Origin of the sequence: Streptomyces scabiei 87.22, from assembly GCF_000091305.1 — a bacterium.
Lineage (GTDB): Bacteria > Actinomycetota > Actinomycetes > Streptomycetales > Streptomycetaceae > Streptomyces > Streptomyces scabiei.
Genome location: NC_013929.1, coordinates 4,086,902 through 4,199,227, shown reverse-complemented (window position 1 = coordinate 4,199,227; position 112,326 = coordinate 4,086,902). Strand labels below are relative to the sequence as shown.

General features: G+C 70.4%; 109 protein-coding genes (1 of these 109 running past the window's edge). 85 read left to right on the top strand and 24 right to left on the bottom strand.

Features of this window, described 5'->3' with window-relative positions; genetic code table 11:
• The 10 genes from nusG to SCAB_RS46995 all read left to right on the top strand — a co-directional run.
• Positions 1-321, top strand: partial view of a transcription termination/antitermination protein NusG gene (gene nusG / locus SCAB_RS17665; RefSeq protein WP_013001441.1) — the end only. It extends 564 nt beyond the left edge of the window; only the last 321 of its 885 coding nucleotides appear in the window; the start codon falls outside the window, past its left edge; its stop codon occupies positions 319-321.
• A 179-nt stretch (positions 322-500) separates the two neighbouring features.
• On the top strand, positions 501-935 hold the full coding sequence (rplK, locus tag SCAB_RS17660; RefSeq protein ID WP_005481290.1) for a 50S ribosomal protein L11: 435 nt from the start codon (positions 501-503) through the stop codon (positions 933-935).
• A 106-nt stretch (positions 936-1,041) separates the two neighbouring features.
• Positions 1,042-1,767 (top strand): 50S ribosomal protein L1, encoded by a 726-nt coding sequence (gene rplA / locus SCAB_RS17655; RefSeq protein WP_005481289.1) that lies wholly within the window; start codon positions 1,042-1,044, stop codon positions 1,765-1,767.
• Between the two features lie 227 nt (positions 1,768-1,994).
• Positions 1,995-2,927, top strand: coding sequence for a hypothetical protein (locus SCAB_RS17650; RefSeq protein WP_013001440.1), 933 nt, complete (start codon positions 1,995-1,997; stop codon positions 2,925-2,927).
• 292 nt (positions 2,928-3,219) lie between these two features.
• Complete coding sequence (rplJ, locus tag SCAB_RS17645; protein WP_013001439.1) at positions 3,220-3,750, top strand: 50S ribosomal protein L10; 531 nt, start codon at positions 3,220-3,222, stop codon at positions 3,748-3,750.
• Between the two features lie 119 nt (positions 3,751-3,869).
• Entirely contained in the window at positions 3,870-4,253 is a 384-nt protein-coding gene (rplL, locus tag SCAB_RS17640) for a 50S ribosomal protein L7/L12 (protein ID WP_086016332.1), read from the top strand.
• Positions 4,254-4,899: 646 nt separating this feature from the next.
• Complete coding sequence (gene rpoB / locus SCAB_RS17635) at positions 4,900-8,385, top strand: DNA-directed RNA polymerase subunit beta (RefSeq protein WP_013001438.1); 3,486 nt, start codon at positions 4,900-4,902, stop codon at positions 8,383-8,385.
• A gap of 103 nt (positions 8,386-8,488) precedes the next feature.
• Positions 8,489-12,388 carry a DNA-directed RNA polymerase subunit beta' gene (locus SCAB_RS17630; RefSeq protein ID WP_013001437.1) on the top strand — a complete coding sequence of 1,300 codons (3,900 nt, stop codon included), beginning with the start codon at positions 8,489-8,491 and terminating at the stop codon, positions 12,386-12,388.
• A gap of 200 nt (positions 12,389-12,588) precedes the next feature.
• Positions 12,589-12,966 (top strand): FHA domain-containing protein, encoded by a 378-nt coding sequence (locus tag SCAB_RS47340; protein WP_158512242.1) that lies wholly within the window; start codon positions 12,589-12,591, stop codon positions 12,964-12,966.
• Positions 12,963-15,437, top strand: coding sequence for a protein kinase domain-containing protein (locus SCAB_RS46995; protein ID WP_013001435.1), 2,475 nt, complete (start codon positions 12,963-12,965; stop codon positions 15,435-15,437). Before SCAB_RS47340 ends, SCAB_RS46995 begins: the two co-directional genes overlap by 4 nt.
• A 4-nt stretch (positions 15,438-15,441) precedes the next feature.
• Here SCAB_RS46995 and SCAB_RS43770 read toward each other — a convergent pair whose 3' ends face one another.
• Together SCAB_RS43770 and SCAB_RS17610 are read right to left on the bottom strand one after the other, a co-directional pair.
• A complete protein-coding gene (locus SCAB_RS43770; RefSeq protein ID WP_013001434.1) occupies positions 15,442-16,746 on the bottom strand; it encodes a serine/threonine-protein kinase in 1,305 nt (434 codons plus the stop codon).
• Positions 16,743-17,927, bottom strand: coding sequence for an FHA domain-containing protein (locus SCAB_RS17610; protein ID WP_013001433.1), 1,185 nt, complete (start codon positions 17,925-17,927; stop codon positions 16,743-16,745). Before SCAB_RS17610 ends, SCAB_RS43770 begins: the two co-directional genes overlap by 4 nt.
• 220 nt (positions 17,928-18,147) lie before the next feature.
• On the opposite strand from SCAB_RS17610, the gene SCAB_RS17605 reads away from it, so the two are divergent.
• The 9 genes from SCAB_RS17605 (at position 18,148) to SCAB_RS17565 (ending at position 29,180) form a co-directional block, all read left to right on the top strand.
• Entirely contained in the window at positions 18,148-18,627 is a 480-nt protein-coding gene (locus SCAB_RS17605) for a DUF1707 and DUF4190 domain-containing protein (RefSeq protein ID WP_037725113.1), read from the top strand.
• Positions 18,628-18,954: 327 nt separating this feature from the next.
• A complete protein-coding gene (gene rpsL, locus SCAB_RS17600; protein WP_003948652.1) occupies positions 18,955-19,326 on the top strand; it encodes a 30S ribosomal protein S12 in 372 nt (123 codons plus the stop codon).
• A gap of 2 nt (positions 19,327-19,328) precedes the next feature.
• Positions 19,329-19,799 carry a 30S ribosomal protein S7 gene (gene rpsG / locus SCAB_RS17595; protein ID WP_005481264.1) on the top strand — a complete coding sequence of 157 codons (471 nt, stop codon included), beginning with the start codon at positions 19,329-19,331 and terminating at the stop codon, positions 19,797-19,799.
• A gap of 39 nt (positions 19,800-19,838) precedes the next feature.
• Positions 19,839-21,968, top strand: coding sequence for an elongation factor G (fusA, locus tag SCAB_RS17590; protein ID WP_013001431.1), 2,130 nt, complete (start codon positions 19,839-19,841; stop codon positions 21,966-21,968).
• A gap of 169 nt (positions 21,969-22,137) precedes the next feature.
• Complete coding sequence (gene tuf / locus SCAB_RS17585) at positions 22,138-23,331, top strand: elongation factor Tu (RefSeq protein WP_013001430.1); 1,194 nt, start codon at positions 22,138-22,140, stop codon at positions 23,329-23,331.
• 257 nt (positions 23,332-23,588) lie between these two features.
• A complete protein-coding gene (locus tag SCAB_RS17580; protein ID WP_037725115.1) occupies positions 23,589-24,140 on the top strand; it encodes an RNA polymerase sigma factor in 552 nt (183 codons plus the stop codon).
• Positions 24,137-24,718 (top strand): hypothetical protein, encoded by a 582-nt coding sequence (locus SCAB_RS17575; RefSeq protein ID WP_013001428.1) that lies wholly within the window; start codon positions 24,137-24,139, stop codon positions 24,716-24,718. The genes SCAB_RS17580 and SCAB_RS17575 overlap by 4 nt, the downstream gene beginning before the upstream one ends.
• Before the next feature lie 170 nt (positions 24,719-24,888).
• A complete protein-coding gene (locus SCAB_RS17570; protein WP_173402889.1) occupies positions 24,889-28,041 on the top strand; it encodes a glycosyl hydrolase 115 family protein in 3,153 nt (1,050 codons plus the stop codon).
• A 17-nt stretch (positions 28,042-28,058) separates the two neighbouring features.
• Positions 28,059-29,180 carry an endo-1,4-beta-xylanase gene (locus tag SCAB_RS17565; protein ID WP_013001426.1) on the top strand — a complete coding sequence of 374 codons (1,122 nt, stop codon included), beginning with the start codon at positions 28,059-28,061 and terminating at the stop codon, positions 29,178-29,180.
• On the opposite strand, the gene SCAB_RS17560 is transcribed toward SCAB_RS17565, so the two are convergent.
• Positions 29,174-29,938: a hypothetical protein gene (locus SCAB_RS17560; RefSeq protein ID WP_013001425.1), complete on the bottom strand. Its 765-nt coding sequence runs from the start codon at positions 29,936-29,938 to the stop codon at positions 29,174-29,176. The genes SCAB_RS17565 and SCAB_RS17560 overlap by 7 nt on opposite strands.
• A gap of 111 nt (positions 29,939-30,049) precedes the next feature.
• Here SCAB_RS17560 and SCAB_RS17555 point away from each other — a divergent pair, with 111 nt between their 5' ends.
• Positions 30,050-30,619 carry a hypothetical protein gene (locus tag SCAB_RS17555; protein WP_013001424.1) on the top strand — a complete coding sequence of 190 codons (570 nt, stop codon included), beginning with the start codon at positions 30,050-30,052 and terminating at the stop codon, positions 30,617-30,619.
• A 69-nt stretch (positions 30,620-30,688) separates the two neighbouring features.
• Here the strand turns inward: SCAB_RS17555 and SCAB_RS17550 are convergent, their stop codons facing one another.
• A complete protein-coding gene (locus tag SCAB_RS17550; RefSeq protein ID WP_013001423.1) occupies positions 30,689-31,570 on the bottom strand; it encodes a DNA-binding protein in 882 nt (293 codons plus the stop codon).
• Positions 31,571-32,304: 734 nt separating this feature from the next.
• Between SCAB_RS17550 and SCAB_RS17545 the strand changes: the two genes are divergently transcribed.
• A complete protein-coding gene (locus SCAB_RS17545) occupies positions 32,305-33,132 on the top strand; it encodes a hypothetical protein (protein ID WP_037725118.1) in 828 nt (275 codons plus the stop codon).
• A gap of 9 nt (positions 33,133-33,141) precedes the next feature.
• On the opposite strand, the gene SCAB_RS17540 is transcribed toward SCAB_RS17545, so the two are convergent.
• On the bottom strand, positions 33,142-35,919 hold the full coding sequence (locus SCAB_RS17540) for a poly(A) polymerase (RefSeq protein WP_013001421.1): 2,778 nt from the start codon (positions 35,917-35,919) through the stop codon (positions 33,142-33,144).
• A gap of 6 nt (positions 35,920-35,925) precedes the next feature.
• Entirely contained in the window at positions 35,926-37,602 is a 1,677-nt protein-coding gene (locus SCAB_RS17535; RefSeq protein WP_013001420.1) for an RNA ligase family protein, read from the bottom strand.
• 93 nt (positions 37,603-37,695) lie between these two features.
• On the opposite strand from SCAB_RS17535, the gene SCAB_RS17530 reads away from it, so the two are divergent.
• The 33 genes from SCAB_RS17530 to truA all read left to right on the top strand — a co-directional run bounded on the left by SCAB_RS17530 (position 37,696) and on the right by truA (position 56,614).
• Entirely contained in the window at positions 37,696-38,430 is a 735-nt protein-coding gene (locus tag SCAB_RS17530) for a YoaK family protein (protein ID WP_013001419.1), read from the top strand.
• Positions 38,431-38,463: 33 nt separating this feature from the next.
• The gene (locus SCAB_RS17525; protein WP_148274208.1) at positions 38,464-38,751 is read left to right on the top strand and encodes a hypothetical protein; all 288 of its coding nucleotides are present in this window, start codon (positions 38,464-38,466) and stop codon (positions 38,749-38,751) included.
• A gap of 409 nt (positions 38,752-39,160) precedes the next feature.
• Positions 39,161-39,469, top strand: a complete 309-nt coding sequence (gene rpsJ, locus SCAB_RS17520) for a 30S ribosomal protein S10 (RefSeq protein WP_003948644.1) — start codon at positions 39,161-39,163, stop codon at positions 39,467-39,469.
• Positions 39,470-39,486: 17 nt separating this feature from the next.
• On the top strand, positions 39,487-40,131 hold the full coding sequence (rplC, locus tag SCAB_RS17515) for a 50S ribosomal protein L3 (protein ID WP_005481233.1): 645 nt from the start codon (positions 39,487-39,489) through the stop codon (positions 40,129-40,131).
• Between the two features lie 7 nt (positions 40,132-40,138).
• Positions 40,139-40,798, top strand: a complete 660-nt coding sequence (gene rplD / locus SCAB_RS17510; protein ID WP_013001417.1) for a 50S ribosomal protein L4 — start codon at positions 40,139-40,141, stop codon at positions 40,796-40,798.
• Positions 40,798-41,217 (top strand): 50S ribosomal protein L23, encoded by a 420-nt coding sequence (rplW, locus tag SCAB_RS17505; RefSeq protein WP_013001416.1) that lies wholly within the window; start codon positions 40,798-40,800, stop codon positions 41,215-41,217. Before rplD ends, rplW begins: the two co-directional genes overlap by 1 nt.
• Positions 41,218-41,255: 38 nt before the next feature.
• Positions 41,256-42,092, top strand: coding sequence for a 50S ribosomal protein L2 (gene rplB / locus SCAB_RS17500; RefSeq protein WP_005481225.1), 837 nt, complete (start codon positions 41,256-41,258; stop codon positions 42,090-42,092).
• Positions 42,093-42,104: 12 nt separating this feature from the next.
• Complete coding sequence (gene rpsS / locus SCAB_RS17495) at positions 42,105-42,386, top strand: 30S ribosomal protein S19 (RefSeq protein WP_013001415.1); 282 nt, start codon at positions 42,105-42,107, stop codon at positions 42,384-42,386.
• A gap of 43 nt (positions 42,387-42,429) precedes the next feature.
• Positions 42,430-42,777, top strand: coding sequence for a 50S ribosomal protein L22 (rplV, locus tag SCAB_RS17490; RefSeq protein ID WP_004571827.1), 348 nt, complete (start codon positions 42,430-42,432; stop codon positions 42,775-42,777).
• Complete coding sequence (gene rpsC, locus SCAB_RS17485) at positions 42,777-43,610, top strand: 30S ribosomal protein S3 (RefSeq protein WP_013001414.1); 834 nt, start codon at positions 42,777-42,779, stop codon at positions 43,608-43,610. The genes rplV and rpsC overlap by 1 nt, the downstream gene beginning before the upstream one ends.
• 5 nt (positions 43,611-43,615) lie before the next feature.
• Positions 43,616-44,035 (top strand): 50S ribosomal protein L16, encoded by a 420-nt coding sequence (rplP, locus tag SCAB_RS17480; protein ID WP_004927269.1) that lies wholly within the window; start codon positions 43,616-43,618, stop codon positions 44,033-44,035.
• Positions 44,035-44,259, top strand: a complete 225-nt coding sequence (gene rpmC / locus SCAB_RS17475) for a 50S ribosomal protein L29 (RefSeq protein ID WP_005481220.1) — start codon at positions 44,035-44,037, stop codon at positions 44,257-44,259. Before rplP ends, rpmC begins: the two co-directional genes overlap by 1 nt.
• On the top strand, positions 44,259-44,546 hold the full coding sequence (rpsQ, locus tag SCAB_RS17470) for a 30S ribosomal protein S17 (RefSeq protein WP_013001413.1): 288 nt from the start codon (positions 44,259-44,261) through the stop codon (positions 44,544-44,546). Before rpmC ends, rpsQ begins: the two co-directional genes overlap by 1 nt.
• A 97-nt stretch (positions 44,547-44,643) precedes the next feature.
• Entirely contained in the window at positions 44,644-45,012 is a 369-nt protein-coding gene (gene rplN / locus SCAB_RS17465) for a 50S ribosomal protein L14 (RefSeq protein WP_003992364.1), read from the top strand.
• A gap of 2 nt (positions 45,013-45,014) precedes the next feature.
• Entirely contained in the window at positions 45,015-45,338 is a 324-nt protein-coding gene (rplX, locus tag SCAB_RS17460; protein WP_013001412.1) for a 50S ribosomal protein L24, read from the top strand.
• A complete protein-coding gene (rplE, locus tag SCAB_RS17455; protein WP_005481216.1) occupies positions 45,338-45,895 on the top strand; it encodes a 50S ribosomal protein L5 in 558 nt (185 codons plus the stop codon). Before rplX ends, rplE begins: the two co-directional genes overlap by 1 nt.
• A 5-nt stretch (positions 45,896-45,900) precedes the next feature.
• Positions 45,901-46,086, top strand: coding sequence for a type Z 30S ribosomal protein S14 (locus SCAB_RS17450; protein ID WP_003948630.1), 186 nt, complete (start codon positions 45,901-45,903; stop codon positions 46,084-46,086).
• Positions 46,087-46,300: 214 nt separating this feature from the next.
• On the top strand, positions 46,301-46,699 hold the full coding sequence (gene rpsH, locus SCAB_RS17445) for a 30S ribosomal protein S8 (protein ID WP_013001411.1): 399 nt from the start codon (positions 46,301-46,303) through the stop codon (positions 46,697-46,699).
• 25 nt (positions 46,700-46,724) lie between these two features.
• Positions 46,725-47,264 carry a 50S ribosomal protein L6 gene (gene rplF / locus SCAB_RS17440; protein WP_013001410.1) on the top strand — a complete coding sequence of 180 codons (540 nt, stop codon included), beginning with the start codon at positions 46,725-46,727 and terminating at the stop codon, positions 47,262-47,264.
• A gap of 3 nt (positions 47,265-47,267) precedes the next feature.
• A complete protein-coding gene (rplR, locus tag SCAB_RS17435; protein WP_005481210.1) occupies positions 47,268-47,651 on the top strand; it encodes a 50S ribosomal protein L18 in 384 nt (127 codons plus the stop codon).
• Between the two features lie 39 nt (positions 47,652-47,690).
• Complete coding sequence (rpsE, locus tag SCAB_RS17430) at positions 47,691-48,299, top strand: 30S ribosomal protein S5 (protein WP_013001409.1); 609 nt, start codon at positions 47,691-47,693, stop codon at positions 48,297-48,299.
• A complete protein-coding gene (gene rpmD / locus SCAB_RS17425) occupies positions 48,299-48,478 on the top strand; it encodes a 50S ribosomal protein L30 (RefSeq protein WP_013001408.1) in 180 nt (59 codons plus the stop codon). The genes rpsE and rpmD overlap by 1 nt, the downstream gene beginning before the upstream one ends.
• Before the next feature lie 2 nt (positions 48,479-48,480).
• Entirely contained in the window at positions 48,481-48,936 is a 456-nt protein-coding gene (gene rplO, locus SCAB_RS17420; protein WP_013001407.1) for a 50S ribosomal protein L15, read from the top strand.
• 243 nt (positions 48,937-49,179) lie between these two features.
• On the top strand, positions 49,180-50,493 hold the full coding sequence (gene secY / locus SCAB_RS17415; protein WP_013001406.1) for a preprotein translocase subunit SecY: 1,314 nt from the start codon (positions 49,180-49,182) through the stop codon (positions 50,491-50,493).
• A complete protein-coding gene (locus SCAB_RS17410) occupies positions 50,493-51,155 on the top strand; it encodes an adenylate kinase (RefSeq protein WP_013001405.1) in 663 nt (220 codons plus the stop codon). The genes secY and SCAB_RS17410 overlap by 1 nt, the downstream gene beginning before the upstream one ends.
• Before the next feature lie 112 nt (positions 51,156-51,267).
• Positions 51,268-52,104 (top strand): type I methionyl aminopeptidase, encoded by an 837-nt coding sequence (gene map, locus SCAB_RS17405; RefSeq protein ID WP_013001404.1) that lies wholly within the window; start codon positions 51,268-51,270, stop codon positions 52,102-52,104.
• A gap of 196 nt (positions 52,105-52,300) precedes the next feature.
• Complete coding sequence (gene infA / locus SCAB_RS17400) at positions 52,301-52,522, top strand: translation initiation factor IF-1 (RefSeq protein ID WP_003948620.1); 222 nt, start codon at positions 52,301-52,303, stop codon at positions 52,520-52,522.
• Between the two features lie 72 nt (positions 52,523-52,594).
• On the top strand, positions 52,595-52,708 hold the full coding sequence (rpmJ, locus tag SCAB_RS17395; protein ID WP_003998809.1) for a 50S ribosomal protein L36: 114 nt from the start codon (positions 52,595-52,597) through the stop codon (positions 52,706-52,708).
• Between the two features lie 210 nt (positions 52,709-52,918).
• The gene (gene rpsM / locus SCAB_RS17390) at positions 52,919-53,299 is read left to right on the top strand and encodes a 30S ribosomal protein S13 (protein WP_005481202.1); all 381 of its coding nucleotides are present in this window, start codon (positions 52,919-52,921) and stop codon (positions 53,297-53,299) included.
• A gap of 70 nt (positions 53,300-53,369) precedes the next feature.
• Positions 53,370-53,774, top strand: coding sequence for a 30S ribosomal protein S11 (gene rpsK / locus SCAB_RS17385; protein WP_003956432.1), 405 nt, complete (start codon positions 53,370-53,372; stop codon positions 53,772-53,774).
• A 133-nt stretch (positions 53,775-53,907) separates the two neighbouring features.
• A complete protein-coding gene (locus tag SCAB_RS17380) occupies positions 53,908-54,930 on the top strand; it encodes a DNA-directed RNA polymerase subunit alpha (RefSeq protein ID WP_003966937.1) in 1,023 nt (340 codons plus the stop codon).
• A 164-nt stretch (positions 54,931-55,094) separates the two neighbouring features.
• Entirely contained in the window at positions 55,095-55,601 is a 507-nt protein-coding gene (gene rplQ, locus SCAB_RS17375; RefSeq protein ID WP_013001403.1) for a 50S ribosomal protein L17, read from the top strand.
• A 149-nt stretch (positions 55,602-55,750) separates the two neighbouring features.
• Entirely contained in the window at positions 55,751-56,614 is an 864-nt protein-coding gene (gene truA / locus SCAB_RS17370) for a tRNA pseudouridine(38-40) synthase TruA (protein WP_013001402.1), read from the top strand.
• 25 nt (positions 56,615-56,639) lie between these two features.
• Here truA and SCAB_RS17365 read toward each other — a convergent pair whose 3' ends face one another.
• On the bottom strand, positions 56,640-57,521 hold the full coding sequence (locus tag SCAB_RS17365; RefSeq protein ID WP_013001401.1) for a hypothetical protein: 882 nt from the start codon (positions 57,519-57,521) through the stop codon (positions 56,640-56,642).
• A gap of 303 nt (positions 57,522-57,824) precedes the next feature.
• Here SCAB_RS17365 and rplM point away from each other — a divergent pair, with 303 nt between their 5' ends.
• From rplM to glmM, 3 genes are all read left to right on the top strand, one after another.
• Positions 57,825-58,268 carry a 50S ribosomal protein L13 gene (gene rplM, locus SCAB_RS17360; RefSeq protein WP_013001400.1) on the top strand — a complete coding sequence of 148 codons (444 nt, stop codon included), beginning with the start codon at positions 57,825-57,827 and terminating at the stop codon, positions 58,266-58,268.
• Between the two features lie 41 nt (positions 58,269-58,309).
• Complete coding sequence (rpsI, locus tag SCAB_RS17355; RefSeq protein ID WP_013001399.1) at positions 58,310-58,837, top strand: 30S ribosomal protein S9; 528 nt, start codon at positions 58,310-58,312, stop codon at positions 58,835-58,837.
• A gap of 234 nt (positions 58,838-59,071) precedes the next feature.
• The gene (gene glmM, locus SCAB_RS17350) at positions 59,072-60,430 is read left to right on the top strand and encodes a phosphoglucosamine mutase (protein WP_037727646.1); all 1,359 of its coding nucleotides are present in this window, start codon (positions 59,072-59,074) and stop codon (positions 60,428-60,430) included.
• 108 nt (positions 60,431-60,538) lie between these two features.
• On the opposite strand, the gene SCAB_RS17345 is transcribed toward glmM, so the two are convergent.
• Entirely contained in the window at positions 60,539-61,468 is a 930-nt protein-coding gene (locus tag SCAB_RS17345; RefSeq protein WP_013001397.1) for a DUF389 domain-containing protein, read from the bottom strand.
• A 28-nt stretch (positions 61,469-61,496) separates the two neighbouring features.
• Positions 61,497-62,486: a type I pantothenate kinase gene (gene coaA / locus SCAB_RS17340; protein WP_013001396.1), complete on the bottom strand. Its 990-nt coding sequence runs from the start codon at positions 62,484-62,486 to the stop codon at positions 61,497-61,499.
• 208 nt (positions 62,487-62,694) lie between these two features.
• On the opposite strand from coaA, the gene SCAB_RS17335 reads away from it, so the two are divergent.
• The gene (locus tag SCAB_RS17335; protein WP_037727131.1) at positions 62,695-62,937 is read left to right on the top strand and encodes a hypothetical protein; all 243 of its coding nucleotides are present in this window, start codon (positions 62,695-62,697) and stop codon (positions 62,935-62,937) included.
• Between the two features lie 68 nt (positions 62,938-63,005).
• Here the strand turns inward: SCAB_RS17335 and SCAB_RS17330 are convergent, their stop codons facing one another.
• The 3 genes from SCAB_RS17330 to glmS all read right to left on the bottom strand — a co-directional run bounded on the left by SCAB_RS17330 (position 63,006) and on the right by glmS (position 67,054).
• Positions 63,006-64,448: a bifunctional ADP-dependent NAD(P)H-hydrate dehydratase/NAD(P)H-hydrate epimerase gene (locus SCAB_RS17330; RefSeq protein WP_013001394.1), complete on the bottom strand. Its 1,443-nt coding sequence runs from the start codon at positions 64,446-64,448 to the stop codon at positions 63,006-63,008.
• A 355-nt stretch (positions 64,449-64,803) separates the two neighbouring features.
• Entirely contained in the window at positions 64,804-65,175 is a 372-nt protein-coding gene (locus SCAB_RS17325) for a holo-ACP synthase (RefSeq protein WP_013001393.1), read from the bottom strand.
• Positions 65,176-65,206: 31 nt separating this feature from the next.
• Positions 65,207-67,054, bottom strand: coding sequence for a glutamine--fructose-6-phosphate transaminase (isomerizing) (gene glmS / locus SCAB_RS17320; protein ID WP_013001392.1), 1,848 nt, complete (start codon positions 67,052-67,054; stop codon positions 65,207-65,209).
• A 170-nt stretch (positions 67,055-67,224) separates the two neighbouring features.
• On the opposite strand from glmS, the gene SCAB_RS17315 reads away from it, so the two are divergent.
• From SCAB_RS17315 to tsaE, 4 genes are all read left to right on the top strand, one after another.
• Positions 67,225-68,163, top strand: coding sequence for a L,D-transpeptidase (locus SCAB_RS17315; protein WP_046773960.1), 939 nt, complete (start codon positions 67,225-67,227; stop codon positions 68,161-68,163).
• Positions 68,164-68,247: 84 nt separating this feature from the next.
• A complete protein-coding gene (alr, locus tag SCAB_RS17310) occupies positions 68,248-69,408 on the top strand; it encodes an alanine racemase (protein ID WP_013001390.1) in 1,161 nt (386 codons plus the stop codon).
• Positions 69,409-69,643: 235 nt separating this feature from the next.
• Positions 69,644-70,891, top strand: coding sequence for an alpha/beta fold hydrolase (locus tag SCAB_RS17305; protein WP_013001389.1), 1,248 nt, complete (start codon positions 69,644-69,646; stop codon positions 70,889-70,891).
• A complete protein-coding gene (gene tsaE, locus SCAB_RS17300) occupies positions 70,857-71,381 on the top strand; it encodes a tRNA (adenosine(37)-N6)-threonylcarbamoyltransferase complex ATPase subunit type 1 TsaE (protein ID WP_078580127.1) in 525 nt (174 codons plus the stop codon). The genes SCAB_RS17305 and tsaE overlap by 35 nt, the downstream gene beginning before the upstream one ends.
• Before the next feature lie 645 nt (positions 71,382-72,026).
• On the opposite strand, the gene SCAB_RS17295 is transcribed toward tsaE, so the two are convergent.
• Positions 72,027-72,587, bottom strand: a complete 561-nt coding sequence (locus SCAB_RS17295) for a hypothetical protein (protein ID WP_013001387.1) — start codon at positions 72,585-72,587, stop codon at positions 72,027-72,029.
• A 124-nt stretch (positions 72,588-72,711) separates the two neighbouring features.
• On the opposite strand from SCAB_RS17295, the gene tsaB reads away from it, so the two are divergent.
• From tsaB to SCAB_RS17275, 4 genes are read left to right on the top strand one after another with little or no spacing between them, the layout of a single operon-like run.
• On the top strand, positions 72,712-73,377 hold the full coding sequence (tsaB, locus tag SCAB_RS17290) for a tRNA (adenosine(37)-N6)-threonylcarbamoyltransferase complex dimerization subunit type 1 TsaB (RefSeq protein ID WP_013001386.1): 666 nt from the start codon (positions 72,712-72,714) through the stop codon (positions 73,375-73,377).
• The gene (rimI, locus tag SCAB_RS17285; RefSeq protein ID WP_013001385.1) at positions 73,374-73,874 is read left to right on the top strand and encodes a ribosomal protein S18-alanine N-acetyltransferase; all 501 of its coding nucleotides are present in this window, start codon (positions 73,374-73,376) and stop codon (positions 73,872-73,874) included. Before tsaB ends, rimI begins: the two co-directional genes overlap by 4 nt.
• A 4-nt stretch (positions 73,875-73,878) precedes the next feature.
• A complete protein-coding gene (gene tsaD / locus SCAB_RS17280) occupies positions 73,879-74,976 on the top strand; it encodes a tRNA (adenosine(37)-N6)-threonylcarbamoyltransferase complex transferase subunit TsaD (RefSeq protein ID WP_041669322.1) in 1,098 nt (365 codons plus the stop codon).
• Entirely contained in the window at positions 74,973-75,233 is a 261-nt protein-coding gene (locus SCAB_RS17275; protein WP_041669321.1) for a hypothetical protein, read from the top strand. The genes tsaD and SCAB_RS17275 overlap by 4 nt, the downstream gene beginning before the upstream one ends.
• On the opposite strand, the gene SCAB_RS17270 is transcribed toward SCAB_RS17275, so the two are convergent.
• Positions 75,181-75,924 carry a PH domain-containing protein gene (locus SCAB_RS17270; RefSeq protein ID WP_013001383.1) on the bottom strand — a complete coding sequence of 248 codons (744 nt, stop codon included), beginning with the start codon at positions 75,922-75,924 and terminating at the stop codon, positions 75,181-75,183. The genes SCAB_RS17275 and SCAB_RS17270 overlap by 53 nt on opposite strands.
• A 118-nt stretch (positions 75,925-76,042) precedes the next feature.
• On the opposite strand from SCAB_RS17270, the gene SCAB_RS17265 reads away from it, so the two are divergent.
• On the top strand, positions 76,043-76,891 hold the full coding sequence (locus SCAB_RS17265) for a helix-turn-helix domain-containing protein (protein ID WP_049875727.1): 849 nt from the start codon (positions 76,043-76,045) through the stop codon (positions 76,889-76,891).
• Complete coding sequence (locus SCAB_RS17260) at positions 76,888-77,139, top strand: DUF397 domain-containing protein (RefSeq protein ID WP_013001381.1); 252 nt, start codon at positions 76,888-76,890, stop codon at positions 77,137-77,139. Before SCAB_RS17265 ends, SCAB_RS17260 begins: the two co-directional genes overlap by 4 nt.
• Positions 77,140-77,145: 6 nt before the next feature.
• On the opposite strand, the gene SCAB_RS17255 is transcribed toward SCAB_RS17260, so the two are convergent.
• From SCAB_RS17255 to SCAB_RS17240, 4 genes are read right to left on the bottom strand one after another with little or no spacing between them, the layout of a single operon-like run.
• Positions 77,146-79,431, bottom strand: coding sequence for a beta-xylosidase/alpha-l-arabinosidase (locus SCAB_RS17255; RefSeq protein ID WP_013001380.1), 2,286 nt, complete (start codon positions 79,429-79,431; stop codon positions 77,146-77,148).
• 57 nt (positions 79,432-79,488) lie between these two features.
• Positions 79,489-80,394 carry a carbohydrate ABC transporter permease gene (locus tag SCAB_RS17250; RefSeq protein ID WP_013001379.1) on the bottom strand — a complete coding sequence of 302 codons (906 nt, stop codon included), beginning with the start codon at positions 80,392-80,394 and terminating at the stop codon, positions 79,489-79,491.
• A 4-nt stretch (positions 80,395-80,398) separates the two neighbouring features.
• Positions 80,399-81,322, bottom strand: a complete 924-nt coding sequence (locus tag SCAB_RS17245; protein ID WP_013001378.1) for a carbohydrate ABC transporter permease — start codon at positions 81,320-81,322, stop codon at positions 80,399-80,401.
• Positions 81,319-82,683 carry an ABC transporter substrate-binding protein gene (locus tag SCAB_RS17240; protein WP_013001377.1) on the bottom strand — a complete coding sequence of 455 codons (1,365 nt, stop codon included), beginning with the start codon at positions 82,681-82,683 and terminating at the stop codon, positions 81,319-81,321. The genes SCAB_RS17245 and SCAB_RS17240 overlap by 4 nt, the downstream gene beginning before the upstream one ends.
• 129 nt (positions 82,684-82,812) lie before the next feature.
• Between SCAB_RS17240 and SCAB_RS17235 the strand changes: the two genes are divergently transcribed.
• The 5 genes from SCAB_RS17235 to SCAB_RS17215 all read left to right on the top strand — a co-directional run bounded on the left by SCAB_RS17235 (position 82,813) and on the right by SCAB_RS17215 (position 88,795).
• Positions 82,813-83,874 (top strand): LacI family DNA-binding transcriptional regulator, encoded by a 1,062-nt coding sequence (locus tag SCAB_RS17235; protein ID WP_013001376.1) that lies wholly within the window; start codon positions 82,813-82,815, stop codon positions 83,872-83,874.
• A gap of 527 nt (positions 83,875-84,401) precedes the next feature.
• Positions 84,402-85,781: an endo-1,4-beta-xylanase gene (locus SCAB_RS17230; protein WP_013001375.1), complete on the top strand. Its 1,380-nt coding sequence runs from the start codon at positions 84,402-84,404 to the stop codon at positions 85,779-85,781.
• 77 nt (positions 85,782-85,858) lie between these two features.
• Positions 85,859-86,944: an LCP family protein gene (locus SCAB_RS17225; RefSeq protein WP_041669319.1), complete on the top strand. Its 1,086-nt coding sequence runs from the start codon at positions 85,859-85,861 to the stop codon at positions 86,942-86,944.
• Positions 86,945-87,082: 138 nt separating this feature from the next.
• The gene (locus tag SCAB_RS17220) at positions 87,083-87,439 is read left to right on the top strand and encodes a YciI family protein (protein WP_013001373.1); all 357 of its coding nucleotides are present in this window, start codon (positions 87,083-87,085) and stop codon (positions 87,437-87,439) included.
• A 51-nt stretch (positions 87,440-87,490) separates the two neighbouring features.
• Positions 87,491-88,795, top strand: a complete 1,305-nt coding sequence (locus SCAB_RS17215; RefSeq protein WP_013001372.1) for an RNA polymerase sigma factor — start codon at positions 87,491-87,493, stop codon at positions 88,793-88,795.
• 26 nt (positions 88,796-88,821) lie between these two features.
• Here SCAB_RS17215 and SCAB_RS17210 read toward each other — a convergent pair whose 3' ends face one another.
• The gene (locus SCAB_RS17210; RefSeq protein ID WP_013001371.1) at positions 88,822-90,018 is read right to left on the bottom strand and encodes a class I SAM-dependent methyltransferase; all 1,197 of its coding nucleotides are present in this window, start codon (positions 90,016-90,018) and stop codon (positions 88,822-88,824) included.
• A gap of 110 nt (positions 90,019-90,128) precedes the next feature.
• On the opposite strand from SCAB_RS17210, the gene SCAB_RS17205 reads away from it, so the two are divergent.
• The 4 genes from SCAB_RS17205 (at position 90,129) to groL (ending at position 94,369) form a co-directional block, all read left to right on the top strand.
• Positions 90,129-91,130 carry a polysaccharide deacetylase family protein gene (locus tag SCAB_RS17205; RefSeq protein ID WP_173402888.1) on the top strand — a complete coding sequence of 334 codons (1,002 nt, stop codon included), beginning with the start codon at positions 90,129-90,131 and terminating at the stop codon, positions 91,128-91,130.
• Positions 91,127-92,053: a polysaccharide deacetylase family protein gene (locus SCAB_RS17200; protein ID WP_013001369.1), complete on the top strand. Its 927-nt coding sequence runs from the start codon at positions 91,127-91,129 to the stop codon at positions 92,051-92,053. The genes SCAB_RS17205 and SCAB_RS17200 overlap by 4 nt, the downstream gene beginning before the upstream one ends.
• Positions 92,054-92,315: 262 nt before the next feature.
• On the top strand, positions 92,316-92,624 hold the full coding sequence (groES, locus tag SCAB_RS17195; protein WP_013001368.1) for a co-chaperone GroES: 309 nt from the start codon (positions 92,316-92,318) through the stop codon (positions 92,622-92,624).
• Positions 92,625-92,743: 119 nt separating this feature from the next.
• Positions 92,744-94,369, top strand: coding sequence for a chaperonin GroEL (groL, locus tag SCAB_RS17190; RefSeq protein ID WP_013001367.1), 1,626 nt, complete (start codon positions 92,744-92,746; stop codon positions 94,367-94,369).
• A gap of 157 nt (positions 94,370-94,526) precedes the next feature.
• On the opposite strand, the gene SCAB_RS17185 is transcribed toward groL, so the two are convergent.
• From SCAB_RS17185 to SCAB_RS17175, 3 genes are all read right to left on the bottom strand, one after another.
• Positions 94,527-95,234: an ester cyclase gene (locus SCAB_RS17185; protein ID WP_013001366.1), complete on the bottom strand. Its 708-nt coding sequence runs from the start codon at positions 95,232-95,234 to the stop codon at positions 94,527-94,529.
• 93 nt (positions 95,235-95,327) lie between these two features.
• A complete protein-coding gene (locus tag SCAB_RS17180) occupies positions 95,328-96,101 on the bottom strand; it encodes an SDR family NAD(P)-dependent oxidoreductase (RefSeq protein WP_037727151.1) in 774 nt (257 codons plus the stop codon).
• 135 nt (positions 96,102-96,236) lie between these two features.
• Positions 96,237-96,902 (bottom strand): MOSC domain-containing protein, encoded by a 666-nt coding sequence (locus SCAB_RS17175; RefSeq protein WP_173402887.1) that lies wholly within the window; start codon positions 96,900-96,902, stop codon positions 96,237-96,239.
• Positions 96,903-96,982: 80 nt separating this feature from the next.
• On the opposite strand from SCAB_RS17175, the gene SCAB_RS17170 reads away from it, so the two are divergent.
• A complete protein-coding gene (locus tag SCAB_RS17170; protein WP_013001363.1) occupies positions 96,983-97,885 on the top strand; it encodes a LysR family transcriptional regulator in 903 nt (300 codons plus the stop codon).
• Between the two features lie 66 nt (positions 97,886-97,951).
• Here the strand turns inward: SCAB_RS17170 and SCAB_RS17165 are convergent, their stop codons facing one another.
• A complete protein-coding gene (locus SCAB_RS17165) occupies positions 97,952-98,287 on the bottom strand; it encodes a WhiB family transcriptional regulator (protein ID WP_013001362.1) in 336 nt (111 codons plus the stop codon).
• A 392-nt stretch (positions 98,288-98,679) separates the two neighbouring features.
• Between SCAB_RS17165 and SCAB_RS17160 the strand changes: the two genes are divergently transcribed.
• The 4 genes from SCAB_RS17160 to SCAB_RS17145 all read left to right on the top strand — a co-directional run bounded on the left by SCAB_RS17160 (position 98,680) and on the right by SCAB_RS17145 (position 103,049).
• A complete protein-coding gene (locus SCAB_RS17160) occupies positions 98,680-99,291 on the top strand; it encodes a response regulator transcription factor (protein WP_003948568.1) in 612 nt (203 codons plus the stop codon).
• Between the two features lie 280 nt (positions 99,292-99,571).
• Positions 99,572-100,147 (top strand): sigma-70 family RNA polymerase sigma factor, encoded by a 576-nt coding sequence (locus tag SCAB_RS17155; protein WP_013001361.1) that lies wholly within the window; start codon positions 99,572-99,574, stop codon positions 100,145-100,147.
• Positions 100,148-100,304: 157 nt separating this feature from the next.
• Positions 100,305-101,807 carry an IMP dehydrogenase gene (gene guaB / locus SCAB_RS17150; RefSeq protein WP_013001360.1) on the top strand — a complete coding sequence of 501 codons (1,503 nt, stop codon included), beginning with the start codon at positions 100,305-100,307 and terminating at the stop codon, positions 101,805-101,807.
• Between the two features lie 117 nt (positions 101,808-101,924).
• Positions 101,925-103,049 (top strand): GuaB3 family IMP dehydrogenase-related protein, encoded by a 1,125-nt coding sequence (locus SCAB_RS17145; protein ID WP_013001359.1) that lies wholly within the window; start codon positions 101,925-101,927, stop codon positions 103,047-103,049.
• Positions 103,050-103,608: 559 nt separating this feature from the next.
• Here the strand turns inward: SCAB_RS17145 and SCAB_RS17140 are convergent.
• Positions 103,609-104,817: a nucleotide sugar dehydrogenase gene (locus SCAB_RS17140; RefSeq protein WP_013001358.1), complete on the bottom strand. Its 1,209-nt coding sequence runs from the start codon at positions 104,815-104,817 to the stop codon at positions 103,609-103,611.
• A 280-nt stretch (positions 104,818-105,097) separates the two neighbouring features.
• On the opposite strand from SCAB_RS17140, the gene SCAB_RS17135 reads away from it, so the two are divergent.
• The 3 genes from SCAB_RS17135 to SCAB_RS17125 all read left to right on the top strand — a co-directional run bounded on the left by SCAB_RS17135 (position 105,098) and on the right by SCAB_RS17125 (position 112,230).
• Complete coding sequence (locus tag SCAB_RS17135) at positions 105,098-106,804, top strand: glycerol-3-phosphate dehydrogenase/oxidase (RefSeq protein ID WP_013001357.1); 1,707 nt, start codon at positions 105,098-105,100, stop codon at positions 106,802-106,804.
• Positions 106,805-106,998: 194 nt separating this feature from the next.
• The gene (locus tag SCAB_RS17130) at positions 106,999-109,182 is read left to right on the top strand and encodes a serine/threonine-protein kinase (protein WP_013001356.1); all 2,184 of its coding nucleotides are present in this window, start codon (positions 106,999-107,001) and stop codon (positions 109,180-109,182) included.
• Positions 109,183-109,569: 387 nt separating this feature from the next.
• Positions 109,570-112,230, top strand: a complete 2,661-nt coding sequence (locus SCAB_RS17125) for a protein kinase (RefSeq protein ID WP_041669317.1) — start codon at positions 109,570-109,572, stop codon at positions 112,228-112,230.
• Positions 112,231-112,326 lie beyond the last annotated feature (96 nt).

The following is a 112,326-nucleotide window of genomic DNA, read 5'->3' as shown; positions in this document are numbered from 1 at the left end:
GGCTTCGTGGGCAACGCCTACGACCCGTACCCGCTGACCCTGGACGAGATCGTCAAGATGCTCGCCCCGGAGGCCGAGGAGAAGGCCGCCCGCGAGGCCGCCGAGGCCGAGGGCAAGCCGGCTCCCGCCCGCAAGGTCGAGGTCCAGGTGCTGGACTTCGAGGTCGGCGACTCGGTCACGGTCACGGACGGCCCGTTCGCCACGCTGCAGGCGACCATCAACGAGATCAACGCGGACTCGAAGAAGGTCAAGGGCCTCGTGGAGATCTTCGGCCGCGAGACGCCGGTCGAGCTGTCGTTCGACCAGATCCAGAAGAACTAGCCGGTCACCGGCTCCTTCTGGACCATCGCTTCCGACCAGGTCGGACGGGCTGTCAAAAGCTCGTCTGACCTGCTCGGTTTTTGGCCGCACATCCATACCCGTTATCGTTGTGCGGTATGCCTTCATCCGGGACGCGACCTGGACGAAGGCGCACTCGAATCGAAAGGACCCGGAGAGCAATGCCTCCCAAGAAGAAGAAGGTCACGGGGCTCATCAAGCTCCAGATCAACGCCGGTGCGGCGAACCCCGCCCCGCCGGTCGGCCCCGCGCTCGGTCAGCACGGCGTCAACATCATGGAGTTCTGCAAGGCCTACAACGCCGCGACCGAGTCGCAGCGTGGCTGGGTGATCCCGGTGGAGATCACGGTCTACGAGGACCGTTCCTTCACCTTCGTCACCAAGACGCCGCCGGCCGCGAAGATGATCCTCAAGGCCGCGGGTGTCGAGAAGGGCTCCGGCGAGCCGCACAAGACCAAGGTCGCCAAGATCACCGAGGCGCAGGTCCGTGAGATCGCCACGACCAAGCTCCCCGACCTCAACGCCAACGACCTGGACGCCGCGTCCAAGATCATCGCCGGCACCGCCCGTTCCATGGGCATCACGGTCGAGGGCTGAGTTCCCCCTTCGTAGAACCTCGCGGCAGCCGTCGACGGCGGCCGCGCGTGGCAGGGCCTGCTCGGCCCGTACCACGACTCCTTTTCAAGAACACACAGGAGCAGTTGTGAGCAAGCGCAGCAAGGCTCTCCGCGCTGCGGACGCCAAGGTCGACCGGGACAAGCTCTACGCCCCGCTCGAGGCCGTCCGTCTCGCCAAGGAGACCTCCACGTCCAAGTTCGACGGCACCGTCGAGGTCGCCTTCCGTCTGGGTGTCGACCCGCGCAAGGCCGACCAGATGGTCCGTGGCACCGTGAACCTCCCGCACGGCACCGGTAAGACCGCCCGGGTCCTGGTCTTCGCGACCGGTGACCGTGCCGAGGCCGCGACCGCCGCCGGCGCCGACATCGTCGGCTCCGACGAACTGATCGACGAGGTGGCGAAGGGCCGTCTGGACTTCGACGCCGTCGTCGCCACCCCGGACCTCATGGGCAAGGTCGGCCGCCTCGGCCGCGTGCTCGGTCCCCGTGGTCTCATGCCGAACCCCAAGACCGGCACCGTGACCCCGGACGTCGTGAAGGCCGTCAACGACATCAAGGGCGGCAAGATCGAGTTCCGAGTCGACAAGCACTCGAACCTGCACTTCATCATCGGCAAGACGTCGTTCGACGACACCAAGCTGGTGGAGAACTACGCCGCGGCGCTGGAGGAGATCCTCCGTCTGAAGCCGTCGGCCGCCAAGGGCCGCTACATCAAGAAGGCCGCCCTCAGCACCACGATCGGCCCCGGCATCCCGATCGACTCCAACCGCACCCGCAACCTCCTCGTCGAGGAGGACCCGGCCGCCGTCTGAGCCTGACGCTCACGGCAGCCGCGTCGCGGTCGCACAGCCCTGGCACGAGCCCCGCAGCCTTTCGAGGCCGCGGGGCTCGTGTCGTTCGCCCGTGTGCCCGTACGGCTGTCCGCACATCCGTCCGCCGCGTCCGCACGGGAGTCGTAAAGCGCACGACAGCCGTCGTCCGGCGGCGCTAGTGTCCCTGCCGTCCCACACGGGTGGGGCGTGAGGTTCCAGGGGGACAGATGAGGTTGGCCGGGCACGGCTCCGTACGTCGTCACAGAGCCGTCGGCATCGCCGTCGTGGCCGCACTGCTGGGCGGTGCCACCGCCTGCGGCGCGGAGCCGGGGGCGGAGACCGGGACGAAGCCGAAGACGTCGGCGGAGGCCGGGGCGAAGCCCACGACGCCCGCTGAGGCCGTGGCCCGGGCCGCGGAGCGGACGACGGACATCGCGTCGCTGCGCTACCGGGTGACCGGGACCCTGCCGGAGCACGGGAAGATACGGGCGGAGGCCGCGATGACCGCGCGGCCGACCGCCATGCGCATGGACCTGACCGGGTGGGGCCCGAGCGAGGACAAGCCCATTTCGGTGCGGTTCGCCGACGGGGTGATCTACGCCGAGGGGGACGCTGCCGCCATCGGCGCCCCGGCGGACAAGAAGTGGTTCAGCGCCGGGCCGGCCGTGTGGGGACGCGGCGCGGCGGACAACAACACGTACCGCGTCCTGCCCGCTCCGCTGGAGGCGAGCCCGCTCGCGCAGTCCACGCTTCTCACCGGCGCGAAGAAGGTCAGTGAGGTCGGTGCCGGGACGGTCGAGGGCGGCGGGACCACGCACTACCGGGGCACGGTCACCTGGAAGAGCCTCCGGGCGGCCCAGACGGCCGCCCGGGACAAGGCGACCCGGGAGCTGCGGACGAGCAGTCTGGACCAGTTCATGATGCTGGGCATCGAGAAGACGCTCACCGTGGACCTGTGGGTCGGCGAGGACGGCCGGGCCGAGCGGTACCGGCTCCGGGGCGAGACCCACGCCCTGAAGGAGGGGCGCATGGTCGACGGGGGCCCGCTCGACCTGACCGTCACCCTCCTGGACGTAGGCCGGCCGGTGACCGTCGAGACCCCGCCGGCCGAGGACACGGTCGACCTCGCCGAGCGGGTGGACGGGGCCACGGAGGGCTGAGCGGGGGCCTTGGGGGGCGGATTTGCCCGACGGGGACACGGTCCCGTACTCTTCCGAGGAAGCCAAAGACCGCTGGTCGTTGCCGTGTGCTCGTGAGAGGGCGCGGTGGCCGAAGGATCCGCTGAACCGCGGACGACCCGCGCAGGTGACTGTGGAAGTTGCTCCTGGTCCGGTTCCGTCTCGTACGGGATTCGTCCGGTCGAGTCACGCCCCGTGCGCCTGCGCCGGGGCGTTTCGTTTTCCTCAGCCCCTTCTGAGCGGTCCTCATCACCCGGAAGGAGGCCGACGCTCTATGGCAAGGCCCGACAAGGCTGCCGCGGTGGCCGAGCTCACGGAGCAGTTCCGTAGCTCGAACGCCGCCGTGCTGACCGAGTACCGGGGTCTCTCCGTGGCGCAGCTCAAGACGCTGCGTCGTTCGCTCGGTGAAGACGCCCAGTACGCCGTGGTGAAGAACACGCTGACCAAGATTGCGGCCAACGAGGCCGGGATCTCGACGCTCGACGACCTGTTCAACGGTCCGACGGCGGTCGCCTTCATCACCGGTGACCCGGTGACGTCGGCGAAGGGTCTTCGTGACTTCGCCAAGGACAACCCGAACCTCGTCATCAAGGGCGGTGTCCTTGACGGCAAGGCGCTGTCCGCCGACGAGATCAAGAAGCTCGCGGACCTCGAGTCCCGCGAGGTTCTGCTCTCCAAGCTGGCGGGTGCCTTCAAGGGCAAGCAGTCCCAGGCTGCGCAGCTCTTCCAGGCGCTTCCCTCGAAGCTCGTCCGCACCGTGGACGCGCTCCGTGCCAAGCAAGAAGAGCAGGGCGGTGCCGAGTAACTCGGCTCGCGAAATGACCGCCGCCTGAGGCAGTCCGCCTCGGAAATCGGTCGTAGCGGGCCGTCGTACGCCCGCCAGACATGTACATCCGGCACCTGCCGAATTAGTGGAAGGAAGCCATCGTGGCTCTCACCCAGGACGAACTGCTCGCCGAGTTCGAGGGCATGACCCTCATCCAGCTCTCCGAGTTCGTGAAGGCGTTCGAGGAGAAGTTCGACGTCACCGCCGCCGCGGCCGTCGCCGTCGCCGGCCCGGCCGGGCCGGCCGCCGCCGCCGAGGCTGTCGAGGAGCAGGACGAGTTCGACGTCGTCCTCACCGGCGCCGGCGAGAAGAAGATCCAGGTCATCAAGGTCGTGCGTGAGCTGACCTCGCTGGGCCTGAAGGAGGCCAAGGACCTCGTGGACGGCGCCCCGAAGCCCGTTCTCGAGAAGGTCGCCAAGGAGGCCGCCGAGAAGGCTGCCGAGTCCCTCAAGGCCGCCGGCGCCTCCGTCGAGGTCAAGTAAGGCCTCGCTGGTCCGCCAGCTCTCCTGGATCCGCGAGGATCCGTGCGGGGCGGTTTCGAGACAAGCCTAGAAAACTTGTTCGAGGCTGTAACGCGAACGTACCGAAGGGCGATCACCCAACTGGGTGGTCGCCTTTCGGCGTTCCGGAACGTCGGCGGATGGCTGCCTTGCACTGTCGGTGGCGGCGAGTATGGTGATCTTCGTCGTGCCTCCGACACCCCAGGTGGCGAGCCGCGAGTGACGATCGCGGCACCGGGGTCGGGCATGAGGGGCCTTGACGAACGGCACGCGGCGCGCAATTCTCAGGACGCGTCGTCACACCGATCCGAACTCCGAGGCATGGATCGACGACGAAGAGGGCAGTATCAACGTGCGTTGAGGGCGTGGGCTTGCGTAGGTGTCGAGAACAACGAGGGTCTCAAAAAACCCGCACTGGACATCAGTGTGCCAAGTGGCTACACTGACCCTTTGCGCTGCCTGTTAGCTGTCCCCTGCCCGTCACCAGGGGCATGCCCTCGCTTGAGCATCGACGAACAGACCATTCCCGACCTGGCCTTTCGGTCAGATCAGGAACAGCCTGCTCTCTTTGCGCATAAGAGGGGCCGGTACGCGCGTAGTGAGTCCGAGCCCTCGGAAGGACCCCCTCTTGGCCGCCTCGCGCAACGCCTCGACCTCGAATACGAATCCCGCCGCCAGCACTGCCCCGCTGCGCATCTCTTTTGCAAAGATCAAGGAGCCTCTCGAGGTTCCCAACCTGCTCGCGCTGCAGACCGAGAGCTTTGACTGGCTGCTCGGCAACACCGCCTGGCAGAGTCGGGTCGAGGAGGCTCTGGAGAACGGACAGGACGTCCCCACCAAGTCCGGTCTGGAGGAGATCTTCGAGGAGATCTCCCCGATCGAGGACTTCTCCGGGTCGATGTCGCTGACGTTCCGCGACCACCGTTTCGAGCCGCCGAAGAACAGCATCGACGAGTGCAAGGACCGCGACTTCACGTACGCGGCCCCGCTCTTCGTCACCGCCGAGTTCACCAACAACGAGACCGGCGAGATCAAGTCCCAGACGGTCTTCATGGGCGACTTCCCGCTCATGACCCACAAGGGCACCTTCGTCATCAACGGCACCGAGCGTGTCGTGGTGTCGCAGCTGGTCCGTTCGCCGGGTGTCTACTTCGACTCCTCCATCGACAAGACGTCCGACAAGGACATCTTCTCCGCCAAGATCATCCCGTCCCGGGGTGCCTGGCTGGAGATGGAGATCGACAAGCGCGACATGGTCGGTGTGCGTATCGACCGCAAGCGCAAGCAGTCCGTGACCGTCCTCCTCAAGGCACTCGGCTGGACCACCGAGCAGATCCTGGAGGAGTTCGGCGAGTACGAGTCCATGCGCGCCACCCTGGAGAAGGACCACACCCAGGGGCAGGACGACGCGCTGCTCGACATCTACCGCAAGCTGCGTCCGGGCGAGCCCCCCACGCGTGAGGCCGCGCAGACGCTGCTGGAGAACCTGTACTTCAACCCCAAGCGCTACGACCTCGCGAAGGTCGGCCGCTACAAGGTCAACAAGAAGCTGGGTGCGGAGGCTCCGCTCGACGCGGGCGTCCTGACCGTCGAGGACGTCATCTCGACGATCAAGTACCTGGTGAAGCTGCACGCGGGCGAGACCGAGACGGCTGCCGACAACGGCACGACGATCGTCGTCGAGACCGACGACATCGACCACTTCGGCAACCGTCGTCTGCGCAGCGTCGGCGAGCTCATCCAGAACCAGGTCCGTACGGGTCTGGCGCGTATGGAGCGTGTCGTCCGCGAGCGCATGACGACCCAGGACGTCGAGGCGATCACGCCCCAGACCCTGATCAACATCCGGCCGGTCGTCGCCTCCATCAAGGAGTTCTTCGGCACCAGCCAGCTGTCGCAGTTCATGGACCAGAACAACCCGCTGTCGGGTCTGACGCACAAGCGTCGTCTCTCGGCGCTGGGTCCCGGTGGTCTGTCCCGTGAGCGGGCCGGCTTCGAGGTCCGTGACGTGCACCCCTCGCACTACGGCCGCATGTGCCCGATCGAGACGCCCGAAGGCCCGAACATCGGTCTGATCGGCTCGCTCGCCTCCTACGGCCGCGTCAACGCGTTCGGTTTCGTGGAGACGCCGTACCGCCGGGTCACCGACGGTGTCGTCACCGACGAGGTCGACTACCTGACGGCCGACGAGGAGGACCGCTTCGTCATCGCGCAGGCCAACGCCACGCTCGACGACGACATGCGCTTCACCGAGAACCGCGTCCTGGTCCGCCGTCGTGGCGGCGAGGTCGACTACGTCCCCGGGGACGACGTCGACTACATGGACGTCTCGCCGCGCCAGATGGTGTCGGTCGCGACCGCCATGATCCCCTTCCTGGAGCACGACGACGCCAACCGTGCCCTCATGGGCGCGAACATGATGCGTCAGGCCGTGCCGCTCATCAAGAGCGAGGCCCCGCTCGTCGGCACCGGCATGGAGTACCGCTCCGCCGTCGACGCCGGCGACGTGGTCAAGGCCGAGAAGGCGGGTGTGGTCCAGGAGGTCTCCGCCGACTACATCACCACCACCAACGACGACGGCACGTACATCACGTACCGCCTGGCCAAGTTCGCCCGGTCCAACCAGGGCACCTCGGTCAACCAGAAGGTCATCGTCAACGAGGGCGACCGGATCATCGAGGGCCAGGTCCTGGCCGACGGTCCGGCCACCGAGAACGGCGAGATGGCGCTGGGCAAGAACCTGCTCGTGGCGTTCATGCCGTGGGAGGGTCACAACTACGAGGACGCGATCATCCTGTCGCAGCGCCTCGTGCAGGACGACGTCCTCTCCTCGATCCACATCGAGGAGCACGAGGTCGACGCCCGTGACACCAAGCTCGGCCCCGAGGAGATCACCCGGGACATCCCGAACGTCTCCGAGGAGGTCCTCGCCGACCTCGACGAGCGCGGCATCATCCGCATCGGTGCCGAGGTCGTCGCCGGCGACATCCTCGTCGGCAAGGTCACGCCCAAGGGTGAGACCGAGCTGACCCCCGAGGAGCGGCTGCTCCGCGCGATCTTCGGTGAGAAGGCCCGTGAGGTCCGTGACACCTCGCTGAAGGTGCCGCACGGCGAGATCGGCAAGGTCATCGGCGTCCGCGTCTTCGACCGCGAGGAGGGCGACGAGCTTCCCCCCGGTGTGAACCAGCTGGTGCGCGTGTACGTGGCGCAGAAGCGCAAGATCACCGACGGTGACAAGCTCGCCGGCCGTCACGGCAACAAGGGTGTCATCTCCAAGATCCTGCCGATCGAGGACATGCCGTTCCTGGAGGACGGCACCCCGGTCGACATCATCCTCAACCCGCTCGGCGTCCCGTCCCGAATGAACCCGGGACAGGTGCTGGAGATCCACCTCGGCTGGCTCGCCAGCCGCGGCTGGGACGTCTCCGGCCTCGGCGACGACTGGGCGAAGCGTCTGCAGGTCATCGGCGCCGACTCCGTCGCCCCCGGCACCAACGTCGCGACCCCGGTCTTCGACGGTGCCCGCGAGGACGAGCTGGCCGGTCTGCTCCAGCACACCATCCCGAACCGCGACGGCGAGCGCATGGTGCAGCCGACCGGTAAGGCGAGGATGTTCGACGGCCGCTCCGGTGAGCCGTTCCCGGACCCGATCTCCATCGGGTACATGTACATCCTCAAGCTCCACCACCTGGTCGACGACAAGCTGCACGCCCGGTCGACCGGTCCGTACTCGATGATCACCCAGCAGCCGCTGGGTGGTAAGGCCCAGTTCGGTGGCCAGCGCTTCGGTGAGATGGAGGTGTGGGCGCTGGAGGCTTACGGCGCCGCGTACGCCCTCCAGGAGCTGCTGACCATCAAGTCCGACGACGTGACCGGCCGCGTGAAGGTCTACGAGGCCATCGTCAAGGGCGAGAACATCCCCGAGCCCGGCATCCCCGAGTCCTTCAAGGTGCTCATCAAGGAGATGCAGTCCCTGTGCCTCAACGTGGAGGTGCTGTCCTCGGACGGCATGTCCATCGAGATGCGCGACACCGACGAGGACGTCTTCCGCGCTGCGGAGGAGCTTGGCATCGACCTGTCCCGGCGCGAGCCGAGCAGCGTCGAAGAGGTCTGACGGGAGTTCGGAGGCCTTCACCGCGAGAAGCATGAAGGCCTCCGGCCCCAGGACCCCCGTATCAGACCCCATGACTTACAACCCTGAGAGGGATTGACGCATAGTGCTCGACGTCAACTTCTTCGACGAGCTCCGGATCGGTCTGGCCACCGCTGACGACATCCGTCAGTGGAGCCACGGCGAGGTCAAGAAGCCCGAGACGATCAACTACCGCACGCTCAAGCCCGAAAAGGACGGACTCTTCTGCGAGAAGATCTTCGGTCCGACCCGGGACTGGGAGTGCTACTGCGGCAAGTACAAGCGTGTCCGCTTCAAGGGCATCATCTGTGAGCGCTGTGGCGTCGAGGTCACGCGCGCCAAGGTGCGCCGTGAGCGGATGGGCCACATCGAGCTGGCCGCTCCCGTCACCCACATCTGGTACTTCAAGGGCGTCCCGTCGCGGCTGGGCTACCTGCTCGACCTCGCCCCGAAGGACCTGGAGAAGGTCATCTACTTCGCGGCGTACATGATCACGTACGTCGACGAGGAGCGCCGCACCCGCGACCTGCCCTCGCTGGAGGCCCACGTCTCCGTCGAGCGCCAGCAGGTCGAGAACCGCCGGGACGCCGACCTGGAGGCCCGCGCCAAGAAGCTCGAGACCGACCTGGCCGAGCTGGAGGCCGAGGGCGCCAAGGCCGACGTGCGCCGCAAGGTGCGCGAGGGCGCCGAGCGCGAGATGAAGCAGCTGCGCGACCGTACGCAGCGCGAGATCGACCGTCTCGACGAGGTGTGGACCCGGTTCAAGAACCTCAAGGTCCAGGACCTGGAGGGCGACGAGCTCCTCTACCGCGAGCTGCGTGACCGCTTCGGCACGTACTTCGACGGCTCGATGGGTGCCGCGGCGCTGCAGAAGCGCCTGGAGTCCTTCGACCTGGACGAGGAGGCCGAGCGCCTCCGCGAGATCATCCGCACCGGCAAGGGCCAGAAGAAGACCCGTGCGCTCAAGCGCCTCAAGGTCGTCTCCGCGTTCCTGCAGACCAGCAACAGCCCCAAGGGCATGGTGCTCGACTGCGTGCCGGTCATCCCGCCGGACCTCCGCCCGATGGTGCAGCTGGACGGTGGCCGCTTCGCGACCTCCGACCTGAACGACCTGTACCGCCGTGTGATCAACCGGAACAACCGACTGAAGCGGCTTCTCGACCTCGGCGCGCCCGAGATCATCGTGAACAACGAGAAGCGCATGCTCCAGGAGGCCGTCGACGCGCTGTTCGACAACGGCCGTCGTGGCCGTCCGGTCACCGGTCCCGGCAACCGCCCGCTGAAGTCCCTGAGCGACATGCTCAAGGGCAAGCAGGGTCGATTCCGTCAGAACCTGCTCGGCAAGCGTGTGGACTACTCCGCGCGTTCCGTGATCGTCGTCGGTCCGCAGCTGAAGCTGCACCAGTGCGGTCTGCCGAAGGCGATGGCGCTGGAGCTGTTCAAGCCGTTCGTGATGAAGCGGCTCGTGGACCTCAACCACGCGCAGAACATCAAGAGCGCCAAGCGCATGGTGGAGCGCGGCCGCACCGTCGTGTACGACGTCCTCGAAGAGGTCATCGCCGAGCACCCGGTGCTGCTGAACCGTGCTCCCACCCTGCACCGCCTCGGCATCCAGGCCTTCGAGCCGCAGCTGGTCGAGGGCAAGGCCATCCAGATCCACCCGCTCGTCTGCACCGCGTTCAACGCGGACTTCGACGGTGACCAGATGGCCGTGCACCTGCCGCTCTCCGCGGAGGCGCAGGCCGAGGCCCGCATCCTGATGCTGTCCTCGAACAACATCCTCAAGCCCGCCGACGGCCGTCCGGTGACGATGCCGACCCAGGACATGGTCCTCGGTCTGTTCTTCCTCACCACCGACGGCGAACTGCGTGACACCAAGGGCGAGGGGCGTTCGTTCGCCTCCACGGCCGAGGCGATCATGGCGTTCGACGCCGGCGAGCTGGCGCTGCAGTCCCAGGTGGACATCCGCTTCCCGGTGGGCACCATCCCGCCGCGCGGCTGGATGCCGCCGGCGCGCGAGGAGGGCGAGCCGGAGTGGCAGCAGGGTGACAGCTTCCGGCTGAAGACCACGCTGGGCCGCGCGCTCTTCAACGAGCTGCTGCCCGAGGACTACCCGTTCGTCGACTACTCGGTGGGCAAGAAGCAGCTCTCCGAGATCGTCAACGACCTGGCCGAGCGCTACCCCAAGGTCATCGTGGCGGCGACGCTCGACAACCTGAAGGCGGCCGGCTTCTTCTGGGCGACCCGTTCCGGTGTCACCGTGGCCATCTCCGACGTCGTCGTTCCCGAGGCGAAGAAGGAGATCGTCAAGGGTTACGAGGCGCAGGACGAGAAGGTCCAGAAGCAGTACGAGCGCGGTCTGATCACCAAGGAAGAGCGCACGCAGGAGCTCATCGCGATCTGGACCAAGGCGACCAACGAGGTCGCCGAGGCGATGAACGCGAACTTCCCGAAGACGAACCCCATCTTCATGATGGTCGACTCGGGTGCCCGCGGAAACATGATGCAGATGCGTCAGATCGCCGGTATGCGTGGTCTGGTGTCGAACGCCAAGAACGAGACGATCCCGCGTCCCATCAAGGCGTCCTTCCGCGAGGGCCTGTCCGTGCTGGAGTACTTCATCTCCACGCACGGTGCCCGTAAGGGTCTGGCGGACACCGCCCTGCGTACCGCCGACTCGGGTTACCTGACCCGTCGTCTGGTGGACGTCTCGCAGGACGTCATCATCCGCGAGGAGGACTGCGGCACCGAGCGCGGTCTGAAGCTGCGGATCGCCTCGAAGGACGAGGCCGGCATCCTGCGCAAGGCCGAGGACGTCGAGACCAGCGTCTACGCCCGCATGCTCGCCGAGGACGTCGTCATCGACGGCAAGGTGATCGCGCCGGCCAACGTGGACCTGGGCGACGTGCTCATCGACCAGCTCGTGCACCACGGTGTCGAGGAGGTCAAGACCCGCTCGATCCTGACCTGTGAGTCCAAGGTCGGCACGTGTGCCATGTGCTACGGCCGCTCCCTGGCCACCGGCAAGCTGGTCGACATCGGTGAGGCGGTCGGCATCATCGCCGCCCAGTCCATCGGTGAGCCCGGCACCCAGCTGACGATGCGTACCTTCCACACCGGTGGTGTGGCCGGTGACGACATCACGCAGGGTCTGCCGCGTGTCGTCGAGCTCTTCGAGGCCCGTACGCCCAAGGGTGTCGCGCCGATCTCCGAGGCGGCCGGTCGCGTCCGCATCGAGGAGACGGAGAAGACCAAGAAGATCGTCATCACGCCGGACGACGGCAGCGACGAGACGGCGTTCCCGATCTCGAAGCGCGCCCGTCTGCTGGTGAGCGAGGGCGAGCACGTCGAGGTGGGCCAGAAGCTCACCGTGGGTGCCACCAACCCGCACGACGTGCTGCGCATCCTGGGTCAGCGTGCCGTCCAGGTCCACCTGGTCGGCGAGGTCCAGAAGGTCTACAACTCGCAGGGTGTGTCGATCCACGACAAGCACATCGAGATCATCATCCGGCAGATGCTCCGCCGCGTGACGATCATCGAGTCCGGCGACGCCGAGCTGCTGCCCGGTGAGCTGGTCGAGCGCTCGAAGTTCGAGACCGAGAACCGTCGTGTGGTCCAGGAGGGCGGTCACCCGGCCTCCGGTCGTCCGCAGCTGATGGGTATCACCAAGGCCTCGCTGGCGACGGAATCCTGGCTGTCGGCCGCCTCCTTCCAGGAGACGACCCGAGTCCTGACGGACGCGGCGATCAACGCCAAGTCCGACAGCCTCATCGGCCTCAAGGAGAACGTCATCATCGGTAAGCTCATCCCGGCCGGTACGGGTCTGTCCCGCTACCGCAACATCCGGGTCGAGCCGACCGAGGAGGCCAAGGCCGCGATGTACTCGGCCGTCGGCTACGACGACATCGACTACTCGCCGTTCGGCACGGGCTCCGGCCAGGCCGTTCCGCTGGAGGACTACGACTACGGTCCGTACAACCAGTAAGGCGTACGTCTGAAGCATCGAAGGGCGGTCACCCCGTGGGGGTGGCCGCCCTTCGGCGTGGGCGGGGCCGTCTGCCGCTGATCCCCTAGAATGTGGGACTGCCTTGGTGGCAACGGCGTTCCGTTGCGACGCCCTCCGCGGAGGGCGAAGGACGAAGGCGTGGGGGACGTATGCGCCGATGCCCGTGCGGAGTCGTGGCCGTGCGGTCCGATCAACTGGTGTGCCGGGCGTGCTTCGCGCCGTACTCCCTCGACGCCTCCGCCCGAGTCGAACTCGTTTTCCCCACCGGGGTGTTGACAGTCCCCGCCGGCCGGCCGCTCGTGCTGGGCAGAGAGGCCGACGCGGTCACAGCCCGGCTGCTCGAACCGTACGGCAACCTCTCGCGTCGGCACGCCTCCGTACGGGTCGACGCGGACGGCTGTGCCTGGATCCGCGACGAGGGTTCGATGAACGGCACCTTCGTCGAGGAACGCAGGATCGTGTCGGGGGAGTGGGTGCCCCTGGTCGTCGGAGACCGGCTCAGGCTCGCGGCCGACCTGTGGGTTCTCGTCCGTGCCGTGGAGGGGGACGACGCGTGAGACCCGATGGGTACGCCCTGCCCGAGCCGCTGGCCGGCCGTTTCCCCGACGGCGCCGTACCGATCGGCCAGGGGGCCGAGGCCGATGTCTACCGGGTGAGCGAAGGCGACGGCACCCGCCGCGCCGTGAAGCTGTACCGGCCGGGCGTGCACGCCGACCGGACGGTCTGGCGGAAGCTGGGGCTGCTGCAGCACCCGGCGATCGTGCGGATGGTGTGGCACGGAAGCACAGCCGACGGGCGGGACTTCGAGGTGCTGGAACACCTCGGCGGCGGCTGCCTGCAGGACCGGCTGGGCGTCGCCCTGGGGGAGAAGCACGTCACCTCGCTGGTGCGGCGGTTGGTGGGAGGACTGATCTGTCTGCACGAGGCGGGCATCGTCCACCGGGACCTGAAGCCGTCGAACCTCCTCCACCGGAACCGGAAGCCGGACAGAGGCATCGTCATCGCGGACTTCGGGATCAGCCGGGGGCGGGGGGAGGCGCTCCGCACGACCTCGATGACGCTCGCCTACGCACCGCCGGAGTATGTGCTGAACCAACGGTTCACTCCGGCGTACGACTGGTGGTCGCTCGGCATGATCGTGCGGCAGTCGGCCACCGGTACGCCGCCGTTCGCTGGCCTCGACGAAAGGGACATCCGGGAGCGGCTCGCCGGCGGTGAGATCTCCCTGGAGAACGTGCCGGGGCGGCGGCTGCCGGTGCTGTGTGCCGGGTTGCTGCGCCCTGAACCGGAGGACCGCTGGACGGGGCGGCAGGTGCTGGAGTGGCTGGACGGGCACGACATGGCCGTACGCGTCGAGCGGCCCGAGCCGCGCCTCGGTGCCCCGTCGACCCGCCGTGATCCACCATCGCCGCGCCCCGCACCCGCACCCGCACCGCCCCTGCGGGGACTGGCCTACGCCGGAGAACTCCACACCACGCGGCGGAGCCTCGCCGCGGCGATCCGCCGCCGTCCGGACGCCGATCACCACTTCTTCGGCACCATGGGATCGCCCGAGGCGCCCTCGGAGGTGTGGCGTGAACTGCTCGGGTGGTTGCGGGAGTTCGACGACCTGACCGTCGCGGAACGAGAACAGCGCACGAAGCTCATCGACCGGTGGCTCACTCGCGATCTGCCCGCCCCGCTCAAGCTCCTGCGGCTGCTGCTGTGGCTCGACCCCTCGGGCGCCCCTTCGTACCGGGGGCAGGACCTCGACCTGGATCAACTGGCCGCCACGTGCTGGAGGGCACGTCAGAAGGGAGACAGCGCCGACGCCGACCTCGTGGCCGCCCTGAGCGGAGAGATGCTGGACACCCTGGGAGAGTTCCCCGCGCTGCGGGACCTCAGGGGCGTAGGGCTCCGGTGGGAACAGGCGGCCCTGCAGTGGGAGACGGCGAGTGCGTCGACCATGCCCAAGCCGTTGCGGAACACGGCGGACCCCGGACTGAGGGCCCTGCTGTTGCTGAGCGTGCTGCCGGGCGGGGCGGCCGGGGAACGGTTGCGCGAGCTGGGGACCGGGCTGCCGGATCCGGAGCAGGACACCTCCTGGTACCGGCGGCTGTACCGGCTGTGCAGCGCCGAATCCGCTCTGCTGGGTGACGTCGTCCGGGCGTACTGGGGCCGCACCGCCGCAGAGGAGCAGGAGCAGTGGCGGGCGGCGGCCGAGCAGCGTGCCCGACGGATGAAGGCCGAACGGCTGGAGGACCAGCGCAAGGAAGCCGAGCGCAGGAAGGCCGAGCGCGCGGAAGCCGACCGCCGGACTCGGCGTGCCGCCGAGCAGGCTGAGGAGCAGCGGAAAGCACGACTGAAGGCCGCCGAGCGTGAGGCGGAAGAAGCCGAACTGGCGGCTGAGTACTACGCGGTCCTGGACGCCTGGGAGGAGGGCGAGCGCCGACGGCTGTCGTTCGTGGCACGGCAGAGGGCGGCCTTGCAAGCCTTGTTCTGGGGCAGCAGCCTGGTGACTCTGACCGTGGTGGTTTCCTACGCGGTCTGGGCGGTCACCGGCCATGAGCGGGTCGCATCGTGGCTGGCCTGGGAGACGGGGCTGATCGCGCTGCCGACACTGTGGATCGCGATGAGGGCCGCGTATGGACTGGGCGATGCGTACCGGCCGGCCGTGTGGCTGCTGCCGTACGGCCGGGAGGGCAGGGCGTCCTGGTGGGAGCACGGTCGTCTGGGGTCGGCCTCGCGGTTCGGGACGGGCCTGGTGAGCACGGCCGTGTACATCTGGGGAGCTGGGTCGATCTGGGACCTCACGCGGGCCGAACTGGATCGGGAGCCGCATGTCGTGCCGCTGTTCCCCCTCGTCCTCGCGGGAACGCTCGGTCTCCTCGTCGCGTTTGTGCTGCTTGACCTGGTGAAGCAAGGCGAGACGCCGAAGAGCGTGGGGTACACACGGCGCGAGGCTGCGTTCGAGGCGGCGAAGCAGGCGGTCAGGGACCGGTGGCCGGGGGTGCAACTCAGGCCGAGGAACTGGTTCCGGCAGCCCTGACCGGTCAATCGGTCAGGCGCAGCCGCTCGATCACGCGGCGCAGCCGGTGGTGCGGCGGCAGGTCGCGGGCGGCCTGGTCGCGCAGTCGGTTCAGCGTGGCCTCGGCGTCCTCGTGCCGGCCCAGCCCGTCGAGGGCCCGGACGCGGCCCAATCGAGCGGCTGTCAGGGCGGGATGGGTGTGCCGGTCCGCGGCCTGCAGACACTGAGCGATACCGGCGAACGCGGTGTCCGCAGTGTGGAACCGGCCGGTGGTCAGGTGGTGTTCGGCGTCCTCCAGGGCCTGCCACAGATCGTCGTCCGGTGGTGGGGGCGCGGCACCTGTCTCGATCTCTCGTTCCGCCGCCAGATCGACCGCGGCGCCGGGCGACGGCGCCGGGTCGTGGACCACGGGCTGCTCGACCGTCTCCTTCGGCCCGCCTCCCCGCTGCGTGGGCGTGTAGGCGAGCCGCGGTCGGCCGGCCGCCTCCAGCCGGTCCAGGATCGTCCGGAGCCGGACCGCCGAGCTGAAGGCTGTGGGGCGGGCCTTGGGGTCCTTGTCGAGCATGGCCGTGATCAGTGCGGCGAGGTCGGCCGGTACGGGGAGCCGGGGCGGCTCCTCGTTCAGCACCTTGAGCAGTGCCACGTCCCCGTTCGCGTCCCCGAAGGGCGTGCCTCCGGCCAGGAGGGCGTACAGGGTCACGCCCAGCGAGAACACGTCCGACGGGCCTGCCGCCGTGGCGCCGCGTGCCTGCTCCGGTGAGGCGTAGCCGGGTGTGCAGCCAGGGGTCGTACCCCTGCGTGTCAGCAGCGGGGCGGCCGGGGTGAGCGCCGAGACCAGACCGAAGTCGCAGAGCTTGGGACGGCCCGTGCCCGTCAGCAGGATGTTGGCGGGCTTGACGTCCCGGTGCCAGATCCGCAGGTGGTGCGCCGCCGACAGTGCCCCGGCGGTCCGGGCACAGATGTCCACGGCCTGCGCCACCGGCAAGGGACCGCTCTCCCGCAGTTTCTGCGCCAGGCTCGGGCCGTCCAGGAACTCCATCACGGAGAAGGGGGTGCCCTGGTGGGTGCCGCGGTCGAAGATCGTGACGATGTGGTCGTGGGCCAGCCTGGCCAGTGCGCGGACCTCCCGGTCGAAGCGGGCCAGTGCCTCTTGCCGCAGGTCGCCGGAGAGTTCGGCGAGCGGCTGGAGCACCTTGACCGCCACGCGCCGTCCCAGTTGCTCGTCGACCCCGGCGTAGACCTGGCCCTGGCCGCCCGCGCCGAGGAGCCGCTCCAGCCGGTAGCGGTCCGACAGGAGGGCGCCCTCCGCCGACGCGTGTTCGCTGCTCATCCGCGCCCTCCACGGCCATGCGGGGGACGCGGACGCAGCATCGTCGGGCCCGTGTCGGCGGAAGTCAGCGGGCGGGGCGGCTCGGCGGGCGTGCTCTCGAAGACGTACTGCCGGCCGCTCAGTTCCAGGGCGACCGTCTCGTGCAGGAGTACCAACTGTCCGGAACGCAGGATCCACGTGCCGTCCCGGCGCAGTCGTACGTCGTCGTCGCCGGTCCGCCTGATCACCGTGCCGTTGGAACTGGTGTCCCGGATCCGGACGCGGCCGTCCGTGAACGCGACCGTGATGTGGCCGCGGCTCATCCAGGTACGGGCGGCGAAGCCGAGCCAGGGTGCCAGGGCGACTCCGTCCTGCCGCGCGGGCGCCCGGCCGACGGCGACCTCCGCGCCGAGCGGCACCACGAACCGGGTGCGCACGGTGTCGTCGACCCGCACCTTCAGCTGGACTCGGTCCGGCGTGGTTCCCACCGGGTCGAGCACGAGTTCGTGGGTGGGGCACCAGCTCCTGCCTCGGCGTCGGCGCGGCAGGGGCTGGTCGGTTGTCCGGCCGGTCCCGAACAGGGGACAGTCGGCTTCGGGGCACCGCCAGACCGTGGAAAGCAGATCCCGGCGTACACCGGGGCCCCGGCGGTCGCAGAGCCCGTGGGCAAGCAGGTCGGACTCCTCCCGCTTGCGGGAGATCTGCCACTCCTGAGGGGTGGGCATCACACGAGGGAGCACCGCGATGCCCAGGCCCGACGTGTCCGGTACGGGGCGGAGGAAACTGTCGGTGTTCCCGGCGATCCAGGCGTGGTCGGGAATCTGGTCGGCGAAGTTGTCGCAGGTGACCGCGGGCATGTCCAGGGCCTCGACGAGCTCCAGCAGCCGGGGATCCGCCACCGGCCGTACCTCCAGGAGGCCTTCGGCGGCCCACCTGGCCAGCAGTGCGCGTTCCGCAACGGTCAGGTGGGTGTCGTGGAGCAGGGACCGGTCGCACACACCGTAGACCCGGACGGAGTCGTCGCGGGCGAAGACGGCCAGTGCGTCGGCGAGCCGGGTGAGCCGGGACAGGTCGGCGGGTCGTTCGTTGATCAGGCCCTGTTCCCGCACCACGTTCGCGACGTCGACGACGAAGTCCGCGGTCATCGCGTCGAGCGAGAGTCTGGTTCCGGTGTGCCCGCCGCTGTCGTTGCCGGTGTCCATGACGGCTCAGCGTAGAAGCCCCGTTCCGTGGACGGAGGCGGGTCACGGAACCGCGACGGAAGATCGTCGAACCGTGACACAACAGGGGCAAGGGAACCCGTGCTCGGGGGCGGGTGTTGGAGCATCATGGAGGAACAACCAGTCCGGGGGAGTGTTTCTCGTGTCGAACCCGTCGTGGCAGCCGATTCCTTGGCAGCAGGCGCAGGGCAGCAGCCCTTCGATGCTCGCCGCACACGCCGACCGTGAGCGTGCCGTGGATGTCCTGAAGGCGGGGTTCAGCGAGGGCCGCCTGCCGCAGGACGAGTACGAGCGGCGCGTGGAGCGGGCCTACAAGGCGCGCACAGTGGGGGAGCTGTCCCTCCTGGTCGCCGACCTGCCCCAGGGCCCCTCGGGGATGCAGCCGACCGCGATGGGCGCCCCGGTGCCCAGGACGTTCATGCCGGCGCCCCTGCCGCCCCCGGTGACCAACGGCAAGGCCGTGGGGTCCATGGTGTGCGGCGTGCTCACCACCATGACGATGGGGCTCACCGGCATTCCCGCGGTCATTCTCGGCCACACCGCCCGCGCCGAGATCAGGCGTACGGGCGAGGGCGGCGACGGCTTCGCGCTGGCCGGGATCATCCTCGGCTGGCTCTCCGTGGCCGGCTGGGCCTTCTTCCTGGTCCTCATCGCCGTTCTGGAGACGTCCGCGAACGTCTGACGCCGGGGCCGCGCCCGGGAGTTCGCGGGGGCGCGGGACCGTGCCGGTCGCCGGTTCCGCCGTGCGGGCGCCCCCTGTCCAAACCACCGCCCGCCCATTTGTTTTGACCATAGCGAATGAGGTAGGTACGCTCAGACCTTGTGCCTGGGGTGTGCCCTGGCTCTCGTGCGTGCCTTCAACCGCACAGGGGGAGCCGTAAGCGGCCGCCGTACTCTGCGCCCTTTCTGCCTTGCGGCGGGAGTCAGCAGTTTCGACACACCCGACCGCGTGGGTCGGCGAATGTTCCAGGTTAGCTTCACCATTCGGCACACAGAAACCGGAGAAGTAGTGCCTACGATCCAGCAGCTGGTCCGGAAGGGCCGGCAGGACAAGGTCGAGAAGAACAAGACGCCCGCACTCGAGGGTTCGCCCCAGCGTCGCGGCGTCTGCACGCGTGTGTTCACGACCACCCCGAAGAAGCCGAACTCGGCCCTGCGTAAGGTCGCGCGTGTGCGTCTGACCAGCGGGATCGAGGTCACCGCTTACATTCCGGGTGAGGGACACAACCTGCAGGAGCACTCCATCGTGCTCGTGCGCGGCGGCCGTGTGAAGGACCTGCCCGGTGTTCGCTACAAGATCATCCGCGGTTCGCTCGACACCCAGGGTGTCAAGAACCGCAAGCAGGCCCGCAGCCGCTACGGCGCCAAGAAGGAGAAGTAAGAATGCCTCGTAAGGGCCCCGCCCCGAAGCGCCCGGTCATCATCGACCCGGTCTACGGTTCTCCTCTTGTCACGTCGCTGATCAACAAGGTGCTGCTGAACGGCAAGCGCTCCACCGCCGAGCGCATCGTGTACGGCGCCATGGAGGGCCTGCGCGAGAAGACCAGCAACGACCCGGTCATCACGCTGAAGCGCGCGCTGGAGAACATCAAGCCGACCCTCGAGGTCAAGTCCCGCCGTGTCGGTGGTGCGACGTACCAGGTTCCGATCGAGGTCAAGCCCGGTCGCGCCAACACGCTCGCGCTGCGCTGGCTGGTCGGTTACTCCCGCGCCCGTCGCGAGAAGACCATGACCGAGCGTCTGCTCAACGAGCTTCTCGACGCGTCCAACGGCCTCGGTGCCGCTGTGAAGAAGCGCGAGGACACCCACAAGATGGCCGAGTCCAACAAGGCCTTCGCGCACTACCGCTGGTAGTCGCTACCCCCATCGAGACCGAGAGAAGACCGAAGCCTTATGGCTACCACTTCACTTGACCTGGCCAGGGTCCGCAACATCGGGATCATGGCCCACATCGACGCGGGCAAGACGACCACCACCGAGCGGATCCTCTTCTACACCGGCGTCAGCTACAAGATCGGTGAGGTCCACGACGGCGCCGCCACCATGGACTGGATGGAGCAGGAGCAGGAGCGTGGCATCACGATCACCTCTGCTGCCACCACCTGTCACTGGCCGCTCGAGGACAACGACTACACGATCAACATCATCGACACCCCGGGTCACGTGGACTTCACGGTCGAGGTGGAGCGTTCGCTCCGCGTCCTCGACGGTGCCGTCACCGTGTTCGACGGTGTCGCGGGTGTCGAGCCGCAGTCCGAGACGGTGTGGCGTCAGGCCGACCGTTACGGCGTGCCGCGTATCTGCTTCGTCAACAAGCTCGACCGGACCGGCGCGGAGTTCCACCGCTGCGTGGACATGATCAAGGACCGCCTCGGCGCCGTCCCGATCATCATGCAGCTGCCGATCGGTGCCGAGATGGACTTCAAGGGCGTTGTGGACCTGGTCCGCATGAAGGCGCTCGTGTGGTCCGCCGAAGCGGCCAAGGGCGAGATGTACGACGTCGTCGACATCCCGGCCACGCACGCCGAGGCCGCCGAGGAGTACCGCGGTCGCCTGGTCGAGACCGTCGCGGAGAACGACGACGAGATCATGGAGCTGTTCCTGGAGGGCCAGGAGCCCACCGAGGAGCAGCTGTACGCCGCGATCCGTCGCATCACCATCGCGTCCGGCAAGTCCGACGGCGTCACGGTCACCCCGGTGTTCTGTGGCACCGCGTTCAAGAACAAGGGCGTCCAGCCCCTGCTCGACGCGGTCGTGCGCTACCTGCCGACCCCGCTCGACGTCGAGGCCATCGAGGGTCACGACGTCAAGGACCCCGAGGTCGTCGTCAAGCGCAAGCCCTCCGACGAGGAGCCGCTGTCCGCGCTGGCGTTCAAGATCATGAGCGACCCGCACCTCGGCAAGCTCACCTTCGTCCGGGTCTACTCGGGCCGCCTGGAGTCCGGCACCGCCGTGCTGAACTCCGTCAAGGGCAAGAAGGAGCGCATCGGCAAGATCTACCGTATGCACGCGAACAAGCGTGAGGAGATCGAGTCGGTGGGCGCCGGCGACATCATCGCCGTCATGGGTCTGAAGCAGACCACGACCGGTGAGACGCTGTGCGACGACAAGCAGCCGGTGATCCTGGAGTCCATGGACTTCCCGGCGCCGGTCATCCAGGTCGCCATCGAGCCCAAGTCCAAGGGTGACCAGGAGAAGCTGGGTGTCGCCATCCAGCGTCTCGCGGAGGAGGACCCCTCCTTCCAGGTCCACTCGGACGAGGAGACCGGCCAGACCATCATCGGTGGTATGGGCGAGCTGCACCTCGAGGTGCTGGTCGACCGTATGCGCCGTGAGTTCAAGGTCGAGGCCAACGTCGGCAAGCCTCAGGTCGCGTACCGTGAGACGATCCGCAAGGCCGTCGAGCGCGTGGACTACACCCACAAGAAGCAGACCGGTGGTACCGGTCAGTTCGCCAAGGTGCAGATCGCGATCGAGCCGATCACCGAGTCCGACGGGCCGGCGTACGAGTTCGTCAACAAGGTCACCGGTGGCCGTATCCCGCGGGAGTACATCCCGTCGGTGGACGCCGGTGCGCAGGAGGCCATGCAGTTCGGCATCCTCGCGGGCTACGAGATGACGGGCGTCCGCGTCACGCTCATCGACGGTGGCTACCACGAGGTCGACTCCTCCGAGCTGGCGTTCAAGATCGCCGGTTCGCAGGCCTTCAAGGAGGCCGCGCGCAAGGCTTCTCCCGTTCTTCTTGAGCCGATGATGGCCGTCGAGGTCACCACGCCCGAGGAGTCCATGGGCGACGTCATCGGCGACCTCAACTCCCGCCGTGGCCAGATCCAGGCCATGGAGGAGCGCAGCGGCGCCCGCGTCGTGAAGGGCCTCGTGCCCCTCTCGGAGATGTTCGGCTACGTCGGAGACCTCCGCAGCAAGACCTCGGGTCGCGCAAGCTACTCGATGCAGTTCGACTCCTACGCCGAGGTTCCGCGGAACGTCGCCGAGGAGATCATCGCGAAGGCCAAGGGCGAGTAACGCACCGCGTTCCACGCACCGCGTCCACACGCTTTAGGCTTGACTCCGGAGCCTCAGGGGGCAAACACCCGCGAACACGGGTGTTTGCCCAAGGACCCGGACTTTCCAGCAAAGATCACCTGGCGCCGATGAAGCAAGGCGTTCCAGAACCACTCCCAGGAGGACCCCCGTGGCGAAGGCGAAGTTCGAGCGGACTAAGCCGCACGTCAACATCGGCACCATCGGTCACATCGACCACGGTAAGACGACCCTCACGGCCGCCATTACCAAGGTGCTGCACGACGCGTTCCCGGACCTGAACGAGGCCTCGGCGTTCGACCAGATCGACAAGGCTCCCGAGGAGCGCCAGCGCGGTATCACCATCTCCATCGCGCACGTCGAGTACCAGACGGAGACCCGTCACTACGCCCACGTCGACTGCCCCGGTCACGCGGACTACATCAAGAACATGATCACGGGTGCGGCGCAGATGGACGGCGCCATCCTCGTCGTCGCCGCCACCGACGGCCCGATGCCGCAGACCAAGGAGCACGTGCTCCTGGCCCGCCAGGTCGGCGTTCCGTACATCGTCGTCGCCCTGAACAAGGCCGACATGGTGGACGACGAGGAGATCCTGGAGCTCGTCGAGCTCGAGGTCCGTGAGCTGCTCTCCGAGTACGAGTTCCCGGGCGACGACCTGCCGGTCGTCAAGGTCTCGGCGCTCAAGGCGCTCGAGGGCGACAAGGAGTGGGGCAACTCCGTCCTCGAGCTGATGAAGGCCGTCGACGAGAACATCCCGCAGCCCGAGCGTGACGTCGACAAGCCGTTCCTGATGCCGATCGAGGACGTCTTCACGATCACCGGTCGTGGCACCGTCGTCACCGGCCGTATCGAGCGTGGTGTCCTCAAGGTCAACGAGACCGTCGACATCGTCGGTATCAAGCAGGAGAAGACCACCACCACGGTCACCGGCATCGAGATGTTCCGCAAGCTGCTCGACGAGGGCCAGGCCGGTGAGAACGTCGGTCTGCTCCTCCGTGGCATCAAGCGCGAGGACGTCGAGCGCGGCCAGGTCATCATCAAGCCCGGTTCGGTCACGCCGCACACCGAGTTCGAGGCCCAGGCCTACATCCTGTCCAAGGACGAGGGTGGCCGCCACACGCCGTTCTTCAACAACTACCGCCCGCAGTTCTACTTCCGTACGACGGACGTGACCGGCGTCGTGACCCTCCCCGAGGGCACCGAGATGGTCATGCCCGGCGACAACACGGAGATGAAGGTTGAGCTCATTCAGCCCATCGCCATGGAAGAGGGCCTGAAGTTCGCCATCCGTGAGGGTGGCCGGACCGTGGGCGCCGGCCAGGTCATCAAGATCACGAAGTGACCTTGAACTGACCCGGTAGGTCCGAGGACCCGGTTGGGTCCGAGGGCTCGGTAGTTCTCCGGGGAGGCCCGTACGACTTCGGTCGTACGGGCCTCTTCCGTTTCCCCCGACACGCGCCGGCCGGTGAGGCCCGCGGCCCCTTTCCTGTAACGCCTTTCCCGCCCCGGTCCAAGTACCAGTGACAGCACGACCGACCACGGGAGGTACGTACCTTGGCACCGGACAGCAGAGGCCGCGGCGGTCCGCCGGGAGGCGGCATGTACGATCCGGCGGCCTTCGAGGTCTTCTACCGCCGCCATGTCGACGCCGTCACCCGCTTCATGGCCCGGCGGGTCACCGATCCGCACACCGTCGCCGATCTCACCGCCGAGACCTTCCTCGCGGTGATCGACTCCGCCCGCGCCTACCGCCCCGAACTCGGAAGCGAGACGGCCTGGCTCTACGGCATCGCGCGCAACGTGGTCGCGGCGGAGGCGCGGCGCAGCGCACGGCAGAGCGTGCTCGGCGGCCGGATCGCCGGCCGCCGGCTGCTGGAGGCAGACGACATCGGCCGGCTGGAGGACAAGCTCGACGCCGAGGCGGCCGGACGGCGGGCACTGGCCGCGCTGGACGGGCTCCCCGAGGGCGAGCGCGCGGTCGTCGAACTGGTCGCCGTCGACCAGTTGAGCGTCTCCGAGGCCGCCACGGCGCTGGGGATACGCAAGGTCACGGCACGCGTACGGCTGCACCGGGCCCGCCGGGCGCTCCGCTCGGCGGCGGTGGGCAGTGACCATCCGGCAGGGCTCAGCTACGCAGGGGGAGAGGCATGACCACGAGGACGACGAAGACCTTCGAGGACCGGCTGCTGGACGAGCTCCGGCGGGAGATCGCGCTGCGCGCCGAGGACGCGCCCGCGCCCGTGCCCGCGGTCCGCCGCACGGTCACGACCCGGCGGGCGCTGGTCGCCCTCGCGGCGTGCGTCGCGGCGGCGGGGGTGGTGGTGGGGCTGCCGTCGTCGAGCGGTGGGTCGAAGGCGTACGCGGTGGAGCGGAACGACGACGGCACCATCACTGTGACCGGTGAGGACCTCGCGGCCTGGGAGTACCGGGGAGAGTTGGCGGAGCAACTGCATGACCTGGGCGTTCTGACGAGCTTCGACAGGCCCAGGAGCGGCTATGTCTGCGCGAAGCCGCGCGGCGAGACGCCGGGTCCGGAGAAGGTCACGGATCCGACCGCTCTGTGGACGTACACCCTGCGTCCTGGCGACACCCTGGTCTTCGAGGACCCGGAGCCGATCAAGGACTCGGTCAGCCCGGCCGGGGTCATGTACGTGGTCAAGGGGAAGGCGAAGCCCTGCAGGGAAGTGCCCTACGAAGGGGCGAAGTGGCTCGAGGAGTCCTTGAAGTGAACTAGGCCGAGCCGCCCGCACGGCACCGGCCGTGCGGGCCGCCCCGGAGCTTCGGCACTTCGAAACTATTCGGCGCGTACGACCCGTTGTCCCCTCGCTTCACTCCCTCCACCATTTGTCATGGCGCTGAGCAAATTCAGCCTTCGGGACGACCGGTCGAGGGGTGTGGCATGTCCGCGGACGTCAGTCGGAGAACGGTTCTCGGAGCGGGTGCGGGGCTCGCCGTGGTGCCCGCTCTGCCGGGGGTGGCGCGGGCGGAGGAGGCATCCGTGGGGGGCGGGCTCACCGGGGGCGGGCCGAAGGTCACCGACCCCGGCGCGTACCTCTCCTTCACGCCCGTGCCGGGGGCGTTCGCGCTGGTCGGTGCGCCGGTGGTGGTCAGCCCCGAGGATCACCCCGGGGTCGTACGGGTCGCGGGGGATCTGCGGGACGACATCGAGCGGGTGACCGGGGTACGGCCGGGGGACGAGACGGCGGCCGAGATCGTGCTGGTGGGGACCATCGGGCGCAGTCCGCTGATCGACGGTCTGATCGAGGCCGGGAAGCTGGACGTCGAGGGGGTGCGGGGGAAGTGGGAGACCTCCCTGCAGACGGTCGTCGAGCGGCCGATGCCCGGGGTGCGGCGGGCCTTCGTCGTCGCCGGCAGCGATCCGCGCGGCACGATCTTCGGTGCGTACGACGTGTCGTACGGCCTCGGTGTCTCGCCCTGGTACTGGTGGGACGACGTGCCGCCGGTGCGCCGGGACGCGGTGTACGTGCGGCCGGGCCGGTTCGGGCAGGGCACGCCGGCCGTGAAGTACCGGGGGGTCTTCATCAACGACGAGAACCCGGCGCTCGGGACCTGGGCGCCGGCGTTCTTCGGGCCCGGAAAGGCGCCGGGGCACCCCGGGGGCTTCACCGCTGACTTCTGGGCGAAGGTCTTCGAGGTGCTGCTGAGGCTGAAGGGGAACTACGTCTGGCCGGCGGTCTGGGGGCGGGCCTTCGCCGAGGACGACCCGGAGAACCACGCGCGGGCGAAGCAGTACGGGATTGTCATGGGCACGTCGCACGAGGCGCCCATGATGCGGGGAATCGAGGAGTGGAACCGTCATGCGGTGCCCGCCGTGCGGGACAGTGCGGGCAACGTGGTGACTCCCGGCCGGGACCCCTACGGGGGCACCGGGGAGTGGTCGTACCGCCGGAACGCCGAGGCCATCAGGGAGTACTGGCGGGACGGCATCCGGCGCATGGTCGACGAGGACTTCGAGGGCGTCGTCACGCTGGGGATGCGGGGCAACGGCGACACGAGCCTGCCCGACGGCGACGGCATCGAGCTGATGCGGGAGATCATCGACACCCAGCGGCGGATCATCGCGGAGGTGACCGGCCGCCCGGTGGAGGAGACCCCGCAGGTGTGGACCCTCTACAAGGAGGTCCAGCGGTACTGGGACCGGGGGCTGCGGGCACCGGAGGACGTCACCGTCGTCCTCACGGACGACAACTGGGGGAACATCCGCAGGCATCCGGACCCGGAGGAGCCCGTACGGCCCGGGGGCTACGGGTTGTACTACCACTTCGACTACGTGGGCGTCGGCCGCAACTACAAGTGGGTCGACACGGCGAACCTCGTGAACCTGTGGGAGCAGCTGCACCAGGCGGACGCGTACGGCAATCACGGTCTGTGGGTGGTGAACGTCGGCGACCTGAAGGGGAACGAGCTGCCGACGGAGTTCTTCATGAACTACGCCTGGAACCCGGGGCGTTGGGGCGTGAAGGAGCTGGAGGAGTGGGAGCGGGGTTTCGCGCGGCAGAACTTCGGGGCCGAGGCGGCGGCGGAGATCGCCGAGGTGCTGGGCGCGTACGGGCAGCTCCAGGCCCGTCGCAAGCCGGAGCTGCTGAACCGCCGGATCACCCTCGACGAGGCGAAGGACCCCACGAAGGACGAGCGGGCGATCGTCTACGACGACCGGGCGACGCCGTTCTTCTTCGGGCACCGTGAGCTGGAACGCGTCACGGAGCAGTGGCGGGCGCTCGCGAAGCGGGCCGAGCGGGTGGGGCGGCGACTGCCGGCGGCCCTGCGGGACGCCTGGTTCGAACTGGTCGGCTACGAGGTGGCGGCCACCGCGAACCTGTACGAGCTGCGGGAGGCGGAGTTCCAGAACCTGCTGTACGCGCGGCAGGGACGGGCGGCGGCCAACGGTCGCGCCGAGGCCGCCGAGGCGGGACTCGCCCAGGATCTCGCGCTGGCCCACCGCTTCAACTCCGAGGTCGCGGGCGGGAAGTGGCGGGGCTTCCAGACCCAGCCGCACATCGGTTACGGGGACGTGGAGCGCTACGGCCCGAACGCCGGATGGCAGCAGCCGGAGCGGAACAACGTGGCGCTGCCGGACGAGATCTTCCCCCAGGTGCGGCGGATCGAGGTGCCGGAGGCGGCGGAGCTGGGGGTGGCGGTCGACGGGGCCGACGACGCGGGGGAGTGGTGGCCCCGGTCCCGTGCCGAGGCGGTGCTTCCGGTGTTCAGCCCTTACCGGACCGGGCCCCGGCAGTACGTGGAGGTCTTCAACCGGGGGCGTACGCCCTTCTCGTACCGGATCGAGTCGTCGGCGCCCTGGCTGGTGGTGGACCGGACCCGGGGGCGGGTCGAGGAGCAGGTGCGGGTCGGGGTCCGGGTGGACTGGGGGCGGGTTCCGGCCGGGGGCGCTCAGGCGTCGTTGACGGTGAGCGGGGCCGGGGCCTCGGTCGTGGTGAAGGCCGTCGCGGAGAAGCCGTCGGCGCGTGAGGCGCGGAGGCTGCGGGGGTTCGTCGAGGCGGGCGGATACGTGGCGATCGACGCGGAGCACCACACGCGGGCGGTGGGGTCGCGCGACGGCCGGGTGGGCTGGCGCCGGATCGAGCGGATCGGGCGTACGGGGGCGGGGGTGACGCCGTGGCCGGTGACCGCGGCCCGGCAGACGCCGGGCGGGTCCGGGCCGCGGCTGGAGTACACGGTCGGACTGCTGTCGGCCGTGGACGAGGTGACGGTGCTGGCGTACCTCTCGCCCCGGAACCCCGCGCTCGCGACGGGCGGGCTGCGGTACGCCGTCTCCTTCGACGCGGACGCCCCGCAGGTCGTCGACATCCACGCCGCCACCGGGGCCGACGACGGGCTCATGAACAAGCAGTGGGCGCGCCACACCTCGGACAACGTCAACGTGACGGCGACCCGGCACACGGTCGCCGGACCCGGGGTGCACCGGCTGACGTTCTGGATGGTCGACCCGACGGTGGTGCTGCAACGGCTGGTGATCGACACGGGTGGGCTGACACCGACGTATCTGGGGCCGCTGGAGAGCCACCGGATCTGAGAAGGGACTCGTACACGATGACGACGTACACGAACCGCCTGCGCCTGCCCGTGCTCGGGCTGGTCGCCGGGGCCCTGCTGTCCACGGCGGTGGCCGCGCAGCCGGCCTCGGCGCACGGGACTCGTCCCGGGCCGCCGTTGCGGGCGCTCGCCGAGCGGGCCGGCGTCCGGATCGGGACGGCCGTCGACCTGGCGGCCCTCGCGGACGACCGGACCTACCGCAGGACGACGGTCCGGGAGTTCGACTCGGTGACCGCCGAGAACGCCATGAAGTGGGAGTCGGTGGAGCCGCAGCGGGGGGTGTACGACTGGAAGGCCGCCGACGATCTGGTGCGCTTCGCCCGCAAGAACGGGCAGGTCGTGCGCGGGCACACCCTGGTCTGGCACAGCCAGTTGCCGGCCTGGCTGACGGCCGGGGTGACGGACGGGTCGATCGGGGCGACGGAGCTGCGCGGCATTCTCCGGAAGCACATCACGACCGAGGTGAAGCGGTACAAGGGGAAGATCCAGCAGTGGGACGTGGTGAACGAGGTCTTCGAGGAGGACGGCAGCCTGCGGAACTCGGTCTGGCTGCGTGAGCTGGGGCCGTCGTACATCGCGGACGCCTTCCGCTGGGCGCACGCCGCCGACCCGAAGGCGAAGCTCTTCCTCAACGACTACAACGTGGAGGGCGTCAACGCGAAGTCCACGGCGTACTACGAACTCGCGAAGCGGCTGCGGGCCGAGGGCGTGCCGGTGCAGGGGTTCGGTGCCCAGGGGCACCTGGCGATCCAGTACGGCTTCCCGGGCCGGGTCGCGGAGAACCTCGCGCGCTTCGGGGCGCTGGGGATGCGGACGGCGTTCACGGAGGTGGACGTGCGGATGATCCTGCCGGTGGACGAGACGAAGACGGCGACGCAGGCGAGCTACTACCGGCAGCTGCTGGACGCCTGCCTGGGGGCGCGCAGCTGCACGTCGTTCACGGTGTGGGGGTTCACGGACAAGTACTCGTGGGTGCCCGGGGTCTTCGACGGCGAGGGTTCGGCGACGCCGATGGACGAGACGTACGGGCGGAAGGCGGCGTACGGGGCGCTGCGGGACGGGTTGGCGGACGGGCGCCGTGGGCAGCGGCCGGTGACTGCCGCCCCAGCGGGTCAGTAGCGGCTGCGGAACAGGGCCCGGTCGCCCATGAACTCGCCGGTCATGGCCGCCGCGGCGAGCCGGTCCGCGAAGCGGTCGTACGCCGCGTACTCGCTCTCGGTGAGCGTGACCCGGCGTGCGCCCCCGGCCCGGCCGCCGTCCGCGCTGAGGGCGCAGCGGTCGGGGGTGAGTGCGGCGGCCAGGGTCGCGACGTCCTGGTCGGGGGCGAGGGTCAGGACCGCGACCGTCCGGTCGACGGTGCCGGCGTACGCGCCGGGGCTCGGCACGCTCTCGATGTCCGCCGAGCCGTCGGGGTGGTGGGTGACGAGGAGCGAGGGGTTGGCCTTCGCGCCGGCGCGCAGGGCGCGGCGGACCCGCTTGAGGGCGCGCAGGTCCTGCTCGGTCACGGTGACGGGGTGCAGGGGTATCAGCGGGGTGCCGTCCGGGGCGCGCAGCGCGCTGCCTCGGGCGGGGTCCGCGGTGACTCCCCTCAGACAGCGGCGGCTGCGCAGCGCGGGCGGGAACGCGCGGTGGACGTTTCCCCAGGCGTCCAGGCAGGTCGGCGCGTCCAGGCCCGTGAGGTTCTCCAGCCCCGGCGGGTAGGCGGGCGCGATGTGCTCGCCGACGCCGTTCTCCCGGGCGGCCCAGGCCGCGTGGTAGGGGGCGAGGAGGCGGTCGTTGGTCATGTAGAAGTCGTGCAGCCACTGGGGGTCCTGCGGGACGAGGACCGTGACGATGGCGGGGGCGCGTCCGGGGCGTACGGGGCGTGCGGGAGGCATACCGGTCCCTCTCGTTGATATCGTCATCACGACGAGATTATATCGTCAGATCGACGATATTCCTAGGGAACCGGGCGGCCACGCCCGTTTCCCCTCGGCTAGCCTCACCGCATGTCTCTCACCGTTGATCAATTGACCGGGTATGGGGAGCGGGATCTGGACGCCGATCTGGCGCGCTGGTTCCCCGATGCGCCGCGGGTCGACGTCCCGACGTCGACCCGCCCGGTCGCACCCTTCCTCGCCAGGCTCCCGCCCGACGCCGCCACCGCGCTGGCCGCCTTCGACCGCCGGGTGCGCTCGGGAACCCTGCCCGGCGGGTTCCTCGACCTGTACGACTGGTCGTACGCCTTCGACTTCGGGGCCAACGGCTGCCGGATCCTCGACTCCGACTACGAGACGGAGCTCTCCGACGACGACGTCTGGTCGCTCGGCGCCGACGGCGGAGGCAACTACTACGTGATGCCGGCCAACGGCCGGGTCGCGGTGTGGTTCCACGAGGAGGAGGTCATCGAGGCCGAGACGCAGTTCGACAACCTCGACGTCTTCCTCTGGTCGGTCGTCCGTCACCGGGCCGTGCGCGCCGGGGTCCTCGACCTGGCGGCGGTCGAGGCCGACTTCCGCGCCCTCGGCCAGCCCGGCGTACTGGCGGAGGGGACCGGGCTCCTCGCCTCGCTCAAGTGAGGGCGCGACCGTGAGAACGCGACCTCGCCGGACCGTCCCGTCCGTCCGCCGCCGACCTCGCGGCTGTCGTCATGGCCGCGCCGGGTCCTGCCCACTGGACCGGCAGTCGCGGCAGCGGCTTCCCGCCGGTCCCCGGAAGCCGCGGTCGCAGCCGCCGCAGTTCGTCATCGCGTAGTGGACGGACGGCGGTGACGCCGGGGCCCGGAACGGCGGCGGGGGCGGGAGCTGGGCCGCGAGGCGGTGGGCCAGCAGGGCGGCCGGGCGGTGGAGCGGCTCGGGCGGGAGATCGCCGGTCAGGGCGTCACGTACGGCGGTGGGGGTGAGGTCGCGCTCCAGCCAGGCGGCCAAGCCCGGGGCGAGATGGGCGGTGTCGCAGGCCGAGAGGAGCAGGCGGGGGTCCGCTCGGCGCAGGTCGGCGAGGAGGTCGGTGGCGGTCCGGAGAAGGGTGGGGGAGAGGTAGCCGGGCTGAGGGACGGCGGGGAGGGGCTTGCGCGGTGCCTTCTGCTGCCGGGGGGCGCCTGTTCGGTGTACGGGCCGGCCCTCGTCCTCCGTGTGGGGGCGGCCGGGCTGGTTGCAGGAGGTCGTACGGGTGATGATCCGGCCGCCGGGGATGCGTACGCGCTCCCGGCGCAGGTACCCGTGGTTCTCCAGTTCGTTCAGCGCGGCGGCGATCCGAGTCGCGCCCTCCTGGAAGCGGGCGGTGAGGCTCTTGATGTCGACGTGGGCGCCCTTCGGCAGCGACTGGATGTGAGCCCCCAGCCCGATCGCGAGGAGCGACAACTCCGGATGCTGGGCGAGGTGGTTGCCGATCACCGTGAAGCGGCTGGTGTGACGGGTGTGCTCGTGGATCAGGCCGCCGCCGGAGCGGGGGGCCGGGTGCCGTTTCGGGTGCTTGTTGTCGGCAAGCCGGGCACGGGCGCGCGAGGGCGCGCTAGGGTTCTGCGTATCCATCGGGAAGGGGCTTGTCTTCCTTGGTGGTCAGGCCCTCGCACTGGGATTGCAGTCCCGGCGAGGGCCGTCGTACGTCTGCGGTTGTTGTGCGGTCGCGGTGTCGTGCTGCGCTGAGCGTAGGGGTAACAACCGCTCCGAAATCCAGCCGAGTTGGCGATGTTCACCCGAGAGGGTGAGACGGCCTGCCGGGCGGGAGGAGGGGTGGGGTTTGGTGGGGTTCTTTCTCTCCCGGGTTCTTTGGAGAAAGACCGCCCGTCGCACCGGAGCCCGCATTTCCGGGTCCCGGTGCCTGTCGGACGGTGACCTCGGCCCAGACCGTCTTGCGTGGCGGCAGTCCCGGTGCGGTGCCCCAGCGGTCGGCCGGCGCCTCGACGAGGAGGAGACCCCGGCCGGACTCGGCGCCCGGGCAGGGGTGTTGGGTTGTTGTCAGCTGTTCACCGCGCGTGTCCGTGACCTCGAAACACGTCGCCGAGCCGGCGCGGCTGCGCGATCCGATCGGCGCGGTCGAGGAGCTGATCTGGAACAGCGTCGACGCCGACGCCGGGCACGTCGTCGCCGCCCGACCGGTCTCCAGTCGCACCTTCACCATGACGTCGGTTTCTCCGGTTCTGTCATCCATACCTGAGCGAGGGCACAATCTGCTCTCTCCGGTGGGTCCGACGTGTGCGATCGCCGCGAGATCACTCTTGGTACTCTGCCGCCTCCCGTAGGAACACGCTTTCGAAGAGGTGTGAATGAAGTCAGGCAGACGGACCGTAGCGGTGGCCACGCTCGTGGGGGCGCTCGGGTTCTCGGTGCTGAACGCGCCGGCGGCTCAGGCGGCGGACACCGGGATCACCGTGTCGGACATCGTCATCAACAAGGGCAAGCCGATCGTGGTCGGCACGACGAAGGAGGTGCGGCCGTCCGTCACCTTCAAGATCGCCCTGCCGGCGGGGCTGAGCACCGCGAACCCCTCCGGTTACACCGCCCACCCCTTCATCTACCGCGGTGACAGGGCCAAGGCCGTCGACACCGGCGACGGTTACATCGGCCCGGGCATCTACACGTGCTTCGAGGTCGACGCCAGGCACTCCCGCTGCGAGGGTGAGTTCCACATCGACCCGCACTGGAGCCGGAAGCAGGTCAACACCAACGCGGCCGCCACGACGTGGAAGACCGCCGTCGTCATGCGGCTGTGGAAGGCGAGCGGCGGCCTCAAGACCGAGGAGTACGAGACCCGGTCCACGACCGTCCAGCTCAAGCGCGCGGCCAGGGCCACGGTCGCCGCCACGCCGGAGACCGTGACCAAGGGCAGGAAGGTCACCGTCACGGGCAAGCTCACCCGGGCGAACTGGAGCACCAAGAAGTACGGCGGCTACAGCGGCCGTACGGTCAGCCTCCAGTACCGGGCCTCGGACGCCACCTCCTTCAAGACCGTCAAGAAGGTCACGACCGGCAGCACCGGCGGCCTGAACACCACGGTCACCGCCTCGGCCGACGGCTTCTACCGCTGGGTGTACTACGGCAACTCGACGACCGACGCCGTCACCACCGCCAACGTCTACGTCGACGTCCGCTGACCTCCAGCCTCAGCGGAGCGTCGGTACCTCGCCGCCCTCGGCCCGCGTGAGCGTCACCCCCGCCAGGCCCCGCAGTCGGCGGTCCGCCACCGCGGCCAGCGCCTCGGCGGCCGGCGGGGTCGGGCCGAGGCCGATGGCATAGCGGACCGGGGCCGTGGCGAACGGGCGCGGCCAGGCGTGGCAGCCCGGCGCCAGCCCGGCCAGGTCGGTGATCAGGGCTCGCATCCGGCCCCGTACCCGGCCCTCGTCCACGACCCCGTCCGTACCCGCGCCCGCCGTCACGACCGCCCAGGCGGCGTGGCGGCGGTGCAGCGGGGGAGGGGCCAGGACCTCGGTCCACGAGGCGCCCTCCTCCAGCAACTCCCAGGCCCGGAACAGCTCCTGGGTGATCAGGTCGCGCATGTCCGCCGTGACCTGGTCCGTGCAGGAGCGGACCGGGGCGGACGGCGTGGCGACGGTGAGGGGCCCGGCCGGGGCCCCTTCGAGGCCACCGACCGGCTCGCGCCAGTCCCAGGCCGCCCAGGTCGCGAAGAAGTGCCGCAGGAGGCAGGAGGGCGGCAGATCTCCCGCCTCGCCCGCCGTGCGGGCCGCCAGCACGGACCAGGCCAGGCCCGGCAGGCCGCCGAACGGCGCCGAGTCCAGGCCCCGGGCCCGCGCCCACGCCTTGACCTGCCGGGCGAGCCCGGCGAACGCCGGACCGCGACCGCCCACCGAGGCGAGCACCGCCTCGGCGTCGCTCACCGCGCTGAGCGCGAGCGCCGCCGCCTCGCCCAGCTCGGCCCGGCGGTCCACCGCCTCCCCCGGGTCCATCGCCCCGGTGGCCACGACGGCCAGGTCCACGTCCAGGCCGTCGAACCGCAGCCGCAGCCCGGGGACCCGTGCCCCGACGACCTCGCGCACCTCCGAGGCTCCACCCAACTCCCTGCGCAGGGAACCGAGTTCGACGGTTCCGGGGAGCGCCGCCACCAGGTCCAGGTCCGCGCCGGGCAGCGCGCAGCCCATGCGCCGGGAACCGGCCACATGCACGACACCGCCGGGGAGCGCGTCCGCGACGAGGCGCCTGACCCGGTCGGCCGTGCCGGCCTCGCGGTCCCCCTCGGGAGCGTGGGGCACCGCCTCCTCCGCCCAGCGCACCTCACCCGTCCCCAGGCTCACCGTCGCCCGCACCCGCATCGGCTCGTCCCCGCGCCGCGACAGCAGCGCCAGTTCGCCGACCCTGGCCGACCGGGGGGCGAGCCGGGCCGCGCACGCGGCGGCCAGGGCGTTCGGGTCGGTGGTGCGCCCCAGGCTCAGGTGCGGGGTGAAGCCCTCCTGACGGCCCCGGCAGCGCGGAAAGTGGCGTACGAGGGTGCTGTGCAGCTCGGCCCAGGGCCACTCGCCGGCCGCCGCCGGGTCCAGCCACACCGTCGCGTCGTCCCGGTGGCCGAACCAGTGCACGCCCTCCAGCCGGACGTCGAACGGAGCCGTCACCGCCCCGGCGAGCACCGAGGCCGCCTCCTCGAAGGCGTGCTCCGGCACGAAGCCGAAGAGGACGTTCACATGGGGAGGCCAGCGGTGGATCTGCGGGTCGTGCGCACGCCGGATGTCCTGCAGCGGCGGCCACAGCTCCTCCGGAGGGAGCCACGCCAGGGCCGTACGGGCCGTCGGCCCGACGTCCAGCGCCGCGGGGGCGGAGTCGGCGGTGCCGGACCCCACCTCCGCCCGCACCCCGTAGTGGTCCGAGACGAAGAGTCCGTCCGGCGAGGGCGTGTCCCCGTACAGCTCGGCCGAGCGCACTGCGAGCCCCGGCCCGCGCACCAGCACCCGGTCCAGCCGGGACGCCCGTCCCGTCAGGGACGAGACCGCCGCCAGCGGGTTGGCGACCGGGTCGAAGGTCGGGGTCGCGTCGTCCGGGCCGTGCGTCTCGCTCCAGGCGTCCCGCATCCCGAGCGTCACCTGGGGGGTGTCGCCGCCGTCGTTGAAGTCGCCCAGCAGCACGAGACCGGCGTCCAGGGCCGCGAACCCCTCGGCGATCCGGGCCAGTTCGGCGGTGCGGCGGCCGGCGCCGTCGGCGGAGTGGTCGCTGCTCAGATGCGTCGCCGCGACGACGAGGGGACGCTGCCCCGCCTCCACCACGACCGAGGCCACCGCCTTGTGCGGGCCCAGCGCGTGGAACGCGGCCTCACGCACCGGCAACCGGCTCAGCAGCAGCAGCCCGCACTCCGCCACGTCCCGCCCGCGCGGGTCGGACCCCAGCGTCCACTCCGCCCGCACCCACGGCTCGCTCAGCAGCATCGCCAGCAGGGCCGCCTCGACCTCCTGCAACGCGATCACGTCGACCTCGGCGTCCCGCAGGGCGCGCAGCAGCAGCGGCCTGCGCCCGGCGCTGTCGATGAGGTCGGCGTCGTAGCGGTCCCAGAGGGTGTTCCAGGTCAGCACCCGGACGTTGTCCCCGCCGGCCGCGCCGTCGGCGCCCCGGGGGGCGCGCACGGGCGCCCACTGTTCCCCGTCCCACGCGTGCGGCGTGCGCGCCGTGAAGAACGGCGCCCGCAGCAGACGGGACTCCCGCACGCGCCCCGCGTCCGTCGCGTCGATCCGGTCCACGCCCGTCGCCCGGTCCCAGACCAGCTCGCCGTCCGCCTCGACGAACAGCACCCGGTGCCACGGGATCTCGCCGCCGGGCACGAACGCGGGCAGCGGGACCCGCTTGGGCGCGGCGCCGCGCTCCAGCACGCCGAACACGAAGCGGGCCGGGTCGAAGCGCGCGTCCCAGCGCACCCGGTGGTAGATCTCCTCGCTCGTCCGCACGGTTCCTCAGACCTCTTCCTCTACTGTCCCGCTCGCCCCGACGTACCAGGTGCGGTGCGCGTCGCCCGGGTACGGCGGGGCGAAGCGGTGCAGCTGGGCGGTGAGCACCTGCGGCGGTACCGGGTGGTCGCGGCGGGTGTTGCGCCGGATCAGCTCGTCCTCGTCGACGAGGACCACGGCATGGGTGATGAGGGCGTTGCGGCGCTGCGCGACCGCGTGCACCAGCGCGCGCTGCCGGTGGGTGAGCGAGGTGGCGTCCCACACCGCCGTCCCGCCGGCGGCCAGCGCCGCGTCCAGCCGGTCGAGCCCCTCGCGCAGCACGTCCGGGTTGGCCCGCTGGTCGGCGCGCGCTCCCCGCGCCCCGCGCAGCTCGTCCAGCGAGACGTACGCGTCCACGCCTGCGAGCCCCCGCGCGAAGGTGCTCTTGCCGCTGCCCGACGGCCCGACCAGCTGGATCAGTCCCGGATAGGCCCCCGACCGCCAGCGCCAGGTCGCGGCGACGGCGCCCGCGGCGTCCGTGACGCGCCCCCGCGCGTACGCCTCGCGCGCCTCGGCCCGGCACCGGACCGCCGCGTCGGGCGACAGCCCGGCGAACGCCTCCCGCACGGCACCCTCGTCCAGCGGCCGCACCTCCTCGGCGTGCAGCGCCGACCACTCCACCAGCTCGCGCGCCTCCTCCGTCGCCGCCGTGGCGCGGGCGACCGCGTGCAGCAGCCCGAGATCGGCGGCGAGGGAGAGCCGGGCCAGGCCCGTACGGCGGTCCTCGTCCGGGTACGGCCGGTGCAGCGCGGGGTGCAGTCCGACGAGGTCGGCGACCCGGCGCGCGAGCGGCATGCCCACGACCCCGGCCAGCCGGGCCGCGAGCCGGGCGCGGCGGCCGCCGGGGCCGTGCGCGTGCAGCAGCGCGGCCAGGACGCCGGCGAGCCGGTCGTCACCGGTCCGCCCGGCGCCCGCGTCGAAGCGGGCGAGCGCCTCCCGGTCCCCCTCACCGGGCAGCCCCACCGCCTCCGCCAGCGCGTCGGCGTCGGCGTGCGCGCCGGAGCGCACCGCCCAGAGCGGCGCCCGCGCCCCCAGACCGTTCTCGACGACGGCCGCATGCATCCAGTGCGTGCCCGTCGTCACGTGCCCGGCCCGCACCCACTTCGCGACGCTGGCGCCGAACTCCTGTGCGCCGAAGCCGTCCACGACCCGGACGACGTACCCCTCCTGGCGCGCGAGGTCCAGCCGCAGCGCGCGCAGCGCCCGCTCCTCGAACACGCCCCGCCACAGGACGCGCGGCACGGGGACACCGAGTCCGCGCAGCAAGGCCACCGTCCGGTCCCAGTCCAGACAGCGCCCGTCCGCGTCCCACACCGAGAAGCCGTAGAACCAGCTGTCCAGGTCGTCGTAGGGGAGCGAGTGACGGGCGAACATGTTCTCGCCGCACACCCGCCAGCCCCGGGGTATCGCGGGGCCGATCCGGGCCTGGAGCGCCTTGACCCAGGTACGGGAGGGGTGGTGCGCGGAGTCCGGTGAGCGGGCGTGCAGGCCGTCGGCGTACAGCGTGGTGTTCTCGCCGTCCAGCTTCTCGGTCACGACGACCTCGCGGCCGCGCAGCCCGGACAGGTCGGTGACCCGGAGATCGTCGGCGGTGGCGCCGGGGGACCAGGGCAGATGCCGGGTCCGCGGATAGTGCGTACGCATCGTGAACGTTCCCCCGTGAGCCGCAGTACCTGATCAGCGTAGGAGCGCGGGCGGGGGCGGGCGAGCGGATTACCGGCGGCTTAGGGTCCCGGTATGAAGCCCAGAGCGGGAGTCGGGCTCACCTCGGTCATGGTGGGGCTGACGCTGACGACCGGCATGATCGAGGCCGTCAGCTTCCTCGTGCTCGGCCCGGTCTTCACGGCGGTGCAGACGGGCAACCTCCTCTTCCTCTCCTTCGCGCTCACCGGTGCCGCCGGTCTGTCCCCGGCCGCCGCGGGCGTCTCGTTCGGGGGGTTCACGGTCGGCGCGGTCCTCGGCTCCCGGTTCGAGACGAGCGTGGACGCCCACGGCCGCCGCTGGTTCGTCCCGGCGCTGCTCGTCGAGGCACTGCTGCTGGGGCTCGGCGGACTGGTCGCCTGGCGCACCGGGCTCGACGTGACGGGCGGCCCGGCGGACGACCCGCACTACACCGTCGTCGCCCTGGTCGCCGTGGCCATGGGCGTGCGCAACATCACCACCCTGCGGGCGCGGGTCCCGGACGTCCCCACCACGGTGTCCACCCGTGCCCTGACCGCGCTGCTCAGCGGCCTGCCCCCGCACCCCGACGGCCGTCTGGGGGCGGGGGCCAGGGACGAGGGCCGCCGCCTCGCCTCGGTCGCCGCGATGTTCGCCGGCGGCCTGCTGGGCGCGTGGCTGCTGCTGCGGGCAGAGGTGCACCCGGCACTCGTCCTGCTGATCCCCGCCGCGCTGGTCCTCGCCCTGGGCGCGGGGTACTGGGCGATGCAGCGGGGGCGTACGCCGGAGGCGCGCAGCCCGGCCGAATCGTGACGCCCCGGCGAAGTGGCTCTGGATCATGGACGCATGAGTTTTTCAGTGAGCCGTCTCGTCGGTGCGGCTCTCATGGTCGCCGGCATCACCGTCAGCCTCTGGCTGGCCCTCGGCATACCCCAGGAGTGGACCGGAGGGATGCGGTGGACGGGGGGTGCGCTGCGGCTGACGTCCTTGGGGGTCATCGCCCTCGGAGCCTGTCTGGTGTATCCCGATCGTGCGACGGACACCACGGACGACGCTCCGACGAGCGCCGATGCCCACGTTCCGTGCCCCGCCGACACCGCCGCCCCCGAGGGGCCCGACCCCTCCCGGGTTTGACCTGCGTCACTCTCGGGGTAATCTCTCCGGCTCGATTGGCGGAGCCGGTGGGCCGTATGGCAGACTAGCGGGGTTGCTCGGTCGAGTGTTGATGCTGCGCGCCTCCCGCCGGGAGGACCGGAAGCGAGTCCCACAGTACTCGTCGCCCCAACTGCCTTACGGCAGCGCTGGAGCGGACGTACGGGAATCTTTCGGGAAGTGTCAGTGCGGCACCGGCCAGGCACCCGGTGGGCTTCTGCCCCCGGCCCACGGCTGTAGGTAGGGCCGTGTTTCCCGGACAGGGGATGCTCGAACAAGGGGCATCTGTGTCAGCGGAAGCGCGACACGCCCGACCGCGTGGGTCGGCGGAGCGGGTGACGGAACACCGGGTTCCAGAGCGTTAAACGAGACAAAGGACTACTGAGTAGCCATGGCGGGACAGAAGATCCGCATCCGGCTCAAGGCCTACGACCACGAGGTCATCGACTCTTCGGCGAAGAAGATCGTCGAGACGGTGACTCGCACTGGTGCGTCGGTCGCGGGCCCGGTGCCGCTGCCCACTGAGAAGAACGTGTACTGCGTCATCAAGTCGCCGCACAAGTACAAGGACTCGCGCGAGCACTTCGAGATGCGCACGCACAAGCGCCTGATCGACATCCTCGACCCGACGCCCAAGACCGTTGACTCTCTGATGCGACTCGACCTCCCGGCCGGTGTCGACATCGAGATCAAGCTCTAGGGGTCGGTGATCTGAGAATGGCTAAGCAGATCAAGGGAATCCTGGGCGAGAAGCTCGGCATGACGCAGGTGTGGGACGAGAACAACCGTGTTGTTCCGGTCACCGTCGTCAAGGCCGGCCCCAACGTCGTGACCCAGGTCCGTACGAACGATGTCGACGGCTACGAGTCGGTCCAGATCGCCTTCGGCGAGATCGACCCGCGCAAGGTGAACAAGCCCCTCAAGGGCCACTTCGCCAAGGCCGACGTCACCCCCCGCCGTCACCTCGTCGAGATCCGCACCGCGGACGCCTCCGAGTACACGCTGGGCCAGGAGATCTCCGCCGAGGTCTTCGAGGCCGGCGTCAAGGTGGACGTGACCGGCAAGAGCAAGGGCAAGGGCTTCGCCGGTGTCATGAAGCGTCACAACTTCAAGGGCCTCGGCGCCGGTCACGGCACCCAGCGCAAGCACCGCTCTCCCGGCTCCATCGGTGGCTGTGCCACCCCGGGCCGTGTGTTCAAGGGCCTCCGCATGGCGGGTCGCATGGGCAACGAGCGGGTCACCACCCAGAACCTGACCGTCCACGCCGTTGACGCGGAGAAGGGTCTGCTGCTCATCAAGGGCGCTGTCCCCGGTCCGAACGGCGGCCTCGTCCTGGTCCGCACCGCGGCCAAGGGGGCCTGAGGTACCGATGAGCACTGTTGACATCCTTTCGCCTGCCGGCGAGAAGACCGGAAGCGTCGAGCTCCCCGCGGAGATCTTCGGCGTGGAGAAGGTCAGCATCCCGCTGATCCACCAGGTCGTCGTCGCGCAGAACGCGGCTGCCCGTCAGGGCACGCACAAGACCAAGACCCGCGGCGAAGTCCGTGGTGGCGGTAAGAAGCCTTACCGGCAGAAGGGCACCGGCCGCGCCCGTCAGGGCTCGACCCGCGCGCCCCAGTTCGCCGGTGGTGGCGTCGTCCACGGCCCGCAGCCGCGTGACTACTCGCAGCGGACCCCGAAGAAGATGAAGGCCGCGGCCCTGCGCCACGCCCTCACCGACCGGGCCCGTCACAACCGCATCCACGTCGTCTCCGGCGTGATCGAGGGCGAGAACCCCTCCACCAAGGCCGCCAAGTCGCTGTTCGGCAAGATCTCGGAGCGCAAGAACCTGCTCCTGGTCGTCGAGCGCGCCGACGAGGCCGCGTGGCTCTCCGCCCGCAACCTGCCCCAGGTGCACATCCTGGAGCCGGGCCAGCTGAACACGTACGACGTGATCGTCTCCGACGATGTGGTCTTCACCCAGGGCGCCCTGGAGTCCTTCGTGTCCGGCCCGAACAAGGCCAACGACACCGAAGGGACTGAAGGCTGATGGCTATCCGTCACCCCTCCATCGCCTCCAAGGCGGCCAAGGCCGCCAAGGCCGCGCGCGTCGCCAAGGCGAAGCGTCACGCCACCGAGGGCAAGAACACCGTCGTCACCGCGCCCAGCAAGGCGTTCACGGACCACCGTGACGTGCTGCTGAAGCCGGTCGTGTCGGAGAAGAGCTACGCGCTCCTCGACGAGGGCAAGTACACGTTCATCGTGGCCCCCGACGCCAACAAGACCCAGATCAAGCAGGCCGTCCAGGCGGTCTTCTCGGTCAAGGTCACGGGCGTGAACACGCTCAACCGCCAGGGCAAGCGCAAGCGGACCCGCACCGGTTTCGGCCAGCGTGCCGGCTCCAAGCGCGCGATCGTGACCCTTGCTGAGGGCGACCGTATCGACATCTTCGGCGGTCCGACCGCGTAAGCGGGTCGGATCGTCCGATATCGGACGAGGACTGAGAAATGGGAATCCGCAAGTACAAGCCGACTACGCCGGGCCGTCGCGGCTCCAGCGTCGCCGACTTCGTCGAGATCACGCGGTCCACGCCGGAGAAGTCGCTGGTCCGCCCTCTGCACAGCAAGGGCGGCCGTAACAACGCCGGTCGTGTGACCGTTCGCCACCAGGGTGGCGGACACAAGCGCGCCTTCCGTGTCATCGACTTCCGTCGTCACGACAAGGACGGCGTGCCGGCGAAGGTCGCGCACATCGAGTACGACCCCAACCGCACCGCGCGCATCGCGCTGCTGCACTACGCGGACGGCGAGAAGCGCTACATCCTCGCCCCGCGCAACCTGCAGCAGGGCGACCGGGTGGAGAACGGTCCCGGGGCCGACATCAAGCCGGGCAACAACCTGGCGCTCCGCAACATCCCGGTCGGTACCACGATCCACGCGATCGAGCTCCGTCCCGGTGGCGGCGCCAAGTTCGCCCGCTCCGCCGGTACCTCCGTGCAGCTGCTCGCGAAGGAGGGCGCCTACGCCCACCTCCGCATGCCGTCCGGTGAGATCCGTCTGGTCGACGTGCGCTGCCGCGCCACCGTCGGCGAGGTCGGCAACGCCGAGCAGAGCAACATCAACTGGGGCAAGGCCGGTCGCAAGCGCTGGCTGGGCGTCCGCCCGACCGTCCGCGGTGTGGCGATGAACCCGGTTGACCACCCCCACGGTGGTGGTGAGGGCAAGACCTCCGGTGGTCGCCACCCGGTCAGCCCCTGGGGTCAGAAGGAGGGTCGTACTCGCTCGCCGAAGAAGGCTTCGAGCAAGTACATCGTCCGCCGCCGCAAGACGAACAAGAAGCGCTAGGAGCGGGTTTAGATGCCGCGCAGTCTCAAGAAGGGGCCCTTCGTCGACGGACACCTCATCAAGAAGGTGGACGTACAGAACGAAGCAGGCACCAAGAACGTCATCAAGACCTGGTCCCGTCGCTCGATGATCATCCCGGCCATGCTCGGCCACACGATCGCGGTGCACAACGGCAAGACCCACATTCCGGTGTTCGTCACCGAGTCGATGGTCGGCCACAAGCTCGGCGAGTTCTCGCCGACGCGCACCTTCCGGGGTCACGTCAAGGACGACCGGAAGTCGAAGCGCCGCTAAACGCGGGGTGGAATCGACCATGACAGACACTGGAAGGACAACCATGGAAGCCAGGGCCCAGGCGCGGTACATCCGCGTCACGCCCATGAAGGCCCGCCGCGTGGTGGACCTCATCCGTGGCATGGATGCCACGGAGGCTCAGGCGGTCCTGCGTTTCGCCCCGCAGGCCGCGAGCGTGCCGGTCGGCAAGGTGCTGGACAGCGCCATTGCCAACGCCGCACACAACTACGACCACACGGACGCCTCTTCGCTGGTCATCAGCGAGGCGTACGTGGATGAGGGCCCGACCCTGAAGCGGTTCCGTCCGCGTGCCCAGGGCCGTGCCTACCGGATCCGCAAGCGGACCAGCCACATCACCGTGGTCGTCAGCAGCAAGGAAGGAACCCGGTAATGGGCCAGAAGGTAAACCCGCATGGGTTCCGGCTCGGTGTCACGACCGACTTCAAGTCGCGTTGGTACGCCGACAAGCTGTACAAGGACTACGTCAAGGAAGACGTCGCCATCCGTCGGATGATGACGTCCGGCATGGAGCGCGCCGGCATCTCGAAGGTGGAGATCGAGCGCACCCGTGACCGCGTCCGCGTGGACATCCACACCGCGCGTCCGGGCATCGTCATCGGCCGCCGTGGCGCCGAGGCCGACCGCATCCGCGGTGACCTCGAGAAGCTCACGGGCAAGCAGGTCCAGCTGAACATCCTCGAGGTCAAGAACCCCGAGACGGATGCCCAGCTGGTCGCCCAGGCCGTCGCCGAGCAGCTCTCCTCCCGCGTCTCCTTCCGTCGGGCCATGCGCAAGAGCATGCAGTCCGCCATGAAGGCCGGCGCCAAGGGCATCAAGATCCAGTGCGGTGGCCGCCTCGGTGGCGCCGAGATGTCCCGCTCGGAGTTCTACCGCGAGGGCCGTGTGCCCCTGCACACGCTCCGCGCGAACGTGGACTACGGCTTCTTCGAGGCCAAGACGACCTTCGGCCGCATCGGCGTGAAGGTCTGGATCTACAAGGGCGACGTCAAGAACATCGCCGAGGTCCGCGCCGAGAACGCCGCTGCCCGCGCCGGCAACCGCCCGGCCCGTGGTGGCGCTGACCGCCCCGCCGGCCGTGGTGGCCGCGGTGGCGAGCGTGGAGGTCGCGGTCGTAAGCCGCAGCAGGCTGCCGGCGCCGAGGCCCCCAAGGCCGAGGCTCCCGCTGCCGCCGCTCCGGCTGAGAGCACCGGAACGGAGGCCTGAGGGACATGCTGATCCCCCGTAGGGTCAAGCACCGCAAGCAGCACCACCCGAAGCGTCGTGGCCAGGCCAAGGGTGGTACGACGGTCGCGTTCGGCGAGTACGGCATTCAGGCCCTCACGCCGGCGTACGTGACCAACCGCCAGATCGAGGCGGCCCGTATCGCCATGACCCGCCACATCAAGCGTGGCGGCAAGGTCTGGATCAACATCTACCCGGACCGCCCGCTCACGAAGAAGCCCGCCGAGACCCGCATGGGTTCCGGTAAGGGTTCCCCTGAGTGGTGGATCGCGAACGTGCACCCGGGCCGGGTCATGTTCGAGCTGTCCTACCCCAACGAGAAGATCGCCCGTGAGGCCCTGACTCGCGCAGCCCACAAGCTGCCGATGAAGTGCCGGATCGTCAAGCGCGAGGCAGGTGAAGCGTGATGTCGGCCGGTACCAAGGCGTCCGAGCTGCGCGAACTGGGTGACGAGGAGCTGCTCAACAAGCTCCGCGAAGCCAAGGAAGAGCTGTTCAACCTCCGCTTCCAGGCGGCGACCGGTCAGCTCGAGAACCACGGTCGGCTCAAGGCCGTCCGCAAGGACATCGCGCGGATCTACACCCTGATGCGTGAGCGCGAGCTGGGCATCGAGACGGTGGAGAGCGCCTGATGAGCGAGAGCAACGTGACTGAGACGAACACCGAGGCGCGCGGATTCCGCAAGACCCGTGAGGGCATCGTCGTCAGCGACAAGATGGACAAGACCGTCGTCGTCGCCGTCGAGGACCGCAAGAAGCACGCCCTGTACGGCAAGGTCATCCGCAGCACGAGCAAGCTCAAGGCTCACGACGAGCAGAACGCCGCCGGCGTCGGCGACCGTGTCCTCCTCATGGAGACCCGGCCGCTGTCCGCCACGAAGCACTGGCGTGTCGTCGAGATCCTCGAGAAGGCCAAGTAATTTCCTGCGGGGCATTCCTCGCAGGACAGTTCCGCCAGGCTCCGGGGGCCGTTCCTGAACGGCCCCCGGGGAACCGGCAGACAATCAGGAGATAGACGTGATCCAGCAGGAGTCGCGACTGCGTGTCGCCGACAACACTGGTGCGAAGGAAATCCTTTGCATCCGTGTGCTCGGTGGCTCCGGTCGCCGCTACGCGGGCATCGGTGACGTCATCGTCGCCACCGTCAAGGACGCGATCCCCGGCGGCAACGTGAAGAAGGGTGACGTCATCAAGGCGGTCATCGTTCGCACCGTCAAGGAGCGCCGCCGTCCGGACGGCTCGTACATCCGCTTCGACGAGAACGCCGCTGTCATTCTCAAGAACGACGGCGACCCTCGTGGCACCCGTATCTTCGGCCCGGTCGGCCGGGAGCTGCGCGAGAAGAAGTTCATGAAGATCATCTCGCTCGCGCCGGAGGTGCTGTAAGCATGAAGATCAAGAAGGGCGACCTGGTCCAGGTCATCACCGGTAAGGACAAGGGCAAGCAGGGCAAGGTCATCGCGGCCTTCCCCCGCGAGGACCGCGTCCTGGTCGAGGGTGTCAACCGGGTCAAGAAGCACACCAAGGCCGGCCCGACCGCCAAGGGTTCGCAGGCCGGTGGCATCGTCACCGTCGAGGCGCCGATCCACGTCTCCAACGTCCAGCTGGTCGTGGAGAAGGACGGCAAGAAGGTCGTCACGCGTGTCGGCTACCGCTTCGACGACGAGGGCAACAAGGTTCGCGTTGCCAAGCGGACGGGTGAGGACATCTGATGGCTACCACCACGACTCCGCGTCTCAAGACGAAGTACCGCGAGGAGATCGCGGGCAAGCTGCAGGAAGAGTTCTCCTACGAGAACGTCATGCAGACCCCGGGCCTCGTCAAGATCGTGGTCAACATGGGTGTGGGCGACGCCGCCCGCGACTCCAAGCTGATCGAGGGCGCCATCCGCGACCTCACCACGATCACCGGGCAGAAGCCGGCCGTCACCAAGGCCCGCAAGTCCATCGCGCAGTTCAAGCTGCGTGAGGGCCAGCCGATCGGTGCCCACGTCACGCTCCGTGGCGACCGCATGTGGGAGTTCCTGGACCGCACCCTGTCGCTCGCGCTCCCGCGCATCCGCGACTTCCGTGGTCTGTCCCCCAAGCAGTTCGACGGCCGTGGCAACTACACCTTCGGTCTCACCGAGCAGGTCATGTTCCACGAGATCGACCAGGACAAGATCGACCGTACCCGGGGTATGGACATCACCGTGGTGACCACGGCGACCAACGACGCTGAGGGCCGCGCCCTCCTTCGTCACCTCGGCTTCCCCTTCAAGGAGGCGTGAGCGAGATGGCGAAGAAGGCTCTGATCGCGAAGGCTGCTCGCAAGCCCAAGTTCGGCGTGCGTGGCTACACGCGCTGCCAGCGCTGCGGCCGTCCCCACTCCGTGTACCGCAAGTTCGGCCTGTGCCGCGTGTGCCTTCGTGAGATGGCTCACCGTGGCGAGCTGCCGGGCGTGACCAAGAGCTCCTGGTAGTCCCGTCTTTTAGGGATTCCCGAAGCTCTCGGTAAGCACTGGGCGTGTCAGGCGCCCGCCCTTCCATGGCTTAGGCTTGGAGGGTTGGGCGCCTGACGGTAGCCCGTACGACTTACTACGCCGTAGGTCCCCGCACCGCACCCGTCCCGCCACCGAGTGGGGAGAGGGATGGCGCATACAGGAAACCCCGGCGAGAGAGGCCGAAGGCCAATTCATGACCATGACTGATCCGATCGCAGACATGCTTACGCGTCTGCGGAACGCGAACTCGGCATACCACGACTCCGTGACGATGCCGGCATCGAAGATCAAGTCCCACATCGCGGAGATCCTCCAGCAGGAGGGCTTCATCACGGGCTGGAAGGTCGAGGACGCCGAGGTCGGCAAGAACCTCGTCCTCGAGCTGAAGTTCGGCCCGAACCGTGAGCGCTCCATCGCGGGCATCAAGCGGATCTCCAAGCCCGGTCTCCGGGTTTACGCGAAGTCCACCTCCCTGCCCAAGGTGCTGGGTGGCCTCGGCGTGGCGATCATCTCCACGTCCCACGGGCTCCTCACCGACAAGCAGGCCGGCAAGAAGGGCGTAGGCGGAGAAGTCCTCGCCTACGTCTGGTAGCGGAAAGGAATCGGAGGAAAAAGCTATGTCGCGTATTGGCAAGCTCCCCATCACGGTTCCCGCCGGCGTGGACGTCACCATCGACGGCCAGACGGTCTCGGTCAAGGGCCCCAAGGGCTCGCTGACCCACACCGTCGTTTCGCCGATCGAGATCGCCAAGGGTGAGGACGGCGTTCTGAACGTCACCCGCCCCAACGACGAGCGTCAGAGCAAGGCCCTGCACGGCCTGTCCCGCACGCTGGTGGCGAACATGATCACCGGCGTGACCCAGGGTTACGTGAAGAAGCTCGAAATCAGCGGTGTCGGTTACCGCGTGCAGGCCAAGGGCTCGAACCTCGAGTTCGCGCTCGGCTACAGCCACCCGATCACCGTCGAGGCGCCCGAAGGCATCACCTTCAAGGTGGAGAACCCCACGCGGTTCTCGGTCGAGGGCATCGACAAGCAGAAGGTCGGCGAGGTTGCGGCCAACATCCGCAAGCTGCGCAAGCCCGACCCGTACAAGGCCAAGGGTGTCAAGTACGAGGGCGAAGTCATCCGCCGCAAGGTCGGAAAGGCGGGTAAGTAAGCCATGGCATACGGTACGAAGATCGCTAAGGGCGACGCTTACAAGCGTGCAGCCATCAAGCGGCGCCACATCCGGATCCGTAAGAAGGTCAACGGTACGGCTGAGCGTCCCCGCCTGGTCGTGACCCGCTCGAACCGCCACATCGTGGCCCAGGTGATCGACGACCTCAAGGGTCACACCCTTGCGTCGGCGTCCACCCTGGACTCGTCGATCCGTGGTGCGTCGGAGGACAAGTCGGCGCAGGCCGGCAAGGTCGGCGCCCTGGTCGCCGAGCGTGCCAAGGCCGCCGGTGTCGAGGCCGTCGTGTTCGACCGTGGTGGTAACCGGTACGCGGGTCGCATCGCGGCCCTGGCCGACGCCGCCCGCGAGGCCGGGCTCAAGTTCTGAGCTCGCTGCGTAGCTAGCGGAAAGAGAGAGGTAAATCCAATGGCTGGACCCCAGCGCCGCGGTGGCGGTGCCGGTGGCGGCGAGCGGCGGGACCGGAAGGGCCGTGACGGCGGCGCAGCTGCCGCCGAGAAGACCGCGTACGTTGAGCGCGTTGTCGCGATCAACCGCGTCGCCAAGGTTGTGAAGGGTGGTCGTCGCTTCAGCTTCACTGCGCTCGTCGTAGTGGGCGATGGCGATGGCACCGTGGGTGTCGGTTACGGCAAGGCCAAGGAGGTGCCGGCCGCGATCGCCAAGGGTGTGGAAGAGGCCAAGAAGCACTTCTTCAAGGTCCCCCGTATCCAGGGCACCATCCCGCACCCGATCACGGGCGAGAAGGCCGCGGGCGTCGTCCTGCTCAAGCCTGCTTCCCCCGGTACCGGCGTCATCGCCGGTGGCCCGGTGCGTGCCGTGCTCGAGTGCGCCGGTGTGCACGACATCCTGTCGAAGTCGCTCGGTTCGTCGAACGCGATCAACATCGTGCACGCGACCGTGGAGGCCCTGAAGGGCCTGCAGCGTCCCGAGGAGATCGCGGCCCGCCGCGGTCTGCCCCTCGAGGACGTCGCTCCCGCGGCTCTGCTGCGTGCGCGTGCCGGGGCTGGTGCTGCGTAATGGCACAGCTCAAGATCACGCAGACGAAGTCGTACATCGGCAGCAAGCAGAACCACCGTGACACCCTGCGTTCCCTTGGTCTCAAGGGCATCAACACGCAGGTCGTCAAGGAGGACCGCCCCGAGTTCCGCGGCATGGTGCACACCGTCCGCCACCTCGTGACGGTTGAGGAGGTCTGATCATGGCGGAGAACAACCCGCTGAAGATCCACAACCTCCGTCCGGCTCCCGGCGCCAAGACCGCCAAGACCCGTGTCGGTCGTGGTGAGGCGTCGAAGGGTAAGACGGCCGGTCGTGGTACCAAGGGCACGAAGGCCCGTTACCAGGTTCCGGAGCGCTTCGAGGGTGGCCAGATGCCCCTCCACATGCGTCTCCCGAAGCTGAAGGGCTTCAAGAACCCGTTCAAGACGGAGTTCCAGGTCGTGAACCTGGACAAGCTCGCCGCCCTCTACCCCGAGGGTGGGGAGGTCACCGTTGCCGACCTGGTCGACAAGGGTGCCGTCCGCAAGAACAGCCTCGTCAAGGTCCTCGGCCAGGGCGAGATCACCGTGGCACTGCAGGTGACGGTCGACGCCGTCTCCGGCTCCGCCAAGGAGAAGATCACCGCCGCCGGCGGTACCGTCACCGAGCTCGTCTGAACACATCAGGCGTCTCGATGACTTGAGCGATCCCGACCGGGGATACCCCACAAATGGGGTATCCCCGGTTGGTCGTTCCTAGGGAGGCAGTCCCGCCGGTAAGGTGGCCTGCACTGTCCGTTTTTCACAGGGGACCCCACACCGGGCACTCGTCGCGGCAGTTAAACGTTACGTAAGTCGTCCTCATCAGAATCTCAAAACCGTCACCCTTGACGCAGTAGCGCGGGGGTCGCAGGAGGCACCGTGCTCACCGCGTTCGCCCGGGCGTTCAAGACGCCCGACCTGCGCAAGAAGCTGCTCTTCACGCTCGGCATCATCGTGATCTATCGGATCGGTACGCACATTCCGATCCCGGGTGTCGACTACACCGCCGTCCAGTTCTGTATCGACCAGACCAAGAGCAACTCCGGTCTCTTCGGGCTGGTCAACATGTTCAGTGGTGGCGCGCTGCTGCAGATCACGATCTTCGCGCTCGGCATCATGCCGTACATCACGGCGAGCATCATTCTGCAGCTGCTGACCGTGGTGATCCCGCGTCTGGAAGCCCTGAAGAAGGAGGGGCAGGCCGGTACGTCGAAGATCACGCAGTACACGCGTTACCTGACGGTCGCCCTCGCCGTCCTCCAGGGCACCGGTCTCGTCGCCACCGCCCGCAGCGGCGCGCTGTTCAGCCAGTGCCCGCAGGCCAACGCCATCGTTCCCGACGACTCGATCTTCACCACCCTGGTCATGGTCGTCACCATGACCGCCGGTACGGCCGTCGTCATGTGGCTCGGTGAGCTGATCACCGACCGCGGCATCGGCAACGGCATGTCGATCCTGATGTTCATCTCGATCGCCGCCACCTTCCCGTCCGCGCTCTGGTCCATCAAGGAGCAGGGTGACCTGGCGGACGGCTGGATCGAGTTCGGCATCGTCATCGCCGTCGGTCTGGTCATGGTCGCGCTCGTGGTCTTCGTCGAGCAGGCCCAGCGCCGGGTTCCGGTCCAGTACGCGAAGCGCATGATCGGCCGTCGCTCCTACGGCGGCACGTCGACGTACATCCCGCTGAAGGTCAACCAGGCGGGCATCATCCCCGTGATCTTCGCCTCGTCGCTGCTCTACATTCCCGCGCTCGTCGTGCAGTTCTCGGGTTCCACCGCGGGCTGGGCGGCCTGGATCCAGAAGAACCTCGCGGACACCGCGGCTCCGGCGCACATCACGGTCTACTTCTTCCTCATCATCTTCTTCGCCTTCTTCTACGTGGCCATCTCGTTCAACCCCGAGGAAGTCGCGGACAACATGAAGAAGTATGGTGGCTTCATCCCGGGCATCCGGGCTGGCCGACCGACCGCTGAGTACCTGAGCTACGTACTCAACCGGATCACCTGGCCGGGTTCGCTGTACCTGGGTCTGATCGCTCTCGTGCCGACAATGGCGTTGGCGCCCCTCGGGGCAAACCAGAACTTCCCGTTCGGCGGTACCAGCATCCTGATCATCGTGGGTGTGGGTCTGGAAACCGTGAAGCAGATCGAGAGCCAGCTCCAGCAGCGCAATTACGAAGGGTTCCTCCGCTGATGCGAATCGTCCTCGTCGGGCCGCCTGGTGCGGGTAAGGGAACGCAGGCCGCGTTCCTGGCCAGGAACCTGTCGATCCCGCACATCTCCACGGGCGACCTGTTCCGGGCCAACATCAGCAAGCAGACGGAGCTGGGCAAGCTCGCGAAGTCCTACATGGACAAGGGCGAGCTGGTCCCGGACGAGGTCACCATCGCCATGGCGAAGGACCGGATGGAGCAGCCGGACGCCGTGAACGGCTTCCTGCTCGACGGCTTCCCGCGCAACGTCTCGCAGGCCGAGGCGCTCGACGTGACGCTCCAGGACGAGTCCATGAACCTGGACGCGGTGCTGGACCTGGAGGTCCCCGAGGAGGAGGTCGTCAAGCGGATCGCCGGCCGGCGCATCTGCCGCAACGACTCCGCCCACGTCTTCCACGTCACGTACAAGAAGCCGAAGCAGGACGGCGTCTGCGACGCCTGCGGCGGCGAGCTGTACCAGCGGGACGACGACTCCGAGGAGACCGTCCGCAAGCGCCTGGAGGTCTACCACACCCAGACCGAGCCGATCATCGACTACTACAAGGCCCAGGGCCTCGTGGTGACGATCACGGCGCTCGGTCCGGTGGAGGACGTCACCCAGCGCGCGATGGAAGCGCTCAAGCGTGAGGACGACGGCCAGTAGGCCGTCGGACGGTACGTCGGCCGCGGTGCCCGTGAGGGGCGTCGCGGCCGTACTGTTGTGTAGGCACGACCCAGAGTTCGACATTCGCGGAAGACGGAGAGCGCAGGCCCCCATGGTGCAGATCAAGAGCCCCGAGCAGATCGCCAAGATGCGCGAGGCGGGGCTGGTCGTCGCAGCCATCCACGCGGCCACCCGTGAGGCCGCCGTGCCGGGTGCCTCCACGAAGGATCTCGACGAGGTGGCCCGCAAGGTGCTCGCGGAGCACGGCGCCAAGTCGAACTTCCTCGGGTACGGCGGCTTCCCGGCGACGATCTGCACCTCGGTGAACGAGGTCGTGGTCCACGGGATCCCCAGCGACGAGGTCGTCCTGAAGGACGGCGACATCATCTCCATCGACTGCGGCGCGATTGTCGACGGCTGGCACGGGGACGCGGCCTACACCGCGTTCGTGGGATCCGGTCACTCCCCTGAGCTGATCGAGCTGTCCCGGGTGACCGAGGAGTCCATGTGGGCCGGGATCGCCGCCATGAAGGCGGGCAACCGGCTGGTGGACGTCTCCCGGGCCATCGAGACGTACATCCGCCGGCAGCCGAAGCCGGGCGGCGGCAAGTACGGCATCGTCGAGGACTACGGCGGCCACGGCATCGGTACCGAGATGCACATGGACCCGCATCTGCTGAACTACGTCGAGCGGCGGCGCGGCAAGGGGCCGAAGCTCGTCCCCGGGTTCTGCCTGGCGATCGAGCCGATGGTGTCCCTGGGCACCCCGAAGACCGAGGTCCTCGCGGACGACTGGACCGTGGTGAGCACGGACGGGACCTGGTCCTCGCACTGGGAGCACTCGGTCGCGCTGACCGAGCAGGGGCCTCTCGTCCTGACGGCCCCCGACGGCGGCAAGGCGAAGCTCGCCGAGTACGGCATCGTCGCGGCCCCCGATCCGCTGGGCTGAGTCCGTCCGCCGGTCCCCCCGGAGCATGGAGAGACGCTCCCGCGGGGCGGCGTAAGGATCATCGGCCTTGGGCATGCATACCGAATTCGTGTTTCTGGAGGCCCTGGCGTAGACTGACTCGTCGGCTCTCGTGTTTCCGTGTGTCCTCATTCGGTTACACCGAGTCGATCAAGGTAGTCGATTCGAAGGGCGAAGCGTGGCCAAGAAGCAAGGTGCCATCGAGATCGAGGGCACTGTCGTCGAGTCTCTTCCGAACGCCATGTTCAAGGTCGAGCTCCAGAACGGCCACCAGGTCCTGGCACACATCAGCGGCAAGATGCGTATGCACTACATCCGTATCCTCCCTGACGACCGGGTCGTGGTGGAGCTGTCTCCGTACGACCTGACGCGTGGCCGGATCGTCTACCGCTACAAGTAGATCTTGCCTCCGCTCTCCGTGCCCCGGTCTCCGGGACGCGGGTGGTGGCACTGACCCGGAGAACCTCACCCCATGAAGGTCAAGCCGAGCGTCAAGAAGATCTGCGACAAGTGCAGGGTGATCCGCCGTCACGGTCGGGTCATGGTCATCTGCGAGAACCCGCGCCACAAGCAGCGCCAGGGCTGACGCACGACCGAACCCTCTGCTCGATTCGCAGAGATTCGCGCGACGCAAGCTGAATATGTTCATACGCAGGACCCAGACGCGCTGAGCGTCTGACACCCCCGGCTCGGAGGCCGGGGACCCGCGTCGTACCTACTCCTCTCCTACAAGAGGAGGCCGGCGGCCGGGGCCCGGTTCTGTGGAAGACCTCCGACAATCACCAGGAGCCATTGAATGGCACGCGTTTCCGGTGTTGACATCCCGCGCGACAAGCGTGTGGAGGTCGCCCTCACCTATGTGTTCGGCATCGGCCGGACCCTCTCCCAGGAGACGCTGGCAGCGACCGGCGTCAACCCCGACACCCGCGTCCGCGACCTCTCCGAGGAGCAGCTCGTCGCGATCCGCGAGTACGTGGACAACAACATCAAGACCGAGGGTGACCTCCGTCGCGAGGTCCAGGCCGACATCCGCCGCAAGGTGGAGATCGGCTGCTACCAGGGCCTCCGTCACCGTCGTGGTCTGCCCGTCCGCGGTCAGCGCACCAGCACCAACGCCCGCACCCGCAAGGGCCCGCGTCGCGCCATCGCCGGTAAGAAGAAGCCGGGCAAGAAGTAGTCCTCAGCGGACAACGCTTCATCAGCGGTCTTCGCTGTAGGACCGACCACCTCCCCGTAGGAGTTTGTAGATGCCCCCCAAGGGTCGTCAGGGCGCTGCCAAGAAGGTGCGCCGCAAGGAAAAGAAGAACGTCGCTCACGGCCACGCGCACATCAAGAGCACGTTCAACAACACGATCGTCTCCATCACGGACCCCTCGGGCAACGTGATCTCCTGGGCCTCCGCCGGCCACGTCGGCTTCAAGGGCTCCCGGAAGTCCACGCCGTTCGCCGCGCAGATGGCCGCCGAGTCGGCCGCCCGTCGCGCGCAGGAGCACGGCATGCGCAAGGTCGACGTGTTCGTCAAGGGCCCGGGTTCGGGTCGTGAGACGGCCATCCGTTCGCTGCAGGCGACCGGTCTCGAGGTCGGCTCCATCCAGGACGTCACGCCCACCCCGCACAACGGCTGCCGTCCCCCCAAGCGCCGCCGCGTCTGACCCTCCGGGTCGGGTGCGCGACTGCTTGGTCTGAGGTTTTCGGGCGGTATGGCTCTTCGGGGCCATATCGCCCGTACCCTTGTAGTTCTCAAGGGCGTCAAATAGTGGGCGCCCCTGACAGAAGGATCACCACATGCTGATCGCTCAGCGTCCCTCGTTGACCGAAGAGGTCGTCGACGAATTCCGCTCCCGGTTCGTGATCGAGCCGCTGGAGCCGGGCTTCGGCTACACCCTCGGCAACAGCCTCCGTCGTACGCTCCTGTCGTCGATCCCCGGCGCTGCTGTCACCAGCATCCGGATCGACGGTGTCCTGCACGAGTTCACCACCGTGCCGGGCGTCAAGGAGGACGTCACCGACCTGATCCTCAACATCAAGCAGCTGGTCGTCTCCTCGGAGCACGACGAGCCGGTCGTGATGTACCTGCGCAAGCAGGGCCCGGGTCTGGTCACCGCCGCCGACATCGCGCCCCCGGCCGGTGTCGAGGTGCACAACCCCGACCTGGTCCTCGCCACGCTCAACGGCAAGGGCAAGCTGGAGATGGAGCTGACGGTCGAGCGCGGCCGCGGTTACGTCTCCGCCGTGCAGAACAAGCAGGTGGGCCAGGAGATCGGCCGTATCCCGGTCGACTCCATCTACTCGCCGGTTCTCAAGGTCACGTACAAGGTCGAGGCCACGCGTGTCGAGCAGCGCACCGACTTCGACAAGCTGATCGTCGACGTCGAGACCAAGCAGGCCATGCGTCCCCGTGACGCCATGGCGTCGGCCGGTAAGACCCTGGTCGAGCTGTTCGGTCTGGCCCGTGAGCTGAACATCGACGCCGAGGGCATCGACATGGGTCCGTCCCCGACGGACGCCGCGCTCGCCGCCGATCTGGCGCTGCCGATCGAGGAGCTGGAGCTCACCGTTCGGTCGTACAACTGCCTCAAGCGCGAGGGCATCCACTCCGTGGGTGAGCTCGTCGCCCGCTCCGAGGCCGACCTGCTCGACATCCGCAACTTCGGTGCGAAGTCGATCGACGAGGTCAAGGCGAAGCTGGCGGGCATGGGCCTGGCGCTCAAGGACTCGCCTCCCGGGTTCGACCCCACCGCTGCCGCGGACGCCTTCGGTGCGGACGACGACGCGGATGCCGGGTTCGTGGAGACCGAGCAGTACTAAGAGCTCGGGACCGACTGCCGGTTCTTGGCTGCCGGCCCGCTGTGGCTGGTCGCGCAGTTCCCCGCGCCCCTATGGGGCGCGGGGTCTCCGACGAGCAAACCCGCTCGCTCGGATACTGACCCCGGTACCTGATACGGCCGGGGCAGACACCTAGGAGAAACACCATGCCGAAGCCCACCAAGGGTGCCCGTCTGGGCGGCAGTGCCGCGCACGAGAAGCTGCTCCTCGCGAACCTCGCGAAGAGCCTCTTCGAGCACGGCCGCATCACCACCACCGAGGCGAAGGCCCGCCGTCTGCGGCCGTACGCCGAGCGTCTGATCACCAAGGGCAAGAAGGGCGACCTTCACAACCGCCGTCAGGTGCTTCAGGTGATCACGGACAAGAGCGTCGTCCACACGCTCTTCACCGAGATCGGCCCGCGCTACGAGAACCGTCCGGGTGGTTACACCCGTATCACCAAGATCGGTAACCGCCGCGGCGACAACGCGCCCATGGCCGTCATCGAGCTGGTCGAGGCGCTGACCGTCGCGCAGGAGGCCACGGGCGAGGCCGAGGCCGCCACCAAGCGTGCCGCCAAGGACGCGGAGACGCCTGCCGCTGAGGCCAAGGTCGACACCGCCAAGGCCGACGACAGCGCGGACGAGGCTGCCGAGGAGTCCAAGGACGCGTAAGCGTTCTGCGGGGTGCTGTGCGGTCGGTGGCTGCGGGTTCGCCGTGGTTGATCGCGCAGTTCCCCGCGCCCCTGGACGGGGCGCGTCTGAGTGGGTCCGTTCCTGTTAAGGGAGCGGGCCCGCTTTTTTGTAGCTGAGAGGATCTTCGTGTGAGTGATGAAGCGGCGCCCGGTCATGTCCGCGTCCGGCTGGACCTGTCGTACGACGGGAGCGAGTTCTCCGGGTGGGCCAAGCAGGCCGGGGGGCGGCGGACCGTCCAGGGGGAGATCGAGGACGCGCTGCGGACCGTGACGCGGTCCGGGGAGACGTACGAGCTGACCGTGGCCGGGCGGACCGATGCCGGGGTGCACGCGCGCGGGCAGGTGGCGCACGTGGACCTGCCGGAGGCGGTCTGGCGTGAACACCACGAGAAGCTGCTGAAGCGGCTCGCGGGGCGCCTGCCGAGGGACGTACGGGTCTGGGCCCTCAGAGAGGCGCCCAGCGGCTTCAACGCGCGGTTCTCGGCGATCTGGCGCCGGTACGCCTACCGGGTCACCGACAATCCCGGTGGGGTCGATCCGCTGCTGCGCGGGCACGTGCTGTGGCACGACTGGCCGCTCGACGTGGACGCGATGAACGAGGCGGCCCGGCTGCTGCTGGGCGAGCACGACTTCGCCGCCTACTGCAAGCGGCGCGAGGGGGCCACCACCATCCGTACGCTCCAGGAGCTGAGCCTGGTGCGGGGGGACGACGGGATCGTCACCGCGACCGTGCGGGCCGACGCCTTCTGCCACAACATGGTGCGCTCGCTGATCGGGGCGCTGCTGTTCGTGGGGGACGGACACCGGGGCGCCGACTGGCCGGGGAAGGTGCTGGCCGCGGGGGTGCGGGACTCCGCGGTGCACGTCGTACGGCCGCACGGGCTGACGCTGGAGGAGGTCGGCTACCCGGCGGACGAGCTGCTGGCCGCGCGGAGCAGGGAGGCGCGGAACCGGCGGACGCTGCCGGGGGCGCCCGGGGCCGGCTGCTGCTGACCCCGGGGCGGCCGGGCGGGGGCGGCTACCCCTCCGCCGCGGCGGCCGCCTGGGTCTCGCCCCGGCGGCGGATCTGCTCGAAGGTGGACCTGGCGAGGTCGTCGCCGGCGATGAAGACCGCCTTGTCCTTCTCCGTGACGTCCTTGCCGTCGGTGAAGCCGGACAGGGTGAAGTAGGCGTAGCGGCCGTAGGAGTTGAGGGTCGTCCGGCAGAACGTCGTGCGGCAGAAGGTGGGGACGCCCTCGCCGGAGAGGGAGACGATGGTGCTCTTCTTGTCCCAGTCGTCCTTGACCTTGGTCGCCTTGGCCTCGGTGTCGAACAGGGCGACGCCGATGGTGACCGCGATCTTCTCCCGGAAGTAGGTCACGCGCATGAAGCGGGTGCAGTCGTTGCTGCTCAGGAGGGTGCTCACGGTTCCCTGGACGGCCGAGGCACAGTTCGTCGTCGAGGCCGTGGCGCCCTTGCGGTAGACGACGTCGTCGCGCTTGGTCAGCTGGGAGCCCGGGAAGAGGATGTTCGGGCTGATCGGCGCCTTGTCCTTGCCGGAGCTGGAGATGAACTCCTTCGGGTCCAGCGGCGGCGGGGCCGAGGTCGGCGCGAAGGACGGGTCGGCCTTGGCGCTGGCGCTCGGGATGTCCCCGGCGGACGGCAGGCTGTTCGGGCCGTTCGCCGTGGTGTTGCCGCTGTCGGTGTTGACGACGGCGACGGCCACGGCGACGCCTATGCCGACCGTGGCGAGCGCGCCGCCGACGATCAGCAGGAGTCTGCGTCGCCTGTTGCGTGTTTCGGACTGCTCGGCGAGTGACGCCCAGTCCGGGGTCCGATTATTGGTGGAACCCCACTGATTGTCCCACGGATCGTGGGAACCCCCGGGGCTCCACTGAGACCCCCCCTGCCCAAAGCTCATGGGCCGCAGTTTAGACGGACGAAGGCATGCCTCACCCGGTTACGTGTGCGGCATGCCTTCGTCAGTGGTCAGAGGCGTGGCCGGGGCCGTTTTGACCCGCCCGGGGCAGCGCGAGTACGCTTGCCGCTTGTTATGCGTATTGGCTCGGCCGTTCTCAGGCGCGAAGCCGCTACGTAGGTTCCCTGGAGCAGTTACCAGTGGGCGGCATACGGACATCGTTCCCGGCACTGTCGTCCCCAGCTGCACGATCGCTTCAGTGATGCCATGTGTCAGCACCCATCCACTGAAGAAGAAGGCTGCGAAGTGCGTACGTACAGCCCTAAGCCCGGCGATGTGACTCGCCAGTGGCACGTCATTGACGCTCAGGACATCGTCCTGGGCCGTCTGGCTACCACTGCCGCGAACCTCCTCCGCGGCAAGCACAAGCCGACCTATGCCCCGCACATGGACATGGGCGACTTCGTCATCATCATCAACGCCGACAAGGTTCACCTGTCCGGCAACAAGAAGACCCAGAAGCTGGCGTACCGCCACTCCGGCTACCCGGGTGGTCTGCGCTCCGTCCGTTACGACGAGCTGCTGGCGAAGAACCCCGAGAAGGCCGTCGAGAAGGCCATCAAGGGCATGATCCCCAAGAACACCCTGGGCCGTCAGATGATCAGCAAGCTGAAGGTCTACTCGGGCGACCAGCACCCGCACGCTGCCCAGCAGCCGGTGCCGTTCGAGATCACCCAGGTCGCGCAGTAGTTCCGGCCACACCCCAAACAGAAAAGAATCTGAGGAGAACCGTGGCCGAGACCACCGTTGAGCAGCCGGTCGAAGAGACCGAGACCGAGCTCGTCGACATGGAGAGCTACACCACCGAGTCCGAGGTCCCCGTCGAGGGTGAGTACACCTCGGAGTCGCTCGCCGGCCGCTTCGGCGACCCGCAGCCGGCCGCCGGCCTGGGCCGTCGCAAGAACGCCATCGCCCGCGTCCGGATCGTCCCGGGCTCCGGCAAGTGGAAGATCAACGGTCGCACCCTTGAGGACTACTTCCCCAACAAGGTGCACCAGCAGGAAGTCAACGAGCCCTTCAAGGTCCTGGAGCTCGAAGGCCGTTACGACGTCATCGCCCGCATCTCCGGTGGCGGTGTCTCCGGCCAGGCCGGTGCGCTCCGTCTCGGTGTCGCCCGCGCGCTGAACGAGGCCGACGTCGACAACAACCGTGGCGCCCTCAAGAAGGCCGGCTTCCTCCGCCGCGACGACCGTGCGGTCGAGCGCAAGAAGGCCGGTCTGAAGAAGGCCCGCAAGGCCCCGCAGTACAGCAAGCGCTAAATCCCGGCGCTTCGCCGCACCGCTCGCTTCGCCCCGGTGGCACACTCCCTGTGCCGCCGGGGCGGTTTGCGTAGCAGGGTTGACGGTTCATCGCAGACGTACACGCAGACTGTCGGTACAACCCCGAAAGGGGGAGGACAGTCTCAGGGGATGTACTGGGTCCCGGGACGAGAGGGACACTCGGTGGACACCCGGTACGAGCCGCACATTCTCAGCAATTCGGAGGACACCACTGTGGGACGACTCTTCGGCACGGACGGCGTGCGCGGTGTCGCCAACGCGGATCTGACGGCCGAGCTCGCGCTCGGACTCTCCGTCGCGGCGGCACACGTACTCGCCGAGGCGGGAACGTTCGAGGGCCACAAGCCGGTGGCGGTGGTCGGACGGGATCCGCGGGCGTCCGGAGAGTTCCTGGAGGCGGCCGTCGTGGCCGGCCTCGCCAGCGCGGGCGTCGACGTGCTGTGTGTCGGTGTCCTGCCCACGCCCGCTGTGGCGTTCCTCACCGGGGAGCTGGGCGCCGACCTCGGCGTGATGCTCTCCGCCAGCCACAACGCCATGCCCGACAACGGCATCAAGTTCTTCGCCCGCGGCGGCCACAAGCTCGCCGACGACCTGGAGAACCGCATCGAGGGCGTCTACGAGGAGCACCGCACCGGGGCGCCCTGGGACCGGCCGACGGGCGCGGGGGTCGGACGCGTCCGGTCCTACGACGAGGGCTTCGAGCGGTACGTCGCGCATCTGCTGGCCGCGCTCCCCAACCGCCTGGACGGCCTGAAGATCGTCCTCGACGAGGCGCACGGCGCCGCCGCCGGGGTCTCGCCGGAGGTGTTCACCCGGGCCGGTGCCGAGATCGTCACCATCGGGGCCGAGCCGGACGGGCTCAACATCAACGACGGGTGCGGGTCGACGCACCTCGGGAAGCTGCGGGCCGCGGTCGTCGAGCACGGGGCGCACCTCGGCATCGCGCACGACGGGGACGCGGACCGGTGCCTCGCCGTGGACCACCAGGGCGACGAGGTCGACGGGGACCAGATCCTCGCGGTGCTCGCGCTGGCCATGCGGGAGCGGGGGGAGCTCCGCTCGGACACCGTGGTCGCGACCGTGATGTCCAACCTCGGCTTCAAGCTGGCGCTGGAGCGGGAGGGGCTGCGGCTCGTGCAGGCCGCGGTCGGGGACCGTTATGTGCTGGAGGAGATGAAGGAGCACGGGTACGCGCTCGGGGGCGAGCAGTCCGGGCACGTGATCATCTCCGACCACGCGACCACGGGTGACGGCACGCTGACGGGGTTGCTGCTGGCGGCCCGGGTCGCGCAGACCGGGCGTTCGCTGCGGGAGCTGGCGGGTGTGATGGAGCGGCTGCCGCAGGTGCTCGTCAATGTGCCGGACGTGGACCGCTCGCGGGTGTCCACGTCGGCGGAGCTGGCGGCGGCGGTTGCCGAGGCCGAGGGGGAACTGGGGTCCACGGGGCGGGTATTGCTGCGGCCCTCGGGGACGGAGCCGCTGGTCCGGGTGATGGTGGAGGCGGCCGACATCGAGCAGGCGCGTTCCGTCGCGGGGCGGCTCGCCGACGTGGTGAAGTCGGCGCTCGGATAGGTCCGGGGTTCGTTCCGGGTAGGGGCGTGGGGTTCTGTGCTTGGCGGGCTGCGGGTTCGTCGTGGCTTGTCGCGCAGTTCCCCGCGCCCCTTTTGTGCTGGGCCCCGGCTATGAAGTGCTGCGCTGTCGTGACCACAGCCACTTCTGGAGCAGCAGGGTGAGAGTGCCTGCCAGGACGATGCCCAGGAGGTTCAGGAGCAGTTGCTCCGTCGAGCCGGCCGTCTGTTTCATGTCGCCGTAGGCCAGGGCCACCGCCGCGTTCGCCGCCGCCGGGACCGTGGTGACCGAGATGGCCACGCCCACCAGGGCCCCGGACTTGGCCGAGGTGAGGGAGAGGGTGCCGGCGATGCCGGCCAGGACCGCCACGATGAACGAGAAGGCGTCGGGGGCGTAGACGAAGGCCGTGTTGGGGCGGTCGGCCTCCAGTTTGGCCTCGGTGAAGTAGCCGAGCGCGTCCATGAAGAGGCTGAAGGCGACCGTCACCGCCATGGCCGCCGCGAAGCCCACGAGGAGCGCGATCAGGGAGCGCAGGGCCAGGCGCGGGTGGCGTTGCACGATGGACGTGCTGATCCCGGCCAGCGGACCGAACTCGGGGCCGACGGCCATCGCGCCCACGATCAGGACCGCGTTGTCCAGGACCACACCGCAGGCCGCGATCATCGTGGCGAGGGTGATGAAGGCGACGTAGGTGACGGAGAGCGTCGACTCCTCGTGGGTGGCGTCCGTCAGGTGCTCCCACAGGACCGCGTCCGCGCCCTCGCCGGGCGCGTCCTTCTCGGCCTTGTCGGCCCGCTCGGAGAGCGACAGGTCGATGTTCTCGACCGCGATGGAGCCGGTGCGGTCCAGGTCCAACGCCCGTAGCGCGCCGATCAGTTCGTCGCCCGCCTCGCGCGCCACGTCGCACATCACGACGTCTCCGGCGGGGTCGCGGGCGGCGCCCGCCATGACGACGAGGTGGGTGGTGCCGACCGTGTCCTCGATCAGGCGTACCACCTCGTCGGTCCGGCCGGACGGGGTGATCAGGCGCAGATGCAGCATGCCCGCAGGGTAGCCGGGCCCGGTGGAGCTACAGCTTCCGGAGGCTGAGGCGGCGGACCTTGTGGTCGGCGCCCTTGCGGATGATGAGGGTGGCGCGGCCCCGGGTGGGGGCGATGTTCTCGACCAGGTTGGGCTTGTTGATGGTGCGCCAGAGGGTGCGGGCGTAGTCGAGGGCGTCGTCCTCGGATACCTGGGTGTACTTGCGGAAGTAGGAGTCGGGCTTCTGGAAGGCGGTCTGGCGGAGCTTCTTGAAGCGGTTGAGGTACCAGCGCTCGATGTCGTCGGCGCCGGCGTCGACGTACACGCTGAAGTCGAAGTAGTCGGCGAGACCCACGCGGGTGCGGCCGTCGCTGCCGGGCAGGGCGGGCTGCAGGACGTTCAGCCCCTCGACGATGAGGATGTCGGGGCGGCGGACCGTGAGTCGCTGGTCGGGGACGATGTCGTAGATGAGGTGGGAGTAGACGGGGGCCGTCACCTCGTCCTTGCCGGCCTTGATGTCGGCGACGAAACGGGTCAGGGCCCGGCGGTCGTAGGACTCGGGGAAGCCCTTGCGGGAGACCAGGCCGCGTTCCTGGAGGTCCTTCATGGGGAGCAGGAAACCGTCGGTGGTGACCAGCTCCACCCGCGGGTGTTCGGGCCAGCGGGCGAGGAGGGCCTGGAGGAGGCGGGCGACGGTGGACTTGCCGACGGCCACGGAACCGGCGACGCCTATGACGAACGGGGTGCCCGACTGGGAGCCCTGCTCGCCCAGGAAGGTGTTGAGGGCACCGCGCAGGCCGTCGGTGGCGCCGATGTAGAGGTTGAGGAGCCGGGACAGCGGCAGATAGATGTCCCGGACCTCGTCGAGGTCGATGACATCGCCCAGGCCGCGCAGCTTCTCGACCTCCTCGGCGTTGAGTGGGAGCGGCGTCTTTTCGCGCAGCGCGCTCCACTCGGCTCGGGTGAGGTCGACGTAGGGAGTCGCCTCCGGCCTGGGCCGGTGGGCGCTCCGCGGCAACGAGGAGGCCGGTGAGATCACAGTCCATTGTTAACGGAGTTTGAACAGGGTGACGGGGTGGGGTCCGTCACGCCGGGGGGCACGTTAGAGCATCAACTCCTCACTGTGGGTGAAAAGTGGCGAAGGTATGGACCTGGGGTGGAGGTGGGACTAGCGTCCGGGCCGCCGGGGAGGGAGCCGCCTTCCGGCCGACCCGGGGCTGTGAGCCCGGGGGAAGCGAGGTTGTCTGATGCCTTTTGGTGTACCTCTGCGGGTACGGGACGCCGTTCGGCGGGGGGCCGGCCGCGGTGACGCGGAGCTGGCCGGGCAGGTGTGCAGCGAGCTCTCGGTGGATCTGCCGGACGAGGATCTGGGCGAGTGTCTCTCCGACGCGATGGACATGTACCGGATGGGGAGCAAGCCCCGGTGCGAGGAGGCCGAGTACCTGGGGATGGTGCGGGAGGCGATCGAGCGGATCGAGGAGGGGAGTTGAGCGGCTGAGCCGGTCGTGGCGCGGGCCGGTCGTGAGGCGCGCCGGCGTGGGGCGGGCCGACGGGGGCGTCAGGCCGTGATGTCCCGCCAGGCCGCCGGGATCGACTCCGCCACGTCGTGGGCGCCCGCCGGGGCTCCGTCGGCGGCGTAGCGGCCCGCCAGGCCGTGGACGTACGCGGCCGCGCTCGCCGCGTCCAGGGGGGAGAGGCCGGCGGCCAGGAGCGAGCCCGCCAGGCCCGAGAGGACGTCACCGCTGCCGGCGGTGGCGAGCCAGGGCGTGCCGGTGGCGTTGACGCGGACCGGGGTGCCGGGGTCCGGGGTCGCGATCAGGGTGGTGGAGCCCTTGAGGAGGACCGTCGCGTCGTAGGCGCGGGCCAGGTCGCGTACGGCGGTGAGGCGGGACGCCTCGACCTCCTCGCGGGAGATGCCGAGCAGGGCCGCGGCCTCGCCGGCGTGCGGGGTCAGCAGGGTCGGGGCCGTGCGGGTGCGGACGCTCTCGCGGTCGGCGAGGCGGAGGCCGTCGGCGTCGAGGAGGACGGGGACGTCGGTGGAGAGCGCCTCGGCGACGGGGGCCGGGTCGTCGCCGGCTCCGGGACCGGCGACCCAGGCCTGGACCCGGCCCGCCTTCTTCGGGCCCGTGTCCGAGACCAGGGTCTCCGGGAACCGGGCGAGCACCGCGTCGCCGGCCGCGCCGACGTAACGGACCGCGCCCGCGCCGCCGCGCAGGGCGCCGGCGACCGCGAGGACCGCCGCGCCCGGGTAGCGGGCCGAGCCCGCCGCGATGCCCACGACACCCCGGCGGTACTTGTCGCTCTCCTGCGACGGGCGGGGGAGGAGGGCGGCCACGTCGGTGTGCTGGAGGGACTCCAGGGCGGGGGTGGCCGGGAGGGTGTCCGCGAGGCCGATGTCGACCAGCCGGACCGAGCCGGCGTACGTGCGGGCCGGGTCGACGAGGAGGCCCGGCTTGTGGGTGCCGAAGGTGACGGTGAGGTCGGCGCGGACCGCTTCGCCGTACACCTCGCCGGTGTCCGCCTCGATGCCGCTCGGGAGGTCCACGGCGACGACGGTGGCGGGGGAGGCGGCGGCCAGGGCGGCCAGGCGGGCCGCTTCCGGGCGCAGGCCGCCCTTGCCGCCGATGCCGACGACGCCGTCCAGGACGAGGTCGGCGCGGCGGATGTGGGCTTCGGCGGCGGTGGGGGTGGCGGTGGTGCCGCCCGCCCGGAGGAGAGCGTGAAGGGCGGCCTGGTGGGTGCGGTCGGGGGAGAGGAGCACGGCGGTCACTCCCGCGCCCCGCCGTGCCAGGCGGGCGCCGGCGTACAGCGCGTCGCCGCCGTTGTCGCCGCTGCCGGTGAGGACGACGACGCGGCTGCCGTAGACGCGGCGGGGGAGGATGTCGGCGCAGGCGGCGGCCAGGCCCGCGGCCGCGCGCTGCATCAGGGCGCCGTCGGGGAGGCGGGCCATGAGGGTGCGTTCGGCTGTGCGGACGGTTTCTACGCGGTGGGCTGAGCGCATGGGGACGAGTCTGCCTTGTGTGGGGGGCCGGGTGCAGCTGGGCCGGGGGTGCTGCGGGCTGGGCTCTGTTGCTGTCGGGTGGGGTGCGTGGTCGGGTGCGGGTGCGTGGGGCTTCTCGCGCAGTTCCCCGCGCCCCTAAAAGACACAGGCCCCTGCGGGCCTGAAAGCCCACGGTCGTGTGGGCCGGAAGTCAACGGTCCTGCGGGCCTGAAAAGCTCGGGGCGCAGCCCCTGCTTTTCAGGGGCGCGGGGAACTGCGCGACCAGCCCCCACTCACCCGCACCCGACCACGCACCCCGCCCGCACCCGACCACGCACCCGACAACGCACCCCACCCGCACCCGCAGCGCGCCGCGTCACCCCTCCGCGATCACCACCGCCGATGCCACCCCCGCGTCATGGCTCAGGGAGATGTGCCAGGACGTGACGCCCAGCGCGGAGGCCCGGGACGCCACCGTGCCGGACACCCGCAGGCGCGGCTGGCCGGAAGGCTCGACATACACCTCCGCGTCGGTCCAGCGCAGCCCGCTGGGCGCGCCGAGGGCCTTCGCGAGGGCCTCCTTCGCGGCGAAGCGGGCCGCGAGGGAGGCGACGCCCCGGCGTTCCCCGCTGGGCAGCAGCAGTTCGCTCGGGAGGAAGAGACGGTCGGCCAGACTGGGCGTGCGCTCCAGCGAGGCGCGGAAACGGTCGATCTCGGCGACGTCGATGCCGACTCCGATGATGGGCATGATCCGCACCCTACGGTGGACGCGGCGGCTCTCACTCCACGGTCACGGACTTCGCCAGGTTCCGCGGCTGGTCCACCTCGTTGCCCCGGGCGGTGGCCAGTTCGCAAGCGAAGACCTGGAGGGGGACGGTGGCGACCAGCGGCTGCAGCAGGGTCGGGGTCACCGGGACGCGGATCAGGTGGTCGGCGTACGGGACGACCGCCTCGTCGCCCTCCTCCGCGATGACGATGGTGCGGGCGCCGCGCGCGCGGATCTCCTGGATGTTGGAGACGATCTTGTCGTGCAGGAGGGAGCGGCCCGCCGGGGAGGGGACCACGACGACCACCGGCAGGTCCTCCTCGATCAGGGCGATCGGGCCGTGCTTCAGCTCGCCCGCCGCGAAGCCCTCCGCGTGCATGTAGGCCAGCTCCTTGAGCTTCAGGGCGCCCTCCAGGGCCACCGGATAGCCCACGTGCCGGCCCAGGAACAGGACCGTGTCCTTGTCGGCGAGGGTGCGCGCCAGCTCCCGTACCGGCTCCATCGTTTCGAGGACCCGCTCCACCTCGCGGGAGATGCGGGAGAGGTCGCGGACCACCGCCCGGATCTCGTCGCCCCACTTCGTGCCGCGCACCTGGCCGAGATAGAGGGCGACGAGGTAGCAGGCCACCAGCTGGGTCAGGAACGCCTTCGTGGAGGCGACGGCCACCTCGGGCCCCGCGTGGGTGTAGAGGACCGCGTCGGACTCGCGGGGGATCGTCGAGCCGTTGGTGTTGCAGATGGCGAGGACCCGGGCGCCCTGTTCGCGGGCGTGCCGCAGGGCCATCAGCGTGTCCATGGTCTCGCCGGACTGGGAGATCGCGACGACCAGGGTGTGCGGGCCGAGGATCGGGTCCCGGTAGCGGAACTCGCTCGCCAGCTCCACCTCGCAGGGGATCCGCGTCCAGTGCTCGATGGCGTACTTGGCGATCAGCCCGGCGTGGAAGGCCGTACCGCACGCGACGATGACCACCTTGTCCAGCTCGCGCAGCTCCGCGTCGCGGATGCGGACCTCGTCCAGGCTCAGGGTGCCCGCCGCGTCGATACGGCCGAGGAGGGTGTCCGCGACCGCCTTGGGCTGCTCGGCGATCTCCTTGAGCATGAAGTAGTCGTAGCCGCCCTTCTCCGCCGCCGACGCGTCCCAGTCGACGTGGTACGAGCGGACCTCGGCGGGGCGGCCGTCGAACGTCGTGACCGTGACGCCGTCGCGGCGCAGCTCGACCACCTGGTCCTGGCCCAGCTCGATGGCCGAGCGGGTGTGGGCGATGAACGCGGCCACGTCCGAGGCGAGGAACGCCTCGCCCTCGCCGACCCCGACGACCAGCGGCGAGTTCCGGCGGGCGCCCACGACCACGTCCGGCGCGTCCGCGTGCACCGCGACCAGCGTGAACGCCCCCTCCAGCCGGCGGCACACCAGGCGCATGGCCTCCGCGAGGTCGTCGCACGAGGAGAACTCCTCGGCGAGCAGGTGGGCGACGACCTCGGTGTCCGTCTCGGAGAGCAGGTCGTGGCCGCGCCCGGCCAGTTCGGCCCGGAGCGCGGCGAAGTTCTCGATGATGCCGTTGTGGACGACGGCGACCCGGCCCGCGTTGTCGAGGTGCGGGTGGGCGTTGGTGTCGGTGGGGCCGCCGTGGGTGGCCCAGCGGGTGTGGCCGACGCCGGTCGATCCGGTCGGCAGCGGGCGGCCGACCAGCTCCTTCTCCAGGTTGACCAGCTTCCCCGCCTTCTTCGCGGCGGCCAGGCCCCCGTCGGCGAGGACCGCCACGCCCGCGGAGTCGTACCCCCGGTACTCCAGCCGCCTCAGCCCGGCCAGGACCACGTCGAGCGCGGACTGCGCGCCGACGTATCCCACGATTCCGCACATATCAACCCCTGTGTCGTACCGTTCGCGACCTGTCGTGTGCCAAGGGTGACTGTACGTGACGCCGATGGTGTCCGGTGAGCCCGCATATCGGGTGACTTCCTCCATGCGTATCGGGTGACCGTACGCGCGGCGACCGCGTCCGGGCGAGTGCGGCACGTATCGCTGATCACATGACGAGCCGACAAAAGACGAGCCGGCGAACGAGGCTCGGGGCCCTGGCCGTGTGCCTCGCCCTGGTGACCGCACTCCCGGCAACCGACGCCGCCGCGGCCCCCCGCGCGCCGATCTCCGCGCCGCACCGCTCCGCCGTTCCGCCCGGTGACGGCCCCCTCGTCCCCGGTGTGCCGCCCGGCCCGCACCAGCCCTGGCAGATCGACACGCCGGACCAGGCGCTCCCGCCCCGGGTGTACGCGCCCGGCGCGGCGGAGGACGCGGTGGAGCCGAGGCGCGCGGCGGCCGGGACGTACGACCTCATCGAGTACGTGCCGCTCGGCGAGGCCCAGGCGTTCGCCGCGGCCGCCGTCACCTGTACGAAGCTGGCGGGGCCCTACCAGCGGCAGGTCGAGCGGTATCTGCGGCGGAAGGTGGACGGGAAGCAGTCGCGGGCCGACTGTCTGGCGATCCGGGCGTTCCAGGTCAAGCAGCGCATCAAGCCGGCGATCGGCTTCGCGGGGCCGGTGACCTGGGCGCGGATGCAGCTGCTGGCCGCCCGCAAGAACCCCAACGCGGCCGGGAAGTGCCCGGTGCGCACGTACCGGGTGGCGTGTGTGGACCTGTCGCGGCAGCTCACCTGGGTGCAGAAGGGGAAGAAGGTGGTGTTCGGGCCGGTGCCGATGCGCAGCGGGCGGAAGGCGTACCCGACCCGGGCGGGGTGGCACACGGTGTACTGGAAGCACAAGAACCACTGGTCGACGCTCTACAACACGCCTATGCCGTACAGCCAGTTCTTCAGCGGCGGACAGGCGTTCCACGCCGTCTACGGGTCCATCTACACGGAGATCGGGTCCATGGGCTGTGTGAACCTGCGGCTGGCGGACGCGCGGACGCTGTGGGGGGTGCTGAAGACGAAGGACCGGGTCTTCGTGTGGGGGAAGCGGCCGGGGAAGTGAGGCGGGCGGGGCCGGGTCGTTCGTACGTCAGGGGCCGCGCCCGTTCGAAGGGGACGTCCGTGGCTCTGAGACACTGGGGCTGACATGAGTGAGACAGCACCTCTGCGGAGCGCGCCCCTGCGGGCCCGTGCCGAGATCGATCTGGATGCCCTGCGGGCCAATGTGCGGACCCTGCGCGCGCGGGCGGCGGGTGCCGAACTGATGGCCGTCGTCAAGTCCGACGCGTACGGCCACGGGGCGGTCCGGTGTGCCCGGGCCGCCGTCGAGGCGGGCGCGACCTGGCTCGGGACGGCCACGCCGGAGGAGGCGCTGGCGCTGCGGGCGGCGGGTCTGTCCGGGCGGCTGATGTGCTGGCTGTGGGCGCCGGGCGGACCCTGGCGTGAGGCGGTCGAGGCCGACATCGACGTCGCGGTCAGCGGGCTGTGGGCGCTGCGGGAGGTCACCGACGCCGCCCGCGCCGCCGGACTGCGCGCGCGGGTGCAGCTCAAGGCCGACACCGGGCTCGGACGCAACGGCTGCGCGCCCGGCGACTGGCCGGAACTCGTCACCGAGGCGCTGCGGGCCGAGGCCGAGGGGCTGGTGAAGGTCACCGGACTCTGGTCGCACTTCGCCTGCGCCGACGAGCCCGGTCACCCCTCCATCGAGGCCCAGCTCACCCGCTTCCGCGACATGATCGCCCACGCCGAGGAGCAGGGCGTCCGCCCCGAGGTGCGGCACATCGCCAACTCCCCGGCCACGCTCACCCTTCCGGACGCGCGCTTCGACCTCGTCCGGACGGGCATCGCGGTCTACGGCGTCTCCCCCAGCCCGGAGCTGGGCAGCGCGGCCGACCTCGGGCTGCGGCCCGTCATGCGGCTCAGCGCCTCGCTCGCGCTGGTCAAGCACGTCCCCGCCGGCCACGGCGTCAGCTACGGCCACCACTACGTCACGCCCGGCGCCACCACCCTCGGCCTGGTCCCCGTCGGTTACGCGGACGGGGTCCCCCGGCACGCCTCCGGCACCGGGCCCGTCCTCGTCGGCGGCAAGTGGCGGACCGTCGCGGGCCGGGTCGCCATGGACCAGTTCGTCGTCGACCTCGGCGGGGACGAACCCGTCGCCGGGGACGAGGTCGTGCTGTTCGGGGCCGGTGACCGGGGCGAGCCGACCGCCGAGGACTGGGCGCAGGCGGCCGGGACCATCGCGTACGAGATCGTCACGCGCATCGGAACCCGTGTCCCGCGCGTCTACGTCGATACGGGTGAATGACCGGGCGCGTGCGGCCACGCGCGCGGCCCCCGAGGATGTGATCACGGGTGTCCGGCGCGGGCGCGCCGGGGTGTGATCCGGGGCACGTCCGGGCACGGGCATGAGCGGGCGGCCCCCGAACACGAGTAAGTGAAAGACGTACAGGACTGGACACTCCGTACGGATGTGCGGAGCGACAGCGACAGCGGTAGCGGGACCGGCAGCGGGACCGGACGTCGGCGAAGAGGAGCGGGACGTGAGCGAGAGCAGCGCGGAGGCCGTGGAGGCCGTCGCGAGCGCGGCCGCCGCCTCGGCCGCGTCCGGCGACGGCATCTGGCGCAGAGCGGGTGTCGCGGGGGCGGCGATAGGCGTGGTCGCGGCGGGCGCGGCGGCGGGCGTCGCCATAGAGCGGCTCACCGTCGGACGCGGCATGCGCCGCAAGGCCCAGCTCGCGCTCGACTCCACCGGCCCGTACGGGACGCTGCGCGGCACCCCCGGCAAGGCGTACGCCGACGACGGCACCGAGCTGTACTACGAGGTCGACGACGTCGAGCCCGAGGCCGGGCTCTCACCCCGCAGACGCCGCCTCTTCGGCCGCAAGGCCCCGGCCCCGGTCACCGTCGTCTTCAGCCACGGCTACTGCCTCAACCAGGACTCCTGGCACTTCCAGCGGGCCGCGCTGCGCGGGGTCGTGCGGACCGTGCACTGGGACCAGCGCAGCCACGGCCGCTCCGGCCGGGGCGTGGCCCAGGTGCGGGACGGTCTGCCGGTCGCCATCGACCAGCTCGGGCGCGACCTGCGGGCCGTCATCGACGCGGCCGTGCCCGAGGGGCCCATCGTGCTCGTCGGGCACTCCATGGGCGGCATGACGGTCATGGCGCTGGCCGCGCACAGCCCGGAGCTGATCCGCGAGCGGGTCGTGGCCGTCGCGCTCGTCGGTACGTCCTCGGGGCGGCTCGGCGAGGTCAACTTCGGGCTGCCGGTCGCGGGCGTCAACGCGGTGCGGCGGGTGCTGCCGGGAGTGCTGAAGGCGCTGGGGCAGCAGGCGGCGCTGGTGGAGCGGGGGCGGCGGGCGACCGCCGATCTGTTCGCCGGGATCATCAAGCGGTACTCGTTCGCCTCGCGGGACGTCGACCCGGCGGTCGCGCGGTTCGCCGAGCGGATGATCGAAGGTACGCCCATCGACGTGGTCGCCGAGTTCTATCCGGCGTTCACCGAGCACGACAAGACCGAGGCCCTCGCGGCCTTCGCGGAGCTGCCGGTGCTCGTGCTGGCCGGGGTCAAGGACCTCGTCACGCCGAGCGAGCACAGCGAGGTGATCGCCGACCTGCTGCCGGACGCGGAGCTGGTGCTCGTCCCGGACGCCGGACATCTGGTGATGCTGGAGCACCCCGAGGTGGTGACCGACCGGCTCGCGGACCTGCTCACCCGGGCGGGGGCCGTGCCGGCGGGGGCTACCGTTACTGGTTATGGAAGCGCCAGCAGCACCGCACGTCCCGGGTGAGTCCGGGCCGTCTCTGCGGATCACCGTTCATTCGCCCGACCGGATGCGGGACCTGGGCCGTCGCCTGGCCAAGCTCCTGCGCGCGGGCGATCTCGTGATGCTCAACGGGGAGTTGGGCGCCGGGAAGACCACCCTCACCCGGGGGCTCGGCGAGGGGCTGGAGGTACGGGGTGCGGTCACCTCGCCGACCTTCGTCATCGCCCGGGTGCATCCCTCCCTGGTGGCGGGGCCACCGCTCGTCCACGTCGACGCGTACCGCCTGGGCGGCGGGCTCGACGAGATGGAGGACCTCGATCTCGACGTCTCGCTGCCCGATTCGGTGATCGTGGTGGAGTGGGGCGAGGGGAAGGTCGAGGAGCTGACGGACGACCGGCTGAGCGTCGTCATCCACCGGGCCGTCGGGGACACCACGGACGAGGTACGGCTGGTGACCGTCACCGGGCTGGGTGAACGGTGGGCGTCGGTGGAACTGGGTGTGCTTTGCGCGTAGCGCTCCGCCTGTGCGCTCCGCCTGTGCGCTCCGCTGGGGCGGGGCGTGGGTTCCGACGGGGTGTCGGTAAGTGTTGCGCGGGGTGTCCTCGGCGTGGTCACATGGGGACAGTTCTTGGTTAGGTGTACCTAACCTGGTTCGCCCGGCACCAGGAGGCGTCCATGTCGACAGCGGAACACAGGCCGAGGCCGTCCTCCTCCGGGGCGGGCGGGGTGTCGATGCGGGACCTTCTGGCTGCGTGTGCGGCGGCGAAGGTGATTTCCACGCCGCCGGTAGCTCCGCCTGTTGCTCCGCCGGTCAAGGGGGAGGGGCGGCGCGGGGTGGATGAGCGGCGTCCCAGGGCTGCGGCGTAGCGCTCCGGGTGGGGTGGTCTCGGTCCGGTCGCGGCTGCGGGTGGGTGGGGGCTGGTCGCGCAGTTCCCCGCGCCCCTGAAAAGACCGGCGGTGCCCCTGGCCGGTGACCAAGAAAGCGCCCGGCTGCCCGCGCCCCTGAAATGACCGGCGCGCCGCCGGCCGGTGACTAAAAGGCGTCGGCTGCCCGCGTCCCGGGAGTGACCGGCGGTTCCGCCGGCCGGTGACCAAGGAAGCCCCCGGCGGCCACCAGAACCCCAGCGACCAGCAGTTCCCCGGCGGCCGCGTCGGACCCCTACTCGACCACGACCACCTTCGTGCCGATGCCTGCGAACATCCACATCGCCTTGCCGTCCTTGCGGGACTCGCGGATGCCGCCCGTCTTGGTGGCGGGGTCGGGGTCGGGGGTGGAGCCGTCCACCGCCGCGCTGAAGCCGATGGAGACGCCGTCGACCGTGGCGAAGCGGACGACGTTCTCGATCGGGGTGCCGTCGGAGCCGGTGACGGCGGCGGAGCGGGACGAGACCGTGTAGGTCGCGGGGGTGGGGTCGACCGTGCTGGGGGTGACCTCGAACGTGCGGGTGACCTTCTCGTTGGCGCCGACCAGCCAGACGCGGTCGCCGTCCAGGGAGTAGACGACGCGTTCGCCGGTGCCCGAGCCCTCGGGAAGGAGCTTCTCCGTGTCCTTCTTCCGCTCGCCGGGAGCCTTGGACTTCGGAAGTGCCGAGGACTTGGAGGGGGAGGGCTTCCCGAGGTCGTCGGGCACGTGCGCCGACGCCTGATAGGCGAGGAAACCGACTGCGGCGACCGCCGCCGCGGTGAGCCCGGCCACGATTACCGAGCTGCTGCTGGCCACCTTCTGAGTCCACCTCTCGTACCCACGTACGCCTTTGAAGCACGTCTGTGCTGTGACGGTAGCAGCAGAGGGGACGTGTACCGGGTCGGCCGTGGCCCGGCCCGAAGCGCCGTAGGCTGTTTGCGTGCTCTTGCTCGCTCTGGATACCGCCACCCCCGCCGTCACCGTCGCGCTGCACGACGGGACGGACGTCGTCGCCGCGTCGAGCCAGGTGGACGCGCGACGCCACGGGGAACTGCTGCTGCCCGCCGTCGACCGGGTTCTCGCCGAGGCGGGCACCCACCTCGACGCCGTCACCGGCATCGTCGTGGGCATCGGCCCCGGCCCGTACACCGGGCTGCGCGTCGGCCTCATGACCGCCGACACCTTCGGCCTCGTCCTCGGGGTCCCCGTCCACGGCCTGTGCACCCTCGACGGACTCGCCTACGCGGCCGGTGCCGAGGGCACGGTCGAGGGGCCGTTCGTGGTGGCCACCGACGCCCGGCGCAAGGAGGTGTACTGGGCGCGGTACGCGGACGCGCGGACGAGAACCACCGAACCCGCCGTCGACCGGCCCGCCGAGATCGCCGACACCGTGGCCGGACTGCCCGCCGTCGGCGCCGGCGCGGTCCTCTACCCCGACGCCTTCCCGGACGCCCGCGGGCCCGAGCTCGTCTCCGCGGCCGCCCTCGCGGCGCTGGCCGCCGAGCGGCTGGCCTCGGGCGCGGAACTGGAGGCGCCCCGGCCGCTGTACCTGCGGCGGCCCGACGCCCAGGTGCCCAAGAACTACAAGGTGGTCACCCCCAAGTGACGACCCCGGTGCTGCGCGAGATGCGCTGGTGGGACATCGAGCCCGTCCTGGAGCTGGAGAAGGACCTCTTCCCCGAGGACGCCTGGTCCCGCGGCATGTTCTGGTCGGACCTCGCCCACGCGCGCGGACCCCACGCGACCCGGCGGTACTACGTCGCCGAGGACGCCGACGGACGGATCATCGGCTACGGGGGCCTGGCCTCCGCCGGGGACACCGCCGACGTACAGACCATCGCCGTCGCCCGCGAACACTGGGGCACCGGCCTCGGCGCGCTGATCCTCACCGAGCTGCTGCGGACCGCCACCTCCTTCGAGTGCGCCCAGGTGATGCTCGAATGCCGGGTCGACAACGTCCGCGCCCAGAAGCTCTACGAACGCTTCGGCTTCGAGGCGATCGGCTTCCGCCGCGGCTACTACCAGCCGGGCAACGTGGACGCCCTCGTCATGCGCCTCAACGACCCTTCCGCATCCGTACAAGGAACCGAGATCAATGGCTAGGTCCATGGCTGACGAACCCCTGGTCCTCGGGATCGAGACCTCCTGCGACGAGACCGGCGTCGGCGTCGTGCGCGGCACGACCCTGCTGGCCGACGCGATCGCGTCGAGCGTCGACGAGCACGCCCGCTTCGGCGGGGTGGTCCCCGAGGTCGCCTCCCGCGCGCACCTGGAGGCGATGGTCCCGACCATCGACCGCGCGCTGAAGGAAGCGGGCGTGAGCCCGAAGGACCTCGACGGCATCGCCGTCACCGCCGGGCCCGGCCTCGCGGGCGCCCTGCTGGTGGGCGTCTCGGCGGCCAAGGCGTACGCGTACGCGCTCGGCAAGCCCCTCTACGGCGTCAACCACCTCGCCTCCCACATCTGCGTGGACCAGCTGGAGCACGGGGCGCTGCCCGAGCCGACGATGGCGCTGCTGGTGTCGGGCGGCCACTCGTCGCTGCTGCTGTCCACGGACATCACCTCGGACGTACGGCCGATGGGCGCGACCATCGACGACGCGGCGGGCGAGGCATTCGACAAGATCGCGCGCGTGCTGAACCTGGGCTTCCCCGGCGGCCCGGTCATCGACCGGTACGCGCGCGAGGGCGACCCGCAGGCGATCGTGTTCCCGCGCGGTCTCACCGGGCCGCGCGACCCGGCCTACGACTTCTCCTTCTCCGGGCTGAAGACGGCCGTGGCCCGCTGGATCGAGGCGAAGCGGGCGGCCGGCGAGGAGGTGCCGGTACGGGACGTGTCGGCGTCCTTCCAGGAGGCCGTCGTGGACGTACTGACCCGCAAGGCCGTGCGCGCGTGCCAGGACCAGGGCGTCGACCACCTGATGATCGGCGGCGGCGTGGCCGCCAACTCCCGGCTGCGGGCACTGGCGTTGGAGCGCTGCGAGAAGGCGGGCATCCGGCTCCGCGTGCCGCGGCCGAAGCTGTGCACGGACAACGGTGCGATGGTCGCGGCCCTCGGCGCGGAGATGGTCGCCCGCAACCGTCCCGCCTCCAGCTGGGACCTCTCCGCCGACTCCTCCCTCCCGGTGACCGAACCGCACGTGCCGGGGCACCACCACGACCACGACCACGTGCACGAGGTGAGCAAGGAGAACCTCTACTCGTGACCGTCGCGCTGATGTGGGAGGCACGGGCGGTGGAAGGCCGGGGCTCCGAACTGCTCGCCTGGGCACGGGAGCAGGAGCTTCCGGTACGGCCGCTGCGGCGCGAGACACTGCGCGCGCCCCAGGACCGGGTGCTCGTCATCACCTGGTGGGACGCGGACTACGACGCCGAACTGCCCGAACTGCCCGATCCCGGACCGGAGTTGGTCAGTCGAGCGGTCCACCGGTGGCGGTTCGAGTCGCTGGAGCCGGACGGCTGAGGCGGCGGTACCGGCGTTCGCCGAGCCGGTCCAGGGCGGGGAAGCAGAGGGCGAAACAGAGCAGCGGCACGCCCCCGACCAGGAGCAGGGTGTGGGGCGGCCGGTCGGTGAACGCCGTCCCCAGGTCGACGACGAGCATGACGGCCGCGAGGACCAGGCTCGCGATCACCGCCCGCCGCGCCGCCGTGCGCCGCCGCGCTCCTCGCTCGATGCGGGCCTCCACCTCCGGCCGCTCCTCGGCCGAGGTCAGCCCGAGCCGCAGGGCGGTGGCGTACAGGTCGGCGACCTCGGCGATCGGATCGGCCAGCTGGTACTCGTCGAGGTGAGGGAGGCGGGCCCGGCGCCCGTCGACTGCGTAGAGGTACCCGGACCAGCGGGGGACGCCGCCCTTGTTGTCTTCGACCCGGATGCCGTAGATGTCCGGCCACGCCCAGAAGCGCGTGCGCAGCGGTCCCCGCACGGTGATCCCGTCGACCGTGACCGACGTCCGCGCCCGCCACTGCTCCAGCACCACCCGGCTCACCGTCGCCGCCCAGGCGGCCACGGCCAGCACGTTCCAGCCCGACGGGCCGAGCGTCGCCATCGCGTGCAGCGCGCTCGCGATGATCAGCGTCGCCGCGACCAGCGTGGTGAGGAAGGCGGGCGGTACTCTGCGCCGCTTTCGGTACTCCCGTTCGATGCCGTCGTCCACCGCGCTGTTATAGCCGCCCTCGGTGAGCGTGGGGTAAGGGCGCCCCTCGCGCGTACGGAACGGGGAGTACGCGGCTGTTCGATGGACAGTACCGTGAGCGTGCGGTCACTCTGGGTCGATGGTGCACGGTGTGGAGTGGGCGGCGCAAGGGCCGGGTGGTGAGCCCGAGTCGTCGGACAGCATGCGGGCGTTCGGGGCGGTGGTGCGGGCGCTGCGCGAGCATGCGGGGGTGAGCCGGGAGGAGTTCGGGGCGCTCGTCCATCTGTCCCGACACTCCGTCGCCTCCATCGAGTTGGGGCGACGGCTCGCGGACCAGCGGTTCGTGGAACTGGCGGAGGAGGCCACGGGCGGCACGGGGGCGGTGCGGGGGGCGTTCCAACACATGGCCCGACAGCCGGGGCTGGCGGCTTGGTTCAGGACGTGGGCGCGCTTGGAGCGGGAGGCCGCCGTTCTGGATACGTACGAGTGCAGGCTTGTGCCGGGCCTGTTGCAGCCGGAGTCGTACGTCCGGGCGGTCTTCGAGAACGCGGTCCCGCCCCTCACCGACGGTGAGTTGGACACGCAGGTGGCTGTCCGGATGGAGCGACAGCAACTGTTGCGGGAGCGCCCCAACACCTCGTTCAGCTTCATCATCGAAGAGGGCGTGCTCCTGCGGGGATTGGGTGGCCAGGAAGTAACGCGCTGCCTCTTGGACTACTTGCTGGAGTGCGCCGCGTTGCGTAACGCGAGCCTTCAGATCATGCCGTTGAAGCGCACGCAGCATGCCAGCCTGTCGGGGCCGCTCCAGCTGGTGGAGACACCGGACGGACGGCGGCTCGCCTATGCCGAGGGGCACATGAATGGTCGGCTCATCGCTGACGCGAAGGACGTGGCTCTCCTCAACCAGCGTTATGCGAAACTGCGGTCGCAGGCTCTCACTCCGGAAGACTCCGTGAGCTTGCTGGAGCGACTGCGAGGAACCCTATGACTACCGCCGAACTCGCTTGGTTCAAGTCCAGCTACAGCACGGACCAGGGTGACAGCTGCATCGAAGTCGCCCTGGAGTGGCACAGGTCCACCTACAGCGGCACCCAGGGCGACAACTGCATAGAGGTGGCCCCGACTCCCACCACCATCCACATCCGGGACTCCAAAGACACCACCCGCCCCCACCTCGGCCTCGGCCCCGCCGCCTGGGCCGCGTTCGTCGTGCACGCGGCGGCCCAGGCGGACTGAGCACCCTCAGTTCTGTACGGCCCGGACCTCCGTCCCGCAGTGCAGCCGGCGGTCCGGGCCGACCTCCCGTACCGCCCCCTCCAGCGTCAGCTGCACCCGGTGGCGGATGTCCGTGCTCGACGCGCCCAGGCGCAGTTCCAGGGCGCCCGGTTCCACCACAAGCCGTCCTGAGCGGTCCGCGAAGCACGAGACGTCGGGGTGGAAGCGGAACGTGACCCGCGAGGCATCCCCCGGCCCCAACTCCAGCCGCTGATAGGCGATCAGGCGGATGTCGGGGCGCGTCACCGAGGCCACCGGGTCGTGCAGGTACAGCTGCACGACCTCCGCACCCGCCCGCTCACCCGTGTTGCGCACGGTCACCGACACGTCGTACCCCTCGTTCTCGAAGTCCGTCCACGCGAACGTCGTGTACGAGAGGCCGTGCCCGAAGGGATACAGCGGGGTCGGGTCGATGCTGCTCGCGCCGCCGAGGAGGCCCATGGGCGGCTGGAGATACGTCCACGGTTGGCCGCCGGGGCGGTCCGGGACGCTGACCGGGAGGCGGCCGGAGGGGGAGATGCGGCCCGACAGCACTCCCGCCACCGACGGGCCGCCCTCCTCCCCGGGGAAAAAGGCCTGGACGGTGGCCGCCAGCCTGTCGTTCCAGCGGCCCAGCGCGTAGGGGCGGCCGGTCAGGAGGAGCAGGACCACCGGCGTGCCCGTGGCGACCAGCGCGTCCAGCAGCTTCCCCTGGACGCCCGGCAGCCGGAGGTCCTCCGCGTCGCAGCCCTCGCCGGAGGTGCCCCGGCCGAAGAGCGCGGCGCGGTCGCCGAGGACCGCCACGCAGACGTCCGCCTCGGAGGCGCGGGCGACCGCCTCGGGGAACCCGCCGGTGTCGGTGCCGTCGACCGTGCTGCCGGCGGCGTACGTGATCTTCGCGTCGGGGAGTTCCGTGCGCAGGGACTCCAGGACGGTCGGGATCTCGATGCCGAGCGCGGTGCCGGGGTGGGCGGGCAGGACGTGCGACGGGAAGGAGTAGCAGCCCAGCATGGCCAGCGGGTCGTCGGCCCGGGGGCCCACGACCGCGATCCGCAGGTCGGGGGCGAGCGGCAGCACGGCGCCGGGGTTGTCCAGCAGGACCACCGACTCCTCGGCGAGGCGGCGGGCGAGGGCGCGGTTGCGCGGGGGGTCCAGGTCGGCGGCGGGGGTGGCCGGCTCGGGGGTCCAGTCCTCGTCCAGGAGGCCCAGTTCGCACTTCTGGAGGAGGACGCGGCGGGCGGCGAGGTCCACCAGGGACTCGGGGATCTCGCCCGCCTTCACGGCCTCGATCAGGGGCTCGCCGTAGCAGCGCGGACTCGGCAGCTCCACGTCGACACCGGCGGCCAGCGCCGCATGGGCGGCCTCGGCGCGGCTGCCCGCCACGCGGTGGTTGGTCTCCAGGAAGCCGATGCCGAAGTAGTCGGAGACGACCGTGCCGGTGAAGCCCCAGTCGTCGCGCAGGAGTTCGGTGAGCAGGCGCCGGTCGGCGGAGACCGGGACGCCGTCCGTCTCCGTGTACGCGGCCATGACCGAGCGGGCGCCGCCCTCCCGCAGTGCCATCTCGAAGGGCGGCAGGACCACGTCCGCGAACTCGCGGACGCCCGCGCGCACGGGCGCGTGGTTGCGGGCGCCCACCGAGGCGGCGTACCCGGCGAAGTGCTTCAGCGTGGCCACGATCCCGGCCGACTCCAGCCCCCGCACGTACGCCGAGCCGATGGTGCCCACCAGGTACGGGTCCTCGCCCACGGTCTCCTCGACCCGTCCCCAGCGCGGGTCGCGGACGACGTCCAGGACGGGGGAAAGCCCCTGGTGGACGCCGACCGACGCCATGTCGTGGCCGATGTTCCGGGCCATCTCCTCGACGAGCGAGGGGTCGAAGGTGGCGCCCCAGGCGAGGGGGACCGGGTACGCCGTCGCGCGCCAGCTGGTGAAACCGGCCAGGCACTCCTCGTGGGCGACGGCCGGGATGCCGAAACGGTTCGCGGCCATGATGCGGCGCTGGAAGCGGGCCAGCACCTTCGCGCCCTCGGCCGGGTCGAGGGGGGCCGTGCCGAAGACGCGGGTGAGCTGGCCGAGGCCCCGGGTGATCAGCTCGTCGAAGTCGAACGCCTCCGTCATGCCCGCCTCGTCGGGGGCGATGTCCTCACCGTTCGCGTCGTTCTTCACCCACACGCCGTACAGCTGCGCGGTCTTTTCCTCCAGGGTCATCCTGGAGAGCAGGTCGTCGACCCGGGCCGCTGCGGGCAGGGCCGGGTCACGCCAAGGGGTTGTCATGAAACTCCTTCAGGAGTCGGCGAGTTTCAGAAGGTCGCGGGTGCCGAAGCAGGTGGGTCACTTGCCGCCCACACCCATCAGCCCGCCCACCAGCGCCCGCCGCGCCACCAGGTACACGGCGAAGATCGGGATGCCGGAGAGGACGACCGAGGCGAGCAGGGCGGGGATGTTGACGCCGAACTGGCTGACGTAGTTGAACAGGCCGAGGGTGAGCACCCGGGGCTCGTCGGACTGGGTGAAGATCAGCGGGAACAGGAAGCCGTTCCAGGCCTGGAGCGCGGAGAAGATGACGACCGTGCTGATGCCGCCCTTGGCGAGCGGGATCGTCAGCTGGAAGAGCACCCGCAGCGGCGAGGCGCCGTCCAGGGCCATCGCCTCGTACAGGTCCTCCGAGACGTCCCGCAGGGTGCCGACCAGGACCAGGACGGAGACCGGCATCGCGAAGGCGGCCGTCGGCAGGATGACGGCCAGGAGGGTGTCGTAGAGGTCGAGTTTGGCGATCAGCAGATACAAGGGCACGACCACCGCCTGCGCCGGGATCGCCACGCCCAGGAGGAACAGCCGGAACGCGGCGTTCGACCAGCGGTCCCGGGTGCGGACGGCGACGTAGGCCAGCGGGATCGACAGCACCAGGACGATGCCCACGACCGACACCGCGACGATCACCGTGTTGCTCATCAGATGGCCGAAGCCGCTGGTGAGGACGGTGTTGTAGTTGTCGAGGGTCGGGTCGGTGGGAGGCTTGAGGGGGTTGCCCGTCAGGGCCTTGTCCGCGCCCGTGAGCGACGCCGACAGCATCGCGTAGATCGGGATCAGGACGATGACCAGCCAGACGAACGCGCCCAGGCCCGCGACCGGGTTGGCACGCCTGGTCCAGTGCCGGCGGCGCCGGGGTGACTCCGTGGACGGGCTCCCGTCCGGCTGCCGGGTCTTCGTGGGGCGCGCCAACGTGTCGTGTGACACTCCGTCACATCCCTTCGCGGGTGCTGCGCATGGCGCCGAAGCCCGTCAGCCGGACCAGGACCAGCGAGAGGCCCGTCGCGGCGATGACCAGGAACGACGCGATGGCGCTCGCGTAGCCGAAGTCGTACGTCTTGAAGCCGGCCTCGTACATCAGGTACGGCAGGATCGCGGTGTCCGTGCCGGGGCCGCCCTTGGTGAGGATCAGGACCGTCTCGAAGTACGTCAGCGAGCCGACGACCATCAGGACCGTGGACGTGGTGATCGTGTGCCGCAGCTGCGGCAGCGTGATCGAGAAGAACTGGCGGTAGCGGCCGGCGCCGTCGATGGCGGCGGCCTGGTAGAGGACCTCGGGGATCTGGCGGGCCCCGCCCTGGTAGATCAGGGTGTGGAAGGGGATGAACTGCCAGCCGCCGACGAAGACGATCGCGAGGAACGCGCCGCTCTGCGAGCCCAGGGTGTCCGCCTGGATGATGCCGAAGTTCGGGTCCAGCAGCGCGTAGAACAGGATCGCGATGGCGGTGGAGGAGAGCAGGAACGGCACGAAGAAGACCGCGGACAGGATCGCGCGGTTGCGCTGCCGGCCCGCCGCCCAGACGCCGAGCAGCAGGGCGATGACCGTCTGGAAGACCCAGCTGGCGACCGTCAGGACGACGGTCAGCCACAGGGACTGGGTCATCCGCGGGTCGTCGAGGAGCTTGCGCCAGTTGTCGAGGCCGACCAGCCGCGGGTCGCCCAGACCGTCCCAGCTGGTGAAGGAGAGGTAGAGGGCGAGGGCCATCGGGACGACCGCGAAGAACGTGAAGAACAGGACTCCGGGAAGGGCCCAGGCGGCGTGCGGACGGCCGGCGCGGCTCGCGCGGTGCTCCGGTCCCTTCCGCGCCGCCGGTCCCTTTCCCGGCGCCTGGGCCTTCTCGACCGTGACGGTCACTTCAGCCCCTTGCACGCCGTCACGAACTCGCTCGGCGAGGACTTGCCCGCGAACAGCTTGCCGATCTCCGTGTGCATCCTGGTGCCGAGCCCGTCGCCGAGCGCCTGGTCCCAGGAGAGCGTGAAGGCGGGGGCCTTCTGCACCATGTCGTACTGGAACTTCGCGTACTCGGGGTTCGGCGCGGAGCCGAGGAGGGCGGCCGCGTTCGAGGTGGTCGGCACGTCGCCGTTGGCGATCAGGGCCTTCGCGTACGCCTCCGAGGCGCAGTCCCTGAGGAAACCGACGGCCAGGTCCTTGTTCTTCGTACGGGCGTTGATGGACCAGTAGTTGGTGGGGTTGCCGACGACGTTGAGGACATCGCCGGTGCCGCCCTCGACGGTCGGGAAGGGGGCCCAGCCGAGGTTGCTCTTGGCGAAGTCCGGGAACTTGCCGAGCTGCGTCGAGTACTCCCAGGAGCCCATCAGGTGCATGGCGGCCTTGCCGCGCGCGAAGACCGCGGGGGCGCCGCCGTTGACGTACGACACCGAGGTGAACTTGGAGCCGAAGGCGCCGTCGTCGACGAGTTCCTTGACCAGTTCGGCGGCCCTGAGGATCGTGGGGTTGCCCCAGCCGTCGGCGTCGCCGTCCTGGATGCGCTTGAAGACCTGGGGGCCGCCGAGCCGGTCGACCAGGTACTCCAGCCACATCAGGTTGGGCCACAGGTCGGAGCCGCCGAGGGCGAAGGGGGTGATGCCGGCCTTCTTCAGCTTCGCGTTGTTGTCGAGCAGCTGGTCCCAGGTGGTGGGCGGCTGAAGCTTGTGCTCGGCGAAGACGGACTTGTTGTAGAAGAGGATCACCGGCTGCATGCCGCGCATCGGGATGCCGTAGTGGCGGCCCTTGAGATCACCGGCGGAGAGCACCGAGGGCAGGAAGCCGTCCTTGAGCACCGGGTCGTCGTCGATGATGTCGGTGAGGTCGACCAGCTTGCCCGCGTCCTCGTACGGCTTGATCGAGCCGCCGCCCCAGTTGAAGAAGATGTCCGGGGCGCTGGGCGAGCCCATCGCCGTGCGGAGCTTGGGGGAGTAGTCGGAGCCCGGGACCTTCTGCAGCTTGACGGTGCCGCCGGCCTTCTTCGCCGCGGCCGACTTGTTGAACCGGTCGACGCCCGCCTGCTGGACCTTCACCGCGTCGTCGCCGTAGACGAACGCGGTGAGCGTCTTGCCGTCCCCGCCGCCGGACCCGCCGCCGGAGCCGCAGGCGGTGAGGCCGGCGCCCAGCCCCGCGGTGAGCAACGAGGCGGAACCGGCACCGAGGAACCAGCGCCTGCTGAACGGCCGGGCGCCCGTGCTCGTACCGGCGGCCTGACCTCTACTCGACTCCATGACAGCACCCTTCGCGAATGTTCAGCCGGTCGACAAGACGAATGTTTCGGATGACACTTCGAATGTTCCGGGAACGTATGGCCGCCGAAAGGGTTCGTCAAGAGGTCGCGCAGGGATACGATCCCGCTCATGAAGCCCGCGAAGCCCGAGGAAATCCAGACAAGAGCGCGTGCGTCCCAGTCCACGCAGACCGCGACGCTCGCCGAGATCGCCCGGCAGGCCGGCGTCTCGGCTCCGACTGTTTCGAAGGTGCTCAACGGCCGTGCGGACGTCGCGCCCGCGACCCGCACCCGTGTCGAGGAGCTGCTGCGCGAGTACGGCTACCGCCGCCGGCGCGCCGAGGCGAGCCGGTCGCCCCTCATCGACCTGGTCTTCCACGAGCTGGAGAGCGCGTGGGCGATGGAGGTCATCCGGGGCGTCGAGAACATCGCGCGCGAGGAGGGCCTGAGCGTGGTCCTCTCCGAGAGCGCGGGCCGGCTCACCCCCGGCCGCACCTGGGCCGACCAGGTCGCCGCGCGCCGCCCGCACGGTGTCGTCCTCGTCCTGTCGGGGCTGGACGAGTCCCAGCGCGCCCTGCTCACCAGCCGCTCCATCCCGTTCGTGGTGATGGACCCGGCGGGCGACCCCGGTGACGACGTGCCGTCGATCGGCGCCACCAACTGGCAGGGCGGCCTCGCCGCGACCCGGCATCTCGTCGAACTGGGGCACCGGCGGATCGGTGCCATCAGCGGGCCCTCGCGGATGATCTGCAGCCGCGCCCGGGTCGACGGCTACCGGGCCGCGCTGGAGACCGCCGGGCTGCCGGTCGCGGCCGACCTGATCAAGGCCGGGGACTTCCACCACGAGACCGGCTACCGGCTGGGGCTGGAGCTGCTGCGCCGCCCCGACCGCCCCACGGCCGTCTTCGCCGGCAACGACCTCCAGGCCCTCGGCCTCTACGAGGCCGCCCGCGAACTGGGCCTGCGCATCCCGGAGGACCTCAGTGTGGTCGGCTTCGACGACCTGCCGGTCGCCCGCTGGGTGGGCCCCCCGCTGACGACGGTCCGCCAGCCCCTGATGAAGATGGCCGAAGCGGCGGCCCGCCTGGTCCTGGACCTGGGCCGCCAGGACACCCCACCCACAGCGACGAGGGTAGAACTGGCAACAACCTTGGTGGTCCGAAGCAGCACGACAGCGCCGCCGGCCTCCTGAAGGGGCACGTTTCTCGGGGGCACGGGAAACTGCGCGTTCTCGTCAGGGGCACGGGAAACTGCGCGTTCTCGTCAGGGGCACGGGAAACTGCGGGATCGTTTCAGGGGTGCGGGGAACTGCGCGATCAACCCCGACGGCGGGTCACCCGGCAACGGCCCGCACCGGGCAGATGGGCTGCCGTTCTTTCCGGGGGCGCGGGCAACTGCGGGATCGTTTCAGGGGCGCGGGGAACTGCGCGAAGAACCCCGACGGCGGGTCACCCGGCAACGGCCCGCACCGGGCAGATGGTCTGCCGTTCTTTCCGGGGGCGCGGGCAACTGCGAGATCGTTTCAGGGGGCGCGGGGAACTGCGCGAAAGACCCCGACGGCGCGGCACCCGCACCACAAACCGCACCCCGCACACGCCCACCCCACCCCAACCGCGGAGCCCGTGGCTAAAAGTTGATGTATTGACGACTCGCACAACCCCCTCCACACTCCTCCGCAGTCAATCGGATGCACAACCGAAACTTTCGGAGGCACCCGCAATGAGAACCCCCAGAAATCCCAGGCGCGCCCGTCTCACCCCGCTGCTCGCCACCCTCACCGCCCTCGCCGCCGCCCTGATCGCCACCGCCCCGACCGCGAACGCCGCCCACGCCGCCGACCCGCCCCTCCGGGACCTCGCCGCAGCCAAGGGCAAAGGCATCGGCACCGCGGTGACCGGCTCCAAGCTCACCGGCACCTACGGCGAGATCGCGGCCCGGGAGTTCAACTGGCTCACCCCCGGCAACGCCATGAAATGGGCCTCCGTCGAGCCCACCCGAGGCAACTTCAACTGGACCGAGGCCGACCGGATCGTCGACTTCGCCGAGGCCCACGACCAGGACGTACGCGGCCACACCCTGGTCTGGCACAGCCAGAACCCCGACTGGCTGCAGAACGGCACCTGGACCCCCGCCCAGCTCGGCGGGCTGATGAAGGACCACATCGCACTGGAGGTCGGCCGCTACAAGGGCCGCCTCGCCGCCTGGGACGTGGTGAACGAGCCCTTCAACGAGGACGGCACCTACCGCCAGACCCTCTGGTACAACGGCCTCGGCACCGACTACATCGCCCAGGCCCTCACCGCCGCCCGAGCCGCGGACCCCGCCGCCAAGCTCTACATCAACGACTACAACGTCGAGGGCGTCAACGCCAAGAGCACGGCCCTCTACAACCTGGTCCGCGACCTGAAGGCACGCGGCGTCCCGATCGACGGCGTCGGCCTCCAGGCCCACCTGATCCTCGGTCAGGTCCCCGCCACCCTCCAGCAGAACATCCAGCGCTTCGCCGACCTCGGCGTGGACGTCGCCATCACGGAACTCGACATCCGGATGCAACTGCCGGCCACCCAGGCCAAACTGGCCCAGCAGCGCACCGAGTACGACGCCGTGGTGAAGGCGTGCGTGGCCGTCACCCGCTGCACCGCCGTCACCGTCTGGGGCTTCACCGACTCCGACTCCTGGATCCCGGACGTCTTCCCGGGCGAGGGCGCCGCCACCCCGTACGACGAGAACTACGCCCCGAAACCCGCCTACCACGGCATCGTGACGGCACTCGGCGGCACGGTCACCGACCCCCCGGTCCCGGCCGGCTGCTCGGCGGCGTACACCGTCGCCAGCCAGTGGAACACCGGCTTCACCGGCAACGTGACGATCCGCTGCGCCGCAGGCTCCTCCCTCTCCTCCTGGCGGGCCACCTGGACCTTCGGGGCGGGCCAGCAGGTCTCCCAGGCGTGGAACGCGACCTGCACCCAGACCGGCACGGCCGTCAGCTGCTCCAACGCCTCCTGGAACGGCGGCGTCCCGAGCGGCGGTTCGGTGAGCTTCGGCTTCAACGGCACCTGGAGCGGCACCAACCCGGTACCGACCGTGACCCTCGGCTGAGAAGCCCGGGAAATCTGAGAATTTCCGAAGGAAAGGCGGCAGGCAGTTCCTCGCCGTAACAATTCGGACGTACGTTCATGTGTGTGACGGGTGAAGGAAACGTGCGCGGGGACGAGGACAACGGGGGCGAGGACAACGGGGACGCGGGCAGACGGCGGCGCCGGCTGAGGATCGCCGGCTTCGCCCTCGCCGGCGTCCTCGTGCTCGCCGCGAGCGGGCTGGGCTGGACGTTCTGGCGGCTCAACTCGAACATCAAGGGCGTCGACATCAACACCGCGCTCGGCGACGACCGCCCCGCGCGGACCACCGCGACGGCCGCCCCCGAGGCGTCGGCCACCACCGACTCCCTGCCGAGCGGCACGCTGAACATCCTCGTCCTCGGCTCCGACTCCCGCAGCGGCAAGGAGAACGCCGCGCTCGGCGGCGGCGACGAGGGCGCGGGCGCCCGCTCGGACACGGCGATGGTCGTCCACGTCGACGAGGGCCGGACCGGGGCGACCGTCGTCAGCATCCCCCGCGACACTCTGGTCACCCGCCCGTCCTGCCCGCTGGAGTCGGGCGGTTCGACGGCGGTGGCGTACAACGCGATGTTCAACAGCGCGTACGCGGTCGGCGGCCCGGTCTGCGCGGTCAAGACGGTCGAGTCGATGACGGGCGTCCGCATGGACCACTACATGGAGATCGACTTCGCCGGCTTCGCCAAGCTCGTCGACGCGCTCGGCGGGGTCACGGTCACGACGGACGAGGACATCGACGACGCCGACAGCCACCTCAAGCTGGCCGCCGGCACCCACCACCTCGACGGCGAGCAGGCGCTCGCGCTCGCCCGCACCCGCCACGGCATCGGCGACGGCAGCGACCTCGGCCGTATCGGCCTCCAGCAGAAGCTGGTGAAGGCCCTGCTGGACCAGATCTCCTCGACCGACCTCCTGACGAACCCCGCGCAGCTCTACCGGGCCGCCGACGCGGTCACCGCGAGCCTCACGACGGACACCGGCCTCGCCTCGATCACCGACCTGGTGCGCCTCGGCCGGAGCCTGGAGGGCCTGTCCTCCGCCGCCACCACGACCGTGATGATGCCGGTCGCGCCCGCCCCGTACGACAGCAACCGGGTGGTGGCACGGGAACCCGAGGCGAGGAAGCTCTGGGAGTCGCTGAAGTAGGGGGCGACAGCCGGGGCGAGCGCGGGCGAAAAACTTTTCCAGGAAATCCCGGCGGCCGTGTCGATCCGGGGTGCGGCCGTTCGACGTAGGGGTGAGAGTCGGGGAGAAGCCCCGGCCGCCGACGCACCTGGAGTCACCATGCCGCGCTATCTGTCGATGGTCCGGATCGACGAGACCAACGCCCCCGCCGAGGGCCCGAGCCCCGAGCTGATGCAGCGGATGGGGGACCTGATCGAGGAGATGACGAAGGCCGGCGTGCTGCTGGACACCGCCGGTCTGTCCCCGACCGCCCAGGGCACGCGGGTGCACTGGGAGGGCGGGAAGCTCTCCGTCACGGACGGGCCGTTCACCGAGTCCAAGGAGGTCGTGGGCGGGTACGCCATCGTCCAGGCCAAGGACATGGCCGAGGCGATCGAGTGGACCAAGCGGTTCCTGAAGGTGCACGAGGAGCACTGGACGGTCACCTGCGAGGTGCGGGAGATCATGGAGCCCTGAGCCATCGGATCCGCTTGGCGAGGGCGCCGTCCGGGTGTCTGATGGTGGGCTGTGACCCCACAGCCCACCTCCGCGCCCGGTCCCGCTCCCGCCGACGCCCCCACGTCCCGGCCCGCCTCCGACGCGGCCGTCGAGACCGTCTTCCGTATGGAGTCGCCCCGGATCATCGCCGGGGTCGCGCGGATCGTCCGGGACGTCGGGATCGCGGAGGAACTGGCGCAGGACGCTCTGGTCGCGGCGCTGGAGCAGTGGCCGCGCGACGGGGTGCCGGACCATCCGGGCGCCTGGCTGACGGCCGCCGCCAAGCACCGGGCGATCGACCTGGTGCGCCGCCGGGAACGGTACGCGCGCAAGCTCACCGAGGTGGGCCGGGACCTGGAGGCGGCGGGGCCCCACCTCGACCGGCCGACCGACCCGGACGACATCGACGACGACCTCCTCCGCCTCGTCTTCACGGCCTGCCACCCCGTGCTCTCCGCCGAGGCCCGCATCGCCCTCACCCTGCGCCTCCTCGGCGGCCTGACCACCCCCGAGATCGCCCGCGCCTTCCTGGTCCCCGAGCCGACGATCGCCCAGCGCGTGGTCCGCGCCAAGCGCACGCTCGCCACGCAGAACGTCGCCTTCGAGGTGCCGTACGGCCCCGACCGCGAGGCCCGCCTCGACTCCGTGCTGGAGGTCATCTACCTGATCTTCAACGAGGGGTACGCGGCCACCGCCGGCGACGACCTGCTGCGCCCGGCCCTGTGCGAGGACGCCCTCCGGCTGGCCCGGGTGCTGGCCCAGCTGATGCCGAAGGAACCCGAGGTGCACGGCCTGGCGGCCCTGCTGGAACTCCAGGCGTCACGGGCCGCCGCCCGCACGGCCCCTTCCGGGGAACCGGTCCTGCTCGCCGACCAGGACCGCCGCCGCTGGAACCGCCCCCTCATCGCCCGGGGCTTCACGGCGCTCGGCCGCGCCACCGCCTGCGCGCCGGGCGCCCCGGGCCCGTACGCCCTCCAGGCCGCCATCGCCGCCTGCCACGCCCAGGCGTACACCTACGAGGAGACGGACTGGCCGAAGATCGTCACCCTGTACGCCCTGCTGGCCGCCCGCGCCCCGTCCCCGGTGGTGGAGCTGAACCGCGCGGTCGCCGTCTCCATGGCCGAGGGCCCCGGGCCCGCGCTGGAGATCGTGGACGGCCTCGCCGCCGCACCGGCCCTGCGCGACTACCACCTGCTGCCCAGCGTCCGCGGGGATCTGCTGCGGCGGCTGGGCCGGACGGAGGAGGCCCGCGCCGAGTTCGTACGGGCGGCCGGGCTGGCGCGCAACGAGCGGGAGCGGGCGTTGCTGCTGGCGCGGGCGGACGAGGAGGCGTGAGGAGCCCCGCCCGGGGCCCGTAGGGGTCAGACCGGGTGGCCGATCAGCATCGAAGGCGCCCCCGCGACCCGGGTCAGGAAGACCGTCGCCGCGTTGCGTCCCTGCGGCTTGACCTTCCTGCGCAGTTCCTCCGGCTCCACGGCCGACCCCCGCTTCTTCACGGTCAGGATGCCCACCTCGCGCTCCCGCAGCAGGGCCTTCAACTTCTTCACCCCGAAGGGGAGTCGGTCGGTGATCTCGTAGGCGGTGGCGTACGGCGTGACATGGTGCTCGTCGGCGGTGATGTAGGCGATCGTGGGGTCGATCAGCCCGCCCCCCAGGTCCTGCGCGACCTCGGCGACCAGGTGGGCGCGGATGACGGCGCCGTCGGGCTCGTAGAGGTAGCGGCCGACCGGGCGGACCGGGGGGTCGGGCAGCATCGTGTCGGGGGAGGCCCCGACGCCCGCCCCCGCAGGGAGCAGCATCGCGCGCCGTGCCCCCGGGGTGCCGCCCTCGCGGAACCACAGCACGGCCTCCTTCACATCGCCGCCGTCCGAGATCCACTCGGCCTCGGCGGCCGGGGGGATCGCCTCGTGCGGGATGCCGGGCGCGATCTTCAGCGCGCCCAGCGGGGCCTTCAGCGCGGCCGCCACGGCCCAGGACAGGGGCGGGGAGTAGGACTCGGGGTCGAAGATCCGGCCGCGCGCGGAGGAGCGCCGGGCCGGGTCGACGAACACGGCGTCGAACCCGGAGGTGTCCACCTCCGTCACGTCCGCCTCGCGCACCTCGATCAGCTCGGCGAGGCCGAGCGCGCCGGCGTTGGCGCGGGCGACCGCCGCCGTCAGCGGGTCGCGGTCGACGGCCAGTACCCGGAGGCCGGCGCGCGCCATCGCGATCGCGTCCCCGCCGATGCCGCAGCACAGGTCGGCGACCGACCGCACGCCGAGCGCCCGGAGGCATTCCGCCCGGTAGGCCGCCACGGACGTCCTGGTCGACTGCTCGACACCGTTCGGCGTGAAGAACATCCGCTCCGCGTCCGCCGCGCCGAACTTCGCCGCCGCGCGCTGCCGCAGCCGTGCCTGGGCGAGGGCCGCCGACACCAGGGGCGCCGGGTGGTCCCGGCGCAGCCGGGTCGCCACGGCCAGTTCCCGCGCCGGTTCGGTGCCGCGCACCTCGTCGAGGAGGGCGCGGCCCTCGGGAGTGAGCAGGGGGGCGAGGAAGGCGGCGGGGTCCTGGTCGTTCACCGGGCCATTGTCGGTCAGGGGGAGGGGGCGTGGGCCACTCGGTGGACGGTGGGGGCCGGACGGCGGTGTCGGGGCCGTGGAGAGGGGCCGTGCTGGGAGGATGCGGCGCCATGCGACTCGTACGACAAAATGATGTAAAGAGTGCGAAGCAGGCGAGTTTCTGGGGGCGGAGCAGCGTGTTCCGGGGCGGTGTCGCCGTGCTCGCCGCCGCGGTCATCGTGTCCGGGTGTGCCGGGGGAGACGAGGGAGGCGGGGAGGACGGCAGGCAGGGGGCGGCCGGACGGGAGGGCACCGCGGGGCCGGCCCACGGGCAGGAGCGCGGACAGCGGCCTCTCCAGGCGCCGGGCGCCCGCGCCCTCGACGCGTACGCCGGGAAGCTGCGCCGGGCGCACGCCGCGCGGGTCGCCGCGGCGAAGCGCTGGGGACTGGCCGGAGTGCCCCTGCTCGCGCCGCCGCCTCCGGCCGAGAAGCCGGTGCTCCGCACACGCGAGGGGTTCGAGGTGGACGGCCACGAGGAGGACGGACTTCCCCCGGTCCTCACCACCGTCCCCACCCGCGACCGGATCCTCTTCCTCACGATCGACGACGGCGCCGAGAAGGACCCCGCGTTCCTGCGGATGATGAGCGACCTGCGCGTCCCGTACACCGCCTTCCTCAGCGACTACCTGATCAAGGAGGACTACGGCTACTTCGCCCGGATGCGGGACCGGGGCGTGGTCCTCGGCAACCACACCCTCCACCACCGCCCTCTGCGCTCCCTCTCCCGCGCCGCCCAGGAACGCGAGATCTGCGGCATGCAGGACGTGATCGAGAAGCGCTACGGCGAGCGGCCCCGGCTCTTCCGGCCGCCGTACGGGAGCTACGACCGGCACACCCTGCGCGCCGCCAAGTCCTGTGGGATCGAGGTCGTCCCCCTCTGGAACGAGGAGGTCTTCGCCGACCGCTGGGAGCACCGCGAGGCGGACCGCCGGCTCCGCCCCGGCGACATCGTCCTGAGCCACTTCCGGGGCAGGTCCGACGGCAAGGGCACCATGCCCGACATGGTCCGCCGCTTCCTGGACCGGGCCACCGCCGAGGGCTACGCGGTGGCGAGGCTGGAGGACTACCTGTGACGGCCGGCGGGGCACGGGGGCGTACGCCGGGCTCCCGCGTCCGCACCGCACCCGTCGCACTCGCCGCGCTGCTCGCCCTGCTCCTCCCCGGGTGCGCGGCCGGTCCCGCCGCCCGGCCGGCTGCTACCGGGGCCGACGCGACGGCGCGCGACCCGCGCCCGGTCCCGGACACCCCCGGCGCGGACGGCAGCGCCCGCGCGCCCGGACACAAGCACCCCCACCCCCACGCACACCCCCGCACGCCCGCGTACCGCCGCTGGGGTCTCACCGCCCCCCTCGCGCCCCCGCCCCGCGAGCCCGACCGGCCCCCGCGCCTCCGCGCGGCCGGCCCGGGGCTGCCGCCCGTCGTGGACCGGGTGCCGACCCGGGACAAGGTGGTCTTCCTGACGTACGACGACGGCGCGGAGAAGGACCCGAGGTTCGTCGACATGGTGCGTGAGCTGCGGCTGCCGGTGAGCATGTTCCTGACGGACAGTGTCGTGGGGCCGGGATACGGCCACTTCGCCCGGCTGCGGGCCGTCGGGGCGACCGTGCAGAACCACACCCTGGACCACACCGCCCTGCGCGGCCTGCCGTACGCCGGACAGCGCGCCGAGATCTGCGGCCAGCAGCACAAGCTCAGACAGCGCTTCGGCGCCCGGCCGACCCTGTTCCGCCCGCCCTACGGCCTCCACGACGCCACCACGCTGCGCGCCGCCGCCGACTGCGGCATCGCGGCCGTCGTCCTGTGGCGCGCGTCCATGCAGATCCACGACCTCCGCTACGCCGTCGGCGACCGGCTGCGCCCCGGCGACATCGTCCTGGCCCAGTTCCGGGGCCCCGACCAGCTCGGGGGCGCCACCCTCACGCAGATGACGACGCGGCTGCTGCGCCGGATCCAGGAGCAGGGCCTCACCGTCGGCCGCCTGGAGGACTACCTCTGAGGCGCCACGGAGGAAGCGGTGAGGCACGGGCAGGGGCCCTCGCGGGAAGGCCGCCGCCGACCGCCCGCCGACCCGCCGCAACCCACTCGATTAGCAGTCCGCTTGACCGAGTGCTAATCACAGTCATAGTCTCAGGTCTGGCACTCCCCCCTGGAGAGTGCCAACCAGCGACGGGCAGGTCCGGCACCCGCGACGACGGATCCACCTGGTCGCCACCTCAGACAGTTAACCCCGTGAGATCTCCGAAGGGGGAGGTCGGATCGTGACGACCACCAGCTCCAAGGTTGCCATCAAGCCGCTCGAGGACCGCATTGTGGTCCAGCCGCTCGACGCCGAGCAGACCACCGCCTCTGGCCTGGTCATTCCGGACACCGCGAAGGAGAAGCCCCAGGAGGGCGTCATCCTCGCCGTGGGTCCGGGCCGCTTCGAGAACGGCGAGCGCCTGCCGCTCGACGTGAAGGTCGGCGACATCGTGCTGTACAGCAAGTACGGCGGCACCGAGGTGAAGTACAACGGCGAGGAGTACCTCGTCCTCTCGTCCCGCGACGTCCTCGCGGTCATCGAGAAGTAAGTCACCTCAAGCACATTCTGCTTGTGAGCTGCGCCCCGGGCCCCCGCCACCTTATGAAGCCGGGCGTCTGGGGCGCAGTTCGTTTCACCCACATTTTCCGAGAGGGCTGAACCGCTCCCATGGCGAAGATCCTGAAGTTCGACGAGGACGCCCGTCGCGCCCTCGAGCGCGGCGTCAACAAGCTGGCCGACACGGTCAAGGTGACGATCGGCCCCAAGGGCCGCAACGTCGTCATCGACAAGAAGTTCGGCGCCCCCACCATCACCAACGACGGTGTGACCATCGCCCGTGAGGTCGAGGTCGAGGACCCGTACGAGAACCTCGGCGTCCAGCTGGTGAAGGAGGTGGCGACCAAGACCAACGACGTAGCGGGTGACGGTACGACCACCGCCACCGTGCTGGCCCAGGCGCTCGTCCGCGAGGGCCTGCGCAACGTCGCCGCGGGTGCCTCCCCGGCCGCCCTGAAGAAGGGCATCGACGCCGCGGTCAAGGCCGTGTCCGAGGAGCTCCTCGCGACCGCCCGCCCGATCGACGAGAAGTCGGACATCGCCGCCGTCGCCGGTCTCTCCGCCCAGGACCAGCAGGTCGGCGAGCTGATCGCCGAGGCCATGGACAAGGTCGGCAAGGACGGTGTCATCACCGTCGAGGAGTCCAACACCTTCGGTCTGGAGCTGGACTTCACCGAGGGCATGGCCTTCGACAAGGGCTACCTCTCCCCCTACTTCGTCACCGACCAGGAGCGTATGGAGGCCGTCCTCGACGACCCGTACATCCTCATCCACCAGGGCAAGATCGGCGCCATCGCCGACCTGCTGCCCCTGCTGGAGAAGGTCATCCAGGCCAACGCCTCGAAGCCGCTGCTGATCATCGCCGAGGACGTCGAGGGCGAGGCCCTGTCGACCCTGGTCGTGAACAAGATCCGCGGCACCTTCAACGCGGTCGCCGTCAAGGCCCCCGGCTTCGGCGACCGCCGCAAGGCGATGCTGCAGGACATGGCCACGCTGACCGGCGCCGAGGTCATCTCCGAGGAGGTCGGCCTCAAGCTCGACCAGGTCGGCCTGGACGTGCTCGGCTCCGCCCGCCGCGTCACCGTCACCAAGGACGACACCACGATCGTCGACGGCGCCGGTGACTCCGGTGCCGTGCAGGGCCGCGTCGCCCAGATCAAGGCCGAGATCGAGAACACGGACTCCGACTGGGACCGCGAGAAGCTCCAGGAGCGCCTCGCGAAGCTGGCCGGCGGCGTGTGCGTGATCAAGGTCGGCGCCGCCACCGAGGTGGAGCTGAAGGAGAAGAAGCACCGTCTGGAGGACGCCATCTCCGCGACCCGCGCCGCGGTCGAGGAGGGCATCGTCTCCGGTGGTGGCTCCGCGCTCGTCCACGCCGTGAAGGTCCTGGAGGGCAACCTCGGCAAGACCGGCGACGAGGCCACCGGTGTCGCCGTCGTCCGCAAGGCCGCCGTCGAGCCGCTGCGCTGGATCGCCGAGAACGCCGGCCTGGAGGGCTACGTCATCACCTCCAAGGTCGCCGAGCTGGACAAGGGCCAGGGCTTCAACGCCGCCACCGGCGAGTACGGCGACCTGGTGAAGTCCGGCGTCATCGACCCGGTCAAGGTCACCCGCTCCGCCCTGGAGAACGCCGCCTCCATCGCCTCCCTCCTCCTGACGACCGAGACCCTGGTCGTCGAGAAGAAGGAAGAGGAGCCGGCCGACGCGGGCCACGGCGGCCACGGCCACGCCCACTGACCTACGACGTCGGCAGGCCACAGCCACAGGTGAGGCCCGGCACCCCCGTACGCGGGGTGCCGGGCCTTCCCCGTCTCCGAGCGTTCCCTCCCGGACCGTTCTCTCCCGGCCCGTTCCGTCTCCGCCCGTTCCGCTCCGGCCGCTCGGGGCGCCGCGCCTACTTCTCCAGGTCGTCGAGCGCGCCCAACTGCCCCATCAGCCCGAGCCGGTCGTACTCCCACCAGCCCTCGGTGATCTTCCCTTCGGGAGAGAACAGGTGGACGAGCGTCCCCGTCATCCGGACCTTCCTGCCACTGGCCGGAATCCCGAGGAAGTCCCCCGTGTGGGTCGCGTTCCAGGTCCACCGCGTGCACACCCTGTCGCCCTGGGCGATCTGGTCCTCCACGGTGAACGCGAAGTCGAAGCCGCCCCGCCACTCCTCGACGGTCCGCCGGAACGCGTCCATGCCGATGGCGTCCGGCTCCTCCGAGGGGACGTGGTCGTGGTAACCCTCCGCGAGCAGACCGTCCAGCGGCGGCAGTTCGCCCTCGGCGGCGATGGTCGCGAGGAACCGCCGTGACGTGTCGGCGCACAACTGCTCGTCCCGCACCACGTCCAGGTCCGTGAACGTGGGCATCTCCTCGCACAGCGCCACCATCTCCTGGAAGATCCGCTCCGTCTCCGGCAGCCCGGAGTTGCGCATCGCCTCCTCGTACGACGGGAACTCCACGATCTCCACGAAGTGCGACCCGTCCGACCGGTCCTTCCCGATCAGGCTGTGCGTCGCCGTCCGCTTGCCCCTGGTCTTCTCGACCCATGTGTCCATCAGCCGGTCCATCTCGTCGAACCGGCTGGTCCTGCAGTCGATGAGCTGCACGAATGTCATGGCACACCGCCTCCGACCCCCCTGGGTCCGGATGAACAGCTCCATTGTCGCGCCGGGCCGCCGCCCTCACCCGCTGGGCCGTTCGGGGGACGGTTACTGCGGCCCGTACTTCCGTCCCGTCTTCGAGCTGATCCCGCCCAGCATCCCCCGCGGCACCACCTTCACCACACCCATCAGGGCCTTGTAGCGCGGGTCGGGGACGGAGACCGTCCGGCCCCGGGACAGGTCGGCGAGGGCGGCGGTGACCAGCTTGTCGGCGTCGAGCCACATCCAGGACGGGATGCTGTCGGTACCCATGCCGGCCCGGTCGTGGAACTCGGTGCGCACGAACCCCGGGCACAGCGCCATCAGCCGCACCCCGGTCCCGGCCAGGTCGCGCGCGGCACCCTGCGTGAACTGCACGACCCATGCCTTCGACGCCCCGTAGGTGCCCCGCGGTACGAACGCGGCGACCGAGGCCACGTTCACCACCCCGCCCCGGCCGCGCTCGCGCATGGACTCGCAGGCCGCCGAGGTGAGACGGAGGACCGCCTCGCAGTGGACCTTGAGCATGCGCAGCTCGTCGGTCATGGAGACGTCGAGGTAGCGGCCCTTGTTGCCGAAGCCGGCGTTGTTGATCAGCAGGTCGACGGGGTTCTTGCGGTCCGACAGGCGCCGCGCCACCGACTCGATGCCGTCGTCCGTCGCCAGGTCCGCCGTCAGCACCTCCGCCTCGACGCCGTGCCGGTCGTGCAGTTCGGTCGCCTGCTCCCGCAGCCGCTTGGTGTCGCGCGCCACCAGCACCAGGTTGTGCCCGTCCGCCGCCAGGCGCCGCGCGAAGGCGGCACCGATCCCCGCGGTCGATCCCGTAATCAGAGCCGTTGTCATGGCGCAAGCGTAGTGACCGGAACCGTACGGTCCCCGCCCCCTCCACCGCACGTCCGGCGGCGGTTTCGCCCGTCTTCCGCGGAACACCCGCGCCGGCGGGGCGCCTTCACGGACACCGCGCGGCCCGCCGGCCCGTCACTCCTGGCGCGCCGTGTGCTTCCGCGCCCTCTCCAGCAGCTCGGGATGGAGCGCCTCGCCCGCCACCAACAGCCGTGGAAGCAGGTCGTGTTCGCCCATCGTGGCCCGGAAGGCGAGGTTCACGGTGACGTCGTGGGAGGGCCGGTGCACGATCTCGACGGGGTCCCCCGCACGGATCTCACCGGGCTCGATCACCCGCAGATACGCGCCGGGCGCGCCCTGCCGCGTGAAGCGCTTGACCCAGCCCCGCTCGCCGAGATGACGCTGGAAGTTCAGACAGGGGACACGGCCGCACGTGACCTCCAGCACCAGCTCGGGGCCGATCCGCCAGCGTTCGCCGACGAGGGCGCCGGAGATGTCGAGGCCCTCGGTGGTGAGGTTCTCGCCGAACGCCCCGTTGGGCAGGGTGCGGCCGAGTTCGCGCTCCCAGGCGTCCAGGTCCTCGCGGGCGAACGCGTACACGGCCTGGTCGTCACCGCCGTGATGCTCGGTGTTGCACACCGCGTCCCCGGCCACCCCGCTGGCGCCGACCCCCTTGGGCCCGGGCGCGGCCACCCGCACCGGCCCGTCCACCGGGCGCTTGTCGATGCCCGTGACGCGCTTCGACTCCTCCGGGACGTCGACGGCCCGGGGGCGCCCCACATTCAGTGACAGCAGCTTCATACGGGCACGGTAGGCGCGGGGGGTCAAAGTGTCGACGCGATATTCGGCTCCCCGCCCAAGCCGCGCTTATGCTCGACGGCGTGATCGAGGCCCGTCATCTCCGTGTCCTGCGCGCCGTCGCCGCCACCGGCTCCTTCTCGGCGGCCGGACGCGCGCTCGGCTGTACCCAGCCCGCCGTCAGCCAGCAGATGAAGGCGCTCGAATCCTCCGTCGGCACCCCGCTGCTCGTGCGCACCGGCCGCGAGACGCGGCTGACCCAGGCCGGCGAGGCCCTGGTGCGGCACGCGGCCGGCATCCTCGCCGGGCTCACGGCGGCCGAGGAGGAGGTCGCCGCCATCGCCGGGCTGCGCGCCGGCCGGGTCCGCCTGGTCTCCTTCCCCAGCGGCAGCTCCACCCTCGTGCCCACCGCCCTGGCGGCCCTGCGCGCCGCCCACCCCGGCACCCGGGTGTCCCTGGAGGAGGCCGAGCCGCCGCGTTCGGTCGAGATGCTCCGCGAGGGCGACTGCGACATCGCGCTCGCGTTCCGCTACGAGGGGGCGCCGGGCGCGGAGGAAGGGGAGTGGGCCGACCTGGTCGTACGGCCCCTGCTCACGGACCGGCTCGTCGGGCTCGTCCCGCAGGGGCACCGGCTGGCCCGGACGCCGTCCATCGGCATCGGGGAACTCGCCGGGGAGCCCTGGATCGCCGGCTGCCCGCGCTGCCGGGGGCAGCTGGTGCGGGTCTGCGAGAGCGCGGGCTTCACGCCCCGCATCGACTTCGCGACCGACGACTATCCGGCGGTGGTCGGCCTGGTGGGCGCGGGCCTCGGGGTCGCCGTCCTGCCGGAGCTGGCGATCGAGTCCGTACGCCCCAAGGGTGTGCGGATGGTGACGGTCGAGCCGGTGGTGCGCCGGGAGATCGTGGCGCTGACCCTGCCGGACCTGGCCCAGGTGCCCACGGTCGCGGCGACGCTGGACCGGCTGGCCGGAGCGGCCGCGCGCTAGCGCCGGACCGAGGCGCCGGACGGCTCCGGGACCGTCGAAGACCTAAAGAAACGTTCCTTCAGTCGTTCAGTCGTTCGAGGCGTTGTCGCCCCCCGGCGCGGACGCGGACGCCGTCACCAGCCGGTGGCGCGCCCTGCCCATGAGTTCCTCGCGCTCGTCCTCGGTCAGCCCGCCCCACACGCCGTACGGCTCGCGCACCGCGAGGGCGTGGGCCGCGCACTGGGCGCGGACCGGGCATCGCATGCAGACCTCCTTGGCCGAGTTCTCACGAGCGCTCCGTGCCGCACCGCGTTCTCCTTCGGGGTGGAAGAAGAGCGAGCTGTCGACCCCGCGGCAGGCCGCGAGGAGCTGCCAGTCCCACAGGTCAGCGTTCGGTCCGGGAAGGCGGGAGAAATCTGCCATTACGTGTCCCCTTGTTGCCGTTATGGGCGGAGATGGTGCCCATGACCGTACATCGACTATCTAAGGAGATGAAAATATGACTCATTGCGAATCTAGCCTCAGACACCAACAAATGGGAAGAAAAACGGCTGAATGGGGCATAGGTTGTGGTGAAACATTGAGGGTCCGTTGCGCATGTCTGCACCGTGTGCGCGCCCTCACGTAGAGTGCCGAAGGTAGCCGGCCATCCCGTAACTCTTTCGAGTGACCGTCGTTGAGACGGGCGGAGGCGGTTGAGGAAACAAGCGCTCGGGCAGGCGTTCGTGTCCGCTCGTGAGTATCGACCGCACAGGTGACGATTTCGTACCAGCCTGGAGGCTCAAGGTGACGCGCATCAGCTGCGGAGGGCGGCCATGACATCCGTCCTCGTCTGCGACGACTCCCCGCTCGCCCGAGAGGCGCTGCGCCGCGCGGTGGCCACTGTGCCCGGCGTCGAGCGCGTGACCACGGCGGCCAACGGCGAGGAAGTCCTCCGCCGCTGGGGGGCCGACCGCTCGGATCTGATTCTGATGGACGTACGCATGCCCGGACTGGGCGGCGTCGAGACCGTACGGCGGCTGCTGTCCGCCGACCCCGGGGCGCGCATCATCATGCTCACCGTCGCCGAGGACCTGGACGGGGTGGCCCTCGCGGTCGCCGCCGGCGCGCGGGGCTATCTGCACAAGGACGCCTCCCGCGCGGAACTGCGCGCCACGGTGACCCAGGCCCTCGCCGACCCGACGTGGCGGCTCGCCCCGCGTCGGCTGCGCTCCGCCGAGATGGGCGCCGCGCCCACGCTCACCGCGCGGGAGATCCAGGTGCTGGAGGGCATGAGCCACGGCCGCTCCAACGCGGAGATCGGCCGTGAGCTGTTCCTCTCCGAGGACACCGTCAAGACCCACGCCCGGCGTCTGTTCAAGAAGCTCGGCGCCTCGGACCGCGCGCACGCGGTGGCGCTCGGCTTCCGCTGGGGCCTGGTCCGCTAGGTGAGCCGCGACGGGGGTCCGGGATTCCCCGCCTGCCGCGAGGCGGGTGGGGGCGCTCACCGCGTGGTGAACGGCGTGGTGGGCGGGGCCGCGCGGAGGCCCGCTGCTCGTTTCGCCGCGGATGCCGCATCCTTGAGGTGTGGAGCTTCTCGGGGAGCAGTCGAACGAGCGGGAGGGGAGGGCGCAGGAGATGGATTCCGGCGCACCTGCTCATAACGCTTCGGTGCACAACCATGGACGTGGCGCCACGGACCGGACGGCCGCAAGGCACCATGGACCGATGCGCGACGACGAGACGACAGCGATCGGTGCGCTCGTGCATCGCGCGGTCGACGGGGACGAGCAGGCCACGCACGATCTGCTCGCCCATGTCCACCCCTTGGCGCTGCGCTACTGCCGAACCCGTCTGTCCCGGCTCCCGGGCGACGCGCGGCACTTCGTGGAGGACCTGGCGCAGGAGGTCTGCGTCGCCGTCCTCCTGGCGCTGCCGCGCTACAAGGACACCGGCAGGCCGTTCGAGGCGTTCGTCTTCGCCATCGCCGGCCACAAGGTCGCCGACCTCCAGCGCGCCGCGATGCGCCACCCCGGATCGACGGCCGTCCCCTCGGACGAGATGCCCGAGCGCCCCGACGACTCGCTCGGCCCCGAGGAGCGCGCCCTGCTCAGCAGCGACGCCGAGTGGGCCAAGAAACTCCTGGCCAACCTGCCCGAGAACCAGCGGGAACTGCTGCTGCTGCGGATCGCGGTGGGGCTCACCGCCGAGGAGACCGGGCAGATGCTGGGCATGTCACCGGGCGCGGTCCGGGTGGCCCAGCACCGCGCCCTCAGCAGGCTCCGGGCGCTCGCCGAGCAGTAGCCGTACGGGCTTCCGGACGCCTCCGCGTGAACACGGGAGGTGCGGATTCCGTACGAACATACGAAGCCCGGTATCACTTCGTACCGTGGAATGTGTGCCCCGCGCTTCCCGTTAGCATGGACATCCGCACCGATCAAGGCCATTTGGGGAAGGTGTCATGACTGCCAACGTCGACGGAGTGCCCGGAAAATTCGCGACCCTCGGGCTCACCTACGACGACGTGCTGCTGCTGCCGGGCGCATCCGAGGTGCTCCCCAACGCGGTCGACACCTCGTCCCGCATCTCCCGCAACGTCCATGTCAACATCCCGCTGCTCTCGGCGGCGATGGACAAGGTCACCGAGTCCCGCATGGCGATCGCGATGGCCCGCCAGGGCGGCGTCGGCGTGCTGCACCGCAACCTGTCCGTCGAGGACCAGGTCAACCAGGTCGACCTCGTGAAGCGCTCCGAGTCCGGCATGGTCACCGACCCGATCACCGTGCACCCGGACGCCACGCTCGCCGAGGCCGACGCCCTGTGCGCCAAGTTCCGCATCAGCGGTGTCCCGGTGACCGACGGCAACAAGAAGCTCCTGGGCATCGTCACCAACCGCGACATGGCCTTCGAGACCGACCGCTCCCGCCAGGTGCGGGAGGTCATGACCCCGATGCCGCTGGTCACGGGCCAGGTGGGCATCTCCGGCGCGGACGCCATGGAGTTGCTGCGCCGCCACAAGATCGAGAAGCTCCCCCTGGTCGACGACGCGGGCATCCTCAAGGGCCTCATCACGGTCAAGGACTTCGTCAAGGCCGAGCAGTACCCGAACGCCGCCAAGGACTCCGAGGGCCGGCTGATCGTCGGCGCCGCCGTGGGCGCCAGCCCCGAGGCGCTGGAGCGGGCCCAGGCCCTGGCCGAGGCCGGCGTGGACTTCCTGGTCGTCGACACCTCGCACGGCCACAACAGCAACGCCCTGAGCTGGATGTCGAAGATCAAGTCGAGCGTCTCCGTCGACGTGATCGGCGGCAACGTCGCCACCCGCGACGGCGCCCAGGCGCTGATCGACGCCGGTGTCGACGGCATCAAGGTCGGCGTGGGCCCCGGCTCGATCTGTACGACCCGGGTGGTCGCCGGTATCGGCGTCCCGCAGGTCACCGCCATCTACGAGGCGTCCCTCGCCGCCCGCGCGGCCGGCGTCCCGCTCATCGGCGACGGCGGCCTGCAGTACTCCGGCGACATCGGCAAGGCGCTGGCCGCCGGCGCCGACACGGTCATGCTGGGCAGCCTCCTCGCCGGCTGCGAGGAGTCGCCCGGCGAGCTGCAGTTCATCAACGGCAAGCAGTTCAAGTCGTACCGCGGCATGGGTTCGCTGGGCGCGATGCAGTCCCGCGGCCAGGGCCGGTCGTACTCGAAGGACCGCTACTTCCAGGCCGAGGTCGCCGCCGACGACAAGCTCGTGCCCGAGGGCATCGAGGGCCAGGTGCCCTACCGCGGCCCCCTGGCCAACGTGCTGCACCAGCTCGTCGGCGGACTGCGCCAGACCATGGGCTACGTGGGCGCGGCCACCATCGAGGAGATGGAGACCAAGGGCCGCTTCGTCCGGATCACCTCCGCGGGCCTCAAGGAGAGCCACCCGCACGACATCCAGATGACGGTCGAGGCGCCGAACTACAGCCGTAAGTAACAGCCGCAAGCGGTCGGCACACTGCTCCAGGGCGGTTCCGGGCACTCCGGAACCGCCCTCGGCGTGCCCGTCGGCGATACTGGTAGACGCTGAACGCATCAGGGAAAGGCCACAGACGTGACTGAGATCGAGATCGGGCGCGGCAAGCGCGGCCGCCGGGCGTACGCCTTCGACGACATCGCCGTCGTCCCCAGCCGCCGTACGCGGGACCCGAAGGAGGTCTCGATCGCCTGGCAGATCGACGCCTACCGCTTCGAGCTGCCGTTCCTGGCCGCCCCCATGGACTCGGTCGTCTCCCCGGCCACCGCCATCCGCATCGGGGAGCTGGGCGGCCTCGGCGTCCTGAACCTCGAAGGGCTCTGGACGCGGTACGAGGACCCGCAGCCGCTGCTCGACGAGGTCACCGGCCTGCCCGACGAGGCCGCGACCCGTCGCCTGCAGGAGATCTACGCGGCCCCCATCAAGGAGGAGCTGATCGGGCAGCGCATCAAGGAGGTCCGCGACTCGGGTGTCGTGACCGCCGCCGCGCTCTCCCCGCAGCGCACCGCCCAGTTCTCCAAGGCCGTCGTGGACGCGGGTGTCGACATCTTCGTCATCCGCGGTACGACCGTGTCGGCGGAGCACGTGTCCGGCTCGCACGAGCCGCTGAACCTGAAGCAGTTCATCTACGAGCTGGACGTCCCCGTGATCGTCGGCGGTTGCGCCACCTACACGGCCGCCCTGCACCTGATGCGCACCGGCGCGGCCGGCGTCCTCGTCGGCTTCGGCGGCGGCGCCGCGCACACCACGCGCAACGTGCTCGGCATCCGGGTCCCGATGGCCACGGCGGTCGCCGACGTCGCCGCCGCCCGCCGGGACTACATGGACGAGTCCGGCGGCCGGTACGTGCACGTCATCGCCGACGGCGGTGTCGGCTGGTCCGGCGACATCCCCAAGGCGATCGCCTGCGGCGCCGACGCGGTGATGATGGGCTCCCCGCTGGCCCGCGCCACGGACGCGCCCGGCAAGGGCAACCACTGGGGCATGGAGGCGGTGAACGAGGAGCTGCCGCGTGGCAAGAAGGTCGACCTCGGCACCGTCGGCACGATCGAGGAGGTCCTCACCGGGCCCTCGCACACGCCTGACGGCTCCATGAACCTCTTCGGCGCGCTGCGCCGGGCGATGGCCACGACCGGGTACAGCGAGCTCAAGGAGTTCCAGCGCGTCGAGGTGACGGTGGCGGACTCGCAGCACATGCGGTGACGTGACGCCGCGCTCGGCTTGAGCGGGGCTCTTGGGGCTCGGTCGCCTTCGGGTGACCGGGCCCTTTCGTGTGCCCAAGTGGGGTGGTGGGGGCGTGAGTTGCGGGGTGGGGGCGCGTGGGGGTGTTGGGGACGTATGTGGGCCGAACGGGCGTAGCCGGGCGATAACGTTCGTGTCCGGCGCCCCAGTTCGGCTGGGAGCCCCCTTCCAAGGACATGGTCCGGACCCCGCCCTCGGGGCCCGGCCCGATTCCGACGGACCGTCCACCGGGCTACTGGGCGGTGTCGTGGAAGGGGGCGCCCATGGGACGTCACCGCAAGCCCACCCGCTGGGACCGATTCCGTCTTCGGATGGTGCAGTGCCGGAGGAGGTGGATCTTGCGGATTTTCGGATGGTGAGCGGCCGCCCCCAAGCGGAATAGGGGCGGACACTCCGTGAACCATCCAGGAGCCTGCCGCAGAAGCCACTGCGGTGGGCTCCACCTGTTTCCGTACGGTACCGGGGTGGGGCGGTGTCTGCCACCAGCCCCGGAGGCCGGGGCCGCGTCGTGCGCCCCCTCTCACAACCTGTGCGCCGCCCCCGTGGGTGTGGCTCCCCGCGTGTCCAGCAGCAGCTGGGCTTTCACCGACAGGCCCTGGAGGTCGTAGGTGCGGTGTTGCTGGAGGAGGATCGTCAGGTCGGCGTCGGCGGTGGCCTCGTAGAGGGAGTCGGCGCGGGGGATGGGGCGGTCGAGGACGCTCCAGGTGGGGACGTGCGGGTCGTGGTAGCTGACGTGGGCGCCGAGTTCGATGAGGCGGCGGGCGATCTCGTCGGCGGGGGTGCCCTGTTGGTCGGGGACGTCGGGCTTGTAGGTGACGCCGAGCAGGAGGACGCGGGCGCCCCGGGCCGACTTGCCGTGCTCGTTGAGGAGGGTCGCGGCGCGCTGGACGACGTACTGGGGCATGCGGTGGTTGACGCGCTGGGCCAGCTCGACCATGCGCAGCGAGCGGGGGGCGTGGCCTGCCAGGTCCTGGGGGAGGGCGTGGCCGCCGACGCCGGGGCCGGGGCGGAACGCCTGGAAGCCGAACGGTTTGGTCTCGGCGCACCGGATGACGTCCCAGAGGTCGACGTTCAGGTCGTTGCAGAGCGCGGCCATCTCGTTGACCAGGGCGATGTTGACGTGGCGGTAGTTGGTCTCCAGGAGGTGGACCGTCTCCGCCTCGCGCAGCCCCCGCGCGCGTACCACCTTGTCCGTGAGGCGGCCGTAGAAGGCGGCCGCCGACTCCGTGCAGGCGGGGGTGAGGCCGCCGATCACCTTGGGGGTGTTGGCGGGGCCGAAGGCGCGGTTGCCGGGGTCGACGCGGGGCGGCGAGTAGGCCAGGTGGAAGTCGCGGCCCGCACGGAGTCCGGAGCCCTCTTCGAGCAGGGGGCGCAGGAGGTCCCCGGTGGTGCCCGGCGGGACCGGGGACTCCAGGATGACCGTGGTGTGCGGGCGCAGCCGCGCGGCCAGCGTGCGGGCGGCCTCCTCGACCTGCGTGAGGTCGGGCGAGCCGTCGGCGCCGGGAGGGGTGGGCGCGCAGATGACCGCCGTACGCACCCGGCCGAGTTCGGCGGGGCTGGTGGTGGGCTTGAAGCCGCGGGCGAGCATGCGGCGCAGTTCGCCGGGGGTGAGGGAGCCGGAGTCGGGGCCGGTGCGGTAACCGAGCGTGGCGATGCCGGCGGCGACGGCGGCCTGGGCCAGTGGCAGCCCCAACTGGCCGAGTCCGATGACGGCGAGATCTGCGGGCATGGCGTGGGCCGTCCTTCCCAATAACCGAAGCGGGACAGACGCGCAAGCCCTGTGGACTGGACGAGCGAGCGCAATGTCACACTAGGCGTAAATATGACCGATATGTGGGATTGGGAGGTCGTTTTTCTGTGCGCGTCCCGCGGAGTTATCCACAGGCCGCGGGCGGGTGGTGGCCGAAGTCGGGCGAGGCGGTCAGAATTTTGGGCAGGGGGAGAGGAACGGGTTCCCGCCCGACGGGCAGGGACAGGCGGGGCGGCGCGACCGACAGCAGGAGGCAGCGGTGAGGACAGCGGCACTGGGACCGGCGCAGCGCGCCGAGTCACTGGCGGACATGGCCGAGCGTGAGCTGGACGTGCTGGTCGTGGGTGGTGGCGTGGTCGGTGCGGGCACGGCCCTGGACGCCGTGACCCGCGGTCTGTCCACGGGCCTGGTCGAGGCGCGTGACTGGGCGTCGGGCACGTCCAGCCGGTCCAGCAAACTGATCCACGGCGGTCTGCGCTATCTGGAGATGCTCGACTTCGCGCTCGTGCGTGAGGCGCTGAAGGAGCGCGGGCTGCTCCTGGAGCGGCTCGCGCCCCACCTGGTGAAGCCCGTGCCGTTCCTCTATCCCTTGCAGCACAAGGGCTGGGAGCGGTGGTACGCGGGCTCGGGCGTCGCGCTGTACGACGGGATGTCCATGGCGCGCGGGCACGGCCGGGGACTGCCGGTCCACCGCCATCTGACCCGCGCCCACGCCCTGCGCGTCGCCCCCTGTCTGAAGAAGGACGCGCTGGTCGGGGCCCTGCAGTACTACGACGCCCAGATGGACGACGCCCGCTATGTGGCCACCCTGGTGCGCACGGCCGCGTCGTACGGGGCGAAGGTCGCCAACCGCGCGCGTGTGACCGGGTTCCTGCGGGAGGGCGAGCGGGTGGTCGGGGCCAGGGTGCAGGACGTCGAGGGCGGCGGGGAGTACGAGATCCGTGCCCGGCAGGTCGTGAACGCCACCGGGGTGTGGACCGACGACACCCAGGCGATGGTGGGCGAGCGGGGCCAGTTCCACGTACGGGCCTCCAAGGGCATCCATCTGGTCGTACCCAAGGACCGGATCCACTCCACGACCGGTCTGATCCTGCGGACCGAGAAGTCCGTGCTGTTCGTGATCCCCTGGGGGCGGCACTGGATCGTGGGGACGACCGACACCGACTGGGACCTCGACAAGGCGCACCCGGCGGCCTCCAGCGCGGACATCGACTATCTGCTGGAGCATGTGAACTCGGTCCTGGCCGTGCCGCTGAGCAGGGACGACGTGCAAGGGGTCTATGCCGGGCTGCGGCCCCTGCTCGCCGGGGAGTCGGACGCCACGAGCAAGCTCTCGCGGGAGCACATCGTGGCGCACCCGGTGCCGGGGCTGGTGGTCGTGGCCGGCGGCAAGTACACGACGTACCGGGTGATGGCCAAGGACGCGGTGGACGCGGCCGTGCACGGGCTGGACCAGCGGGTCGCGGAGTGCGTCACCGAGGACGTGCCGCTGCTGGGGGCGGAGGGGTACCGGGCGCTGTGGAACGCGCGGGCGCGGATCGCGGCGAGCACGGGGCTGCACGTGGTGCGCGTGGAGCATCTGCTGAACCGGTACGGCTCGGCGGCCGAGGAGGTGCTCGACCTGATCGCCTCCGACCCGTCGTTGGGGGAGCCGTTGCACGCGGCCGACGACTATCTGCGGGCCGAGGTGGTCTACGCGGCCTCGCACGAGGGTGCCCGGCATCTCGACGACGTGCTCACCCGCAGGACGCGGATCTCCATCGAGACGTTCGACCGCGGGACGCGCAGCGCGCGGGAGGCCGCGGAGCTGATGGCGCCGGTGCTCGGCTGGGACAAGGACCAGATCGAGCGGGAGGTGCAGCACTACGAGAAGAGGGTCGAGGCGGAGCGGGAGTCACAGCGTCAGCCGGACGATCTGACCGCGGACGCGGCCCGGTTGGGGGCGCCGGACATCGTGCCGCTGTAGCCGGGAGCGGCCGGGTCCGCCGGGTGTCGGCGGGTGGTGTCCGTCCTCCACTCGCCCTCGACCGGCCCCCACCTGTGCCTCTCCCGGCCCTTCTCGGCCGCCGCCGTGGCGGGTTGAGGGGGCCCAGGGCGTGGGGCGCTTGGCGGGTGGGTGACAATGGAGGCTCTGTCAGGGCGGGTTGCATGAGGGGACGCATGTCGGAGGCGGAGCGGGCTGGGGATTCCCGTCAGGACAAGGACGCACGTCTCCTCGCCGGGCGGTACCGGCTGGGAGGGGTGCTCGGTCGCGGCGGTATGGGCACGGTGTGGCGTGCCGAGGACGAGACGTTGGGCCGTACGGTCGCCGTCAAGGAGCTGAGGTTCCCGTCGAGCATCGACGCGGACGAGAAACGGCGCCTGATCACGCGCACCCTGCGCGAGGCCAAGGCGATCGCGCGGATCCGCAACAACGCCGCGGTGACGGTCTTCGACGTCGTGCACGAGGACGACCGTCCGTGGATCGTGATGGAACTCGTCGAGGGCAAGTCGCTGGCCGAGGCCATCCGTGAGGACGGCGTGCTCGAACCGAAACGGGCCGCCGAGGTGGGGCTCGCCATCCTCGACGTGCTGCGCGCCGCGCACCGCGAGGGCATCCTGCACCGGGACGTGAAGCCGTCGAACGTGCTCATCGACAAGCACGACGGCCGGGTCGTCCTCACCGACTTCGGCATCGCCCAGGTCGAGGGCGACCCCTCCATCACCTCGACCGGCATGCTCGTGGGCGCGCCCTCGTACATCTCGCCGGAGCGCGCCCGCGGTCACAAGCCGGGGCCCGCGGCCGACCTGTGGTCGCTCGGCGGTCTGCTCTACGCGGCGGTCGAGGGGGTGCCGCCCTACGACAAGGGGTCGGCCATAGCGACCCTGACCGCGGTGATGACCGAGCCGGTGCCGGAGCCGAAGCGCGCAGGCCCCCTCAGGGACGTCATCTTCGGGCTGCTGACCAAGGATCCCGAGCGGCGGCTCGACGACGCCGGTGCGCGGGCGATGCTCAACACCGTGATCCACGCGCCCGACCCGAAGGACGTCGATCCGGTGGACGCGACCCGGGTCGTGCCGTTGCCGCCGGTGCCGGAGGAACGCCCGAAGAAGCGCGGTTCCGGTGGCACGGGGGCCAAGGAGAGCGGCGGCGAGCGGCCGCGTGCGCCTCGGTGGTCCATGCGCAAGGGCGCGGCCGGAGCGGCGGCGGCCGGGACCGGCGCCGGTGTGGCGCGGGGCGTCGGCGGCGGGGCCTCCGGCGGTGCGCCCGGCGGGCTTTCCGGCAAGGCCCCCGGCGGGGCGGGCACCGCGTCCGCGTCCCCGGCGGCCGTGACGACGCGGTCCGCCTCGGTCGGGCTGGCCTCGGGTACCGGTGCGGCGAAGGCCGGCGGCGGCCGGGGGCAGGCCCCGAGCACGTCGGCGCCGGGGGTTCCGGGACCGCGTGCGGCGGGCGCGGCCGACAGCGCGGGGGCGGGGAACGCCGGTGCGCCGAAGCGGAGTTCCGGGTGGCCGCAGGTGCCGCCTCCGGACCTTCCGCCGCGGCCGGTGCCGCGCGCTCCGATCACGGACGTGGTGCCGCGGCGGACCCTGGCCGCCATCGCCGTGGCCGTGGTGCTGGTCGTCCTCGGGACGGTCCTGGTGCTCACCTGGGGCAACGACGACAGTTCCGACAACAGCAAGGGCGCCGACACCAAGGCGGCCGCGTCCCGCGGGGCGGCGTCGGGGAGCGACGCCGGCAGCAAGGGCGCGGACGACGACAAGGACGGCTCGGACGGCTCGGACAAGGAAGCGGACAAGGGCCAGGACAAGGGGTCCGATCCCAGTCCGGACGGTGAGACGACGGACGAGGCCGAGGGCCCCGGCGGCAGTTCGCCGAGCCCCACGGGCGGGGCCGACGGCTCCGTGAGCGGTGACGGCTCCGGCTCGGGGACCCTCAAGACCGAGACGTACAAGAGCGGTCAGGGTTTCTCGATCGGGCTGCCCGACGGATGGAAGTACCGGTCGACCGACGCCGCCGGTGCCCGCTTCTCCGGCCCCGAGGGCCAGCGGCTGCTCGTCGGCTGGACGACCACGCCGAAGTCGGACCCGGTCGCGGACTGGAAGAACCAGGAGCGGTACATGGTCCGCTCGCAGTACAAGCGGATCCGAATAGAGGCGGTGGACTACCGGGGCTGGAACGCGGCCGACTGGGAGTTCACCTATGTGGAGAGCGGGACGAAGTACCGGTCGATCGACCGCGGCTTCGTCGTCGACTCCCGGCAGGGCTACGCGCTGATGTACACCGCGAAGGCGTCCAAGTGGAGCGGGGAGCTGCGCAAGGACACGTGGCGGACCTTCACGAAGACGTTCAAGCCGAAGTCGTGAGGTGCCGGGCGCCCCGTCCGTGACGGTGTGCGCCCGGGGCGCGCATCGGTCAGTGGTGTGCGCCGGTTCGTTCGGGGTCGTGTCCGTGTGCGGTTTCGTGCCTCGGTTCCGGGGGTCGCAGGGGGCGTGCGGGGGCGCGGGACGGGGCGGCCCCCGCGATGTGAGCGCGGGCTTCGGTACTTGTGCCCGCCGGGTGAGTTCGGGGGCGGGCCTTCCGGGGAAGATCGGATGCGTTCGAGCACATTCGAGACGAACGAGATATCGCATCGAGTCAATGTGAGTTGCCTCCGGCACGTATCGTGAAGGGCTGCGGTCCGTACGCATCAAGAGCGGAACGGGCCACAAGGCGAACGGAATTGACCAACCGGGCGGTCGGGGGAGGGTGTCGTGGACGAATACGCGGGGCGAGTGCTCGCCGACCGCTATCGCCTGCCGCTGCCGCCCTCCGACGAGTACGAACTCGCCCCGGAGCTGCGCGCCTTCGACACCTACAGCGGCCAGGAGGTCCTGGTCCGGCAGGTGCCGCTGCCGGAGGTCGTCGAGGCGGAGATGCTCGACGCGGACGGGCTGCCCGAAGGGTATGTGGCGCGGGACGGCACAGGGCACCGGGGAGCGGCGCGCACCGCGCGCGGCTCCGCGGACCCCGCCGTACGCCGGGCCGTCGAGGCGGCGCAGGCCGCCGCGCAGATCCCCGACCATCCGCGGCTCGACCAGGTCTTCGACGTGTTCGCCGAGGGCGGCTCGCTGTGGATAGTGAGCGAACTGGTGCCCGCCCGCACCCTCGCCGCGCTGCTCGCCGAACAGCCGCTGACCCCGTACCGGGCGGCCGAGGTCGCCTCCGACGTGCTCACCGCGCTGCGGGCGCTGCACGCCCACGGCTGGGTCCACCGCAACATCACCGCCCGTACGGTGCTGGTCTGCGACGACGGCCGGGTGATGCTGACCGGGCTGGCGGTGGGGGCGGCGGAAGAGGCACTGTGCGGGTACGACCCGGTGCCGGCGCGGGAGTTCGAGGACTCGCCGCCCGGGGCACCCGGCGGCGGCGCGGTCGTGCCTGCCGTGGGGCCCGGCGGGGGACAGGCCGCGCGGCGTGACCCCGTACCGCCCGGTGGTCTTCCCGCCGCACGCGGGGCGTCGGCGCCCGCGCGCACCGGCGGCAGCACGTTCGGCGGCGCCGGCGGGGCCGGGGACGCGGGCGAGGACCCCGAGGCCGCGCGGCGGGCGGCGATAGAGGCACGGGCCGGACGGACGACGGCTGCGGGCGCGGACCCCTCCGGGGGGCAGCGCGCCCTGGAGGCCGGCGGGGACGCCCGGGCGGCGCGGGCGGGCGCGATCGCCGCGTACCGGGCGGGCGCGCGCGCCGCCGCCCGGGTGCAGGACGACCAGCGGGGCGGACCGGGCACCGGGCTGCCCGCACAGCGGCCGGCACCGCGGGACACCCCGGTGACGGGAGCGGGCCGGGGTGGTGATCCCGCCTCCGGCGAGGGGACGCGCCCGGTGCCGCTCGGCCAGATCGCCGACCCCTACGGTGTCCTCGCCAACGGCGGTGCCACCAGCGTCTGGCACGGTGCGGCACCCCGCGGCGGGACGACCGCGTCCGCCGGCGGCGGACGGGGCGCCTCGGTCGCCGGGAACGCCTCGCCGTACCCCGCCGAGCCGCTCGGTGACGCGCCGACGGGCGGCGGCCGGGCAGGCGGCGCCTTCGACGACGGCGACACCGGCGCACACCGGCTCCCGGGACACGGCGCGCTCCAGGATTCCCGGCGCGGGCCCGCGACCGCGCTCGCCGCCGAACGGGCGCGGCAGGCGCGGATGGCCGTGGTCGGGCCGGTCACGGAACGGTGGGCGCCGGAGCAGGCCGGTCCGGTGCACGAGAACTGGCAGCTGGCGGCGCCGATCGGGCCCTCGACGGATCTGTGGGCGCTCGGCGCACTGCTGTTCCGGGCCGTGCAGGGACACGCGCCGTACCCGGAGGAGAACACCGCCGAGCTGGTACAGCTGGTGTGCGCCGAGCCGCCCGCGTTCGCCGAGGAGTGCGGGCCGCTGCGCCCGGTCGTGGAGTCCCTGCTGCGCCAGGACCCCACCGAGCGGCTGGACTTCGAGGAACTGCGCGGCTGGCTGCGCTCCCTCGTGCGGTCGGCACCCGAACCCGAGGCCGGTACCCATGTCGTACCGGCGCCGCCCGTGGACGCGAGCCGGCTGCCGATCGTACGGCGACGCGGCGAACTCGTGCGCAGGCGCCGGGCCGGGCTGCCCGCGACCAGCGCGCACGCCCGCCACAAGCGCACCCGGGAGAAGCCCCCGAAGCCGCGCACACTGGGCCGGAACCTGCTCCTGCTGATCCTGCTCGCGCTGGTCGCGGCGGTCACGTATGCCGTGGTGTTCCTGCCGAAGGCCGCGTCGAGCGACGGGCGCGGTGACACGGGCAACCGGGCCGACGGCGCCGGGCAGCACGGTCCGTCGCCCACGGCGAGCGACGCGCCCGGTTCCGACCAGAACGCGAACTCGCCCGACGGCGGGGAGAAGGACCACGACGAGGCGAGCCCGTCGCAGTCGTCCGGTTCGACGCAGACGCAGACCGGCGATCCCGAGGTCGCCCAGGGCTTCACCCTGCGCAAGGACCCCGAGGGGTTCCAGGTGGCCGTGGCCACCGGCTGGGACCGCGGTGCCAAGAACGGGCGCGGTCAGATCGTGTACTCCCGGGGCGACTTCGAGCTGATCCTCGTCCCCGGGCGGGACAGCAGGGCGACGTACGGCGGCGATCCGTTGAAGTACCAGCGGGAGGACGAGCGCGAGTTGCAGCCCTTCCGCGACTCGTCCTGGGCCACGTCCACCGGGATGCGGCTGGTCGAGGTGGGCGGGGTGAGCTCGGCCGAGGGGCAGTTCACCTGGCAGGACTCCGAGGGACGCGGCGTCTACGTACGGAACCTCGCGATCCTGCTCGACGGCCGGTACCACGTGGTGCAGGTGCGCGGCCCGGAGGCGGAGCGGGACGAGGTCACCCGGCTGTACGAGCAGGCGGCGGCCACGTACAAGGTGACCGGCTAGCGGCTAGTGGCCTGCGGGGAGCCGGACATGGTCGACGGCCGCTTCGGCAAGGGCGCGCGAGGGCGTCGGCGGGGCCAACGGGCGCGAGGGCGGGCG

Excerpts from the sequence above, each read along its gene's own strand:
- rplQ (WP_013001403.1), top strand. The coding sequence starts at position 55,095 with ATGCCGAAGCCCACCAAGGGTGCCCGTCTGGGCGGCAGTGCCGCGCAC.
- SCAB_RS17530 (WP_013001419.1), top strand. The coding sequence starts at position 37,696 with ATGAAGCCCAGAGCGGGAGTCGGGCTCACCTCGGTCATGGTGGGGCTG.
- guaB (WP_013001360.1), top strand. The coding sequence starts at position 100,305 with ATGACTGCCAACGTCGACGGAGTGCCCGGAAAATTCGCGACCCTCGGG.
- rplC (WP_005481233.1), top strand. The coding sequence starts at position 39,487 with ATGGCTAAGCAGATCAAGGGAATCCTGGGCGAGAAGCTCGGCATGACG.
- SCAB_RS17555 (WP_013001424.1), top strand. The coding sequence starts at position 30,050 with ATGTCTCTCACCGTTGATCAATTGACCGGGTATGGGGAGCGGGATCTG.
- rplX (WP_013001412.1), top strand. The coding sequence starts at position 45,015 with ATGAAGATCAAGAAGGGCGACCTGGTCCAGGTCATCACCGGTAAGGAC.
- rpsC (WP_013001414.1), top strand. The coding sequence starts at position 42,777 with ATGGGCCAGAAGGTAAACCCGCATGGGTTCCGGCTCGGTGTCACGACC.
- SCAB_RS17330 (WP_013001394.1), bottom strand. The coding sequence starts at position 64,448 with ATGCGCTCAGCCCACCGCGTAGAAACCGTCCGCACAGCCGAACGCACC.
- tsaE (WP_078580127.1), top strand. The coding sequence starts at position 70,857 with ATGGAAGCGCCAGCAGCACCGCACGTCCCGGGTGAGTCCGGGCCGTCT.
- rpsQ (WP_013001413.1), top strand. The coding sequence starts at position 44,259 with ATGAGCGAGAGCAACGTGACTGAGACGAACACCGAGGCGCGCGGATTC.
- SCAB_RS17560 (WP_013001425.1), bottom strand. The coding sequence starts at position 29,938 with ATGCCTCCCGCACGCCCCGTACGCCCCGGACGCGCCCCCGCCATCGTC.
- rplE (WP_005481216.1), top strand. The coding sequence starts at position 45,338 with ATGGCTACCACCACGACTCCGCGTCTCAAGACGAAGTACCGCGAGGAG.
- SCAB_RS17165 (WP_013001362.1), bottom strand. The coding sequence starts at position 98,287 with ATGGCAGATTTCTCCCGCCTTCCCGGACCGAACGCTGACCTGTGGGAC.
- SCAB_RS17550 (WP_013001423.1), bottom strand. The coding sequence starts at position 31,570 with ATGGATACGCAGAACCCTAGCGCGCCCTCGCGCGCCCGTGCCCGGCTT.
- rplP (WP_004927269.1), top strand. The coding sequence starts at position 43,616 with ATGCTGATCCCCCGTAGGGTCAAGCACCGCAAGCAGCACCACCCGAAG.
- rplO (WP_013001407.1), top strand. The coding sequence starts at position 48,481 with ATGGCGGAGAACAACCCGCTGAAGATCCACAACCTCCGTCCGGCTCCC.
- SCAB_RS17225 (WP_041669319.1), top strand. The coding sequence starts at position 85,859 with ATGTGTGTGACGGGTGAAGGAAACGTGCGCGGGGACGAGGACAACGGG.
- rpsG (WP_005481264.1), top strand. The coding sequence starts at position 19,329 with ATGCCTCGTAAGGGCCCCGCCCCGAAGCGCCCGGTCATCATCGACCCG.
- glmS (WP_013001392.1), bottom strand. The coding sequence starts at position 67,054 with ATGTGCGGAATCGTGGGATACGTCGGCGCGCAGTCCGCGCTCGACGTG.
- rpsH (WP_013001411.1), top strand. The coding sequence starts at position 46,301 with ATGACCATGACTGATCCGATCGCAGACATGCTTACGCGTCTGCGGAAC.
- SCAB_RS17205 (WP_173402888.1), top strand. The coding sequence starts at position 90,129 with ATGCGACTCGTACGACAAAATGATGTAAAGAGTGCGAAGCAGGCGAGT.
- alr (WP_013001390.1), top strand. The coding sequence starts at position 68,248 with ATGAGTGAGACAGCACCTCTGCGGAGCGCGCCCCTGCGGGCCCGTGCC.
- SCAB_RS17565 (WP_013001426.1), top strand. The coding sequence starts at position 28,059 with ATGACGACGTACACGAACCGCCTGCGCCTGCCCGTGCTCGGGCTGGTC.
- SCAB_RS17570 (WP_173402889.1), top strand. The coding sequence starts at position 24,889 with ATGTCCGCGGACGTCAGTCGGAGAACGGTTCTCGGAGCGGGTGCGGGG.
- rplD (WP_013001417.1), top strand. The coding sequence starts at position 40,139 with ATGAGCACTGTTGACATCCTTTCGCCTGCCGGCGAGAAGACCGGAAGC.
- rpsK (WP_003956432.1), top strand. The coding sequence starts at position 53,370 with ATGCCCCCCAAGGGTCGTCAGGGCGCTGCCAAGAAGGTGCGCCGCAAG.
- SCAB_RS17650 (WP_013001440.1), top strand. The coding sequence starts at position 1,995 with ATGAGGTTGGCCGGGCACGGCTCCGTACGTCGTCACAGAGCCGTCGGC.
- SCAB_RS17180 (WP_037727151.1), bottom strand. The coding sequence starts at position 96,101 with ATGACAACGGCTCTGATTACGGGATCGACCGCGGGGATCGGTGCCGCC.
- SCAB_RS17525 (WP_148274208.1), top strand. The coding sequence starts at position 38,464 with ATGAGTTTTTCAGTGAGCCGTCTCGTCGGTGCGGCTCTCATGGTCGCC.
- SCAB_RS17610 (WP_013001433.1), bottom strand. The coding sequence starts at position 17,927 with ATGGACACCGGCAACGACAGCGGCGGGCACACCGGAACCAGACTCTCG.
- SCAB_RS17535 (WP_013001420.1), bottom strand. The coding sequence starts at position 37,602 with ATGCGTACGCACTATCCGCGGACCCGGCATCTGCCCTGGTCCCCCGGC.
- tsaD (WP_041669322.1), top strand. The coding sequence starts at position 73,879 with ATGGCTGACGAACCCCTGGTCCTCGGGATCGAGACCTCCTGCGACGAG.
- SCAB_RS17185 (WP_013001366.1), bottom strand. The coding sequence starts at position 95,234 with ATGACATTCGTGCAGCTCATCGACTGCAGGACCAGCCGGTTCGACGAG.
- SCAB_RS17255 (WP_013001380.1), bottom strand. The coding sequence starts at position 79,431 with ATGACAACCCCTTGGCGTGACCCGGCCCTGCCCGCAGCGGCCCGGGTC.
- SCAB_RS17140 (WP_013001358.1), bottom strand. The coding sequence starts at position 104,817 with ATGCCCGCAGATCTCGCCGTCATCGGACTCGGCCAGTTGGGGCTGCCA.
- map (WP_013001404.1), top strand. The coding sequence starts at position 51,268 with ATGGTGCAGATCAAGAGCCCCGAGCAGATCGCCAAGATGCGCGAGGCG.
- rpsE (WP_013001409.1), top strand. The coding sequence starts at position 47,691 with ATGGCTGGACCCCAGCGCCGCGGTGGCGGTGCCGGTGGCGGCGAGCGG.
- SCAB_RS17605 (WP_037725113.1), top strand. The coding sequence starts at position 18,148 with ATGCTCGCCGCACACGCCGACCGTGAGCGTGCCGTGGATGTCCTGAAG.
- SCAB_RS17315 (WP_046773960.1), top strand. The coding sequence starts at position 67,225 with ATGACGAGCCGACAAAAGACGAGCCGGCGAACGAGGCTCGGGGCCCTG.
- rplJ (WP_013001439.1), top strand. The coding sequence starts at position 3,220 with ATGGCAAGGCCCGACAAGGCTGCCGCGGTGGCCGAGCTCACGGAGCAG.
- groL (WP_013001367.1), top strand. The coding sequence starts at position 92,744 with ATGGCGAAGATCCTGAAGTTCGACGAGGACGCCCGTCGCGCCCTCGAG.
- rpmC (WP_005481220.1), top strand. The coding sequence starts at position 44,035 with ATGTCGGCCGGTACCAAGGCGTCCGAGCTGCGCGAACTGGGTGACGAG.
- SCAB_RS17380 (WP_003966937.1), top strand. The coding sequence starts at position 53,908 with ATGCTGATCGCTCAGCGTCCCTCGTTGACCGAAGAGGTCGTCGACGAA.
- rplK (WP_005481290.1), top strand. The coding sequence starts at position 501 with ATGCCTCCCAAGAAGAAGAAGGTCACGGGGCTCATCAAGCTCCAGATC.
- rplV (WP_004571827.1), top strand. The coding sequence starts at position 42,430 with ATGGAAGCCAGGGCCCAGGCGCGGTACATCCGCGTCACGCCCATGAAG.
- SCAB_RS17365 (WP_013001401.1), bottom strand. The coding sequence starts at position 57,521 with ATGAGCTTTGGGCAGGGGGGGTCTCAGTGGAGCCCCGGGGGTTCCCAC.
- rplW (WP_013001416.1), top strand. The coding sequence starts at position 40,798 with ATGGCTATCCGTCACCCCTCCATCGCCTCCAAGGCGGCCAAGGCCGCC.
- SCAB_RS17230 (WP_013001375.1), top strand. The coding sequence starts at position 84,402 with ATGAGAACCCCCAGAAATCCCAGGCGCGCCCGTCTCACCCCGCTGCTC.
- SCAB_RS17580 (WP_037725115.1), top strand. The coding sequence starts at position 23,589 with ATGTACGATCCGGCGGCCTTCGAGGTCTTCTACCGCCGCCATGTCGAC.
- SCAB_RS17130 (WP_013001356.1), top strand. The coding sequence starts at position 106,999 with ATGTCGGAGGCGGAGCGGGCTGGGGATTCCCGTCAGGACAAGGACGCA.
- SCAB_RS17450 (WP_003948630.1), top strand. The coding sequence starts at position 45,901 with ATGGCGAAGAAGGCTCTGATCGCGAAGGCTGCTCGCAAGCCCAAGTTC.
- SCAB_RS17175 (WP_173402887.1), bottom strand. The coding sequence starts at position 96,902 with ATGAAGCTGCTGTCACTGAATGTGGGGCGCCCCCGGGCCGTCGACGTC.
- SCAB_RS17235 (WP_013001376.1), top strand. The coding sequence starts at position 82,813 with ATGAAGCCCGCGAAGCCCGAGGAAATCCAGACAAGAGCGCGTGCGTCC.
- SCAB_RS17160 (WP_003948568.1), top strand. The coding sequence starts at position 98,680 with ATGACATCCGTCCTCGTCTGCGACGACTCCCCGCTCGCCCGAGAGGCG.
- rpsM (WP_005481202.1), top strand. The coding sequence starts at position 52,919 with ATGGCACGCGTTTCCGGTGTTGACATCCCGCGCGACAAGCGTGTGGAG.
- SCAB_RS17220 (WP_013001373.1), top strand. The coding sequence starts at position 87,083 with ATGCCGCGCTATCTGTCGATGGTCCGGATCGACGAGACCAACGCCCCC.
- rpsS (WP_013001415.1), top strand. The coding sequence starts at position 42,105 with ATGCCGCGCAGTCTCAAGAAGGGGCCCTTCGTCGACGGACACCTCATC.
- SCAB_RS17545 (WP_037725118.1), top strand. The coding sequence starts at position 32,305 with ATGAAGTCAGGCAGACGGACCGTAGCGGTGGCCACGCTCGTGGGGGCG.
- SCAB_RS17335 (WP_037727131.1), top strand. The coding sequence starts at position 62,695 with ATGCCTTTTGGTGTACCTCTGCGGGTACGGGACGCCGTTCGGCGGGGG.
- SCAB_RS17410 (WP_013001405.1), top strand. The coding sequence starts at position 50,493 with ATGCGAATCGTCCTCGTCGGGCCGCCTGGTGCGGGTAAGGGAACGCAG.
- rplB (WP_005481225.1), top strand. The coding sequence starts at position 41,256 with ATGGGAATCCGCAAGTACAAGCCGACTACGCCGGGCCGTCGCGGCTCC.
- SCAB_RS17260 (WP_013001381.1), top strand. The coding sequence starts at position 76,888 with ATGACTACCGCCGAACTCGCTTGGTTCAAGTCCAGCTACAGCACGGAC.
- SCAB_RS17155 (WP_013001361.1), top strand. The coding sequence starts at position 99,572 with ATGCGCGACGACGAGACGACAGCGATCGGTGCGCTCGTGCATCGCGCG.
- rpmJ (WP_003998809.1), top strand. The coding sequence starts at position 52,595 with ATGAAGGTCAAGCCGAGCGTCAAGAAGATCTGCGACAAGTGCAGGGTG.
- SCAB_RS43770 (WP_013001434.1), bottom strand. The coding sequence starts at position 16,746 with ATGAGCAGCGAACACGCGTCGGCGGAGGGCGCCCTCCTGTCGGACCGC.
- rplR (WP_005481210.1), top strand. The coding sequence starts at position 47,268 with ATGGCATACGGTACGAAGATCGCTAAGGGCGACGCTTACAAGCGTGCA.
- SCAB_RS17265 (WP_049875727.1), top strand. The coding sequence starts at position 76,043 with ATGGTGCACGGTGTGGAGTGGGCGGCGCAAGGGCCGGGTGGTGAGCCC.
- SCAB_RS17325 (WP_013001393.1), bottom strand. The coding sequence starts at position 65,175 with ATGCCCATCATCGGAGTCGGCATCGACGTCGCCGAGATCGACCGTTTC.
- rplF (WP_013001410.1), top strand. The coding sequence starts at position 46,725 with ATGTCGCGTATTGGCAAGCTCCCCATCACGGTTCCCGCCGGCGTGGAC.
- rpsJ (WP_003948644.1), top strand. The coding sequence starts at position 39,161 with ATGGCGGGACAGAAGATCCGCATCCGGCTCAAGGCCTACGACCACGAG.
- rpmD (WP_013001408.1), top strand. The coding sequence starts at position 48,299 with ATGGCACAGCTCAAGATCACGCAGACGAAGTCGTACATCGGCAGCAAG.
- SCAB_RS17240 (WP_013001377.1), bottom strand. The coding sequence starts at position 82,683 with ATGGAGTCGAGTAGAGGTCAGGCCGCCGGTACGAGCACGGGCGCCCGG.
- SCAB_RS17345 (WP_013001397.1), bottom strand. The coding sequence starts at position 61,468 with ATGCTGCATCTGCGCCTGATCACCCCGTCCGGCCGGACCGACGAGGTG.
- SCAB_RS17575 (WP_013001428.1), top strand. The coding sequence starts at position 24,137 with ATGACCACGAGGACGACGAAGACCTTCGAGGACCGGCTGCTGGACGAG.
- fusA (WP_013001431.1), top strand. The coding sequence starts at position 19,839 with ATGGCTACCACTTCACTTGACCTGGCCAGGGTCCGCAACATCGGGATC.